This window comes from Glutamicibacter sp. NPDC055354 (assembly GCF_053644955.1).
This window is the reverse complement of sequence record NZ_JBSHMB010000004.1, coordinates 112253-227595: the sequence shown is the minus strand read 5'-3', so window position 1 is coordinate 227595 and position 115343 is coordinate 112253. Positions and strand designations below refer to the sequence as shown.

Annotated in this window: 99 protein-coding genes, 1 tRNA gene, 1 other RNA gene and 2 pseudogenes (1 of these 103 cut by a window edge); 67 read left to right on the top strand and 36 right to left on the bottom strand. The window is 61.7% G+C overall.

Features of this window, described 5'->3' with window-relative positions:
* Positions 1-1805 carry the 3' portion of a calcineurin-like phosphoesterase family protein gene (locus ACWICV_RS16100; protein WP_365943058.1) on the top strand. It extends 43 nt beyond the left edge of the window, so 1805 of the gene's 1848 nt are visible here — the last part of the coding sequence; its start codon lies beyond the left edge, outside the window; it ends in the stop codon at positions 1803-1805.
* A 150-nt stretch (positions 1806-1955) separates the two neighbouring features.
* Positions 1956-2927: a D-2-hydroxyacid dehydrogenase family protein gene (locus ACWICV_RS16095; RefSeq protein ID WP_454091332.1), complete on the top strand. Its 972-nt coding sequence runs from the start codon at positions 1956-1958 to the stop codon at positions 2925-2927.
* Here ACWICV_RS16095 and ACWICV_RS16090 read toward each other — a convergent pair.
* A complete protein-coding gene (locus tag ACWICV_RS16090; RefSeq protein WP_365943057.1) occupies positions 2896-3609 on the bottom strand; it encodes a phosphatase PAP2 family protein in 714 nt (237 codons plus the stop codon). The genes ACWICV_RS16095 and ACWICV_RS16090 overlap by 32 nt on opposite strands.
* 63 nt (positions 3610-3672) lie before the next feature.
* Here ACWICV_RS16090 and ACWICV_RS16085 point away from each other — a divergent pair, with 63 nt between their 5' ends.
* From ACWICV_RS16085 to ACWICV_RS16060, 6 genes are all read left to right on the top strand, one after another.
* Positions 3673-4131 (top strand): 23S rRNA (pseudouridine(1915)-N(3))-methyltransferase RlmH, encoded by a 459-nt coding sequence (locus ACWICV_RS16085; RefSeq protein WP_180993116.1) that lies wholly within the window; start codon positions 3673-3675, stop codon positions 4129-4131.
* Between the two features lie 63 nt (positions 4132-4194).
* Positions 4195-4659 (top strand): hypothetical protein, encoded by a 465-nt coding sequence (locus tag ACWICV_RS16080; RefSeq protein ID WP_454091331.1) that lies wholly within the window; start codon positions 4195-4197, stop codon positions 4657-4659.
* Between the two features lie 4 nt (positions 4660-4663).
* Entirely contained in the window at positions 4664-5125 is a 462-nt protein-coding gene (locus ACWICV_RS16075) for a hypothetical protein (protein WP_365943054.1), read from the top strand.
* On the top strand, positions 5109-5411 hold the full coding sequence (locus tag ACWICV_RS16070; RefSeq protein ID WP_105658582.1) for a transcriptional regulator: 303 nt from the start codon (positions 5109-5111) through the stop codon (positions 5409-5411). The genes ACWICV_RS16075 and ACWICV_RS16070 overlap by 17 nt, the downstream gene beginning before the upstream one ends.
* 39 nt (positions 5412-5450) lie before the next feature.
* On the top strand, positions 5451-10115 hold the full coding sequence (locus ACWICV_RS16065) for an ATP-dependent helicase (RefSeq protein ID WP_454091330.1): 4665 nt from the start codon (positions 5451-5453) through the stop codon (positions 10113-10115).
* Positions 10116-10139: 24 nt separating this feature from the next.
* Entirely contained in the window at positions 10140-10964 is an 825-nt protein-coding gene (locus tag ACWICV_RS16060; protein WP_365943052.1) for a DNA-formamidopyrimidine glycosylase family protein, read from the top strand.
* 22 nt (positions 10965-10986) lie between these two features.
* Here the strand turns inward: ACWICV_RS16060 and ACWICV_RS16055 are convergent, their stop codons facing one another.
* Positions 10987-11823 (bottom strand): PhzF family phenazine biosynthesis protein, encoded by an 837-nt coding sequence (locus tag ACWICV_RS16055; protein WP_332594857.1) that lies wholly within the window; start codon positions 11821-11823, stop codon positions 10987-10989.
* 60 nt (positions 11824-11883) lie between these two features.
* On the opposite strand from ACWICV_RS16055, the gene ACWICV_RS16050 reads away from it, so the two are divergent.
* A complete protein-coding gene (locus ACWICV_RS16050; RefSeq protein WP_105658586.1) occupies positions 11884-12906 on the top strand; it encodes a pseudouridine synthase in 1023 nt (340 codons plus the stop codon).
* A 48-nt stretch (positions 12907-12954) separates the two neighbouring features.
* Complete coding sequence (locus ACWICV_RS16045) at positions 12955-13878, top strand: hypothetical protein (RefSeq protein ID WP_454091329.1); 924 nt, start codon at positions 12955-12957, stop codon at positions 13876-13878.
* A gap of 26 nt (positions 13879-13904) precedes the next feature.
* Here the strand turns inward: ACWICV_RS16045 and ACWICV_RS16040 are convergent, their stop codons facing one another.
* Both ACWICV_RS16040 and ACWICV_RS16035 read right to left on the bottom strand, forming a co-directional pair.
* The gene (locus ACWICV_RS16040) at positions 13905-14681 is read right to left on the bottom strand and encodes an SDR family NAD(P)-dependent oxidoreductase (RefSeq protein ID WP_332594860.1); all 777 of its coding nucleotides are present in this window, start codon (positions 14679-14681) and stop codon (positions 13905-13907) included.
* Between the two features lie 138 nt (positions 14682-14819).
* Positions 14820-16268 (bottom strand): MDR family MFS transporter, encoded by a 1449-nt coding sequence (locus ACWICV_RS16035; protein ID WP_365943050.1) that lies wholly within the window; start codon positions 16266-16268, stop codon positions 14820-14822.
* Positions 16269-16478: 210 nt separating this feature from the next.
* On the opposite strand from ACWICV_RS16035, the gene ACWICV_RS16030 reads away from it, so the two are divergent.
* Positions 16479-17018, top strand: a complete 540-nt coding sequence (locus ACWICV_RS16030; protein WP_105658590.1) for an NUDIX hydrolase family protein — start codon at positions 16479-16481, stop codon at positions 17016-17018.
* Here ACWICV_RS16030 and ACWICV_RS16025 read toward each other — a convergent pair.
* Positions 17015-18112 (bottom strand): FUSC family protein, encoded by a 1098-nt coding sequence (locus tag ACWICV_RS16025; protein WP_365943049.1) that lies wholly within the window; start codon positions 18110-18112, stop codon positions 17015-17017. The genes ACWICV_RS16030 and ACWICV_RS16025 overlap by 4 nt on opposite strands.
* 133 nt (positions 18113-18245) lie before the next feature.
* Here ACWICV_RS16025 and tgt point away from each other — a divergent pair, with 133 nt between their 5' ends.
* Positions 18246-19544 (top strand): tRNA guanosine(34) transglycosylase Tgt, encoded by a 1299-nt coding sequence (gene tgt, locus ACWICV_RS16020; protein WP_105658591.1) that lies wholly within the window; start codon positions 18246-18248, stop codon positions 19542-19544.
* A 78-nt stretch (positions 19545-19622) separates the two neighbouring features.
* Here tgt and ACWICV_RS16015 read toward each other — a convergent pair whose 3' ends face one another.
* From ACWICV_RS16015 to ACWICV_RS16000, 4 genes are all read right to left on the bottom strand, one after another.
* Positions 19623-20078, bottom strand: coding sequence for a GNAT family N-acetyltransferase (locus tag ACWICV_RS16015; RefSeq protein ID WP_332594861.1), 456 nt, complete (start codon positions 20076-20078; stop codon positions 19623-19625).
* 13 nt (positions 20079-20091) lie between these two features.
* Positions 20092-21690: a hypothetical protein gene (locus tag ACWICV_RS16010; protein ID WP_400291205.1), complete on the bottom strand. Its 1599-nt coding sequence runs from the start codon at positions 21688-21690 to the stop codon at positions 20092-20094.
* Positions 21680-22375 carry an ABC transporter ATP-binding protein gene (locus tag ACWICV_RS16005; protein WP_332594863.1) on the bottom strand — a complete coding sequence of 232 codons (696 nt, stop codon included), beginning with the start codon at positions 22373-22375 and terminating at the stop codon, positions 21680-21682. The genes ACWICV_RS16010 and ACWICV_RS16005 overlap by 11 nt, the downstream gene beginning before the upstream one ends.
* 66 nt (positions 22376-22441) lie before the next feature.
* Positions 22442-23152: a queuosine precursor transporter gene (locus ACWICV_RS16000; RefSeq protein ID WP_454091328.1), complete on the bottom strand. Its 711-nt coding sequence runs from the start codon at positions 23150-23152 to the stop codon at positions 22442-22444.
* A gap of 356 nt (positions 23153-23508) precedes the next feature.
* On the opposite strand from ACWICV_RS16000, the gene ACWICV_RS15995 reads away from it, so the two are divergent.
* The 5 genes from ACWICV_RS15995 to ACWICV_RS15975 all read left to right on the top strand — a co-directional run bounded on the left by ACWICV_RS15995 (position 23509) and on the right by ACWICV_RS15975 (position 30299).
* Positions 23509-24216, top strand: coding sequence for a TetR/AcrR family transcriptional regulator (locus ACWICV_RS15995; protein ID WP_365943046.1), 708 nt, complete (start codon positions 23509-23511; stop codon positions 24214-24216).
* 124 nt (positions 24217-24340) lie between these two features.
* Positions 24341-24955, top strand: coding sequence for a hypothetical protein (locus tag ACWICV_RS15990; RefSeq protein ID WP_365943045.1), 615 nt, complete (start codon positions 24341-24343; stop codon positions 24953-24955).
* 36 nt (positions 24956-24991) lie between these two features.
* A complete protein-coding gene (locus ACWICV_RS15985) occupies positions 24992-25813 on the top strand; it encodes a hydroxymethylpyrimidine/phosphomethylpyrimidine kinase (RefSeq protein ID WP_332487402.1) in 822 nt (273 codons plus the stop codon).
* Positions 25814-26175: 362 nt separating this feature from the next.
* Positions 26176-26664, top strand: a complete 489-nt coding sequence (locus tag ACWICV_RS15980) for an FBP domain-containing protein (RefSeq protein ID WP_105658599.1) — start codon at positions 26176-26178, stop codon at positions 26662-26664.
* Positions 26665-27227: 563 nt separating this feature from the next.
* On the top strand, positions 27228-30299 hold the full coding sequence (locus ACWICV_RS15975) for a S8 family peptidase (protein WP_332594864.1): 3072 nt from the start codon (positions 27228-27230) through the stop codon (positions 30297-30299).
* A gap of 90 nt (positions 30300-30389) precedes the next feature.
* On the opposite strand, the gene ACWICV_RS15970 is transcribed toward ACWICV_RS15975, so the two are convergent.
* The 4 genes from ACWICV_RS15970 to ACWICV_RS15955 form a co-directional block, all read right to left on the bottom strand.
* Positions 30390-31655 carry a glycoside hydrolase family 3 N-terminal domain-containing protein gene (locus ACWICV_RS15970; protein WP_365943042.1) on the bottom strand — a complete coding sequence of 422 codons (1266 nt, stop codon included), beginning with the start codon at positions 31653-31655 and terminating at the stop codon, positions 30390-30392.
* Positions 31656-31724: 69 nt separating this feature from the next.
* Positions 31725-33017 (bottom strand): Y-family DNA polymerase, encoded by a 1293-nt coding sequence (locus ACWICV_RS15965; RefSeq protein WP_105658602.1) that lies wholly within the window; start codon positions 33015-33017, stop codon positions 31725-31727.
* The gene (locus ACWICV_RS15960; protein WP_105658603.1) at positions 33007-33423 is read right to left on the bottom strand and encodes a LexA family protein; all 417 of its coding nucleotides are present in this window, start codon (positions 33421-33423) and stop codon (positions 33007-33009) included. The genes ACWICV_RS15965 and ACWICV_RS15960 overlap by 11 nt, the downstream gene beginning before the upstream one ends.
* An 83-nt stretch (positions 33424-33506) precedes the next feature.
* Complete coding sequence (locus ACWICV_RS15955; RefSeq protein ID WP_365943041.1) at positions 33507-34751, bottom strand: MFS transporter; 1245 nt, start codon at positions 34749-34751, stop codon at positions 33507-33509.
* Between the two features lie 76 nt (positions 34752-34827).
* On the opposite strand from ACWICV_RS15955, the gene ACWICV_RS15950 reads away from it, so the two are divergent.
* Positions 34828-35682, top strand: coding sequence for an NAD-dependent epimerase/dehydratase family protein (locus tag ACWICV_RS15950; protein WP_365943040.1), 855 nt, complete (start codon positions 34828-34830; stop codon positions 35680-35682).
* A gap of 103 nt (positions 35683-35785) precedes the next feature.
* Here the strand turns inward: ACWICV_RS15950 and ACWICV_RS15945 are convergent, their stop codons facing one another.
* Positions 35786-37063: an NAD(P)/FAD-dependent oxidoreductase gene (locus ACWICV_RS15945; RefSeq protein ID WP_105662422.1), complete on the bottom strand. Its 1278-nt coding sequence runs from the start codon at positions 37061-37063 to the stop codon at positions 35786-35788.
* A 323-nt stretch (positions 37064-37386) separates the two neighbouring features.
* Here ACWICV_RS15945 and ACWICV_RS15940 point away from each other — a divergent pair, with 323 nt between their 5' ends.
* Positions 37387-38592: a hypothetical protein gene (locus ACWICV_RS15940; protein WP_365943038.1), complete on the top strand. Its 1206-nt coding sequence runs from the start codon at positions 37387-37389 to the stop codon at positions 38590-38592.
* Between the two features lie 627 nt (positions 38593-39219).
* Here ACWICV_RS15940 and ACWICV_RS15935 read toward each other — a convergent pair.
* Complete coding sequence (locus ACWICV_RS15935) at positions 39220-40404, bottom strand: sensor histidine kinase (protein WP_365943037.1); 1185 nt, start codon at positions 40402-40404, stop codon at positions 39220-39222.
* A gap of 313 nt (positions 40405-40717) precedes the next feature.
* Here ACWICV_RS15935 and ACWICV_RS15930 point away from each other — a divergent pair, with 313 nt between their 5' ends.
* The 7 genes from ACWICV_RS15930 (at position 40718) to ACWICV_RS15900 (ending at position 47293) form a co-directional block, all read left to right on the top strand.
* Complete coding sequence (locus tag ACWICV_RS15930) at positions 40718-41392, top strand: response regulator (protein ID WP_454091327.1); 675 nt, start codon at positions 40718-40720, stop codon at positions 41390-41392.
* Positions 41393-41521: 129 nt separating this feature from the next.
* The gene (locus ACWICV_RS15925) at positions 41522-44080 is read left to right on the top strand and encodes an ATP-dependent Clp protease ATP-binding subunit (RefSeq protein WP_454091326.1); all 2559 of its coding nucleotides are present in this window, start codon (positions 41522-41524) and stop codon (positions 44078-44080) included.
* A 150-nt stretch (positions 44081-44230) separates the two neighbouring features.
* Entirely contained in the window at positions 44231-44587 is a 357-nt protein-coding gene (locus ACWICV_RS15920; protein WP_388024525.1) for a VOC family protein, read from the top strand.
* Between the two features lie 4 nt (positions 44588-44591).
* Positions 44592-45179, top strand: a complete 588-nt coding sequence (locus ACWICV_RS15915) for a hypothetical protein (protein WP_454091325.1) — start codon at positions 44592-44594, stop codon at positions 45177-45179.
* A 9-nt stretch (positions 45180-45188) separates the two neighbouring features.
* On the top strand, positions 45189-45605 hold the full coding sequence (locus tag ACWICV_RS15910; RefSeq protein ID WP_454091324.1) for a GNAT family N-acetyltransferase: 417 nt from the start codon (positions 45189-45191) through the stop codon (positions 45603-45605).
* Between the two features lie 252 nt (positions 45606-45857).
* Positions 45858-46577, top strand: a complete 720-nt coding sequence (locus ACWICV_RS15905; protein ID WP_454091323.1) for a hypothetical protein — start codon at positions 45858-45860, stop codon at positions 46575-46577.
* Positions 46578-46630: 53 nt separating this feature from the next.
* Positions 46631-47293, top strand: coding sequence for an alpha/beta hydrolase family protein (locus ACWICV_RS15900; RefSeq protein WP_105658615.1), 663 nt, complete (start codon positions 46631-46633; stop codon positions 47291-47293).
* 10 nt (positions 47294-47303) lie between these two features.
* Here ACWICV_RS15900 and ACWICV_RS15895 read toward each other — a convergent pair whose 3' ends face one another.
* Complete coding sequence (locus tag ACWICV_RS15895) at positions 47304-48794, bottom strand: helix-turn-helix transcriptional regulator (RefSeq protein WP_105658616.1); 1491 nt, start codon at positions 48792-48794, stop codon at positions 47304-47306.
* 210 nt (positions 48795-49004) lie between these two features.
* Here ACWICV_RS15895 and ACWICV_RS15890 point away from each other — a divergent pair, with 210 nt between their 5' ends.
* The 5 genes from ACWICV_RS15890 (at position 49005) to ACWICV_RS15870 (ending at position 54993) form a co-directional block, all read left to right on the top strand.
* A complete protein-coding gene (locus ACWICV_RS15890) occupies positions 49005-49625 on the top strand; it encodes a thymidylate kinase (protein ID WP_454091322.1) in 621 nt (206 codons plus the stop codon).
* 9 nt (positions 49626-49634) lie between these two features.
* The gene (locus tag ACWICV_RS15885) at positions 49635-50237 is read left to right on the top strand and encodes a HutD family protein (protein WP_454091321.1); all 603 of its coding nucleotides are present in this window, start codon (positions 49635-49637) and stop codon (positions 50235-50237) included.
* 527 nt (positions 50238-50764) lie between these two features.
* Positions 50765-52078: an isocitrate lyase gene (gene aceA, locus ACWICV_RS15880; RefSeq protein WP_454091320.1), complete on the top strand. Its 1314-nt coding sequence runs from the start codon at positions 50765-50767 to the stop codon at positions 52076-52078.
* A gap of 81 nt (positions 52079-52159) precedes the next feature.
* Positions 52160-53797, top strand: a complete 1638-nt coding sequence (aceB, locus tag ACWICV_RS15875; protein WP_105659181.1) for a malate synthase A — start codon at positions 52160-52162, stop codon at positions 53795-53797.
* A 131-nt stretch (positions 53798-53928) separates the two neighbouring features.
* Positions 53929-54993 (top strand): alpha/beta hydrolase, encoded by a 1065-nt coding sequence (locus ACWICV_RS15870; RefSeq protein WP_454091319.1) that lies wholly within the window; start codon positions 53929-53931, stop codon positions 54991-54993.
* A gap of 6 nt (positions 54994-54999) precedes the next feature.
* On the opposite strand, the gene ACWICV_RS15865 is transcribed toward ACWICV_RS15870, so the two are convergent.
* Complete coding sequence (locus tag ACWICV_RS15865; RefSeq protein ID WP_332594869.1) at positions 55000-55566, bottom strand: histidine phosphatase family protein; 567 nt, start codon at positions 55564-55566, stop codon at positions 55000-55002.
* A 186-nt stretch (positions 55567-55752) separates the two neighbouring features.
* Here ACWICV_RS15865 and ACWICV_RS15860 point away from each other — a divergent pair, with 186 nt between their 5' ends.
* On the top strand, positions 55753-57159 hold the full coding sequence (locus ACWICV_RS15860; RefSeq protein ID WP_454091318.1) for an amino acid permease: 1407 nt from the start codon (positions 55753-55755) through the stop codon (positions 57157-57159).
* A 65-nt stretch (positions 57160-57224) separates the two neighbouring features.
* Here the strand turns inward: ACWICV_RS15860 and ACWICV_RS15855 are convergent, their stop codons facing one another.
* Entirely contained in the window at positions 57225-57947 is a 723-nt protein-coding gene (locus ACWICV_RS15855; RefSeq protein ID WP_454091317.1) for a YoaK family protein, read from the bottom strand.
* A gap of 122 nt (positions 57948-58069) precedes the next feature.
* On the opposite strand from ACWICV_RS15855, the gene ACWICV_RS15850 reads away from it, so the two are divergent.
* The gene (locus ACWICV_RS15850; RefSeq protein ID WP_332594871.1) at positions 58070-58759 is read left to right on the top strand and encodes a DsbA family oxidoreductase; all 690 of its coding nucleotides are present in this window, start codon (positions 58070-58072) and stop codon (positions 58757-58759) included.
* A gap of 4 nt (positions 58760-58763) precedes the next feature.
* On the opposite strand, the gene ACWICV_RS15845 is transcribed toward ACWICV_RS15850, so the two are convergent.
* Positions 58764-59387, bottom strand: a complete 624-nt coding sequence (locus ACWICV_RS15845; protein ID WP_105662411.1) for a LytR C-terminal domain-containing protein — start codon at positions 59385-59387, stop codon at positions 58764-58766.
* Positions 59388-59465: 78 nt separating this feature from the next.
* Positions 59466-59768: a type II toxin-antitoxin system VapB family antitoxin gene (locus ACWICV_RS15840; RefSeq protein WP_388024543.1), complete on the bottom strand. Its 303-nt coding sequence runs from the start codon at positions 59766-59768 to the stop codon at positions 59466-59468.
* Positions 59769-60041: 273 nt separating this feature from the next.
* On the opposite strand from ACWICV_RS15840, the gene ACWICV_RS15835 reads away from it, so the two are divergent.
* Complete coding sequence (locus ACWICV_RS15835) at positions 60042-61082, top strand: isopenicillin N synthase family dioxygenase (protein ID WP_454091316.1); 1041 nt, start codon at positions 60042-60044, stop codon at positions 61080-61082.
* A gap of 106 nt (positions 61083-61188) precedes the next feature.
* On the opposite strand, the gene ACWICV_RS15830 is transcribed toward ACWICV_RS15835, so the two are convergent.
* Both ACWICV_RS15830 and ACWICV_RS15825 read right to left on the bottom strand, forming a co-directional pair.
* Positions 61189-61554, bottom strand: coding sequence for a VOC family protein (locus ACWICV_RS15830; protein WP_332498610.1), 366 nt, complete (start codon positions 61552-61554; stop codon positions 61189-61191).
* Between the two features lie 133 nt (positions 61555-61687).
* A tRNA-Ser gene (locus ACWICV_RS15825) sits at positions 61688-61772 on the bottom strand.
* 89 nt (positions 61773-61861) lie between these two features.
* Between ACWICV_RS15825 and ACWICV_RS15820 the strand changes: the two genes are divergently transcribed.
* The 9 genes and pseudogenes from ACWICV_RS15820 to ACWICV_RS15780 all read left to right on the top strand — a co-directional run bounded on the left by ACWICV_RS15820 (position 61862) and on the right by ACWICV_RS15780 (position 73927).
* On the top strand, positions 61862-63502 hold the full coding sequence (locus ACWICV_RS15820) for a DUF222 domain-containing protein (RefSeq protein ID WP_454091315.1): 1641 nt from the start codon (positions 61862-61864) through the stop codon (positions 63500-63502).
* Positions 63503-63609: 107 nt separating this feature from the next.
* Positions 63610-63706, top strand: an RNA gene (gene ffs, locus ACWICV_RS15815) — signal recognition particle sRNA small type.
* 28 nt (positions 63707-63734) lie between these two features.
* Entirely contained in the window at positions 63735-64652 is a 918-nt protein-coding gene (gene gluQRS, locus ACWICV_RS15810) for a tRNA glutamyl-Q(34) synthetase GluQRS (RefSeq protein WP_454091314.1), read from the top strand.
* A 12-nt stretch (positions 64653-64664) separates the two neighbouring features.
* Positions 64665-68294, top strand: a complete 3630-nt coding sequence (locus tag ACWICV_RS15805; RefSeq protein WP_454091313.1) for a DNA polymerase III subunit gamma and tau — start codon at positions 64665-64667, stop codon at positions 68292-68294.
* 90 nt (positions 68295-68384) lie between these two features.
* Positions 68385-68975: pseudogene (gene recR / locus ACWICV_RS15800) on the top strand (recombination mediator RecR); the annotation flags it as partial.
* A gap of 409 nt (positions 68976-69384) precedes the next feature.
* Entirely contained in the window at positions 69385-71007 is a 1623-nt protein-coding gene (locus ACWICV_RS15795; RefSeq protein ID WP_454091312.1) for an MFS transporter, read from the top strand.
* A gap of 8 nt (positions 71008-71015) precedes the next feature.
* Entirely contained in the window at positions 71016-71492 is a 477-nt protein-coding gene (locus ACWICV_RS15790; protein WP_400291186.1) for a MarR family winged helix-turn-helix transcriptional regulator, read from the top strand.
* Between the two features lie 415 nt (positions 71493-71907).
* Positions 71908-72459 (top strand): hypothetical protein, encoded by a 552-nt coding sequence (locus ACWICV_RS15785; RefSeq protein WP_402473685.1) that lies wholly within the window; start codon positions 71908-71910, stop codon positions 72457-72459.
* 181 nt (positions 72460-72640) lie between these two features.
* Positions 72641-73927: an aspartate kinase gene (locus ACWICV_RS15780; protein WP_105657993.1), complete on the top strand. Its 1287-nt coding sequence runs from the start codon at positions 72641-72643 to the stop codon at positions 73925-73927.
* Positions 73928-73998: 71 nt separating this feature from the next.
* Here the strand turns inward: ACWICV_RS15780 and ACWICV_RS15775 are convergent, their stop codons facing one another.
* Positions 73999-75606 carry an alkaline phosphatase D family protein gene (locus ACWICV_RS15775; RefSeq protein ID WP_454091311.1) on the bottom strand — a complete coding sequence of 536 codons (1608 nt, stop codon included), beginning with the start codon at positions 75604-75606 and terminating at the stop codon, positions 73999-74001.
* A gap of 139 nt (positions 75607-75745) precedes the next feature.
* On the opposite strand from ACWICV_RS15775, the gene ACWICV_RS15770 reads away from it, so the two are divergent.
* Positions 75746-76501, top strand: a complete 756-nt coding sequence (locus tag ACWICV_RS15770) for a phosphotransferase (RefSeq protein ID WP_402473686.1) — start codon at positions 75746-75748, stop codon at positions 76499-76501.
* A 12-nt stretch (positions 76502-76513) separates the two neighbouring features.
* Here ACWICV_RS15770 and ACWICV_RS15765 read toward each other — a convergent pair whose 3' ends face one another.
* Together ACWICV_RS15765 and ACWICV_RS15760 are read right to left on the bottom strand one after the other, a co-directional pair.
* Entirely contained in the window at positions 76514-77185 is a 672-nt protein-coding gene (locus ACWICV_RS15765) for a response regulator (RefSeq protein ID WP_105657990.1), read from the bottom strand.
* Complete coding sequence (locus tag ACWICV_RS15760; RefSeq protein WP_400291178.1) at positions 77182-78876, bottom strand: sensor histidine kinase; 1695 nt, start codon at positions 78874-78876, stop codon at positions 77182-77184. The genes ACWICV_RS15765 and ACWICV_RS15760 overlap by 4 nt, the downstream gene beginning before the upstream one ends.
* Before the next feature lie 186 nt (positions 78877-79062).
* Between ACWICV_RS15760 and ACWICV_RS15755 the strand changes: the two genes are divergently transcribed.
* The 4 genes from ACWICV_RS15755 to ACWICV_RS15740 all read left to right on the top strand — a co-directional run bounded on the left by ACWICV_RS15755 (position 79063) and on the right by ACWICV_RS15740 (position 83800).
* A complete protein-coding gene (locus tag ACWICV_RS15755; protein WP_454091310.1) occupies positions 79063-80487 on the top strand; it encodes a CitMHS family transporter in 1425 nt (474 codons plus the stop codon).
* Positions 80488-80797: 310 nt separating this feature from the next.
* Positions 80798-81691: a LysR family transcriptional regulator gene (locus ACWICV_RS15750; protein ID WP_332730626.1), complete on the top strand. Its 894-nt coding sequence runs from the start codon at positions 80798-80800 to the stop codon at positions 81689-81691.
* Positions 81692-81858: 167 nt separating this feature from the next.
* Positions 81859-83259 carry an LCP family protein gene (locus ACWICV_RS15745; protein ID WP_454091309.1) on the top strand — a complete coding sequence of 467 codons (1401 nt, stop codon included), beginning with the start codon at positions 81859-81861 and terminating at the stop codon, positions 83257-83259.
* A 160-nt stretch (positions 83260-83419) separates the two neighbouring features.
* Positions 83420-83800, top strand: coding sequence for a twin-arginine translocase TatA/TatE family subunit (locus tag ACWICV_RS15740; protein WP_286134254.1), 381 nt, complete (start codon positions 83420-83422; stop codon positions 83798-83800).
* Positions 83801-84031: 231 nt separating this feature from the next.
* Here the strand turns inward: ACWICV_RS15740 and ACWICV_RS15735 are convergent, their stop codons facing one another.
* From ACWICV_RS15735 to ACWICV_RS15725, 3 genes are all read right to left on the bottom strand, one after another.
* Positions 84032-85162 (bottom strand): ferrochelatase, encoded by a 1131-nt coding sequence (locus ACWICV_RS15735; protein WP_454091308.1) that lies wholly within the window; start codon positions 85160-85162, stop codon positions 84032-84034.
* A 153-nt stretch (positions 85163-85315) separates the two neighbouring features.
* Positions 85316-86665 carry a TIGR01777 family oxidoreductase gene (locus tag ACWICV_RS15730; RefSeq protein WP_105657985.1) on the bottom strand — a complete coding sequence of 450 codons (1350 nt, stop codon included), beginning with the start codon at positions 86663-86665 and terminating at the stop codon, positions 85316-85318.
* A 221-nt stretch (positions 86666-86886) separates the two neighbouring features.
* The gene (locus ACWICV_RS15725; protein WP_454091307.1) at positions 86887-87441 is read right to left on the bottom strand and encodes a DinB family protein; all 555 of its coding nucleotides are present in this window, start codon (positions 87439-87441) and stop codon (positions 86887-86889) included.
* Between the two features lie 77 nt (positions 87442-87518).
* On the opposite strand from ACWICV_RS15725, the gene ACWICV_RS15720 reads away from it, so the two are divergent.
* From ACWICV_RS15720 to ACWICV_RS15710, 3 genes are read left to right on the top strand one after another with little or no spacing between them, the layout of a single operon-like run.
* Positions 87519-88418, top strand: coding sequence for a 3-methyladenine DNA glycosylase (locus tag ACWICV_RS15720; protein WP_454091306.1), 900 nt, complete (start codon positions 87519-87521; stop codon positions 88416-88418).
* Between the two features lie 32 nt (positions 88419-88450).
* Positions 88451-88882 carry a hypothetical protein gene (locus ACWICV_RS15715; RefSeq protein WP_454091305.1) on the top strand — a complete coding sequence of 144 codons (432 nt, stop codon included), beginning with the start codon at positions 88451-88453 and terminating at the stop codon, positions 88880-88882.
* A 48-nt stretch (positions 88883-88930) separates the two neighbouring features.
* Positions 88931-90508: a cation:proton antiporter gene (locus ACWICV_RS15710; RefSeq protein WP_105657981.1), complete on the top strand. Its 1578-nt coding sequence runs from the start codon at positions 88931-88933 to the stop codon at positions 90506-90508.
* Here the strand turns inward: ACWICV_RS15710 and ACWICV_RS15705 are convergent.
* Positions 90505-91635 carry a methyltransferase domain-containing protein gene (locus tag ACWICV_RS15705; RefSeq protein WP_454091304.1) on the bottom strand — a complete coding sequence of 377 codons (1131 nt, stop codon included), beginning with the start codon at positions 91633-91635 and terminating at the stop codon, positions 90505-90507. The two genes, ACWICV_RS15710 and ACWICV_RS15705, sit on opposite strands and share 4 nt — an antisense overlap.
* A gap of 179 nt (positions 91636-91814) precedes the next feature.
* Here ACWICV_RS15705 and ACWICV_RS15700 point away from each other — a divergent pair, with 179 nt between their 5' ends.
* Positions 91815-92807: an ankyrin repeat domain-containing protein gene (locus tag ACWICV_RS15700; RefSeq protein WP_388024565.1), complete on the top strand. Its 993-nt coding sequence runs from the start codon at positions 91815-91817 to the stop codon at positions 92805-92807.
* 3 nt (positions 92808-92810) lie between these two features.
* On the opposite strand, the gene ACWICV_RS15695 is transcribed toward ACWICV_RS15700, so the two are convergent.
* Positions 92811-93221, bottom strand: a complete 411-nt coding sequence (locus ACWICV_RS15695) for a YchJ family protein (protein ID WP_402473694.1) — start codon at positions 93219-93221, stop codon at positions 92811-92813.
* A gap of 220 nt (positions 93222-93441) precedes the next feature.
* Here ACWICV_RS15695 and purS point away from each other — a divergent pair, with 220 nt between their 5' ends.
* The 9 genes from purS to ACWICV_RS15650 all read left to right on the top strand — a co-directional run bounded on the left by purS (position 93442) and on the right by ACWICV_RS15650 (position 103753).
* Positions 93442-93693, top strand: a complete 252-nt coding sequence (gene purS, locus ACWICV_RS15690) for a phosphoribosylformylglycinamidine synthase subunit PurS (protein WP_102598679.1) — start codon at positions 93442-93444, stop codon at positions 93691-93693.
* Positions 93693-94445 carry a phosphoribosylformylglycinamidine synthase subunit PurQ gene (gene purQ / locus ACWICV_RS15685; protein WP_102598680.1) on the top strand — a complete coding sequence of 251 codons (753 nt, stop codon included), beginning with the start codon at positions 93693-93695 and terminating at the stop codon, positions 94443-94445. The genes purS and purQ overlap by 1 nt, the downstream gene beginning before the upstream one ends.
* Entirely contained in the window at positions 94442-96757 is a 2316-nt protein-coding gene (gene purL / locus ACWICV_RS15680) for a phosphoribosylformylglycinamidine synthase subunit PurL (RefSeq protein ID WP_454091303.1), read from the top strand. Before purQ ends, purL begins: the two co-directional genes overlap by 4 nt.
* Positions 96758-96908: 151 nt before the next feature.
* Positions 96909-98288 (top strand): helix-turn-helix domain-containing protein, encoded by a 1380-nt coding sequence (locus ACWICV_RS15675; RefSeq protein WP_400291157.1) that lies wholly within the window; start codon positions 96909-96911, stop codon positions 98286-98288.
* A 197-nt stretch (positions 98289-98485) separates the two neighbouring features.
* Complete coding sequence (gene fepB, locus ACWICV_RS15670; RefSeq protein ID WP_402473697.1) at positions 98486-99508, top strand: Fe2+-enterobactin ABC transporter substrate-binding protein; 1023 nt, start codon at positions 98486-98488, stop codon at positions 99506-99508.
* Positions 99509-99518: 10 nt separating this feature from the next.
* Positions 99519-100538 (top strand): FecCD family ABC transporter permease, encoded by a 1020-nt coding sequence (locus tag ACWICV_RS15665; RefSeq protein ID WP_400291153.1) that lies wholly within the window; start codon positions 99519-99521, stop codon positions 100536-100538.
* The gene (locus tag ACWICV_RS15660; protein WP_402473698.1) at positions 100535-101554 is read left to right on the top strand and encodes a FecCD family ABC transporter permease; all 1020 of its coding nucleotides are present in this window, start codon (positions 100535-100537) and stop codon (positions 101552-101554) included. The genes ACWICV_RS15665 and ACWICV_RS15660 overlap by 4 nt, the downstream gene beginning before the upstream one ends.
* Before the next feature lie 14 nt (positions 101555-101568).
* On the top strand, positions 101569-102417 hold the full coding sequence (locus ACWICV_RS15655) for a siderophore-interacting protein (protein WP_402473699.1): 849 nt from the start codon (positions 101569-101571) through the stop codon (positions 102415-102417).
* On the top strand, positions 102401-103753 hold the full coding sequence (locus ACWICV_RS15650) for an enterochelin esterase domain-containing protein (protein WP_402473700.1): 1353 nt from the start codon (positions 102401-102403) through the stop codon (positions 103751-103753). The genes ACWICV_RS15655 and ACWICV_RS15650 overlap by 17 nt, the downstream gene beginning before the upstream one ends.
* Before the next feature lie 150 nt (positions 103754-103903).
* Here the strand turns inward: ACWICV_RS15650 and ACWICV_RS15645 are convergent, their stop codons facing one another.
* The gene (locus tag ACWICV_RS15645; RefSeq protein ID WP_402473701.1) at positions 103904-104431 is read right to left on the bottom strand and encodes a hypothetical protein; all 528 of its coding nucleotides are present in this window, start codon (positions 104429-104431) and stop codon (positions 103904-103906) included.
* Positions 104432-104640: 209 nt separating this feature from the next.
* Here ACWICV_RS15645 and ACWICV_RS15640 point away from each other — a divergent pair, with 209 nt between their 5' ends.
* Positions 104641-105684 (top strand): LLM class flavin-dependent oxidoreductase, encoded by a 1044-nt coding sequence (locus tag ACWICV_RS15640; RefSeq protein ID WP_454091302.1) that lies wholly within the window; start codon positions 104641-104643, stop codon positions 105682-105684.
* 16 nt (positions 105685-105700) lie between these two features.
* Positions 105701-106381, top strand: a complete 681-nt coding sequence (locus tag ACWICV_RS15635) for an NADPH-dependent F420 reductase (protein ID WP_402473753.1) — start codon at positions 105701-105703, stop codon at positions 106379-106381.
* Here ACWICV_RS15635 and ACWICV_RS15630 read toward each other — a convergent pair.
* The 4 genes and pseudogenes from ACWICV_RS15630 to ACWICV_RS15615 form a co-directional block, all read right to left on the bottom strand.
* Positions 106364-106579 carry a hypothetical protein gene (locus tag ACWICV_RS15630; RefSeq protein ID WP_400291141.1) on the bottom strand — a complete coding sequence of 72 codons (216 nt, stop codon included), beginning with the start codon at positions 106577-106579 and terminating at the stop codon, positions 106364-106366. The two genes, ACWICV_RS15635 and ACWICV_RS15630, sit on opposite strands and share 18 nt — an antisense overlap.
* Positions 106580-106847: 268 nt before the next feature.
* Positions 106848-107744: pseudogene (locus ACWICV_RS15625) on the bottom strand (FAD-dependent oxidoreductase); the annotation flags it as partial.
* A gap of 153 nt (positions 107745-107897) precedes the next feature.
* On the bottom strand, positions 107898-108527 hold the full coding sequence (locus ACWICV_RS15620; protein WP_402473703.1) for an isochorismatase family protein: 630 nt from the start codon (positions 108525-108527) through the stop codon (positions 107898-107900).
* 60 nt (positions 108528-108587) lie between these two features.
* A complete protein-coding gene (locus ACWICV_RS15615) occupies positions 108588-109643 on the bottom strand; it encodes an LLM class flavin-dependent oxidoreductase (RefSeq protein ID WP_402473754.1) in 1056 nt (351 codons plus the stop codon).
* A 103-nt stretch (positions 109644-109746) separates the two neighbouring features.
* On the opposite strand from ACWICV_RS15615, the gene ACWICV_RS15610 reads away from it, so the two are divergent.
* On the top strand, positions 109747-110343 hold the full coding sequence (locus ACWICV_RS15610; RefSeq protein WP_332728319.1) for a CGNR zinc finger domain-containing protein: 597 nt from the start codon (positions 109747-109749) through the stop codon (positions 110341-110343).
* A 135-nt stretch (positions 110344-110478) separates the two neighbouring features.
* On the opposite strand, the gene ACWICV_RS15605 is transcribed toward ACWICV_RS15610, so the two are convergent.
* On the bottom strand, positions 110479-110826 hold the full coding sequence (locus tag ACWICV_RS15605) for a zinc ribbon domain-containing protein YjdM (protein WP_402473704.1): 348 nt from the start codon (positions 110824-110826) through the stop codon (positions 110479-110481).
* A gap of 207 nt (positions 110827-111033) precedes the next feature.
* Here ACWICV_RS15605 and ACWICV_RS15600 point away from each other — a divergent pair, with 207 nt between their 5' ends.
* The 3 genes from ACWICV_RS15600 to fepB (ACWICV_RS15590) all read left to right on the top strand — a co-directional run bounded on the left by ACWICV_RS15600 (position 111034) and on the right by fepB (ACWICV_RS15590) (position 115286).
* Complete coding sequence (locus ACWICV_RS15600) at positions 111034-112227, top strand: siderophore-interacting protein (RefSeq protein WP_402473705.1); 1194 nt, start codon at positions 111034-111036, stop codon at positions 112225-112227.
* Positions 112228-112339: 112 nt separating this feature from the next.
* On the top strand, positions 112340-114106 hold the full coding sequence (locus tag ACWICV_RS15595) for a lipase family protein (RefSeq protein ID WP_402473706.1): 1767 nt from the start codon (positions 112340-112342) through the stop codon (positions 114104-114106).
* A gap of 154 nt (positions 114107-114260) precedes the next feature.
* Positions 114261-115286: a Fe2+-enterobactin ABC transporter substrate-binding protein gene (gene fepB / locus ACWICV_RS15590; protein ID WP_402473707.1), complete on the top strand. Its 1026-nt coding sequence runs from the start codon at positions 114261-114263 to the stop codon at positions 115284-115286.
* Positions 115287-115343 lie beyond the last annotated feature (57 nt).

The following is a 115343-nucleotide window of genomic DNA, read 5'->3' as shown; positions in this document are numbered from 1 at the left end:
CACTGCATCTCACCGCCGGAAGCCTAGTTGCCATTGCAGCTTCCACCGCCTTCATCGGCGCCACCCCGGAACTCGAGGCAGTGCCTGCCGCCAAGTCCGCCGCGGACTGGAGCTCCTCGGCCTACCGCGGGTCAGTCGAGGTGATCCCGGCAGGAACTGGCCGCAGCGGCACCGCGCAAGAGACGCTCGACGGAGTGGTCTTCGAGGATCGCAACAAGAACTCCACGCAGGATGCCAACGAGCCTGGCCTACCGAACGTCACGGTTTCCAACGGCCGCGACATCGTGGCCACCGATGGGCAGGGACGCTACGAACTTCCGGCATACAACAACATGACCGCGTTCGTCACCCAGCCCCGGGGCTTCCAGGTTCCGGTCGACGACGACAACGTCGCCCAATTCTTCTACACCCACCTGCCTGAAGGCTCCCCGGACCTGAAGTACGACGGCATCGCCCCGACCGGGCCGCTGCCTGAGGCAGTCAACTTCCCGCTGGTGGCCAGCAGCGCCACGCAATCGCCCGAGCAGAGCTGCGTCATCGGTGCCGATGTGCAGACCTATACCCAGCAGGAAGTCGAGTACGCCAGGGAAGGCGCTTTCGCCGATCTGGCGGCCCGCACCGACTACACCGGCTGCGGCGCCTTGTTCATCGGCGACCTCGTGGGAGATGACTTGACTTTCTTCCATCAGACCCGCGAACTGTCCTCCATGCTCAACGGTCCGGCCCGGTTCCTGCCGGGCAACCACGACATCGACTACGACTCGCTGGACGGGCAGCACGAGTACGATTCCTTCCGCGCCCAGTTCGGTCCGGAGTACTACTCCTACGACACGGGCAAGACTCACGTCATCGCCCTGAGCACCATCGATTACCCGACTGCGGTTCCGGCCAAGAAGAGCGACTACACCTACGATCTGGGCAAGCGCCAGCTGCAGTGGCTGCGCGCCGACCTGGCCGAGGTACCCAAGAACAAGGCCATCGTCCTGGCCGGGCACAGCCCCCTGCTGGAGTTCTTCTACAGCGACGAGCATTCCACCAAGCAGGTCCGGGAGATCTACGAGCTGCTGGAAGGACGCGAGGTCGCTTCCCTGGGCGGGCACACCCACATGTCAGAGAACCTGCGCGCCGGGGACCTGATGGATGGCTGGCGCGACGAGGTCGGCGAGGCAGGCCTGCCCTTCACGCACCTGACTGTCCCGGCCATTTCCGGGCAGTGGTATGACGGACGGGTTACCGAGAATGGCTACCCGACTTCCATCCAGCGCGACGGGACCCCTCCGGGAGTGCTCACCTTGGACATCAAGAACACCAGTATCACCGAGCGCTTCACCGTGACCGGCGGGGATGCCAGCAAGCAGATGTCCCTGGGCTTGAACACCCCGGCGTACCGGCAGTGGTACGAGGAGAATCTGGAAAAGGAGCGCGGCACGGTTCCGGCCCTGGATGACCCGTTGGCGGTGAGCCGGCAGGGACTGGCCGAGGACACCTGGCTGACCACGAACTTCTGGATGGGCAGCACCGGCTCCGCTGTCGAGGTCTCCATCGACGGCCAGGACCCGGTTGCGGCCGAGCGGACGCAGAAAATGGCCGGCGAACGCCCGCTGTCAGGCGCCGAGTACTCGGATCCGGCGGCCATCGCCGAGCAATTCGTCCATGGCGGCGGATTCGCCGAGAAGACCAGCCACTTGTGGCGCTTGGAACTGCCAGATGATCTCTCCGTGGGGGCGCACACCGCCACGGTGACTGCCACCGACGTGCATGGGCGTTCTTTCACCGAGGAATTGGATTTCACGGTCATCGGGTAGCGTCATCCTTCGTGCGTGCATGAAAAACTCCCCAAAAGTTGTTGTGACTTTTTCAGTCCAACTTTTGGGGAGCAGTTCAATGAGCAGGCACCAGCTTTTTGTTACGCCCGCAGTGGGACAGCATCGGCTGCAGGTGCCTAGGATGAATCCATGCGCATTGCAATCCTGGATGATTACCACAACGTGGCCCGCTCGCTGGCCGATTTCGACGGCCTCGCCGTCGCCTTGGACGCCGAAGTCACTGTCTTCACCGAGCACCTGGGCCACGAGGACAGCACCGTCGTCCAGGCGCTGCAGCCCTTCGACGCCATCGTCGCCATGCGCGAACGCACGCCTTTCCCGGCCGCCCGGCTCAATGCCCTGCCCAACCTGAAGCTGCTGGTCACCACCGGCCGCCGCAACGGATCCATCGACCTGCAGGCTGCCAAGAACCAGGGCATCGTGGTCAGCCACACCGGCTACGTGGCTACCGATGCCGCCGAGCACACCTGGGCGCTGATCCTCAGCGCCGCGCGCCGACTGGACGTGGAGCTGTTTTCCGCGGACCGCCCGCTGGCGGCTGGCTCGGGCTGGCAGACCACTTTCGGACTGGGCCTGTCCGGCAAGACCCTGGGCGTCTACGGTCTGGGAAATCTGGGAGCGAAGGTTGCGATGGTCGGCTTGGCTTTCGGCATGCGGGTCATCGCCTACAGCCAGAATCTCACCAAGGCCCGCGCCACCGAAGTGGGCGTGGAGCTGGTCTCCGAAGCCGAGCTGTTTTCCACCAGCGACATCGTGACCGTGCACCTGAAGCTCTCGGAGCGCAGCACCGGGGTCATCGGACCCAAGCAGCTGGCGTGGATGCGTCCCGATTCCATCCTGGTCAACACCTCGCGCAGCAGGATCGTGCAGACCGACGCGCTCATCGACGCACTGGACAGCCGGCAGCTGCACCTGGCCGCCGTGGATGTCTTCGACGTGGAACCGCTGCCGGCCAAGGACCGGCTGGCCGCTACCCGGGGCGTGATTGCCACCCCGCATATCGGCTATGTGACTATCGAGCAGTTCGAGATGTTCTACCGCGACGCGGTGGAAGACATCCGCGCGTGGGCTAGCGGCGCACCGATCCGGGTGCTGGCCTAGGGACCTGCGGCCGCGGCACGAAGTAGTAGTGCAGGATCGCCACGACGGCGGCCCATGCGGCCCCGATCAGCATCCCCACCAGCACGTCAGAGACCCAGTGGTGCCCGATGTAGATTCGCGAAGCTCCCATCGCCAGGACGAATAGCGCCGCGACGATGGAGATCAGGTACGCGTAGCGGCGCAGCCCGTAGATGATCGCCAGGTAGCTGGCGATGCCGATCAGCGCGGCCGAGTTCAGCGTGTGCCCGCTGGGGAACGAAAAGGTCTGCGGCGGCGCCGGGCCTCCGGGAACGCCTTGGGGACGCGGCACCTGGAGGCTCGTCTTGAGAATAACGGTCAGCAGGACCGAGACCAGTGCAGTGAACGCGATGGCCGCCAACGGCCACGCGCTGCGGGTTTTCCAGCACAGCAATGAGGTGATCACCAGCATGATCATGGTCATTCCAGGTGTGGATCCCCAGAAGTACAAGAAGTCGGAGACCGCAAACAGGAACGGCGACTGGTGCTCCAGTGCCCATTGGTAGGCTGGGGCATCCAGATCCCTGGCCCATCCGCCCGCGTGCAGGGAGACCAGCACCCTGCGGGTGAAGTAGAACATGGCGACAACCAGCCCGAAAATGATCCACAGCACCTGTGCGCCGCGGGAACGTTGGCCTTGCCGGAAATACCATGAGGATCGCATGGCTTCCATCGTATCGGGGCGGGCGCGAAGCGCTGAACTCGATCGATGCGGAACAATGGAAGCATGACGATCAAGGTGCTGGCAGTTGGCAAGAAACACGAATCCTGGGTGGACGAGGGAATTTCCCGCTACGAGAAGCGGCTGAAGAAGCCCTTCAATCTCACCTGGCAGCTGCTGAACCATTCCTCGCGCGAGAACGACGCGGCCCGCACCGAGGAGTCTGCCCGCATCCTGGCGAAAATCGATGACCGCGACTTCGTGGTTCTGCTCGATGAACGCGGCAAGAACGTGGACTCCCCCGCGTTGGCCAATACTTTGCGCACCCCGATTGATGCTTCGCGCAACGTTGTCATCATCATCGGCGGCGCGTACGGCGTGGACGCATCCGTGCATGCGCGGGCCAATTTCACCTGGTCGCTTTCGAAGCTGGTCTTCCCGCACCAGCTGGTGCGCTTGATCCTCACCGAGCAGCTGTACCGCGCGCAGGACATCCTGGCAGGCGGGAAGTACCATCACGTTTAAGCCATTCCCTTGACTTTCCAACTTGGAAAGACAAGACTTTCCATAACGGAAAGTGGGGAAATCATGGCTGAGGGGCAAGAACGAATCGACAAGCTGACCGCCGCGGAGCGCCTGGCCTCCGCGGACCAGGCCTCGAACAAGATGATCGCTGCCGGCACTTCTTCCCGGGCCACCCTCTTCGTGTACGTGGTGCTCGGGAGCACCGCGATGAGTCTTGAACATGTCCTTTCGCCAAAGATGGCTCTGGCGTTATTCGCGGTGGCTGTCGTTGCAGCCCTCGTGCACTACGTGATTATGCGCAGCCGCGCCACGGTGCGCCCTTTGCTCAGCAGCTCGGCAACCTACGGCTGGTACGCGTTCCTGGCGTCAATGATCGTGATGTGCCTGCGCTTTTGGGTCGCCGAGGACCCTTGGAGCATCGGTGCGAAACTAGTCGTCTCCTGCACCGCCTTATGGCATTTGCTTTCCGCCGCGCAAACGGCATGGGACAAGGACCGTGTGCAAGATGCCCAGGAAATGGCGGTCTAGCCAGGTGAACAATTCGCAGATCCCCTCGGAGCGCGAAGCCGCTTCCCAACTCGCCACGGCCGAAGAAGCCGCGAGCGGCACCGTCAGCGCCACCGAAGCCCCCGGGGCATTCATGATTGCCCTGGGCATCGTCACGTCGGCAATCTTTTCGCTCTACGGAGTCATCGACATCGCCCTTTGGTACTGGTCGCCGGTGCTCTTTGTGCCATTGATCGCCTGGTACGCCTACTGGTCGCGCCAGCGGCCCAAGTCCCGTTCTGCATTGCGGCACTCGGGCAAATACATCGCTGTCATGCTGTTCATGATGCTCGCCCTGCAATTGTGCACCTTCTGGATTCCCCAGACTTGGCTGTTCGCGATACCCAAATTCCTCGCATTGGCCGCTGCCTTCACCGGTTCCCTGTGGATCATGCGCCGCGAAACCATCAAATCCCGCATCAAGGATGGAAATGAACAAGCCATCTAGCAATGCGCAATTCGACGAGCTGATCCATGCACCCATCCGGCTGCGCATTTGCGCCAGCCTCGCCCCGGTGCAGTGGGCAGAATTCGCGCACCTTCGCGGCATCCTCGATGTCGCCGACTCCGTCTTGAGCAAGCACCTCAAGCAGCTCGCCGATGCCGGGTATATCGGCATCGAGCGGTTCACCAAGCTGGGGCGCAGCCATATGCGCGTTTCGCTGACCAAATCCGGACGCCGGGCCTATGTCAGCCATGTGGCGGCCCTGCGGGAGATCACGGCGGGCGGATAATGGCCGATCTTGTCGTTCGCAGACCGTAGTATCGATTCCATGAGCGATGTCCTGTCCCGGTTCGGCGCAGCCACCCGCAAGTGGTTCACCGACGTCTTCTCCGCGCCCACCGTTGCCCAGAGTGGCGCCTGGGAATCCATCTCGGACGGGAAGCACACCCTGGTCATCGCGCCTACCGGCTCGGGCAAGACCCTGGCCGCGTTCCTCTGGGCGCTGGACCGGCTGCACCATGCGGAACTTGACGCTCCAGCATTGCCGGGGATGGACTCCGATGCCGATCATCCAACGGGCAATGGCACCAAGGTGCTCTACATTTCTCCGCTGAAGGCCCTCGGGGTCGACGTGGAGCGCAACCTGCGTTCTCCGCTCGCTGGCATCCGCGCCACCGCGCACGAAATGGGCTTGTCCCAGCCGTCGGTGTCGGTGGGAGTGCGCTCGGGAGACACCCCGGCCAATGACCGGCGCAAGCTGCTCAAGGACCCGCCCGAAATCCTGATCACCACGCCCGAGTCGCTGTACCTGATGCTCACCAGCCAGGCACGCAAGACCCTTGCCGAGGTGCACACCGTAATCATCGATGAGGTCCACGCGATTGCCAATACCAAGCGCGGAACCCATTTGGCCCTGTCACTGGAACGGCTCGACGCGCTGCTGCCCGCCCCGGCCCAGCGCATCGGGCTCTCTGCCACCGTCGAGCCGCCCGAAGAAGTGGCCCGCTTCCTGGCCGGATCCGCCCCGGTGAACATCGTGCGCCCGCCGTCCACCAAGAAATGGGAGTTGGCGGTGCGCGTCCCGGTGGAAGACATGACCGACCTGCCTTCCGCGGCCGGAGCGCATGATCTGAGTCCGGGTTCCTCCCCCGCGGCATCGGCGAGCATTTGGCCGCATGTGGAGAACCAGCTGGTGGATCTGGTGCTGGACAACCATTCGACCATCATCTTCGCCAACTCCCGCCGGCTGGCCGAGCGGCTGACCGGACGGCTGAACGAAATCTACGCCGAACGCGAGGGATTCAGCGCCGAGGATGCTTCCACCTCCACCCCTGCCGCGATGATGGCCCAGGCCGGTTCCACCGCTGCCGCGCACCCGGAAGCTCCGTTACTGGCCCGTGCCCACCACGGCTCGGTGTCCAAGGATTCGCGCGCCCAGATCGAGGAAGACCTGAAGCTGGGCAAGCTGCGCGCCGTGGTGGCCACCAGCTCCCTGGAACTCGGCATCGACATGGGACTGGTGGATCTGGTGATCCAGGTCGAATCCCCGAACTCGGTCTCCTCGGGGCTGCAGCGCGTGGGCCGTGCCGGGCACCAGGTCGGCTCGGTCTCCCGGGGCGCTTTCTTCCCCAAGCACCGGGCGGACCTGCTCTCCACCGCCCTGGTGGTCACCCGCATGCGCCAAGGAGCCATCGAGAAGATGGTGATCCCCGCCAACCCGCTGGATGTGCTGGCGCAGCAGACCCTGGCCGCGGTGGCCATGGACGACTTGGACGTAGAGCAATGGTTCGACACCGTGCGCCGCGCCGCCCCCTACCAGCAGCTGCCGCGCAGCGCCTATCTGGCCACCTTGGACATGCTCTCGGGCAAGTACCCTTCGGATGAATTCGCCACGCTCAAGCCGCGGCTGATCTGGGACCGGGATGCCGGTACCCTCACCGCCCGGCCCGGGGCGCAGCGCCTGGCCGTGATTTCCGGCGGCACCATCCCGGACCGCGGGCTGTTCGGCGTTTTCCTGGCCGGATCCGAGGATGACAAGGCGCCCAAGCGCGTGGGCGAGCTGGACGAGGAAATGGTCTACGAATCGCGCGTCGGAGACATTTTCGCCCTCGGGGCGACCAGCTGGCGCATCGAGGACATCACCCACGACCGGGTGCTGGTCACCCCGGCCTTCGGCCAGCCCGGAAAGCTGCCCTTCTGGCACGGCGACGGGCTGGGACGCCCGGTGGAACTCGGGGCGGCGCTGGGCGAATTCACCACGAAGCTGCTGGCCAGCGAACGCACCGAAGCGGCCGAAGTGCTGCACGGCAGCGGGCTGGATCCGTTCGCCGCGAACAATCTGCTCAACTACCTGGACGAGCAGCGCCGGGCCACCGGCCAGGTGCCCAACCACCAGAATTTCGTGATCGAGCGCTTCCACGACGAGCTGGGCGACTGGCGGGTCATCCTGCACTCCCCGTTCGGCTTGGCCGTGCACGCCCCGTGGGCGCTGGCCGTCGGCGCGCGGGTCCGCGAACGCTGGGGGCTGGACGCCTCGGCGATGGCCGCCGACGACGGGATCGTGCTGCGCATCCCCGCCATGGACGATGAGCCGCCCGGGGCGGATCTCTTCGCCTTCGAAGCCGACGAGATCATCGAGGTGGTCACCTCGCAGGTGGCCAATTCCGCGTTGTTCGCCTCCCGCTTCCGCGAATGCGCCGCCCGCGCGCTGCTGCTGCCGCGGATCAACCCGACCAAGCGCACCCCGCTGTGGCAGCAGCGCCAGCGTGCCAGCCAGCTGCTGGATGTGGCACGCAACTACCCGGATTTCCCGATCATCCTGGAAACCGTGCGCGAATGCCTGAATGATGTCTACGATCTGCCGGCACTGTCCAGGATCCTGTCCAGCATCTCCTCGCGGGCCATCCGCCTGGTGGAAGTGACCACCGAGCTGCCTTCGCCCTTCGCCCAATCCCTGCTTTTCGGCTACGTGGCGCAGTTCCTCTACGAATCCGACGCGCCGCTGGCCGAACGCCGCGCCGCCGCCCTGAGCCTGGATCCGGTGCTGCTGGGCGAATTGCTCGGGCGCAACGACGTGCGCGAGGTGCTGGACCCGCAGGTCATCTCGGCCTTGCAGGAGCAGCTGCAGCATCTGGCAGCCAACCGCCGGTTGGCGGGCATGGAAGGCGCTGCGGACCTGCTGCGGCTGCTGGGTCCGCTGGATGCCGGGCAGCTGGCCGCCAGGCTGCGCGATCCGGCCGATGACGAAGCGGCGCTGGATCCTGCCAGCGCCCGGGCCCACGCCGAGGCCTTGGTCTCCACGCGCCGGGCTTTCACCTTGCGCCGCTCCGGCCAGCTGGTGTACGCGGCCATCGAGGATGCCGGCAAGCTGCGCGATGCGCTGGGCACCCCGCTGCCCACCGGCATCCCGGCGGCCTTCCTGGAGCCTGCCACCGCTCCGATCCAGGACCTGGTCTCGCGCTTCGCCCGCACCCACGCCCCGTTCACCCTCGGGGAGCTGGCCGCGCAGCTGGGACTGGGCGTCGCGGTGCTGCGCCCGGTCCTCGACCAGCTGGTGGCCGCCGGCCGCTTGTCGCTGGGGGCCTTCCGCCCGCTGGAGCTCGTCCCCGAAGGCGTGGCCGGCGACGAATACTGCGACGTGTCGGTGCTGCGCGCCATCCGCACCCGATCCCTGGCGGCGCTGCGTGCCGAGGTGGAGCCGGTGGACCAGGACACCTACGGTCGCTTCCTGCCGGCCTGGCAGCAGATCGGTTCTTCGCTGCAGGGAGCCGACGGCGCCTATGAAATCGTTGCCCAGCTCGCGGGCGCCGAGGTCCCCGCCTCCGCTTTGGAGTCCTTCATGCTCCCGGCCCGGCTGAGGGGCTACCAGAATTCCTGGCTGGATGAGCTGTGCAGCTCCGGGGATATCCTGATCTGCGGTGCCGGAGCCGCCGGCGGCAAGGACGGCTGGCTGTCGCTGCACACCGCCGAGCATGCAGCGCTGAGCCTTCCCCAGCCCGATGCCAGCGCGCTGCAAGCCCTGGACCTGCGCGTGCTCCAGGCCTTCGAGTCCACCGGCGCCTACTTCGCCGAGGAGCTGGCCGGACGCATCCACCGCAGCGATGAGCCGGCGGCCAGCAGCCACGAGGTCGCCGAATCCTGCTGGAGGCTGTTCTGGGCCGGGTACATTTCACCGGATACCATGGCGCCGATCCGCGGCTACCTGGCCGGCGGAAGCACCGCGCACAAAATCGCCAAGCCCGCCCCGCGGGCCCGCGCCGCACGATTGAACCGGCTCTCCGGGCTGAACCGGCTGGCCCGGGAACAAGCCGGCGGGCCGGCGCGCGGCTCGCGCGGCGCGGCCCGCTGGTCGCTGCTGCCCGCACCGGTAGCGGACCCCACGATCAGCGCCCACGCCACCGCGGAAATCATGCTGGAACGCTACGGGGTGCTCACCCGCGGCTCGGTGGCCGCCGAGTCGGTGCCCGGCGGCTTCGGCCAGCTCTACCGGGTGCTCTCGAAGCTGGAAGAAGCTGGCCATGCCCGGCGCGGCTACTTCGTCGAGAAGCTCGGCGCCGCCCAGTTCTCCACCTCCACCACCATTGACCGGCTGCGCGGATTCCAGCTGGCCGATGACCCGCGCCGACAGCCGGTGGCCACGGTGCTGGCTTCCACCGACCCGGCGAACCCCTATGGCGCGGCGCTGGCTTGGCCTGCGACCGAAACCGGGCACCGCCCCGGGCGCAAGGCCGGCGCAATCGTCGGGCTGCTCGACGGGGCCCTGAGCCTCTATCTGGAGCGCGGCGGGCGCACGGTGCTGACCTTCGGGCAGCTGCCCGAGCCGTCCTGGCGCATCCTCGCCACGGCGATGGTCGCCGCGCTGCGCACCGCCCAGGTCGACAAGATCGCCATCGCCACGGTCGACGGGCAGCCGGTGCAGGACCATCCGGTCGGCGCCGCCCTGCTGGGCGCCGGTTTCTATGCGACGCCCCAAGGCATCCGCTTCCGCCGCTGACCCGCTATCGAAGGAGCGTTGCCCATGCCCGAAGGCGATACCGTCTACCGCGCCACCGCCCGCCTGCACCAGGCGCTGGCCGGCGAAATCCTGCTGGCCTCCGATTTCCGCGTCCCGGCCCTGGCCACCGTGGACGTCGCCGGGTACACGGTGCGCGAGGTCGTCCCCCGGGGCAAGCACCTGCTGATGCGCCTGCAGCCGCCGGCTACTGCGAACCCGGCCTTCGCCCAGCCTGCGCTGACCTTGCATTCGCATCTGCTCATGGAAGGGCGCTGGGATCTCTATGGGCCAGGCGAACGCTGGAAGCGCCCGGCGCATACCGCCCGGGTGGTGCTGGAAACAGCAAACGCCAAGGCCGTGGGCTTCGAGATCGCCCAGGTGAAACTGCTGCCAACCGAACAGGAGTCCGAGGTGGTCGGCCATCTGGGACCCGACCTGCTCGGGCCGGACTGGGATGCGCAACGGGCGCTGGACAACCTGCGCGCCGATCCGCAGCTGGGCATCGGGCAAGCGCTGCTGGACCAGCGGATCATGGCCGGGGTGGGAAATGTCTACCGCAGCGAGATCCTGTTCCTGCGGCGCGTGCATCCGCTCACCGCGGTGGGCGAGGTGGCCGGCCTGCCGGCATTAATCGAACTGGCTCACCGCTTGCTGGTGGTGAACAAGGACCGGTCGCGGCGGGTGACTACCGGGCAGCCGCGCACCCGCGACCCGCTGTGGGTCTACGGCCGGGCGTCGAAGCCCTGCCTGCGCTGCGGAACCCGCATCGGGCTGCTGCGCATTCCCTCGGCTTCCACCGGTGCTGAACGGGACTGCTACCTGTGCCCTTCCTGCCAGCCAGCGGCCTAGGCGGCGGGGCGCGGCTGCAAGCCTAGAGGTCGACTTCGCCCTGCACGCAGCTGTTCACGTCGCCTCCCACCCAGACCACGCCGTCCTCCACGCGCAGATGCACCCGGCCCTGGTACCCGATCGCGGTGCCTTGGGCGGCGATGTAGCGTTCGGGAGCCAACCCGGAATCGGCCAGCCACCGGGCCAGGCCCGCATTGAGGCTGCCGGTGGCCGGGTCTTCCCACACTGGGTCCCCGCCGACGAAAGCACGCACTTCGAACTGCGTGCCGGCCCCTGGTTCCTGCGGACCTGCAACCCCGATGGCCAGCGTGCCCAGGGCGTTGGGATCCGGGTCCAAGGCCAGTACCTGCTGCGCACTGGAGAGCCTCACCCCGATCCATTCCGGGCCGTTGACCAGCCATGAGGCATCCTGGATCTGCTCCCGGGGAATCGCCAGTACCTCGGCGATGCGCTGCACCAGCAATTCGGCAACCGGTTCGTAGCGGGTCAGCGGCGGTGCAGCGAACCATAGCCGTTGCGGCTCAACGCGCACCTCCACCAGCCCGGCGGCGCATTCCTGGATGACCCGTCCCTTCTTCTTGGGAACCCCGCCGGCCTTCAGCCAGGCAAAGGCCGAGCCCAGCGTCGGGTGGCCGGCGAAGGGGAATTCCTGGGTGGCAGAGAAGATCCGCACCCGGTAGTCGGCGGCCGGATCCTCCGGTTGCATCAGGAACGTGGTCTCGGCCAGGTTGGTCCACTTGGCAAATCCTTGCATCTGCCCGCTGGCCAGGCCTTCTGCATCGTGGACCACAGCCAAGGGGTTGCCCAGATATGCAGTGGGAGAAAAGACGTCGACTTCGCTGTATTTACGCATGGCCATCGAACCAACCTAGCAGACCGCGGCCTGCGCGGTCCTGGCAAAGATGGGAGAATAGCCCCTATGGCTATGGAATCCCCGCTTCCCGTGCGCAACGGCGTCAATGCAACTCGTCTTCGCCTCCCGCGGACCGGTTCGTGGGCAACTGTCGCAGATTATTTGCTTGAGCGCTTCGGCCATGTGGATCCAGAGGGCATCCTGCGCCGCTTCGATGATCAGCAGATCGTTGGCTTGGGCGGCACTCCGCTCACCCGCCAGACGCCCCTGGGCGAGCACGAATTCATTTGGTACTACCGTTCCCTGCCGGTAGAAACTCCCATTCCCTTTGAAGCCAGGATCCTGCACCAAGACGAGCATCTGCTGGTCGTGGACAAGCCGCATTTCCTCCCCACCACACCCGGCGGACGCTTCATCCAGGAATCCGCGCTGGTACGCCTGCGCAACCAGACCGGCATCGATGATTTGGTGCCGATGCACCGGCTGGACCGGGCCACCGCCGGGGTCATTCTTTTCGCGGTGAATCCGGCGACCCGCGGCGATTACCAGATGCTCTTCGAACGCCGCGAGATCGCCAAGCGCTACAAGGCGGTGGTCGCCCTGCAGCCGGGCGAAGGCCTGGAAACTGGACGGGTGCTGCATCCAAATGGGGAGCATTCGCAGGTCAAACCGGAATCCGAGCTGCGTGGCCTGCTGCAGCGGATGCCGCTGCTCTTCGAGAACCGGATGGCCAAGGTCAAGGGCCAGCTGCGTTCCATTGTGGAAGAAGGGGAGCCGAACGCCCAGACCCTGGTCAAGCTCGAGGCGATCGGGACGAGCACCGGTTTCCATGCCGGGCTGGAGGTCGCCTTGATGGATCTGGAACCGCGATCGGGCAAGACCCATCAGCTGCGAGTGCACCTGGCTTCCTTGGGCCTGGGCATCATTAATGACGCGTTCTATCCGCGGCTGTGGGATCTGGCCCCGGATGACTACCGGCGCCCGCTGCAATTGCTGGCGCACACCATTTCCTTCACCGATCCGCTGACCGGCCACGCGCGCAGCTTCAGCTCGCAACAGCGGCTACTGGAAGCGCCGTCGGTCCCATAACCCCTTCTCACGGGGGAAGAATTGCCCTAGGCTGGTGCCTATTATCCCGTGACCCGTAAGGATGAAGGCAAGATGGCCGAACACCAGCGGACCCCGCAACTCGATTCCCTGGTGGAGTCGGCCCAGTCTGCCATTGCTTCGGCGGCAGAACGGTCCTCCTTCGTGTTGCCCTACGCGGCGCCGGATCATCGCCCCAACCCTGCAGTGGAACCTTTCGACACGGTCCGCGGCTACCTCTTGGGCGCTTCGGGCTTATTGCTGCTGCTGACCTCGTTGGCGTTGCCCTCCGGCTTGCATGGACGCGCGCCGTCCAGCCTGCTGGATACCAGCCTGGTGCATTCGGTGTTGTGGCCGGCAACTGCCATCGCGCTGGTCCTGAGCGCCGCGTTTTCGCTGCGCCGCGATCAGCTTTCGGCGCTACGCCAGCGAATCATTTCCGTTTATTCGATCCCGGCCACAGCGATGATGGCCTGCGCCATCACCCTGGCCTCCGGGTTCTTGGCCATCAGCGCTGCCATCCTGGCAACCATCGCTTCGCTGCTGTCCCTGTACGGCGTGCTCCAGCTGAACAGGAATACTGCGCGAAACCGCTTGGAGCGCTGGGCAACGGATGCCCCGGTAAGCTTCTTTGCCGGTTCCAGCTTGGTCTATGCCCTGCAGCTCTGGTTTGCCGCCGCCGGATGGAATGACGGTGGGCAGGGACTTCCTGCTGTGGTGGTGGCGGCCGGAATTTCAGTGGTTGCCGCCGCCTTCGCCCACTCGGAGCGCGGCCGCCACGCCTTTGCCAGCGGCTTCGGAATCTGCATGATCGCCGCTGCCATCCAGGGCTGGCTCAATGGGTCCGCACCGCTGTGGGTCTGCGCGGTCTGGATCTTCATGGCCTTGCTGGTCTTCCTGATGGCCGAGAACCGCCGGTTCCAGATCAGCCATGCCGAGCACCGTGCGCAGCGCGGCAAGCCCATAGAGTTCTAGGGCTGGCCGCACCCCGCCACGGTTGCCTAGCGTGGCGCCATGCGGATGGCTCCATCAAGGCGAATGGTTTCGCCGTTGAGCATCGGGTTGGCCACGATGTGCTCCACCAATGCCGCGTATTCTTCCGGACGTCCAAGACGCGAAGGATGCGGCACCTGGGCTCCGAGCGAGTCCTGGGCAGCCTGCGGCAGGCCGGCCATCATCGGCGTGTGGAAAATGCCCGGTGCGATGGTCATGACGCGGATCTGGTGGTTCGCCAGCTCGCGAGCCAGCGGAAGGGTCATAGCCGCTACTGCTCCCTTGGAGGCCGCATAGGCCGGCTGCCCGATCTGGCCGTCAAAGGCCGCCACCGACGCGGTGTTGATGATGACCCCGCGTTCGGTGGTTCCCTGCTCATCGCTCAGCGCTTCGCTATGCGCCATGGCTTCTGCGGCCAGGCGGATCACGTTGAAGGTGCCGTTGACATTGATGTCCAGCACCTTGGCGAAGCGCTCCAGCGGCAGCACTCCCTCGCGGCCCAGCACCTTGCCTGGTGTTGCCACACCGGCGCAATTGACCAGCACCCGCAGGGTGCCAAGTTCCTTGGCACGTTCGATGCCGGCAGCCACCTGCTGCGCGTCAGTGACATCAGCTGGCACGAAGCGGACATTCGCGCCGATCTCGGCGGCGATTTCATCGCCATCCTCACGCGGCAGGTCGAGTACCACCACATGCCTGGCCCCGGTGGCCAGCTTCTGCGCCGTGGCGCGTCCCAATCCCGATAGGCCGCCGGTGACCAGAGCGACTGAATCCTGCAACTGCATGTTTACCCCTTTGTAGACAGTGGTCTTGTGATCTACATTACTGGCCAGTTGCGTGGAGGCGAAGAATCTTGCCCGCGGGCATGGAAAAACCGCTGGACCCCGCGATGGGATCCAGCGGCTCTTGCACTGTCCTGCAGCCTAGTGGCTCGGAACCGTCGCAGGCTCGGCTTCGACTCCAGCCGATTTCTTCTTGCCGCCAAGCAGGAAGCCGATCACCACGATGCCGACGCTGCAGCCGGCACCGATCAGGAAGCCAGGCTGGAAACCTTCGACCGAAGCGGTCAACGGATCGCTGCCAGCCGCGATCTTCGCGGCGGTGGATGAGGCGACAACGCCAACCAGCAGGGCGGTGCCCATGGCGCCCGCCAACTGCTGCAAGGTCGAGAGCAGGGCCGAACCGTGCGAGTGCAGGCTGTGCGGCAGCGGGTTCAGCGCAGTGGTGAAGGCCGGGGTGAAGATGAAGGCCAGGCCCAAGCTCATCACCAGGTGCATGACAACCAGCAGCCAGATCGGAGTGTCCACATCCAGGACCACCGCGTAGCCCAGCAGCGAAACCAGCAGCACCAGGGCGCCGGGAACGATCAGCGGACGGGCGCCGACCTTGTCGTAGAGCTTTCCGACCAATGGCGCCAGGACACCCATCAGCAGACCGCCCGGGAGCATGATCAAACCGGTGGTCAGGGTTTCAATGCCCAACACGTTGGTGAAGAACATCGGCAGCAGGATGATCACGCCGAACAGCGAAATCATCGAGAACATCATCAGCACCAGCGAAAGGGTGAAAGCCCTGTAGTTCAGCGGACGCAGATCCAGCAGCGCCTTGTCTTCCTTCTGCAGGTTCAGCTGCAGGAAAACGAAAGCGAGCAGGCACAGAATCGCGCCAACAAGGATGCCCAGGTTCAGCGGGGTGACGCCAACCGACAAGCCGCTGAGGCCGTAGACCAGGCCGCCGAAACCCGGGATGGCCAGAATCAGCGAAGGAATGGACAGCGGCGTCGAGGCGCCGTCAACGTCCTTGGACAGTCGAGGGGTGCCGATCAGCAGAGCCGCTACCGCGATCGGGATGATCACGATGAACATGAATCGCCACGACAGGTACTGCAAGATCAGTCCGGATACCGTCGGGCCGATGGCCGGGGCTACGGAGATCACGATGGAGACATTGCCCATCAGCACGCCGCGGCGCTCAGCCGGGACCAGATGCAAGATGGTGGTCATCAGCAGCGGCATCATGATGGCGGTGCCGCTGGCCTGGATCACGCGGGCCACCAGCAGGACGCTCAGGCCCGGCGCGAGGGCAGCCAGCAGGGTGCCCAGAGTGAACAGGCCCATGGCCAAGACGAAGACATTGCGGATGCTCATCCGCTGAAGCAGGAAGCCGGTCATTGGAATGACCACGGCCATAGTCAGCATGAAGATGGTTGACAGCCACTGAATCGCGTCAGCGGTGACATTGAATTCATCCATCAGAACAGGCAGGGCCACGTTCATGATGGTCTCGTTCAGGATGACCACGAAGCTGGAAACAATCAGCACCGCAATCGTGGTGAAGTTCTGTTTGCTCAGTCGTTCTGGAGCGTTCGTCACGGCAGGAATCTGCTTCCACGAGGATTCGGAAAAAGGAAACGCTATCTGACGCTTGCGGCTGCTTCGCCGGGCAAGGAGGTTCAAATAGCTCTATCGATTTTATCGCTTGGGATTGCGGTGCACTAGGGGTGCAGGAAACCTTATAGGTGAGTTCGGCAACACAGATCCAGCTTCACGGAATGTCGAGGGTTTGTGTACGAAGATAGAACCATGAACGTGCGCACTCCTGACCCATACCCTGGATGGCTCTCCGAAGAAGACCTCTACGAGGCACGGCAGCGCCTGCCCATGCTCTACGTCGAGGCCATTCCCGTGCGCCTGGACCCGCTGGGCTACGTCAACGAGGTGGGCCTGCTGCTCACCGGCGATGATGACGGGCGCATGCTGCGCACCTTCGTTTCGGGGCGAGTGATGTACCGCGAGACCATACGCGCCGCGTTGATCCGCCACATCGAAAAGGACCTGGGCACCATGGTGCTTCCGCAGCTTCCTGCTTCACCGGTGCCCTTCACCGTTGCAGAATACTTCCCGGCGCCGAGCGAAACCGGTCTGACCGATGATCGGCAGCATGCCGTATCCATGTGCTACATCGTGCCGGTTCGCGGCGAGACCAGCCCTCGCTCCGATGCGTTGGAGCTGACCTGGCTTTCGCCCAGCGAAGCGCTCAGCTCGGACATCCAGGGCGAGTTCGCTGGCGGTCGAGAAAATATTCTCCGTCAGGCATTAGCCCATGTCGGAGTGAATATCTAGCCCTGCTGCCCGCTATTTGGAATGATTCCCTGCCGGCGCTTGATGATTGATCCAACCCAGCTTCCCAAGAGCACCCCGAGCATGCCCACGGTGCAGCCGATCAGGGTCTCGACCACGCGGTCGTACATCACCGAGCCGCTCAGGCCCGTCACCAGCGAGACGCCCACGAGCGCCATCGGGGTAATGAAGACCTGCGCCAGGAAATAGTTGCGCATGACCAGCAGCTCGGCCATGAATTGGCATATGGCGATGAAGGCGAGCAGGATCCAGACCTGCGGGTTCAGGAAGATCAAGACCGCCATCAGGACCATGCCTGCCAGGGTGCCGAGCATTCGGTGCACGCCGCGCCGGATGCGCAAGGTCGTGGTGTGCCCGACCAGGGGAACCACCGCGGCCACCATCGCCCAGTAGTTGTGCCCGGCTTCCAGGCTGCTGCCCACGGTATTGGCCAAGGCGCCGGCCACGCCGGCTGTCAGGATGTAGAACAGCCCTTCCCACCAGATGGCCTTGCGGACGTTATCCGATAGTGGCGGCAGCGGGGTGCGCTTCCACAAGCTGGTCCACTGCCCGAGTGCACCGGCCGCACCGATGGCTACCGACAACAAGATCGTCAGGGCCGACACGAGCAGGGCTTCGCCGATTGGCGCGGGGACGGGGATCGAGGCAATTGCCGCGAATGCGAAGATGTGGAACAGCGAACCGCCGGGCCGCAGCCGCATGAAACCCACCAGCACCGAGCAGGCACCGGCCACGAGAGTCGTCGCGCCAACTACTTGCCACTGCTTGATTCCAGGGTCCGAATGGTCGATCCACCAGTGCGAAGCGGCCAGCGCCAGAGCGATTACCGCGAAGAACAAGGCCCCGGAACGCACCTGCATCCGCAACCGGTTCCAGTAGCCGTCCACGCGCCCATACACGCCGGTAAAGGCGCCGAACACGGCAAAGACCACAAGGTCCAGCCGGTCAATCGCGAAGAGCGTGATCAGAGGCGCAAAAACACCGATGCCGGTGCGCAGGCCGATCCAATGGTCCTTGCGGGCAGGCCCCAGCGTAATGAGCGCCTTGGCGGATTTCTTCAAATTCTCCAGACCCACATCTTCCTTCCGTCGCGTTGGACACAACACGTACGCTCCATTATTCGCGCTTTGCCTTGTGAAGCGTTAGGTTTTGGCGCACATTGCCCCTGTCGTTTTCCTCACCGCGCGGTTAATACGGCACACTTGGTACGTGTCCGAAAAGAACTTTGACCCCAGTGCCCCGCATGCCCGCCAGGATGAATTCGGCTTTGAAGTCGGAACCCGGCTGACCGCTCCGGACGGTTCCCCGATGTTGGGACGTACCGGCGTTATCCGTACCCCGCACGGCGACGTCAAGACGCCCGCGTTCATTGCGGTAGGCACCAAAGCTACCGTCAAGGCAGTCACCCCGGTGCAGGTTCAGGAGCTTGGCGCGCAGGCTGTGCTGTCAAACGCCTACCACCTGTATCTTCAGCCGGGCGCGGATATCCTCGATGAAGCTGGCGGACTAGGCAAGTTCATGGGCTGGCAGGGGCCGACCTTCACCGACTCCGGCGGATTCCAGGTCATGAGCCTGGGCTCGGGCTTCAAGAAGGTCATCGACATGAAGTCCGTAGACCAGTCTGGTCCGGACGACGCCGTGGCCCCGGGCAAGGAACGCCTGGCCAATGTGGACGAGGACGGCGTCTGGTTCAAGTCCCATCTCGACGGCACCAAGCACCGCTTCTCCCCTGAGATCTCCATGGGCGTGCAGCACCGGATCGGCGCGGACATCATGTTCGCCTTCGACGAGCTGACCACCTTGCAGAATTCCCGCGGCTACCAGGTCGAGTCCCTGGAGCGCACCCGGCGCTGGGCCGAGCGCTGCATTGCCGAGCACTTTGCATTGACCGATTCCCGCGAAGGCAAGGAGTACCAAGCCTTGTTCGGCGTCATCCAGGGCGCCCAGTACGAGGACCTGCGCCGCAAGGCCTGCCAGGACCTGGGGGCCATGGCCTTCGATGGCTTCGGCATCGGCGGCGCCTTGGAGAAGGAAAATCTGGGAACCATCGTCGGCTGGTGCGCCGAAGAGCTTCCAGAGAACAAGCCGCGCCACCTGCTGGGCATTTCCGAGCCGGATGACGTCTTCACCGCGATTGAGAATGGTGCCGATACTTTCGACTGCGTCTCGCCCACTCGCGTTGCGCGCAACTCGGCGTTCTATACCCCCTGGGGCCGTTTCAATCTTTCCGGCGCACGCTACAAGCGGGATTTCACTCCGCTGGTGGAAGGCTGCGAGTGCTATGCCTGCAAGAACTTCACCCGTGCGTACATTCACCACCTGTACAAGGCCAAGGAACTGCTCAGCCACACGTTGATTTCCATCCACAACGAGCAGTTCACTGTTTCGCTGGTTGAATCCGCGCGCCAGGCGATCGAGGACGGAACCTTCTTCGAGCTCAAGGACAAGGTGCTCTCCAGCTACTACGCTGGCGAACCGGATCCGCAGGGCCAGCCGGCCGCCCTGTAGCCAAGGGCCGCAAAGCAGTCGAGGCATCGATTCTCCACGCACTGGGCAGTGCAAGGAGAATCGATGCCTCGGGCTTTTCTAGGCCGAAACGCCCTGCCCTGCGCGGGTCATCGGCAAATGCATGATCCCGTCGTCGTCATAGTCTTCTCCGGAGCGGAGGAAACCGAACTTTCCGTACCAGCCCTCCAGCTGGGTCTGGGCGCTGAGCTGGATCTCCGCCTCCGGAGCGCAAAGCGCCACGGCACGCTGCATGAGTTCCCCGGCCAGGCCCCGGCCTCGGGCTTCTGCGGCCGTTGCAACCCGCCCAATGCGCGGAGTGCCGCTTGCGCTGTCCATGATTCGCACAGTACACAGCACTTTCCCGTTCTCGGTGGCCACCAGATGCACAGTGCCGGCATCCAGATCGCGGCCATCGATGTCCGGGTAGCACGATCGCTGCTCGACGATGAATACCTCGGCACGCAGTTTCAGTATTGAGTAGAGCAATTCTGCGGAAAGCCCATCGGGCTCGTGGATGGAAATCAAATCGTTCATCCTCCAAGACTACCTACGCCCCCGCGCCCAGCTTCCTGCCGGAAACTTGAACCAGGGCACTTGCACCAAAGAGCATTGCCGCGATCCACAGCAACGGGGGAATGGGAGTACCGGGGCTGAGCACCAAGAAGAAAATTGGCGAGAACGTGGCAGCTGCCCGAAGGAAAGTCGCTGTTTCCAGGAAAAGATACGTGGCCACGGCCGAGTCGCTGGTGGCTCCCCCGAGTAATGCATCCCAGTCCCGTTCTTCCCTGCTGGCGTGGGCACTGCTTGCCGCAGCACACCCCAACGCGGCGACCAGGCCTGCGGCGGTCCAAAGCCAAATGCGATCCAGCTGGATCATGCCCAGCATTCCCAGCCCGCCGGTCAAGAACAGCAAGGCGGTGGCTGAAAATAGCATCGCATACAGCGTTGCTGCCCGCATCAGGCGCTGTTCCGAAATCCCTAGCAGCTGGGTGAGCTGCCGTTCGGAAACAAGCGGTGCAATGGTCGCGGAAATGCTCAAGGTAAGAACCAGGCAGAGCACCAGGTAAAAGGCCGCTGCGCTCAGCGGGTTGGCAATTCGCTGAACCGTGGCGGCCAACGCGAAAGCCAGGAGCAGGAACCCGGCCACCGAATGCCAACGGCCTCCCCTCAGCAAACGGAGGCAGAGAATGCGCCACGCCACCGGCAACTTGGCGGTGAGCTTGCCACCGCGTGCGCGCCTGCGGCTAATAGCGGATGTCGCCGGAGCCGAGAGGCCTCGCGAGTCGCCCTGCATCAAAGCCCCCACGGCGAATTGCTGGTGCTCTCCGGCAAAACGCAACGCCTGGCCCGGAATCTGGTCAAAATGGCGAAACGCACCGTACGTACTCGCGCCGCTAAGTACCAGGACAACGAGCAAGGCGAGCACCCAGGCAGCCGGCTTCAAGGTGGCCGCAGCCATAGCGCCAACCAGGCTTTGGGCCCAAGGAATCTGGAACATCATGAGCATCCACAGCACGGCCAAGGCGATGAGCAGCCCGAGGCCCACCCAGTCGCAGATCCGTCGCGCAGCTATTTGCTGGTTCTTCCCCTGGATCGCCGTGGCCGCGTTGGCAAGCCCGACACCGGCCACTGCGAAGCAGGCGAGCCCAAGGACTGCAACGGGTACCGGGAGCGATCCGGCCAGCCCCAGCATCACGATCAGCCACAACGCACCGGCAAAGCTGCTCGCGAAAAGACCGATGAGCACCGCATTTCGCCACGTCGGCTGGCGGATAGCCCGGAGCTTGACCGGCAGCGGCAGCCACCAGTCGGCCTTGGCCGCACTGAGCCCGCAAGGCCCCAGGTAGAGCATGAGCCGAAAGGTTGCCAAGCCGGCCAAGGCCAATAGCACGAAAGAGAGGTCCTGCAAGCGCCAGACGGCGCTAGGCAGCACTTGGTACGCTACGCCCTCGCCCAAGAGCACAAACAGCATGCCAAAGAGTGCGCTGAAGAGGTAAGCCAACGCCACCAGCGCGGCCAGCACCCAGACATAGGCATCGGAAAAGCTGTCGAATTTCTCGGAGAAATTCCGCCGCTTCTTGGCTCGATTGACCAGTTCTCTAGGATTGAAATCAACGGCATGGGTTGCAACCCGGCTAGCGCTCAAGCCACTGCGCCCCGGCCTGCGGATCAAGCAGTTCACCCTCGTCTTCATCCAGAAGCAGCACTTGGTCCACGCAGCTTCGCAGCATCAGCGGATCATGGGTCACCGCTAGCAAAGTTGTTCCCCTGCCGCGTACCCCGGCAAGCCGCTGGTACAGCTTCTGCCTGATACGCAGGTCCAGGCGTTGTTCCGGTTCGTCAAGAATCAGCAGTTCTGCCGGACGGATCAAGGCCGCGGCGAGCAGCAGCTTACGGCGTTGGCCAGAAGACAGCTCGCCGGGAAGGTGATCGGCAGCAGCAGTGATTTCGAAGAAGTCGAGTTCTGCCTGGACTAACTGGGCCCAATCATCCAGTCCGTGTCCACGAGCGACCATTTCCAGATGTTCGCGCACCGTGAGTTCTTCGAAGAAGGCGCCGTCGGTGACCTGCACTGCGACGGTACGGCGAAAATGCTCCGAGCTTTCATTCACGGGAAGACTTTGGAACTCGACGGTGCCTTCCACCGGAATGAGATGTCCCAGGATCGTGCGGATCAGTGTTGATTTTCCGCTGCCATTGGCACCGATAATTCCTAAGCCAGCACCGGGAGCCAGCTGCAGGTTGATCGGCCCGCAGATCACGCGATTGGGATAGCCAATGGTCAAGTCGCGTGCTTCTAGCTGAACTTCAGCGCTTTGACCTGTCTGCATGCCATCGATTCTAGTGTCCGGATACAGCTGTGGGCATCGCCCTCACGGATGATGCCCACAGGATCACTAGCTTGCGATGGCCGCTTGGCTGTAGCCAGGTTCGCGCTTCTTGAACCATTTGATGACCATCGAGGTCACCGGAACAAACAGGACCTCCACGGCGGTCTTGTAGATGAAGCCCACCACCACGTAGTTGATGAATGTCGGCGCATCGGCGATGCCGATAACTGGCGCTGCAATGGCACAGAAGATCAGGGTATCCAGGAACTCCCCAACACCGCTGGAGCCGATCAAGCGGAGAATCAGCCCACGCTCGCCGGTGCGTTCCTTGAGCTTGACCAGCACCCATGAGTTGGCCAGCTGCCCCACCAGGAAGCCGCAAGCGGAGGCGACGACGATCTGCCAGATCGGGCCAAGGGTGCGCTCAAATGCGTCTTGCCCGTCGTAGAACTCGGCTGATGGCAATTGGATCATGACCCAGAAGCAGAACACTGCGAAGAACGCCAAGGCGAAAGTCACCAGGATTGAACGGCGAGCCGCCTTCAATCCGTAGACTTCCGCAATGACGTCGCCCAGAATGTAGGCCAGCGGGAAGAGGAAGAAGCCGCCATCGGTGATCAGCGGACCGAAGCTGACACCTTTGGAGGCGCCGATATTCGAAAGAATCACGACCGCGCCCATCAAGGTGAGCACCGTGGAGAAGTAGGGAGAACCCGAAGAAGCGAAAACCGCGTTCTTGTTTCGAATCAGATTGTTGCTGGCGTTGGAATCGCCCATGAATTTTTTCCTTGTCAAAGTGGTTCGCCAGAACATCGCTAAAGGGCACGGCCCTGCCCACGAATCAAAAGGGTGAAGGTTCCATGCCTGCGCGCTGTCCCGCTGTATTAGCACTTACGCAACAAGTATCCCATGCATAACTGCGGCCACGTTCTCACCTGTTGAAGACCAACCATGTTTCAGAAATCAAAGAATTCCAAAATTCATATCTCACTTGAATGTCTTCGAACTATAAATTCGAGGAAACAAATAGTGCAGTGATCGTCCTCCCGTACATCAGCATGAAAATTTTCCTTTTTTGAACGCGTTCAAATAATTGGTAGAATCGGATCCACCCACTTCCATCCAAAGGCTCCATGACAACGCAACCACGCACCGAAAAAGGCCAGCAGACCCAAGCCAAACTCTTGGCAACTGCCTTGGAGTGCTTTGCCACGGACGGATATAAAGCCTCGAGCATGCGTGCCATTGCTTCGAACGCAGGGGTTTCCCTGTCGCATGCGTACTACTACTTCAAGTCCAAAGAGGAGATCGTTGCCCAGCTCCTGCTGAACCTGCGCAGGGAGCAATATGATCTTTGCGCGGGGATGCTCGCAGAGGGAAATACCCTCGAAGCCAACATCCGCGCAGTACTCGACACGGGCGTCGAAGCGTTGGCTCCCTATCACGATTTCGGGCCTGCGTTCCTGCGTCTGATGCTCGCGCGCGATATGGGCAACGACGAGATTTCCAGCATTGAATTGGAGATATGGGAGAAGGTCGTTTCCGGATCCCGCCCGTTGCCCCCATTGGGCATACGACGCGATCTGCCGAAGTTCTTACTGCTGGTTTCCCGCCAGATCTTCTCGGCGTGGGCTTTCGACCAGTCGCCGCAGCAGCGCCGATCCAGACTTCTGATGAAGAACATGGCACCGGTTGCCGCCAAGTTCGCGGTGCTCTGCCGCTTGCCTGTGGTGCGCTCGCTCTTTGAAGATGTGCTGGCACTGATGGATCCAGGGCCAGCAGGGATTGCCGAGGTGTCCATGGCAGATCCTTCACCGCTGAGACGGCCGAAAGCCTCCTGAAAAGCCGCGGATTGCGCGCGTCGGCAAACACCCTGACACAGAGTTCCGTATCACCGCGTCTTAAGGCGTAAAGTCAAACATGCCGATAGGTGATCCCTAGCGAACCAAAGGAGAACGCAGCACTATGAGCGCAATGGCACGAGCACTGCCAAGCTGGACCCACGACTACGCCACGCTGCGTGATCGCATTGCTTCCTTCCCGAACCAGCACGAGATTCGTTCGGTGAATCAAGACGGCGAAGACGTGGAAATCCTCCGCTACTGGCCTGATGCTTCCTGGTCCGCGCCAAAGGACGCGCAGCGCTTGATCCTCTTGGGCACTCCCAACGACAGCACCGCTGCAGAACTCGCCACTTCGGGTTGGCAGCAAAGCACGACCATGCATCTGCTGGCCGGCAAGCCCGACGACGTCGAGCAGGTGGTCAAGCTCGCCGATACGTCCGGGCTTTTCGAGGCTCCAATGGATAACTATGACGTCGTTGAGGTGACTGACTTCGACCGTCCGGTCGCCCGAGGACGCATGCGCTACGGCGAAAACTACGGCCTGCTTACCGACCCGGACCTTTTCTCCCCCGCTGATCCCGATGCGGCTCGCCGCGCGGTACTGGCTAACTTTGCAGGCGCAGCTTTCGGCCACGGGCTGCCCTGGCTGCTGCTGGTAGCCACCGCAGAACACGCCCAGCAGCTTCCCGAAGGCTGGTCCAAAGCGACCACGCTCAGCTTCTGGCAGCACAGCTAATCCCATTCCCTACCCGCACTACCCGCAATTGAGACTATGACTAATACAAACACTGCCTCTCCAGCCATGACCCTGACCATCGCTGGTTCCGAAGCCACTGGCGGCGCAGGCGCCCAGGCCGATTTGAAGACCTTCCAGGAACTGGGAACCTTCGGCATCGTGGCTTTGACCTGCATCGTCTCCTTCGATCCCAAGGACTCCTGGAACCACCGCTTCGTTCCCGTTGACCAGCAGGTAATTGCCGATCAGCTCGAAGCCATCCAGGCCTGCTACGAGGACAAGCTCAGCACGGTCAAGCTGGGCATGATGGGCTCGCCAGCAACGATCAACACCGTTGCCACCGCGTTGAATTCCCAGCAGTGGGACAACGTACTGCTGGACCCGGTGCTGATTTGCAAGGGCCAGGAACCAGGCCACGCACTGGACACCGACGAAGCCCTCAAGGCTGCCTTGCTGCCCTTGGCTACGTTCGTCACCCCGAACCACTTCGAGGCTGAACAGCTCTCGGGAATCAAGATCACCACCGAAGATGATCTGATCGAAGCCGCCAAGAAGATCCACGAGGTCTCCGGCGCGGCGGTCCTGGCCAAGGGTGGAGTCCGCATCGCTGGCGAAGACGCCGTGGACGTTTTCTACGATGGCACGACCCTCGAGGTCTTGCGCGAGAAGAAGATCGGCGAAGTTGCGGTCTCCGGCGCGGGCTGCTCGCTGGCCGCAGCCGTAACTGCAGAGCTGGCCAAGGGCGCTACCCCGCTGGAGGCAGCCCGCACAGCCAAGGCGTTTGTCACCGAAGGCATCCGCAACCGCGTTTCTGGCAACACCCCGTTTGACGCACTCTGGCAGGGCGGCCGCCGCTAGGCCCTGGCTGCTGGAGTGTTTGCTGGCCACTGCCGTTCACGGCGGTGGCCAGCAAACTGCTTTAACCGTGATCCCAGTCATTGGCCTAAGCCAACCGCACTTGTTATGGTTATTCCGGAAGTGCTCAGAATCAATGCGTGGAGAACCACAGGAAGGAGCGGTCGGCTATGCAAGCCACTTTGACGCTCTGCCCGTTCGTCTGCGTATCGAACGGGGTTGGCAACACATTTTCCGCTTAAGGCTTCTGCCTTAGGCAATGTTCCAGTGCCCCCAATTTTTCGTTCCCTTGCAGACCTCAATACCTTGACGATTCGTGATTCCGCGCGCCCATGAAGCGCGTGCGGACTATTTGAGGATTTCCCATGCAGCCATTGACCGAAAAAACCATCCGTTCTTCCTTCATCAACGCCAGCCGCCAAGAAGCGAAGAAATTGACCCTTCCCGAAAACTTTGCCTCCCTCGAGTGGGATTCGCTGGAGTACCTGGGTTGGCGCGACCCGAAAATGATGCAGCGCGGCTACCTGCTCCACACCGACGAAGCGGGGCAGACCCGCGGCATCCTCTTGCGCCCCACCGACGGTGGCCGCAAGCCGACCAACGCCACGATGTGCGAGATGTGCCGCGATGTGAACATCCCTTGCGCGGTAGGCATGTGGACGACCAAGCGCGCTGGCCAGGCTGGACGTGACGGCAATACCTTGGGGACATTGATCTGCCTGAACTTCGAGTGCTCCCGCAATGTGCGGATCCCGCCTCCGAAGAATCCGATCTACCCGGACCCAATGGTTGTCGTTGCCGAGCGCATCCAGCTGCTCGACGAGCGCGTGCATAGCTTCCTGAACCGCCTCTAGGCAACCGCAGCCTTCAAGCCGATTCCGGCGCCGCCCGCCCAGCAAGTAGTGAACTGATGAGTAACAAAGCGTCCAAATTTTCTCAAAAATGGACGGGCCCATCAGGCCTTGCTGGGCGGGTTTGTCGCAGTGGTTCGCGGATTTTATTGTGAAATTCCCAAGCCAGCACAATATCCAGCCAAAGGTTACTATTCAATAACCCCTTGATATATGAGCTACGTCACCTAAGATTCCAGCTATGGGTATACGCACTAGCGGACGTTTACCCCGGACGATCATCAAGGCTCGCACCGCTTTTATGTCGCCCGCCCATGACGGGAGCAGCACCGCTATCCAGCCCAGCTAGGAGAATCATGGTCACTCGCCGCACGCAGAGAGTGCCGCGCCTGATTTTGGGATCAGCCACTGCGCTTGCACTGGCTGTTACCTTGTCAGGACCGGCAAGCGCAGCAGGAATCCCCCAACCAGGCGACGGCGAAAATGCCGCGTCCCTGCCAATCACCAGTTCATCAGCGCTGTCCAACCTGAAAGTCTCTGGACCTCTTGCCAAATCAACTGGTGAAGTGTCTGTTTTCGTTCAGTTCCAGGGTGATGGCGCCTTCGAGACGGTGAAGAAGTCCGGCAAGAAGAAGGACACTGCCAAGGTCAAGAAGATCGGCAAGGAGGTCAAGGCCAAGGGCAAGCAGCTGGCAGCCGAGGCCAACTCGAAGGTCATCTACACCACGCACAACGCACTGCAGGGTGTCGCACTGACCGGTGATGCCGCTGATCTGCGCAAGCTTGCACAGCGTAGCGACGTTGCCAAGATCAGCTCCATCGTTCCCAAGAAGCCCTCCAACCGCAGCTCGGTCGTTGACACCGGCGCCCTGGAATCGTGGAAGTCCCTGGACAAGACCGGTGACGGCGTCAAGGTGGCTGTACTGGATACCGGCGTGGACTACACCCATGCCAGCTTCGGCGGCCCGGGCACCTTGGAAGGCTACAAGGAAGCCCAGGCCTCCGATGAGCTGCCCGGTGCAGATTCGGGCCTGATCGACACCAACAAGTTCATTGGCGGTTGGGACTTGGTTGGCGATGACTACAACGCCGACTCCGACGATCCCACCTACCAGCCAATTCCGCATCCGGACCCTAACCCGCTTGACTGCCAAGCTGCCGGACACGGCTCCCACGTTGCCGGAACCACCGCAGGCTATGGCGTCAACGCCGATGGCTCGACCTTCACCGGGGACTATTCCTCGCTGGACGCCGACGCGCTGGCGCAGATGAAGGTCGGCCCGGGCTCGGCCCCTGACGCACAGCTCATCGGCATCCGCGTCTTCGGTTGCGGCGGCTCCTCCTCCGTGGTTGGCCAAGCACTGGACTACGTACTTGATCCGAACGGCGACGGCGACTTCTCGGACCGCGCCGACGTGGTCAACATGTCCCTTGGTTCGGATCATTCCCCGGCCAACGACCCTGAAAATGACATTGTCGACGCCCTGAGCGCAGCCGGCATCCTCTCGGTTGTCGCTTCCGGCAATGCCGGCGATGTCACCGACGTGGGCGGTTCGCCGGGCAACTCGCGTTCCTCGCTGACCGTAGCCAACTCCGTTGGCTCGCACGTCACCTTGGACAAGATCCAGGTCGATGGTCCCGACAATGTCGCCGGTTCGGCCTCGGGCCAGTACTCGGCGAACTTCAACTACACCAATGCTGATCCGGCCGCCTTGTCCGGAGAAGCAGTGATGGCTCCGGCCGATAACGCATTCGGTTGCGACGCATTCGAAGAAGGTTCACTGGAAGGCAAGTGGGTTTGGCTGCAGTGGAGCGAGAACGGCGAGTTCCCTTGCGGTTCCGGCGCCCGCTTCAACAACGCTGAAGCCGCCGGTGCCACCGGTGTCCTCTTGGATGCAGAAAGCAACTTGTTCGATGCAGGCATCGCCGGCAACGCGACCATCCCGGGTGCGCAGTTCACCTTGGACGAGTCGAACAAGCTGCGCCCAGCAGCTGAAGCTGGCACGCTGCAGGTTACCCTGTCCCCCGAATTCGTTGGCGGTTCCTCCAGCGAGTCCGGCGTTGCAGACACGCTGAATTCCTCTTCATCGCGTGGCGTCCACGGTTCCAACGGCGTGGTCAAGCCGGATGTGGCTGCCCCAGGTACCCAGATCGGCTCGGTTGGCGTGGGCACCGGTACCGGCACCGCCGTGATGACCGGTACCTCGATGGCCACTCCATTGGTTGCTGGTATCGCCGCGCTGGTTCTGGAAGACAGCGACTACACCCCATATGAAGCCAAGAGCATCATCATGAACACCGCGGCCACCGACATCAAGGCCGCCAATGGCGAAGCCTACGGTCCGAACCGTGTTGGTTCCGGTCGCGTGATGGCCGATGCAGCACTCCAGAGCCCTGCTTTCGCCTACGATTCCGAGGCAGCGGATCTGACCAGCGTGGTCTTCGGCGTTATCGAGCTGGGAGGCAAGAAGCCGTTCAGCGCGCAGCGCGAAATCACCATTGAGAACACCAGCGGCAAGGCGCAGAGCTACGACGCCAACTACGTGGCCGCTACCGAGATCCCAGGCGCAAGCTTCACCTTGGATCGCAGCAGTGTCACCGTGCCGGCCGGCGGCAGCGCCAAGCTGAACGTCACCCTGAGCGTTGACCCGCAGCAGTGGGCCAAGACCATCGATCCAACCATGGCTACCAGCCAGTCCGGTCTGGCTCGTGCCTGGGTTGCCGATGCCAGCGGTCGCGTCGAGCTGACTGCCAGCAATGCTCCGACCCTGCGCATTCCAGTCCAGGCAGCTCCCAAGCTGGCTGCTGACATGGAGGGCAAGCTCAAGAAGCTGAAGAAGGGCGCGGATACCACCACCCTGAGCCTGAAGGGCAAGGACATCACTGCTGGCGAGGGCGCTACTTCGGTCACCTCCCTGCTCGGCGCCTTCGAACTGGGTGCTTCGAGTGAACGCGGCGACGATTCGCTGGACAGCATCCCGGCAGCCCGTTCCGTGGACCTGCAGCACGTTGGCGCATCGAGCACCGCTGCCCGCACCGGTGTGGCTGACGGCCTGCTGAATGTCGGCATCTCCACCTGGGCCAACTGGGCCCACCTGGCTGGCGGCACCGAGCTGGATGTCGAGATCGATACCAATGGCGACGGCGAAGCCGACTTCGTTACCTTCAACGCCGCATTCGACGAAGTTGACCTTGACCTGGCAGCAACCTTCAACCTCGCCACCGGCGAGCAAGTTGACCTGCAGCCAGTGAACGGCATGCTCGGCGATGTCGATACCAACACCTTCGACACCAATGCAGCGGTCTTCCCGATCTCCCTGTCAGCCCTGGGGCTCGATGAGGATTCGTCGGAGATCTCCTACCGTGTGCTGGGCTACTCCTGGTACAACACCGATGAGAACGGCTCGATGATCCCGGTTGACCAGACCGACTGGATCGACTTCAACGTGGCAGCGCCACAGGTTGATTTCGGTGCAGAAGGCACCTTGTTCACCGATCTGTCCGGGACCCAGATCCCGGTGACCGTTGCAGACAGCACCAAGGCATCGAAGGCACTGTTGCTTCACCTGCACAACGGCAATGATGACCGTGCACAGGTTCTGGAAGTAACTGACGGAAAGAAGAAGGGCAAGAAGTAGGCCTTCCACCTCCCAAGAGCAGGCCCGGGGCACTTCCTAGCGAGTAAGGAAGAGCCCCGGGCCTACACCTTTAAGATCCAGCTGTGCAGCTTATTGCATGCGCAGCTTCTCTTCGAGAACCAGTACTGCGGCTTCTCTTACCTGGGCCGCGAATTTCCCATCGGCCTTGGCCTCGGCTGCCAGGGCCTTCGCCATGGTGATGGCCGGAGCCGATTTTACGCATAGCGGAACAGTTCCGCCGGCGGCCACGAACTTCACTGCGCGCTCGCCCACCGGCAGGTAGCCGACCTGCTTGGCTTCACAGAGATCATCGGAAATCACGATTCCCCCATACCCCATTTGCTCACGCAGCAATCCGGTGATGATCTTCGAAGAGAACGGTGCATCATTCTTTCCATCGAGCCGGGAGTAGCGGGCGTTGGAGACCATGACCCAGGACTTGCCCTGCTCGATAGCCTGCTCGAATGGCTGCAGATCGCTGGAGTCCGCATCGATCTTCGTATCGGTCACTTTGGTACTGGTATCGGTGTTCCCAGCGACCCGGCCCAATCCGGGGAAGTGCTTGACTACCGGTTGCACGCCTTCGGAGCGCAGCGCTTCGTTCACCGTCGAAATGGCCTTGGAGACCCCCGAGGCGTCATGCGCGTATTCGCGGCCAAAGTAGCCGATGGGTGCGTTGCCGGTGCCGATACTGGCCGGAACAACGTCCGCCACCGGAGCCAGATTCACGTTGATGCCGGCTTCAGCCAGTTCTTTCCCGGCGGCGCCCACTTCACGCTCCAGCTTCGATACAGGCCACCCTCCCTGCGTCAACGCAGTCGGCAGTTCGGTGAAACCGGGGCCCTGGAGCACCCGGACAAAGCCCCCTTCCTGATCGGTGGCCACCCAGACCGGCAATTGCCCGGGAATGCCGGACTCCAAGCCCTGGGTAATTTCCTGGACCTGGGCGGCGGTCTGCTTCACCGGCAGTTGCGAACGGCCACGCAGGAAGACATTGGAAATTCCCTGCTTCTTCATCGCAGAAATTTCCGCAGCGGTTGCTCCTGTTGCCGGGACACCGGCCATCACGAGGCTCGCTGCCTGTTCGCTGGCGCTCAGCTCGCCGGCTAGCGCTTCTGCTTGCTGGCGCAGCGAGGGTTCCTGGCTGCGGCTAGGCGATGGGCTTTCTTCTGCCCCGGAGTTGCCGGACGGGCTGGGAGTTGCCTGCTGCGCAGGAGTCCTCGTACTGCTCGGGCTGCTGGAGCTGCCCTCGGACGTGCTCGAAGCTGCTTCTTGGGCATTCGGCGCACTGCAGCTAGCGAGCATCACCGTCATCAGGATTCCGACTGACATGAGCTGCTTGGCACGGGTAGTCATGAGATCATCCTTCCACCGTAAACTGCGAAGTTGCCGAAGAGCCGAGAACCTTTTGCCGTTGGCAGAACGCTAGGCACGCACCACCAGCAGTTCATCCCAGTCGGTGGTGTAGCGCTGCGAAATATGCTCTCGTTTCATTGACCATTCAGGGATTTTGGCCATCCCGGCATGCCCCAGGCCAATGGATTTGGCACCGAATCGAAGGGAGATATCCTGGACTACCGAAGAGACGTTCTCTTGTTCCTCGGCAGCCGGATCGGGACTCTGGCCAAAGAGGTCCAGCTGTGGCTCGCCCGGAGAATCGCTGAGCCCGGAGAGGATCACTCCCCCGCGAACATAGTCCATTCCCGGTTTCATCAGATCCCGCATGGCGGCAATTGCCAGCTTGCTGAGCACGATGGGATCCCGCGTCGGACGCGGCAGGCGCACCTGGGCACTGGGGAATGAGGCTTCTCCCCGGGCGAAGCGGCTGGTGCCCGCGGTGACGGTAAGCAATGAAGCGTACAGGCCTTCGCGCGCCAAGCGGCCGGCAGCCTTCTGCGCATAGATGGACATGACTTCTTCCATCGCTTCATAGGTGCGCACCGGCGTGGAGAAGGAACGGGTGAACATGACCTGGCCGCGATCCGCGCGTTCCTCCACCGGACCAATGCAACGTTGCCCGTTGAGTTCGAAGACCGTGCGCTGCAAGACGACAGAAAACTTCTTGCGGATCGCCAATGGGTCAGCTGCTTGCAGGTCCGCGATGGATTCAATGCCCATGGCTGCCAGCTTGGCACCGGTTTTGCGGCCCACACCCCAGACATCGGTGACTGGAACCCGGTTCAGGATACTGCCCAGGACCTCGGGATCCATGAGCTGCTGGACGCAGACTCCGCCCAGTCCCGGATTGTGCTTGGCAATATGGTTGGACAGCTTCGCCAGGGTCTTGGTGGATGAGACACCCACGCAGACTGGCACCCCAATAGTCTTGTCAATGGCGGCACGGATCTGGGCCGCGGTGCTGCGCACCTGTTCCAGGTTGCCTTCCAGGCCGACGAAAGATTCATCGATGGAATACACCTCGTGCCAGGTCCCGAAGCGTCCGAGCAATTCCATGACACGGGCAGAAATATCCCCGTACAGTTCATAGTTGCTCGACCGCACCGCAAGGTTGTGGGAGTCCATATAGCGTTGGACCTTGAAGAAGGGTTCTCCAGTAGGAATGCCCAGATCCTTGGCTTCCTGGGAACGGGCCACCACGCAGCCGTCATTGTTCGACAGCACCACCACGGGACGATTGCGCAGCGAATAGTCGAAGGCCCGCTCGCAGGAGACGTAGAAATTGTTGACGTCCACCAGGGATACGTGGTCAGCGGACATGATGCAGGCACCTGGTAATGACGCCGAAGACACTGACCTCATCGCCTTCGGCCAGTACCACGGGCAGGGGCGATTCATCGCTGAGCAGCCCAACCTCGTGGCCGTCAATCTGCCAGCGGCGCACCAGCATCTGCCCGTTGAGGTTGACGATGACCACAGAGCCGTGGCGCACGGCCAGCGATCGGTCCACGATCACTTCATCGCCGTCGAAGATGCCAGCTGACCGCATGGCGTGGCCCGAGACGCGCATGATGAAGGTGGAGACACGATCACGGACCAGCAACCGGTTCAGGTCCAGTCCACCGTCAAAATAATCGCGTGCTGGCGAGGGGAAACCCATCGCGGATACCGCTTGGACCGGCCCTTGGGTTGCTCCCGGAGGCATCAGCTCCTGTTCTTCAGCCACACCCCACCACTTTCTAGTACAAATATTCGAATACTTGAATTGTAGCGCGTTATCCAGCAACCTTCATGTTTCCGGCGAGCGCGCTACCCCCGGGACTCCGTAGCAGAGGTCCTCCCATGGACCCTGGCCTGCGCTTTCCAGCTGTACAGCGCGGCGGATACAACGATAACCAGCAGCGTCGCGGCACCGGAGATCACGATGATTGCCCTGGCCGGGCCAATCAGCAATCCCGGGGTGCCGATGAGATAGCCCAATGCGACCATGATGTTGATGAGCATCCGCAGCTGCGCCCAAGCAGCACCATGGCGGGATTCCGGCACGTATTCGTAAATGGCTGTTCGCACTCCAGTATTGTGCAGTCCATTGCCCAGCCCGCCAGCAAGGAACACCAAGGCCAGGCCAGCCGCGTTGGACCAGAGCCCTTCCGTGAGGATCGCGGCGCCCACCAGCCCTCCACCGAGCAGAATCGGCAAGGCGCTTCGGGTACCGAAGCGGCGATTGCCTCCCAGCAGGGAACCGAACACTGCGCCCACGGACCAGGCACCGAGCAATACCGCATATCCAGTGTCGTTATCGGTGATCCCGCGCAGGTAGAACACCCCCGAAACGCCTTCTGCTGCGGTAAACAGCACGATCGCCGCCACCGGCAGCAGCAAGATCCGCAATTGTGGATTGCGCGTCAATGCAGCTCCACCGGGCGATACCGGTCCACCCTGATCCGGCTCGTTCGCTGCGTCTGTTCCTGTCCCGTTGGCGGCTTGCGAGCGGGACAGGAAGATGGCCGCCAGGGCCAGTGCCAGGAATCCTGCCGCCGCGTACCAAAGCACCGCGCCGATCCCCGATTTCGCGAAGACGAGCGAAGCTATCGCCGGCGCGATGATTCCCGCCAGGGACGTCGCTACGACAAGGAAGCTGCTGGCACGAGCAATGCTGAAGCCTCCGCGGATGCGCGGAACGATCTTGAAAATGACCGCTCCGTTAACCACCGCGCAAATACTGGCCACAGGCATCAAGGCGAGGCTCGCGAAGATATTGGAGGCAATGGCCATCACCGCGAAAATCGCCACATGCACGCACAGGTTCAGGATCCACACCCTGAAAAGGCCTGCCCCGTCCACCCAACGCCCTATAGCCGGGGCGGCAAGGATCGGCGGAACCAAGCCGGCGAGGAACAACGCGGTTACGCCCCAGGACCCCAACTGATCCGCGGATTCCAGGGTCAAGGCAAAGACCGCCATGCCCTCGCCGAGCATGGAGAGCAATGCAACCACGCAGAACAGGACACAACGCGCCGAAGACTGCACCTGGCCCCCTTCCTCCGCGCGCATGCCACGCTGGCCTAAAGGTTCTAGTCTATGGGTAGGGGGATTCGCCTCCGAGGACATATCGCGCCAAAGGAGTCTCGTGAAAGTATTACTGGTCAGCTGCGGAGATGTCGCCACCGAGGCAGGACTGCGGCTCCAGCAGGAGGGCCATCGCGTCACCGGCTGGCGGCGCAACAGCCAGAAGCTGCCCGCAGGATTTACCGGCCACAGCGTAGACCTGCTCGATGCCGCCCAGTGGCCAAGCATCGATCCGCAGACCGAAATCGTCGTGCTCACTCCCGTGCCAGCCACCCGCGATGCCGATGGCTACACGCGCGGCTATCTGCGGGTCGCCAAAGAACTGGCTTCACGGCTGGCAGCCCAATGCCCCAATCTTCGCCGGCTTATCTACATCTCCTCCACCGCAGTGATGGGCGGCGCCAACGGAGAACTCGTCGACGAATCAGCACCGCTTGCCCCAGCTAGCCCCACCGCGCAGGTCCTTGCGCACACCGAGGCAGCGCTCGCCGGCAGCGGCCTGCCGGTAACAATCCTGCGGGCGTCGGGAATCTACGGCCCGGGCCGCACCCGGCTCATCGATCACGTCACCGCCGGAACCGCACAGATTCCCGCGGGCTCGCATTGGACCAACCGCATCCACCGCGATGACCTGGCCGCGGCCATCGTTCACGTTGCGGCGCTGGGAGAGCAAGCCGCTGGCCTCTACCTGGCCAGTGACAGCACCCCAGCCCAGCTAGGCGAGGTCTACCAATTTTTGGCCAAGGAACTTCATTTGCCTGCGCCGGAAGAGGCAGGACAAGCCCCGGCACGACGTGCTGCCGACCGCCGGCTCGATAATTCCAAGCTGCTAGCCAGCGGGCTTGAACTGCAGTATCCGGGATTTACCGAAGGCTACCGCGCGATCCTTGCCGGGACATCAACCCGCCATGCCTAAAGCGCGTAAAAGACAGCCTTAAAGGAAAACCGGCTTGCAGCGCATCGCCATGATGCACCGCAAGCCGGTTGTTTTATTTCGTTCCGGGTGTAGACCGAAACGCTTAGAACCCCTTGCGCAAGGGGTTGAAGTGCCGGGCGATGCCTGGAACCTGCTGGCCAGCAATCTGGGCAGCCAGGATCTTGCCAGTCAGCGGTCCCAGCGCAACGCCCCACATGCCGTGGCCGCCGCCAACCGACACGCGCGAGGATCCGGTCTGGCCAATGAGTGGCATGCCGTCCGCGGTGCATGGGCGTCCACCCACCCATTCTTCTTTGCGGTTCTCCCAGTTAATCCCCTGGTAGACCGGGGTCGCAGCGGCAACGATGGCCTCAATGCGCTTCGGCTCCAGCTTGTGGTTGGCGTCGCGGAATTCCATGGTGCCGGCGATGCGGAAGCGATCGCCCAGCGGGGTGCAGGCAACGCGCTGGGTCGGGAAGTAGATCGGGTGCGTTGGCATGTGCTCCGGCTCCACGGTGAACGAGTAGCCGCGGCCTGCCTGAACCACAACGTTCACACCGAACTTGCTGGCCATGTCGGTCATCCAAGCACCGGTAGCCAGCACCACGTGATCCGCGGTGATTGAACGGCCTTCGGAACCGATGACGGTGACCGAGCCGCCATTGTCGCGCACATCGGTGACGTTGAAGGCTCCGATGATGTCGCCGCCGCGGGCGATGACGGATTCGGCCAGTGAATCCATGAACTTCGGCGGGTTGATGTAGCGCTGGTTCTTGATGGCTACGCCCGCAGCGACCTTATTGGACAGGGTCGGCTCGATGCCGCGCAACTCGTCGCCGGTGAGCAATTCGTAATCAACTTCGCCGCCGGTCTTCTCGATCATCTCGAATTCATGCAGCAGCGCATCGCGGTCGCTGAGCGAGGTGAATCCGGTCAAGAATGGATTTGCCGGCTTGGTCGGCTCCTGCACGCCCGGCCCTGCCGAAGTCGCCTGCGCGATTTCGTCGAAGGCATCCAAACCGGTTGCGCCGATTTCCGAGTAGACCCGCATGGCTTCTTCCCACTTCTTCGGGGTCGAGTGCCAGGCAAAACCGATCAGGAAGCGGAGCAACTTGGCATCGGCCTTCAGCGGAATGTACAGCGGGGATGCCGGGTCGAGCATCATCTTCAGGCCGTTCTTGAAAATTGCAGGCTCCGCGATGGGCAGGGTCAGAGCCGGGGTCAACCAGCCGGCGTTACCCCAAGAGGAACCGGACGCGACGCCGCCGCGATCCACGACGGTAACCTTAATGCCAGCTTCCTGCAGGTACCAAGCGGTCGACAGGCCAACAAAGCCAGCGCCTACAACAACGACATGATCTGGCACGCCTACTCCAGCCATGATCCACTCTCCTAGCATTTCGACGGCCTCTCCACACGAGCCCGCATGTCTTCACTGTCGCGCGATCCCCAGGGAAAATCAACGCGTCCTGACGATTCGACGGTGAGCGCCACCACACCGGCAGGAGGTTCGTGTTTCTTGCGGTAAATGATTGCCTATTCCGAACTTTCAACAAGTACTTCCTCCCGTACGGGCACTTTCCCCAGAGGCTGCATCACTATCGCCCATCGGGAACTTCGCCTCCAGCGCGTCCTGCGTAGACTGGAGAGAAGCGAATTACCAATCCCGCCGATCAGCCATTTCTAAGGAACTGCACCACACTCATGGCCTCACGTAAACCAGCCAAGAAGAAGCCTGCCCAGGGTCATCCAGCCCGCCGTTCCGGCGCCAGCAGCGTGCCTTTTGAATCCGAAGTGCGCCAAGCTCTTCAGCCATTCAAGTCCTCGCTCTTCCGCCACTTCCACGAAGAGGGCCAGGCAGCCAGCGAGACCCGCGCAGCGCTCGAAGGGCTCACTACCCTGCTGACCGTGCATGCCCAGTTGCGCCAGAGCGTTGACGTCAAAACCCTGGATCCGACGATTCTGGGTGAACAGCTGGGCCACTTGACGTCGCTGGGCAAGGAAGTTTCGGAAGCCAGCGCTGCGATCCTCAAGCATTACCTGACTTTCCTGGGCACGACCGCTAATTTCGGCGGAAGCGTGGATGACTTCAAGCAGACTTTCGAATTCCTCTCCCGCATGGCTGGCGATTCACCCATCGTGGCACCCTATCTCGAAGATGATGAGGCCAACGGCAGCCTCGAAGCGATGCCCTTCGTTTTTGCGGCTCGCGAGTTGATCAACTGGGTTGGCGAAGGCAAGCCGACCACCCCAGCTGGCGTACTCACCGGCGATACGCTGCAGGATGCGGCCAGCGCGCTGGGCCTGTTCGTCAAGGTCGATGAATCCGCCGGCGTTCCAGAGGATGCCCAGTGGGAGCCGGAAGACGGCACTGCCGTTTCTTCGCTAGCCGACATTCCACGCCTATCGGCATACTGGGACGCCCTGATCGGCACGGCCATGCTGCGCTACCAGGAACCGAACGCAACCCCAACCGAGTCGCTCAGCGATGCGCTGCTGGCATCCAGCGGACAAGGCGCCCGCTTGGTCAAGGAGCTGATTGCAGAGGTTCTCTACTCGCACATCCTGATCAACACCTTGGAGCAGCCGGGCAAGGCGCAGATCGCCGAGATGGTGGCCGGCGTGTTGAGCAATGCCGCATCATCGACACCGCCACGTGCCGAGTTCGCGTTGCAAGTTCCGACCGAAGATGACCTTCCCGCCGAGCAGCATCACCTGATTGCCAGCCTTGAGGAGGTTGTCCCCCAGGTCGAGTCCCTGCTGCGCGTCTTTGAACGCGAAGGCCTTGTCGAGATTAATGACGAGATCACGATTCCTGTGGTCTTGCGCTCTTCACTGGAACGAGCGCTGGCCAAGGTTTCTGATCATGTTTTGAAAGACACCCAAGAGGCAGAGGCTTCCGAGGCTTAACCACCAGCAACGGCAAAGGGTGCGAGAACTAATTCGAGTTCTCGCACCCTTTGCCGTTGATTCATCGACTAGCCGATGCGCGTGGCCAGCTCGGCGTCGTGCCACGGCAGGCGATCGAACCATGGGCCCCGCTTGGTTCGCCGGCCTTCACGGCCAAAGAATCTGCGGTTGCTTCTGCGTTGATCGCAGCATCTGCCGTCTTGCTATCAAAGCCGCCCTTAGGCTCCACGGCCAGGCCTTATTGTTGCCAAACAACCGTATCTGCCTGGGTACTCATGCGCTCTCGCTTCCCAGACAGGAAATGCTCTCCATAGGCGCAACACCCCGCCACGCAGGCCCATTCCGACCTGAGGTGTGAGGCAGAACGCAGAAACACGGGCTGGGTTTAAGTTATAAAAGGTACGTTGCATTACTGACAGACAACGGCGTGCGATGGGGGCACAGCGCCGATGAAAGATCAGTCCGTTTACGCAATGCAACGTACCTTTTAATCACCCTCGGATCCTTAGTGATGCCACTCGCAAAACACCACCAAGTACCTTCCCGGTGATCGGTCTTCACCGATACATGTCTAACTTATCGCGTCCTGCGAAAATCCGAAATCATACTTTAGTAGGAGGGTAGGGGTCAGAACGGGATGCTTGCGCGCAGTGCCCAAACACCGTTTTCGGAACTGGTTGCAAACTTTCCACCAAATGCACGCATCCTGTCACCCATGCCAATCAGGCCTGTCCCGCCTTCGGGCAACCCACTCGCCTTCTTGTCGAAATTCCCCATCTGATTAGTAATTTCCAGGATGCCCTCTGCCCCTTGGACCGTGAGTTCGAAGGTGCACTTCCCGCCCAAGGCACCGTGCTTTATCACATTTGTTGTACCTTCTTGCATGACCCGATAAATCGCAGTCTGTGCAGAACGGGGTAATTCGGAAATTTTCTCGTCAGTGGTGGAGCTCACCTCGAAATTTGCCTCTTTTAGCCTCTGAACGAAAAGTTCTGCACCCTGAAGCGCGTAAACAGTAGTAGCGGCCGGCTTATCAATGCCCTGGGACGAGGGATCTGCCATGGTCCCATCAGCCCTCAGGACATTGAGCATCAGGCGTAAATCGTGCAAAGTCTCAGTACTCAGTTTGGCGATGACATCCAGAGCTTCGAGGGCCTTCTGACCATCGTTTGCGAACTTCGCGGCCTTCGACTGCATGGCCACGACCGTGATGTCATGCGCGACAATATCGTGCAGATCCCGGGCAATGTTCTTTCGCTCCCGGTCGACAGCAAGACGAGTCTGCTCTTTGACCGTATGCATTTGCCGAAGAGCGAGCTCGTTCTTCTCGCGCAGCAAGTAAATATTCCTCGTTAAGAAGAACGCCATCGCCGTCAACGGGGCAATCCCGACAAGCAGAACCGCGTCTTGCCCGGACTGGATGCCGAACTGCACCATCCACGCTGCGGACAAGGTTAGGAATAAGGCCCTAACGCTCATGGCACTGGCCGTAGCTGCCAGCGCCGAAAAAATCATGAATGAAACGACAGTCCAGAAGAACAAGGCGCCGTCCGTGAGGAAGAAATAGGCAACTGCCACAAACAACCCGACGGATACGGCAACCCAGCGAAGACCAAGCGCAAGAATTGCGCACAGTCCTACGCCGAGCAACGCGCCTCGAACCGAAATATCCGACGAACCACTAAATCCGTCTTCCAGCAGAGTCACGAACTCACTACTGGAAACCGCGATCAGAACCGCAATACCAGTCCAAACAATGACACCCCGACCAGCGAAGAGCTTGGTCAGGGTGTCCTTTAGTCGTCCAGTCATATGCCGAATAATTCCCGGCTCAGATGATCAAGTCAAATAAACCGCGTTATGGGCAGGCGACGCCGTAGCGTTTGCAGAACCACTCCGAGAAGGCTGAGCCAAAGCCAGCAGGAGTAGCAACGTTGCCACTGCTGGAGGCTGGAGAGCTCGCGGCAGATGCAGGAGCTGCCACGGCGGTCAATGGTGCCAGAACTAATGCTGCTACGGCCAGCATTTTCAAACCCTTCATATCAAACTCCACATCAGATCAACTTATATACTTTCAGGTGAACAGGCCAACATGAGGCCACCCGCATCGAATCAGAGGAATCAGATGGAACAAATAAAGGTCCTTATTGTCGATGATGAACCTCTAATTCGGCATGCGTTGGGCACAATCCTAGCAACAGACCCCGGAATTGTAACGGTTAATTCTGTTGAAAATGGACAGGCCGCCGTCGAGTATTGCAGCGGCAATCAAGTGGACGTTGTGCTCATGGATTTGCAGATGCCGATAATGGACGGGGTTAGCGCTACTAAAGCAATCAAATCTGCCGAAGACAGCCCCTCCGTGCTTGCTATTACCGCCTTTTCTTCTGACGACTACCTGGTTCCGGTACTGACCGCTGGGGCCAGCGGATACTTGGTAAAAGACTCTGAACCAGATGAAATTATTCATGCGATCCATGCCGTTCACCAAGGAACTGCAGCCATTTCCCCGTCGGTTTCTTCTGATCTAGTTTCTGCGGTTCGCGAAGCTTACCGGGATAATTCCCAAGACATTCAAGAACTGGCCTATGACTTGGGAATTACCAATCGGGAATTCGAGATTCTAAAACTGCTCGCACGCGGGCTAAACAATACCGAGATTTCAAGAACTCTGACTATTTCCGAAACTACGGTTAAAACCCATATGGCGAAGATTTTCGTTAAGCTGAATGTTCGCGATCGGGTCCAGGCTCTGGTTGCGGCCGCGCGTATGGGCCTTATCGACATCCCCAAAGACTAGCGCCTGCTTTCCAGCTATTAGTGTGAAGTCAACCTCTTTGACACCTTGCCCGGCTGGTTCGGGAATATCTGCGCGCCATATGCGTTGAACATGAGCATAGACCGCTCAAGTTTCTATTAGGAGGCTCACTTGCCAGCATTTTTCGGCGCACCGTCAGATGGCTCGTTTGAGGAATTCCTCTCTCGATTCCTGTCTTCACGTGCTCAGGCAGCACGTCCCATCGACCTCACGCGCCTCCTTTCCGCCCGCACCCACGAAGCGGTAGCCACCGCGGCAGCGATTTCCCAGGAGCATGGCCACGACGAGATTGATTCCCTGCACCTCCTGATGGCTCTGCTGCGCACCGAACCAGTCGGCGAGCACCTGACCGCCATGGGTATCGACATCGAGGCTTTGAGTGCAGATGCCATCGCGCGCATGCCCAAGTCCCAGGAGAAGGGCGAGAAGCCATCCCACCTATCGTCGGCAGCTCAGCGCAGCCTCTTTGACGCCTATCAGGTTGCTCGTAACTACGGTTCGACCTACATCGACCCTGATCATCTTTTCCTGGCCTTCGTTTTCAACCCGGAATCTCCGGTCAGCCAGCTCCTGGCGCAGCACGGCATCACCGGCCAGTCTTTGCAGCAAGCCGCCATGGAGCAGGCCCAGCGTGGCCAAAACGATGCCCAGAACCAGTCCGATTCCGAGTCCGACGTGTCCATGCTCGAACGCTACGGAACCGATCTGACCCTGCTGGCCTCCGACGGCCAGATTGATCCGGTGATCGGACGCAAGGAGGAACTGGATCAGGTTATTGAAATCCTGGCCCGTCGCACCAAGAACAACCCTGTGCTGATTGGCGAGGCAGGCGTGGGCAAGACCGCCATTGCCGAAGGACTGGCCCGCGCCATCATCGATGACCAGGTACCAGCCCAACTGCGCAATGCGGCCTTGATCTCCATTGATCTTCCGGGCATGCTCGCCGGAACCCGCTACCGCGGAGATTTCGAGCAGCGGCTCACCGGCCTGCTCGACGAGGTAGCCGCAGCCGAGGGGCAGGTGCTGATATTCATCGATGAGATGCATCTGCTGGTCGGTGCAGGCTCTGGCGAGTCCGGCAATATGGACGCCGCAAATATCCTCAAGCCGCGTTTGGCGCGTGGCGAGCTGCACATGATCGGCGCCACTACGCTCGATGAGTTCCGCAAGGTGGAGAAGGACAGCGCGCTGGCTCGGCGCTTCGGCAAGGTTACTGTCGCCGAGCCGTCGGAGGAAACGGCGCTGGCCATTTTGGACGGCCTGCGCGAATCCTACGAGGATCACCACCAGGTGCAGTACACCCCCGAAGCGCTCAAGGCCGCGGTGACGCTCTCTGCCCGCTACTTGAACGACCGCCAGCTTCCTGACAAGGCCATCGACTTGATCGATATCGCCGGTGCCCGGCGGTCCATCGCTGCTGGAGATGCCGAGGATGTGCAGTCCCTGCGTGCCGAATTGGTAGACGCCGAGCGTGAGAAGTCACGCGCTATCGGCGAGGAACGATTCGAAGAAGCTGGCGCATGGCGTGACCACATCGTGGAAATGACCGCGCGCATCAAGGCTGCTGAGGAGGCCGGCGATGCAGGGGTCACCCGGGTAGTGGATGAGAAGCAGATTTCGGAAGTGATCTCCCGATCCACCGGCATCCCCACCTCGCGCATCTCGGGAGATGACAAGGCGCGCTTGGCTTCGCTGGAAGATTCCCTGCATGCTTCGGTCATCGGCCAGCACGATGCCGTTGCCGCTGTGGCACGCGCCGTGCGTCGCAACCGTACCGGAATGTCGCCAGCAGGTCGCCCCATCGGCTCGTTCCTTTTCCTGGGTCCCACCGGCGTCGGAAAGACCGAACTGGCCAAGGCCCTGGCTGCAAACCTCTTCGGTTCGGCCGAATCGCTGGTTCGCGTCGATATGAGCGAATACGGTGAGAAGCACACCGTGGCGCGCCTGATTGGCGCACCTCCGGGGTACATCGGCCATGACGAGCCCGGCCAGCTGACCGAGAAGATCCGCCGCAACCCGTACTCGGTCGTGCTGCTCGATGAAATCGAGAAGGCCCACCCGGACGTGTTCAACGTGCTGCTGCAGGTACTCGATGACGGCCGGTTGACCGACTCAGCCGGGCGCACTGTCGATTTCTCCAACACGCTGATCCTGATGACCAGCAACCTCGGCGGCGAGTACTTGGCCAACAAGGCCGGAAACTTCGGTTTCACCTCCGCCAATGCCACCAGCGAGGCTGGAGAAATCCGGGCCAAGGTCATGGGCAAGGTACGCGAGTTCATGCGCCCAGAGTTCCTGAACCGGCTGGACGAGGTACTGCTGTTCTCCAAGCTCTCGCAGTCCGAGATTGGCCAGATCGTCAAGCTGGTCATCGCCGAGACCGAAGCTCGCTTGGTGGACCAGGAGCTGAAGCTGGAGGTGAGCGACGCTGCCGTGCAGTGGCTGGCAAACGAAGGCTACGACCCCGAGTTCGGCGCTCGCCCGCTGCGCCGGCTGGTACAGCGCAAGGTACAGGATGCCATTGCCGACCTGCTGATCAGTGATTCGCTTGCCGCTGGTGACACCGTTTCGGTGGACTATGCCGCTGGCACGCTGAAGGTGCAGAAGAAAGTCGAGATGCCGACTCCACCTGCTCACAACGAGCACGCGCCAAACTACTTCGATAGCTAGGCCGGCATAGCCCATAAAGGGGCTTGCTTGCTCGGGACTTCCGTCCCGGCCAAGCAAGCCCCTTTTCTTCACTTAGAAAGTGCGCTAGTCAGCTGCAGAAATGCAGTCAACCTCTAGCTAAGCAGGAAGACTCCCGGTACCTTTGACTGCATGGCGAACATTGGAATGATCACCCTTGATGCCCTTGACGAGAAAGCTGCCTCGGCTTGGTGGAGGGCTGTTCTGGGCGGGAAATATCTGGGCCAGTACCCGGGGTTCACCATGATCAGCGTCCCTGGCTTCAGCGCGAGGTTGGGGTTCCAAAAAGTTGATGAGATCACTGCCGGCAAGAACCGGGTTCATCTCGACTTGGAAGCAAGCACGAGCCGCGAGCAGGAAGTCGCCCGTTGCACAGCCGCTGGCGCAACACGCGTTGAGGACCACACCGAAGATCCCACTTTTGGCTGGACCATTATGCGCGATCCTTACGGAATCGTCTTTTGCATTTCCGACCCACACGAGGACTGAGGACATGTCGCTGTTCGCCAGGAAATCATCGGAGGCTTCGACCCACCGGGTGCAGATCCATTTTGCCCAGCCGATGACCGAACGCCTGCGCAAAGATCATGAGGCGGGCCTGCTCGATACATTGTTGCCCAAATACAAGTCTTCCGGAACCATCATCAGCACCAAGACCACATTGGACGCGGCCGAGGAGCCGATCTCCAGCGACATTAACCTTGAAGTGGCCACCCCCGAACCGAAGAAGCTGTTTTCCGAATTGCTCTCTTCGCTCATCGATGGAGGACTGGGGCATGGTTCCTGGCTGATTATTGATGGACAACGCACCGAAGTAGGCGGCAGCGAGTACGTTTTGCTTCGAACCAGGCTTGGGGCCGAATCGGAATCGGATCTGGAGCCAACAGTCAGGGCCCTGCAGCATGCATTGGGTGACGGCGAAATCGGATGGCATGAGGATGTCTACTACCGGCATGATGGCCCGGTGTTCGTTTACAACGGCGACTCCGCCCAAGCCATCATCCACACATTGGAAACAGAACTGGTGAAGCATCCGTTGCTGAGCAACGCGGAGATCCTTTCGGTTTCCCCGCAACAGTAAAAGGACTCGATGGAACTCTCCACCACTAAGGTGCCTTCCGAGGAACAAATACTCTCGCTCTACAACGCGGTGGGCTGGAGCGCCTATACAGACAACCCAGACGTACTATTCGAAGGCCTGAAGAATTCAGCATGCGTAATCTACGCCTACGACGTAGACCACCAGTTAATCGGCCTTGTGCGCGTGGTCTCGGATAATGCCACCATCTGCTACGTCCAGGACATCCTGGTGCGTCCATCTACGCATCGCCCCGGCGTAGGCCGTGCTTTGTTCTCTGCCGTACTAGTGAAATATGAGCATGTGCGTCAGCTGGTCCTGATCACCGATGATGAACCCGGGCAACGTGCCTTCTACGAATCCATGGGGCTCACGGAAGCGTCGGATTTCCGTCCCGGTGCAATCCGGACCTTTGCCAAATTCTCGTAACAGCTCTCCCTTCGCTGCCTGGCCTGTATAGACTGACCATTCATCGATAATGAGGAGTTATTCTTGCGCACCCGTTCGGTCATTGCCCTGTCATCGTTGGCTTTGCTTCTAGCAGGGTGCAATGCAGCTCCCGAACAAGCAGCGCCAGCCGATTCGAGGGCGGCTTCCGTCGCTGGCTCCACTCCGGCGGCACAGCCCGCGGCCGAAACCGGTGAACCCGGTGAAACCGCCCCCGAGCCTGGACCCGCGGAGTTGGACGCCAACGCCAATTCGGGACAGGCCTGGGCAGATTCCAAAATTGAGATGTGGAAAGAAAACTCTGGCATCAAGTCCACCAAAGGCTTCTTGTATCCCTACAACCTAATGACTTCTTGGGAATCTCCAGCACCTGGTGCCATCAATATCTTCTTGGATAACAGCATGAAGTTTGGAACCCAGATGCGGGAAAGCTACGAAACCAACGAGGATGAGCTGCGCATGATGGGCCGAATCATGTTCGAAAGCGTAGGCGAGGCCTCGCCGGAATTGGAATCTGTCACCTTCGCTACTGAAGACGGCAATAACTCAGGAACTTTCACCCGGGCTCGTACTGGTGCCGATCCCGAGGACCGCAAAGCCTGGGCCTCGGAAAAGTACATGCAGTGGCTGTCCGCCATGAACGATACCTACAAATCCCTATGCGGCGCTGAAATCACTGAGCTGGAAATCTACCGCACATGCCTGCCCGCTGACCCCCACGCCTACGTTGAGAAAGTCGAGTCGCCTGCGCTTGGCGAACTCGTCGTCACCCTCGCAGACGGTCCATGGATCGACGGCGAATACGACATGCCCGCATCGATCTTCATCTCGGGAAATATGATGCTCAAGATCAACGAGCGTGCGGCGACCGGCGAAAAAGTTGAAAAGCTGACGGTACTGGCCAGAAATGGCGATGACACCGATACGGCACTCCGCAAGGACTGGGAAATGTAGTTCATTTCCTTTCATGATCAGTTGATGGGCCCTCAGCCCCTAGGGTGGTACCTATGACCCAAGAACTCTCCATTCCATACGAAGACCTGGAACTCAGCGCGCTCTGGGACCGAGCAAAGGCGGCGAAGGCCGTCATCGTGCTCGCACACGGTTCAGGTGCTGGAAAGGATCATGATTTCATGGCCGGCTTTGCGCTAGCCGCTGCGAATCTGGGTGCCAGCGTCCTGCGTTTTAATTTCCCCTACATGGATGCTGGAAAGAAGTTTCCCGACAAAGCGCCAGCGGCGGTCGCAGTGTGGCACCAGGTCCGCCGTTGGGTTGAAGAACACTTGGCTGAAGGCCTGCCAATCTTCACGGCAGGAAAGTCCTTTGGCGGGCGCATCGCTTCCCTGTCAGTTGCCGAGGGCATGCCCTCGGCAGGGTTGATCTTCCTGGGGTACCCGTTGCACGCGCCTAAGAAGGAAGAGAAGCTACGCGATGAGCATCTCTACCCGATTGCGGTGCCGATGCTTTTCCTCGAAGGCACCCGCGATCCCTTTGCCAACCCCGAAAAGATGGAAGAAGTCGCCAGCAAGCTGAACGAGCACAGCGAACTTTCCTGGTTCGAAGGTGGCAACCATTCCTTCAAGGTAGCCCGCTCCGGCCGCACCGTTGCCCAGGATGGCGCGTGGCTGGCGGAAACTGCTCTTGCCTTCATCTCCAAGCACATCGCATAGTCCAACGGTCCTAGTCCACCTGCTTTTCCAGGAATCGGTAGACCTCGGTTTCGTCTACTCCGGGAAAGGCTCCGGTTGGCATGGCCGCCAGCAAGTGGGTATTAGCGCGCGTAGCCGGCCACGCATTGCCGAACCACTGGCTGGATAGGTCAGCAGGTGGACGGCGGCAGCAGTTCTCGTCCGGGCAGGTGGATTGGCAGCGCTCCTTGGTATCCCGCCCGCGGAACCACTTCACATGCTCAAAAGGCACGCCAATGGACAAGGAATACAGTCCCGAGGAATGGCGCTCGGTGCGCGCCGTGCACCAGAAGGTCCCATTGACGGTATCGGTGTACTGCTCGAAGGAACGGAACTTATCCATCTGCTCGAAGACCACGCGACTTGTCCAATACCGGCAAATGGTTTGTCCTTCAATGGCACCGGTGTGATCGGCTGGAAAGTTCACTCGGTCATTCTCATAAGCCTTGTGCAAGATGCCCGATTCGTGGACCTTCTGGAAGTGGCAGGTCATCCCCAGATGCTCGGTGGCAAGGTTGGTGAACCGGTGGGCTGCGGACTCATAGGACACGGCGAAAGCATCGCGCAGATCCTCGATGGCCAACTCACGGTTGTTCTTAGCTCGCCGCAAGTAGTCCACCGTGGACTTTTCCGGCATCATCAACGCCGCGGCAAAGTAGTTGGTCGCGACCCTCTGCGAGAGGAAATCGAAATAATCGGTTGGAGTCCTATGACCCAATACGTGATGCCCTAGCGCCTGCAGCAACACCGAACGAGGATCATGTTCCGAGCGGTTCGCCTGCGTCAGATAGATACGCTTGTTCTTCTGGTCAGTCACCGAACGCGTGGAATGCGGAAGATTGCCCACAAAGCGCAGGCTGAATCCCAGATGCTCGGCGATATCTGCTGCACGATGATGCGAGAGCGGCCCTGAATCGTGGCCAACTGCAGAGAGGACTTTGGCGGCTTCCTGCTCGATATCCTTGTAGTAGTTGTTGCGTTGGCGCATCTCATGGCGCAAAGCGGTATTGGCCCGACGGGCTTCTTCAGGGGTCGCGGCCTGCTCGTTCAGGCGGCGTTCCAATTCATGCTGCAGTCCCACCAGGGATTCCAGGACGTCCATGGGCAGACGCGTGCCAACACGAACGGTAGGCAATCCCAAGGACTCGTACAGTGGACCGCGTTGGGCACGTTCCAATTCGATCTCCAAAGCAGCACGGCGCGATGGCGGTTCGGTGCCCAGCAGATCGTCGACTCCAACCCCCATGGCTCCAGCCAGGGACTTAAGCAGCGATAGCTTCGGTTCGCGCTTGCCGTTTTCAATCAGCGACAACTGGCTCGGCGCGGTGTCAACGAGCGCCGAGACATCATCCAAGGTCAGTTGCTTGCCCTTGCGCAGAAAGCGGATTCTGCGGCCGAGAGCAATGGCGTCGAGTTCTGTATCTTCGCTGCCAGCGCCATTGCCGGCTGAGTTCACTGAGCGATTCCATGTGGTTGCAGTCACATGACAAGGTTATGCCAAGGATCGTGAAAATTTCTAGATCTTCCGGATTCAACCCGTAATTCAATCGCCCAGCAGTGACGCGGAAGCAAATATTCACGGTTCTTTCCCTGCTTCCCCGGCGAGCTACTCTCAACAAATGCACAGCCTTTCTGCGGAATCTTCAGCGAAGCGCAAACGTTGAAACTACAAAGAGATCCCGCAAGGAGCACCATGCACGCAGTCTCCACCCGCCCCCTACCGGCCCCGCGCCATGCCCACGATCCACCCCGGACTTTGGTCATCGTCGGCACCGATGGCGCAGGCAAAAGCACCACTATTGAAGCTTTAGTACAGCAGCTGCGCAACGATCGCATTCAGGCTCATAGGCTCGCAAACGTCGCCGCGCGGAGCTGGCTTACCAAATTCTCTCGCGCCCTGGGAATCACGTTCCCGACTTTCACCCAGGATTTCTTCGAAACTTCCATCCGCAGCTTCAATGTTGCCCGCAATATGCTTTTCGCGGCCCGCTCTCCCGGACTCAGCGTGATGGACCGGCACCTGTATTGCCAATTAGTGCTGCGGCGCTTACGCGGCCATCCTCCGGGACTGCTTCTCCCCTGGCTTGCGGCGAAAAGTATCGAGCACGCGAGAATTGTCCTGCTCGACATCGACCCCATCCTTGCCTTTGAGCGGATCAATTCCCGTGGCAAAGACGACGAAAGCATGGAGTATCTCAGGGACAGTCGAAATGAGTATCTGCGCCTTGCGCAAGTGCACGGTTGGATAACTCTTGATGCCTCGCTGCCCACATCCCAGCTGGTTGAACAACTTCGCTTGGTCAGCGGCAAGTAGACTCGTCCCATGAGCGAAGCACAAGCATCTTTTGCACCGGGTTCCATTCTCGAAGTGGCGCAAAGCACCAAGAAGCAATGGGAGCTAGGGCAGGTCCGGCTCATTGCGAGCGGCATTCTGGCGCAGGACGGAACGTTGCGGTCCAGCGAACTGCGGGAATCAACCTGGCAACTGTCGATTCGCTCTATCGAGAAATCTGCAGCCTTCACTCCGTCGCCTTCGGCTCAAGTCTTCACGTTGATCGCCGGCGATTTCGTGCAGCTGGATGTAGACGGGCAAGAGCATGGATTGGAACCGCTGCGCCCGTTGAAATTCGAAACGAGAAATTCTGTCCAGGCGAGCCAGCCCGCCGAAGAACTGCTCATCGTGCACGTGGCCGCCATTCCAGAGCAGGTACGACCCACCGTTCGCATTGTCGAGCTGTCCAAAAAGCGCGAGCAATACCTCTTTGATGGGCAACTGGGCCTTTTGGTCCAGGGCTCCGCCAAGCTCTTGCTCGGCGACAGCGAACAGTCGCTGAACCTGCGTGACACCGTCGTTGGCTCTGACGCCGGTGAACCACGCATCTCCGGCCGCGGTTTCATGGCTGTGGTTTCTTTCGACCGGCCCTAGCCCGTTCCGGCTCAATCAGCCATGGTCGCAAGATCCATAAATCTTCGCACTCAGAAACTGCACTGCCGGCCAAGAATATCGGCCATAGCGACAAGTCCAGGCCCCCATCTGGCAAAAGCCAGCTACCAGTCCAGACTCTGATACTTCACGTTTCCTGGCCCGATACACAACGCCTGCCGTGGCGAATCAGCACCTGCGGTTTCCATAAAATCCCAGCTCATCAGTGATTCGCCGATTCTCGCAGACCCCGGAATCGGTCTGCTTTGGCTTCGCCCTTATCTAGGCTTGCTGTTAAATTTCACTCTTCTTCGCTAGGGATTGATTCAATATCGGCAAATTTCCATGCCTTGACTCACATTCAGCGCAAGAAGCGGTAAATTTCCATTTTTGTGAAGAAGTGGAAATCTTAATTCGAAAAACCTCTGTTGAAGCCCTCGCACCTGCGGAAAAGTAGTTGTCACGAAGAAGTTCACAAGATCACCTTCCGATCGACATGAACCCGCAGCTTGTGCGAAGGAGCCAAGGCAATGACTACTGAAAACACCAACGAAACCTCGATCGACAACCGCATCGCAGCCATCGAGAGCGACTGGGAAAACAACCCCCGCTGGAACGGCTTAACCCGCGACTACAGCGCTGCCGACGTCGTGAAGCTCCAGGGCCGGGTCCAGGAAGAGCACACCCTGGCCAAACGCGGATCCGAGAAGCTGTGGAAACAGCTCACCGAGGAAACCCCCACCGGCGGCTACACCAACGCGTTGGGCGCACTGACCGGCAACCAGGCAGTGCAGCAAGTCAAGGCCGGCCTTCGAGCCATCTATCTTTCGGGCTGGCAGGTAGCAGCGGATGCCAACCTTTCAGGCCAGACCTACCCGGACCAGTCGCTGTACCCGGCCAATTCGGTTCCCCAGGTCGTGCGCCGCATCAACAACGCATTGCAGCGTGCAGACCAGATCGAGTTCTCCGAAGGCATCCAGACCGTCGAAGACTGGATGGTCCCCATCGTCGCTGATGCAGAAGCCGGCTTCGGCGGCCCGCTGAACGCCTACGAACTGATGAAGTCCATGATCACCGCTGGCGCATCGGGCGTCCACTGGGAAGACCAGCTGGCCAGCGAAAAGAAGTGCGGCCACCTCGGCGGCAAGGTGCTGATCCCGACCCAGCAGCACATCCGCACCCTGAACGCGGCCCGCCTGGCCGCCGACGTGGCTGGCACCCCTTCCGTAGTTATCGCCCGCACCGACGCTGAAGCGGCAACGCTGATCACCTCGGATGTCGATGAACGCGATCAGCAGTTCATCACCGGCGAGCGCACCCCGGAAGGCTTCTACAAGGTCACCAACGGGATCGAGCCATGCATCGCCCGGGCCAAGGCCTACGCACCGTACTCGGACCTGATCTGGATGGAAACCGGCACCCCTGACCTGGAGCTGGCCCGCAAGTTCGCCGAAGCGGTCAAAAAGGACTTCCCGGACCAGATGCTTTCCTACAACTGCTCGCCGTCGTTCAACTGGAAGAAGCACCTGGACGATGCGACCATCGCCAAGTTCCAGCGCGAACTGGGCGCCATGGGCTTCAGCTTCCAGTTCATCACCCTGGCCGGATTCCACGCATTGAACCACTCGATGTTCGACCTGGCCTCCGGCTACGCGAAGGACGGCATGAGCGCCTACGTCGAATTGCAGGAACGCGAATTCGCTTCCGAGGCCGCCGGCTACACCGCCACCAGGCACCAGCGCGAAGTCGGCACCGGCTACTTCGATGCGATCTCCACGGCGCTGAACCCTAACGCCTCAACCCTGGCCTTGGTGGGATCCACCGAAGAAGGCCAATTCCATTAGACCCTGATGGGTCGATGGTGCTAGCCGGCAAAGGCGCCGGCTAGCACCAGCACCATTTCCAAGATTTTTAAGGACGCTGCCATGAACTCCCCCATCACCCTGAACAACATCACCATTACCGCTACCCCCGTTCGCTACCAGGAGCAGATCCTGACCAGCGAGGCCCTGGACTTCCTTTCGGCCCTGCACACCGCATTCGAACCGCGCCGTGCCGAGTTGATGCAGCGCCGCCAGGTCAACCGGGCGCGCATTGCCAATGGCCGCGATCCGAAGTTCCTGGACGAGACCCGCGCTATTCGCGAAGACGATTCATGGCAGGTCGCCCCGATCGCACCGGGGCTGGAAGATCGCCGAGTGGAAATCACCGGCCCGATCGAACGCAAGATGGCTATCAATGCGCTGAACTCCGGGGCCAAGGTCTGGCTGGCCGACATGGAGGACGCTTCCTCGCCAACCTGGCAGAACGTCATCAAGAACCAGGTCAACCTGATCCGGGTGCTGGATCAGGATCTGGACTTCACCGCACCGGATGGCCGCGAGTACAAGCTGAACAGCTACGATCTGCAGCAGCTGCCAACCATCGTGGTTCGTCCCCGCGGCTGGCACCTGCCGGAGAAGCACCTGCTGGTTGCCGGCACCCCGATGTCCGGTGCGCTGGTGGACTTCGGACTGCACTTCTTCCACAACGCCAAGCGCCTGCTGGCAGCCGGACGCGGCCCGTACTACTACCTGCCGAAGCTGGAGAACCATCTGGAAGCACGGTTGTGGAACGACGTGTTCAACATGGCCCAGGATCTGATGGATATCGAGCGCGGCACCATCCGTGCCACCGTGCTGATCGAGACCATCACCGCCGCATTCGAGATGGAAGAGATCCTCTACGAGCTGCGCGAGCATTCCTCGGGGCTCAATGCTGGCCGCTGGGATTACATCTTCTCGATCATCAAGAACTTCCGTTCCCGCGGACCGCGCTTCGTCTTCCCGGATCGCGACACCGTGACCATGACCGCCCCGTTCATGCGGGCCTACACCGAGCAGCTGGTGCGTGCCTGCCACCGCCGCGGGGCTTCGGCCATCGGCGGGATGAGCGCATTCGTTCCCAACCGCAAGGACGCCTCGATCAACGAGCTGGCCTTCGGCAAGGTCCGCGAGGACAAGGCCCGCGAAGCAGCTGATGGCTTCGACGGCTCCTGGGTTGCCCATCCCGACCTGGTTTCGGTTGCCCGGGAGGTGTACGATGAGGTGCTCGGCGAGAACCCCAACCAGTTGCAGCGCACCCGCGAAGATGTCGAGGTTTCCGGCCCGGCCCTGCTGAACATCGAGAGCGTCACCGGCAAGATCACCGAACGCGGCATCCGCGACAACATCGAGATCGGCATCCGCTACATCGAGTCCTGGCTGCGCGGCAACGGTGCTGTGGCACTGCGCAACCTGATGGAAGATGCTGCTACCGCCGAGATCTCCCGTTCGCAGCTGTGGCAGTGGATCCACCAGTCGGCGATCACCGATGAGGGCGAGATCATCACCCGTCGCTGGGTCCAGGAACTGGCCGAGGAGACCATGGAGGGCTTGGAGCGCTTCGAGGGCGATCGCTTCGAGGAAGCCGTGGAAATCTTCGAAGCTTGCGCCCTGCGCGATGACTTCCCGACCTTCCTGACCAAGAACGCCTACCTGCGCTACCTGGATGCGCCAGCCCGCACCCTGGAAATGGCAGGTTAGGCAGTACCTGAGACCCGGCCGATAGAAAACAGTCGTCCCTGAACGTCGGCCACGCAAAGCGGCATTCATCCGTTGGTAACCAGTCCAGCGGGTGGATGCCGTTTTGCGTGTGCGGTGGCTAGGCTGTAGCCATGGCTTTCCAGTTCAAGAACCCGGCCGAGGACCTGTGGCAGCCCGATCTGCTGGGCGAGGATTTCTCGCAACGGCCGTTGCCGATGTCGGACGGTTCGACCGCGACGTTGATCAGGCACCGTCCGCGCAGAACGCTGCGCCTGCCGCCGCCATTGCGCGGGATCGCGGTGCTTTATGTGCATGGCTGGTCGGACTACTTCTTCCAAAAAGAGCTCGCCGAGTTCCTCAGCGAAGCCGGAGCGGATTTCTACGCACTGGACCTGCGCCATTATGGACGGAACTTGCCGGTAGACCAGGCCACCAAAATCGCCGAGCACAGAAGCCCGGGCTTCACCACCGATCTGGATGAGTACTTCGAGGAATTCGACGCGGCCCACCGCATCATTTCCAGCGCGCATCCGGGCACCCGCTTTGTCCTGCTCGCCCACTCCACTGGCGGGCTCAGCGCTTCTCTGTATGCGGCAGCCAACCCGCAGAAAGTTGATGCGCTGGCGCTGAACAGCCCGTGGCTGGAATTCCAGGCCAGCGAGATCGGGCGCACCGCCTTGGCGAGGATCGTCCAGGCGGCCAGCAGCCGCAACCCCCACCGCTTCTTGCCGACGGTGGATCCAGGGTTCTACACCCGCACGGTCTCCAGCCAGTTTTCCGGCGAATGGGATTACGATCTGGGTTGGCGCCCGGTCAACGGCTTCAAGCTCACCGCGGGTTTCATCTCTGCAGTCTTCGATGCGCAAGCCAAGGTGAAGAAGGGGCTGGATCTCCAGATGCCCACCCTGGTGATGCTTTCGGCGGAAGACTATTTGCTGCCTCGCTGGCACGACACCGCCACCCGCGCCGACGTGGCCTTGAATGTGCAGGTCGTCGCCCAGCGCAGCATCGACCTAGGCCGGGAACTGCATTTGGTGCGCCTGCCCGGCGCGCTGCACGACGTGTTCCTCTCCTCGCCAAAGATCCGCTCCAAGGCCTACATGGCGTTGGGCTCATGGCTTGCGGTCGTCAAGAACCGGCAGCGTGATTCGCTGGTGGCCTCCAGCATCCGCCGGATTGTTCCTTCCGGCATCTAGTGCGGCTTAGCCCGCGACCTTGCTGGGCACCTGGTCATTGACCAGTTCCAGCTGCCAATCGCCGGGCTCATTGCCGATAATGGCAACCGAGCCATTGCGGATGGTGTCCAGCTTGTAGCCGGCGAAGTGCGAGAGCGTGTAGCGGATAATGGTGCCGTGGCAGATTACCGCGACGTTCTTGCCCGGGTAGTCTGCTGCAATCTGGTTGATTGCGCGCAGGCCACGGTCAACTACAGATTCCAGTGGTTCAATTCCACCACCGTTCTTGTCCGGCCATAGCGCCAGCGCTTCAGTCTCAACCATGCCCTCGCCCTGGGCGTAGTCGCGCTCGATCAGCAGGTCGTAGCTAGGACCAAGTTCCAGTCCCAGCCCGTCGGCAATGATCTGTGCCGTCTCGCGTGCCCGCGAGAGCGGCGAGGAAACGATAGCGTCCCATTGGCCGCCGTCCAGCACCGAGACAGCCTCGCGGGCTTGGGCTCGCCCGGTATCGTTCAGGGGGATGTCGCTGGAACCCTGCAAGCGGCCTTCGAGGTTCCATTGCGTCTGTCCGTGGCGGACGAATCCTAGTTTCATAAGCCCATTCTCCCACCCGGCAGGTGGCCAACAGCAACCGCTGGTGGCGAAGCTCACGATAGATCTGCAACACTTAAGCGCGCCATGGATGCCTGGAGCGCATAAGATTTTCACGGCTGTGCCCTGCCTTTGGCGCGGGCCCGTCCCCATCGAACGCACCCCTTATAGGATCCGAGCATTACTATCGTGAACGAAATAAAGGCGTCTCTCGCCCGCGGGCTGACTGCCCGCCACATCCGCTTCATGGCCCTCGGCTCAGCTATCGGAACGGGCCTTTTCTACGGCTCCTCTTCTGCTATCCAGGCTGCTGGCCCTGCCGTCCTCTTCGCATACATGATTGGCGGCGCTGCCGTCTTCATCGTCATGCGTGCCATGGGCGAGATGGCTGTCAAGCATCCGGTTTCCGGATCCTTCGCTCACTACGCTTCGCGCTACCTGGGCCGCTTCGCCGGCTTCGTCACCGGATGGACTTTTGCCTTCGAAATGGCCATTGTCGCGATCGCCGATGTGACCGCGTTCGGCATCTACATGGGCTTCTGGTTCCCGCAGGTGGCGCAGTGGATCTGGGTGCTGGCGGTCGTCCTGCTGATCGCTTCGATCAACCTGATGAAGGTCAAGGTCTTCGGTGAAACCGAATTCTGGCTGGCTATCATCAAGGTGACCGCAATTATCGCCATGATCATTGGCGGCGCCGCCCTGATCATCTTCGGCTTCAACGCCCCTGAGACCGAAACCGCAACCGGCATCGCTACCCTGATGAGCGCTGGCACCCTGTTCCCCAACGGCTTCGTGGGCCTGCTGCTCTCGTTCTCCGTCGTGATGTTCGCCTTCGGCGGCATCGAAACCATCGGCATCACCGCTGGTGAAGCAGCTGATCCTGCCAAGTCGGTTCCAGCCGCCATCAATACTGTGCCATGGCGCATCCTGCTCTTCTACGTAGCTTCGCTGGCCGTAGTCATGATGCTCTTTGACTGGCGCCAGATCGACGGCTCAGCTTCGCCATTCGTGCAGATTTTCGACGGTCTGGGCATCCCGGCCGCCGCCCACGTGCTCAACGCCGTGGTGATCACCGCAGCCGTTTCGGCGATCAACGCCGATACTTTTGGGGCTGGCCGCATGCTCTACGCCATGTCCGAGATCGGCCATGCTCCGAAGTCCTTTGGCCGCATCTCGCGTAACGGCGTGCCGTGGATGACCGTGGTCATCATGGCCATTGTGCTGCTGGTAGGTGTGGTGCTCAACGCCCTGCTCCCGGAGTCGCTGTTCACCATCATCGCTTCCATCGCTACCTTCGCCACCGTTTGGGTGTGGATCATGATTCTGACTTCGTACCTGGCCATGCGACGCAAGGAAGCCGCAGCGGGCCGCGGACCGGCCGTTGCCCGCGAATACGCTGTGCCCGGCGGCACCGTTGCCGTATGGATCGCCTTGGCCTTCATGGTCTTCGTTGTCGTGCTCTTGGCCCTGAGCCCGACGACGCGTGTAGCCCTGTACACCGGAATCGCATGGCTCGTGCTTCTGGCCATGCTCTTCAAGCTGCTGGTACGCCCAGCGGCGCCAATCAAGCAGGACAGCGACTCCTTGCTGAGTTAGCCACCGCGCAATAAAATATGCCTGGTTTCGCATAAAGCGAAGCCAGGCATATTTTTTATGTCTTTCTACTTGATCCCGGTGGAGGTTCCGGCCTGAGGCTCCGAGGGCGACTCCAGGCCATGGGGTGTGCGCAGCTCCTGGAACAACGCCAGGCTGGCCCACGCAAGCATGCCGCCTGCGACGATCCACAAGCTGCCGAGCCCCAGCCGCAGGTAGGCCAAGACGCCACCCAGGGAACCCATGGTGATCATCAGCCAAAGCACTGCGTAGCGCATCCATAGCATCCGGTAGCCGCCGCGGTCCGACCCGGTGGCCAACCCGATGATTGCTCCACCGAGTGCCTGCCCGAGCTTGACCAACGTGCCGGTCATATACGTCAGGCCCAGGGAAACCTCTCCCGAACGAGTGTAGGAAACATTGACCACGCCCATCGCGGCGGCCAGCAGCAGAGCCGTCAGCTGCGGCAAGAAATTCCCGGAGATGGCCGCAGCGAGCAGCAGTGCCGCACTGGAATACATGGCCACTGGCCGGCGCAGCCTATCGAGCCGGAAGGTAACCAGCGTTGCGAGGATGACACCTGCGACAAAGCAGCCCACCAAGGACATCGCCATCGCCCATCCGGCAAGGTCCCCTGTCATCAGCGCCACGGAGGAACGCGTGGAGTTTCCCGACATGAAGGAGAGGAAGTAGCCGCCAAAGTGCACGAATCCGACGCCATCGACGAAGCCTGCCATCGCCGTAATCGTTCCGGCGAAGAGGATTCCGCGCCATAGAAGGTTCTTTGCCACTTGCCCTGCTTTCTCTCGCCATCAGCACCATCCGGTTTCCGTAGGAGCCCTGCCATTATCTCCCCCGAAATCAGCAGCCGCGAATAAGGAATGCCCGGTGAGCAAAAGTTGTTACCTCAAGCATGAGCGAAAATACTGCTGTCCAGTCCCCGGAAGACAAGCGCATCCGCGTGGATATCTTCTCCGATATTGCCTGCCCTTGGTGCTTCATCGGCAAGCGCCGCTTTGAGCGGGGTGTCGAGGCGTTCGAATACTCCCAGAACGTGGATGTCTACTGGCACTCGTACCAGCTGGACCCGAGCCTGCCTGAGAACTATGACGGCAGCGAGGCCGAATACCTCTCCCAGATGAAGGGACTGGGCCAGGAACAGGTCGCCCAAATGCTTGACCATGTCACCGCCCAGGCTGCTGCCGAAGGATTGAACTACGACTTCGCCAACTTGAAGGTCGCTAATTCCTTCACTGCACTACGCGTACTGGAATACGCCAAGAAGCATGGTGCCGGAAACGAGATGAAGGAAGCGCTGCTTTCTGCCCACTTCGAGAAGGGCCTGAACACCGGAGACCTAGAAACGCTGCTCGAACTGGCCGGAACGCTGGGGCTGGATACCGGGGAACTGCGTGCGAAGCTCTCGTCCGGATCCTACGTTGAGGAAGTCAACGCAGATATCGTCCAGGCACGCGAGCTGGGCATCAGCGGTGTTCCTTTCTTCATCATTGATGGAAAGTACGGCATTTCCGGCGCCCAGCCAGCCGAGGTCTTCGCAAATGCGCTGGCCCAAGTGCATTCCGGAGATGTGCAGACCCCTTAGCCAGCTATTTGCTGCAGACCAGCTTGCCTTCAGAAGTATCGAGCTTGCGTTCTTTTTCCAGGCCGTCGAACTTCTCCCCCAGCGCCAGGTCCACCCGGCTGCCCCACTTCTTTTCGTCGTAGATGAAAACGATGCCGGGGATCTGGCGCTGCACGGTGAAAGCCTGGGCATAGCCATCAGGCCCGGCAATGACCGCGCCAGTGGTTTCGGAGAGCGACTTCCACCCGGAAGTCAGCGACGAAATCTTGAAGCCGCGCTTTTCCAGTGCCTCGGCAGTGTCACCCGCAAGACCCGAAATATCGGTAGTGTTCAGCACGCGTATTTCGACATCTGAGGGTTTTTGGTACTTGAAATCGATGGCCGGGCACTTGGGGTTTTCGATTTTCGTCTCGCTTGGCTTCGGGCTCGCAACGGCGGCAGGCTCGCCACCCAACTTCAGCGTTCCGTTGAAAACGAGTACGGCGCCGGCCAAAACCGCGATCACCAGCAGGGCCATCACGGAGAAAACAATGTTCTGGCGTTTGCGGGCACGCCGCTTAGCCTGGCCGTCCGAGCTGAAACTTAATTCTTGCTCGTCGACAATATGCGCACCGTGCCATTGCCCCGGGTCATCGCGATCACGCATCATTCCACCTTGCTCTGGTCAGCCTTCGGCAGCTGCTGGCCTGAAGGCGACGTCATCGTCATCCTCGTGGCGCTAGCTTATCTAACTAGCGTCCAGATCCAATATGCGTGCGTGTATTACCGAGCGATGATGAAGCGCCGAGCGCAGCGCGCGGTGCATCCCATCCTCCAGATACAACACGTCCCGATAGCGCACTACATGCGGGAACAAGTCGCCATAGAAGGTGGAATCCTCAGAGAGCAATGTTTCAAGATCCAAGGTGGCTTTGGTGGTGACCAAGTCAGCTAGTTTCACTTGCTGCGGGGGAAGTCCGCTCCAATCACGCGCCGAAGAATAGCCGTGGTCCGGGTATGGACGGCCTTCACCTACCGCTCGAAAAATCACTATTCAAGCATACGGACAAACTCTCCAGACCCACAGACCTGCAGATCAGGCGCTAGTTGGCAGGCCCCAGGAAGGCCACTTCCCGAGACGGCGCCGATTGAGCCGGGTGGCAGCCGGACTCGCCGCGCAGTTGCCGGGCGAATGCTACACGCGAATGCGAATAATCAGACACGCAATGCGAAAAAGCAAGCATTGTTACGCCAAGGGAAACTTGGAGGAACCGGGCGTAACTTTAGCTGGTAACAATCGCGTCATAAGGTGCACTCTGGGTTTATGAACAACGTAGTCACCGAGATCCCACTGCTCGATATTTCTACCGCACGCAATGCTGACGGCTCCTTCAACAAGGATTTCGTTGCCGCGATTCGCGACGCCGCACACCGCGTCGGCTTCTTCCAGATCGTCGGATACAGCGCATATGCCGGGCAGGACCAGGAACTGCTCGACACCATCGCAGAATTCTTCCAGAAGCCCGTTGAGCAGAAAATCAAGCTCGATAACCGCAATAGCGCCCAGTTCCGCGGCTACACCCGGATGGGCACCGAAATCACCCGCGGCCGCGCCGATGCCCGCGAACAGATCGACTACGGACCGGAACGCGAGACGTTGGCGGTCGTTCCCGAGGACAAGCCGTACTTGAACCTGCAGGGCCCGAACCAGTTCCCTGCCGATTTCCCCCAGCTCGAAGAGCGCGCCATGGCGTGGGCCGAGCTGATGAACAAAACCGGCCACGAGCTGCTTTCGGCCATCGCTGTGGGGCTGGGCTTGCCCGAAGGCCACTTCGACGAGCCATTCGCCAACACCCCGTCATGGATGGGCAAGTTGGTGCACTACGTTTCGGGCGACGTCGTACCAGAGTCGCGCAACCAGGGCGTTGGCCTGCACGCCGACTACGGCTTCGTCACCCTGCTGCTGCAGGACCAGGTTGGAGGGCTGCAGGTGCAACCCTACGGCCAGGAAGAGTGGATCGAGGTGCCGCCGACCCCGGGTGCATTGGTAGTGAACCTCGGGGAGATGCTCGAAGTCGCGACCAACGGCTACCTGATGGCCACCATCCACCGCGTCATTGCGCCACCAGCTGGCGTTGACCGCTACTCGGTGCCGTTCTTCTACTCCCCTCGACTGGATGCAGTGATCGACAAGGTCGAACTGCCAGCCGAGCTGGCTGCCGAAGCTCGCGGCGTCTCCGATGATCCGGAAAACCCAATGCTGGCTTCCTACGGCGCCAACGTGCTCAAGGGATGGCTGCGAGCCCACCCGCAGACCGCGGCCATCCACTACCCAGAGCTGGCCAAGGGGCGCAAAAGCGCCTAGGCCGTGAGCTTCTGCAGGGATCAGGAGCTGCACACGCAAAACCTGTTGGCGTCGAGCTGGTGAGAGATCACCGGCCCGGCGCCAATAGGCATTCAAAGCGCCTCGCTTATTCGACGCCGGAAAGCACGCAGAATTCGTTGCCTTCAGGATCAGCCATCACGATCCAGCTCTCGTCCTCCCGCTGGCCCACATCGGCGTAGCTGGCCCCCAAAGAGATCAGGCGATCAGCTTCTTCTTGCTGCTGGGCGTTTTGAGGACGCAGGTCCAGATGGAGGCGATTCTTGATGCTCTTGGTTTCGGGCACTTGCGCGAACGTCAATTTCAGCCCGCCCTGGCCTTGGGATTTGGACCCAATACTGACCAAGCCGGCTTCTTCTTCCAATACGTCATAATTCAGCGCTTCGCACCAGAACCTCGCCACCAGCATCGGGTTCGCGCAGTCGACGGCGATTTCGCTCAATACACTTGCCATAGTCTTACCTTGCCGAAAGATTGCTGAACAGTTGCCACGGATACTACCTGCCAGGTTCTGGCAATGCCGGTAAGCGCAAAAAAATAATGTCCCGGCTCATCGTTTTCACGATGAGCCGGGACATTACATTCGGCGGAGGATAGGGGATTTGAACCCCTGAGGGCGTTAACCCAACACGCGTTCCAGGCGTGCGCCATAGGCCGCTAGGCGAATCCTCCTCAGTTTGCTCCGTGGAGCAGGATCCAGCATATCTAAATTCTCGCTCAATCACGAATCGGACGTTTCCACGTTGCTTCCCAGCTCATTCTTGAGGCGTCAAACCCCTGAAATTCGGTCATTTTGCACCTTTTCACCATCCCGATCTTTTCTCCAAAGGCTGCCGTTTGAACGGATCAATACTGTAAACATGAGTAAAAGAGAGGTATTTCACAGCCAAGACGACCCTCGCCGACTGCCTATCAGCCCGCCCGGGACAAGGAGTATCCCCGGAATCGATGGTCTTTGGGCCGCGAACCTGGACAAAGACAATCTCTTTACCCAGATCGCCGCTACCGCCATAAACCTTTATGACCAGTCGCCGGTCACTGCATCCGCCCAGGGCCTGGAGCGGCTGAAGACCATTGCCCGGCTGCACAGCATGCTGGATGCTGCCGAGGCAGCGGTGTTGGCCGATAGCTACGAATATTCGGTCGCCGAGACGATCAGCCACGGAACCCAAGAGCCGCTGCTGGATGACCCCGGCACAACGGAAGAAACAGCTGAAACTCATTCTGCCTACTTCTACGGTGTCAATCGCTCCGACGAGTCGCTGATCCGTTCTTCCTTTGTTGCCGAGGCATCGGTGGCAATGCGCTCCTCGGAAAAGAAAGTCCAGGACAAGTTGTTCTTCGCCGAAGGACTGCGCCATCTTTGCGCAGACACTTTGGACGCCCTGAGCGTCGGTGAGATCACGACCAGATCCGCGCAGGAGATCGTCAAGCACTCTCAGGATCTGGCACCCGAGGACGTGGCACTAATGCAACGAACCTTGCTGCCGATAGCGCGGCAGGCCGCTGACTCCGCGATAGCCCTACGTGCCAGGAAAATGCGTGAGCGATTGCATCCAAAGCCCATTGAAGAACGCCACAAGAAAGGTGCGGAGGACCGCAAGATCACCTATTGGCACGAGGCCAATGGAATGAGCGTGATTCAGCTGCATCTGCCGGTGGAAAAGGCGTTGGGCATTATCAATACGGTCAATTGGCATGCCGTACGCAATGTTGATCCAGCTGATAATCGGACCGAACAGCAACGACGGCTGGACATTGTTTGCGATGCGTTGCTCGATGGTTGGCCCGCAACCGAAGGGACCCCGCTCAAAGCTCGTGTAGCTGTCACGATTCCTGCGCTGGAAATGCTGGCCAACCCTAAACGCGCACTAGCTGACCTTGAGGGCTACGGGCCGATCCCAGTAGGGACAGCGCTGCTAATCGCAAAAGACGCCCCGTCTTTCATCAAGGTGCTCACCGATCCTTGGTCAGGGGCAGCTATAGACGTGGGCCGCGAAAAGTACCGTCCGTCCAAGGCGCTGCGTGATCTGCTGCGAAATCGGGATATCGTCTGCCGCTTCCCCGGGTGCAATCGGCCCGCCGAAGCATCCGAGATTGACCACATCGATGCATGGGCAAAGGGCGGGCACACCACGCGCAGCAATACGCATTTATTGTGCAAGCGGCATCAGATGTTCAAGCACGTGCTGGGATGGCAAGCCACCTATCTTCCGGACGGTTCAGTGAACTGGCGCTCCCCCAACGGCATGATTTGTGTTGAGCTTCCCGGCAGCGTCACCAGCGTCCAGAACTTCGACTTCGAGAAGGAGCAGACGCCCATGTTGCCTACCGTCCAGCTCAATGACCGCGTTCGACGCGTACTTGGGTGGCTAGAACCGCCTGAAGAAGCGACCGGCTGAGGACGAACAGCATTTTTGGTCAAGATCTCTGAGCCATGATTTGCAAGCTGAGAGCAAGCGCACGCCTGCCGATTTTCATCCAAGCGCCAACCTCGGGTAGTATTTTTGGTGACCCCTCGTGTGGTGTCATCCTGTTGAACTCCCCCAGGACCGGAAGGTAGCAAGGGTAGATGGGCTCTGGCAGGTGCATGAGGGGTCTTTTACTTTCTTACGCAAGCCGAATGGAGTCCACGTGGGCGCTGGCCGTTTCGCCCCTAGCCCTTCGGGGCCACTCCACCTTGGCAATTTGCGCACGGCCATCCTCGCTTGGCTTTTCGCCCGCTCCTCGCAACGCAAATTCCTACTGCGCATTGAAGACTTGGATCGTGTTCGTTCCGGCGCCGAAGCCACCCAAATTGCTGAATTATCGTCCTTGGGCCTTGATTTCAACGGCGAAATCCTCCGACAGTCCGACCGCCTTCCGATTTATCTCCAGGCCGTTGAGCGGCTCAAGGCCCGCGGCTTGGTCTATGAATGCTTCTGCTCGCGCAAGGACATCGCCGAAGCCGGAAGTGCTCCGCATGCTGCGCCCGGCGCCTACCCGGGAACCTGCCGCGATCTGAGCGCCAGCGAACGCTCGGCTAAAGCACAGAACCGTCCAGCCGCCTTGCGACTGCGTTCAGAAGTGAACGAATTTTCTGTTCATGACGAACTATTCGGCGATTACACCGGTGCGGTAGATGATTTCGTCCTGATCCGCAACGATGGAGCTCCCGCCTACAACCTTGCGGTTGTCGTCGACGATGCGTTCTCAGGCATCGACCAGGTCGTGCGCGGAGATGATTTGCTCTCTTCTGCGCCGCGGCAGGCCTATCTGGCAACGCTACTGGGCTACACGGTCCCGGCCTACGCGCACGTACCGCTGGCACTGAACACCAAGGGCCAGCGCTTGGCTAAACGCGACGGTGCAGTAACACTCGAAGAGATCACCGAACAAGGTGTGCATCCAGCCAACGTTGTGGCGATTTTGCTAGAGTCATTGGGCTTGCCCAGCGCAAGTTTGCAGGCAGCCCTGGAAGCTTTCGATCCGGCGAATCTGCCACGTGAACCGTGGACCGTCGAACCATTGAATATTGTCCAACAGCTGATGCCTAAAGCATCAGGCAACTGATAGGGAACCGGTGTGAGTACAGCGCTATATCGCAGATATCGTCCCGATACGTTTGGCGACGTTATCGGCCAGGAGCACGTTACTGCGCCCTTGATGACGGCGCTGGAGAAGAACCGCGTCAACCACGCCTACCTATTCTCCGGTCCGCGCGGTTGCGGCAAGACGACTTCTGCCCGCATTTTGGCCCGTTGCTTGAACTGCGAGCAGGGCCCTACGCCCGTTCCTTGCGGCACCTGCCCAAGCTGCGTGGACCTTGCCAATGGTGGCCCGGGTTCGCTGGATGTCATCGAGATTGACGCAGCCAGCCATGGCGGCGTCGATGATGCCCGCGATCTGCGCGAGCGCGCAACCTTCGCGCCGACTCGCGACCGCTACAAGATCTTCATCATCGATGAGGCCCACATGGTCACGGCGGCAGGCTTCAATGCCTTGCTGAAGATCGTTGAAGAGCCACCGGCGCACATCAAATTCATCTTCGCGACTACCGAGCCGGAAAAGGTCATCGGAACCATCCGCTCGCGTACCCACCACTACCCATTCCGCCTGGTTCCGCCAGAGGCATTGCTGGCGTACCTGCAAGTGCTCTGCGAACGCGAAAGCGTCGCGGTAGCCGAAGGCGTACTGCCACTGGTGATCCGTGCTGGCGGCGGGTCGGTCCGCGACACCCTTTCGGTGCTGGATCAGCTGATCGCTGGTGCCCGCGATGGCAACCTGGATTACGAGACGGCCATTGCACTGCTGGGCTATACCCACTCGACACTGCTCGATGAGGTCACCTTGTCGCTGCACGAATCCGATGGCGCTGGTCTGTTCGGTGCGATTGACCGCATCATCCAGACCGGTCTGGATCCCCGGCGCTTTGTTGAAGATGTGCTGGAGCGCTTCCGCGATCTGATCATCGCCAAGGCCATGCCAGAAGGCCTTGAGAAGATCTTGCGCGGCGTACCAGAAGACCAGCTTGAATCCCTTCGCTTGCAAGCTGGCTTGGTCGGTGCAGGCGAACTATCGCGATGGGCCGATGTCACCAACAAGGCCCTGAGCGAGATGACCGGCGCAACTTCGCCTCGTCTGCACCTGGAATTGCTGGCCGCGCGCTTGATGCTGCCCGGTTCGCAGAATTCCGACAGCGCTTTTGCCGCTCGGCTGGATCGGTTGGAGCGCCATGCGATGACCGGTGGAGCGCTGCCTGCGCTTGATGAGAACGACGCTGCAAGTGCTGGTGCCTCAATGAACGCCACTCCTAACCCGGGCGCCGCGCGTCAGGGTGCTGCCGCAGTACGCGAAGCCCTGGCCGCCGCCAAATCCCGTCGTGACGGTGCACCCGAACCGGCTGAAGCACAGGGCGAACCAGTGGCTGGCGAACAGGCCCCACAGGTTCAGCCAAATCATGCCCAGCCTCAACCGCAGGCTCCCGAGGCTCCAGCGCAAATGCAGCAGCCCGCGCAGCACGCAGAACCAGTTCAAGCTCAGCGCACCGAGCAGCCTCAAGAGACTCCACAGCCAGTACCTGCCCCGCAGGAAACACATCCCCAGCAGTCCGCGCCATCACAGCCACAGCCACAGCCACAGCCACAGCCACAGCCACATGATGATGATCCAAATGCTCCGCTGGATCCAGGCGCGGCAGCGTCGCTGAACACTGGCGAAGCCGCTGACTGGGGCGCAACTTGGGGTCCAAAGGGCGAAAATTACTCGGTGACCACCGAGGTGCAGCCTGGTCCGAGTATTCCGGCAGCTCGTCCGGAAGGTGTGGCACCATTCAGCTTGGTCCCTGATCCTTCCAGCGGTGAAGACCTGTCATTCGGCACCGGGGTCTCCATTGATGACGTGAAGCAAAATCCTGCCATGGCCGAATTCGCACGTCGTGCGGCTGCCAACCGAACACCACAAGCACCGCAGTCGGCACAGCCGCAACAGGCACCAGAAGCTAGCCAGGCTGGCGTGGATGCCCAGCGCCATGCTGCCCACCAGGCGCAAGAACAAGCCCAACGCGAACAAGCTGAACGCGAAGCACAACAGCGCGCCGCACAAGAACAAACCCAACGCGAACAAGCTGAACGCGAAGCACAACAGCGCGCCGCACAAGAACAAGCCCAACGCGAACAAGCTGAACGCGAAGCACAACAGCGCGCCGCACAAGAACAAGCCCAACGCGCTCAAACACCGCAACAGCAACAGCAACAGCAACAGCAACAGCAACAACAGGGTGCTCAGCAACCTCAACATGGTGCCCCTAGCGGGATGCCGCAGAGCCAGCCAGCACCACAGGACACCGGCTCACCGGTGGCGATGTTCCAGCAAGCGTGGCCAACGATCTTGCAGCAGTTGCAGGGCAGCTCGCGCGTCCTGCATTCCATGGTTGCCACCTATGGCTCTGTGGCAGGCTTCGATGGCCGCACCCTCACCTTGGCGTTCAGCAATACTGGCCCAATCGTGAATCTGCGCAACCGGCCGGATCTGATGAACACGCTGACCGGGGTTCTGTCCCAGGTCACCGGTGCACCGATCGAAGTGGTCCTCACCGAAGGCGGCTCCAACCCCAACGGTGGTGGTTCCCCAAAAGGTGAGCGCCGGCCAATCCCGGCGCCAACCCCAGCACCAACTAAGTTCACCAAGGCTGTAAGTTCTGCTGGGGCGGCCGCGCGCGCTGCGGCACGGGCCCAAGCTGCCGCTCCGGCACCGCAGCAGCGTCCGGTATCCGCTGTGCCAAGCTCGGCACCAGTCGCGCCTGCACCCCGCGCCCATGACGGGTACGACAGCTCCTACGATGACGTCCCGCCTCCAGCGGATGAACCCTACTTCGACGAGCCACCGTTCCCAGATGACCCGTACTACGTGCCAGCTGGTTCTGTTCCGGAAGCGCAGCAGGTGCAGCCGCAGCAACAGGCTCCGGTCCCGGCCGTGGCTCCGCAGCCGACCCCGGCAGCGCCAGCGCCGGCGGCTAGTGCACCACGGAGTTTCGGTGGGCCTCCGGTGGCTCCCAAGCCCCGGATGACTGCTGGCATGACGGCGCGCCAGGCTGAGGGCGGTGTTCCGAACATTGCACGTCCGGTTTCTTCGACCCCGTTGCACCCGGAAAGCACCACCGATTCCTTCGGGAATCTAGCGGTTGGCGAATCCGAGCAGCAGGCTCCACAAGCTATGGCGCCATCAGCTCCATCGGTTCCGGAAGCCCCGGCGCCGCGGACTGCCCAAACGCAGCCGCAGGTCCGCCCCCAGCATCAGGAACAGCCTCGCCAGGAGCCGGCCGCACCGCTGCAAACCCCGGCAGCTCCGCAGCCGGCCCCTGAATCCGCTCCGGGATGGGGCGCTCCACAGGCTGAACCGGCACCGGATCCTGCGGACTCGGCACCGGCGGTCTCAGGCCGCATGAGCCGATACCAGCAGCTGATGGACCAGGCGAAGAACGCACCCAGTGCGCCGGCGCCTGCCCAGGCGGCGCGCGGCTGGGGCGGTCCTGCTTCGGCTCCCGCGCCTGCTCCGGTGCAAGAGCCCGAGGAATTTGTCCCGAGCGACGATGATATCGAGGTCGAGGATTCGGCACTGATCGGTGTTCCAGCCGTGGAACGCCTGCTCGGCGGCATGGTCATCGAGCAGCGCGACGTCAACGGGAATGTAGTGGAAATCAAACGAAGCTTGTAGCCGGCACCACGGCGAACTGTCGGAGTGAGACACTAGGGTGTACCACGGAACAATTTCACGGTATTGAAGCAAGCTAGAAAGTAGGCGCACGTGTACGAAGGTGCTGTACAGGAACTGATCGACGAGCTCGGTCGCTTGCCTGGCATCGGCCCGAAGTCGGCTCAGCGCATTGCTTTCCACATTCTAGACGCCGATGCCGAGGACATGACCCGGCTCGCCGCCTCGATCCAGCTGGTCAAGGAAAAGGTGAAGTTCTGCGAGATCTGCTTCAACATCTCGGAGCAGGAAACCTGCGCCATTTGCCGCGATGAACGCCGTGATGGCACCAAGATCTGCATCGTGGAGGAGTCCAAGGACGTCCTGGCCATTGAGCGCACCCGGGCGTTCTCCGGCAAGTACCACGTGCTCGGCGGTTCCATTAATCCGCTGGCAGGCATTGGCCCGGAACAGCTGCACATCCGCGAGCTGGTAACCCGCTTGGCCGATGACTCGATCACCGAACTGATCCTGGCCACCGACCCGAATCTCGAGGGCGAAGCCACCGCCGTGTACCTGGTGCGCGCGCTAGCCCCTTTGGGCATCCACATCACCCGGCTGGCTTCCGGCCTGCCGGTGGGCGGCGATCTGGAATACGCCGATGAAGTGACCCTGGCCCGCGCTTTCGAGGGACGTCGCGCTGCCGGCCGCACCGCGCCGGGTCCGGCCCGCGCCAAGTCCGAGAAGCAGGGATCCGAGGAGCAGGCGCCGCAAGATCAGTCCGGAGAACCTGCAGAAAAGCCGAAAGCCCAGCTATCCGAACCTCGCCTGCTGCACGTTGGCGGTGCGCCGGTTGCTTCCAGCAACGCTGGCGAAGGGCCTTCGCATCCGGTAGTTCCCGAGATGGATAACCGTCGCAGCCAGTAGTCCTGGTTGCCTTGGAACGCTCTGCACTCTTCCGGTTCGCCGGCTTGAGCGCAGGGCGTTTTTCTATGCCAGCACGGTGATGTGGGGTGAAACACGCTTAGTTGATAATAGTCAACTATCGCCGTATAGTTGATATCAATCAACCATTCAGGCCCTCTATGCCTGACCCTAAATTTTTGGAGCTTCCATGACCGCAACCGCACCGGTCGCCAAGCCCAAGATGACTCACCGCGAAATCCTCACTGCCCTCACGGGCATTTTGATGGGCATGTTCGTATCCATCTTGGCCAGCACCGTCGTTTCCAGCTCGCTGCCAGTGATCGTCTCCGATCTCAACGGCAGCCAGACCGCCTACACCTGGGTGGTCACCGCCACCTTGTTGGCGACCACCATCTCCACTCCGATCTGGGGCAAGCTCGCCGACCTGGGCAACCGCAAACTGCTGCTGCAGATCTCGCTCGGCATCTTCGTGCTGGCCTCGGCCGCCGCAGGTTTCTCGCAGGACACCAGCTTCCTGATCACCATGCGCGTCGTCCAGGGCCTGGCCGGTGGCGGCGTTGGCGCCTTGGCGCAGATCGTCATGGCCGATTTCCTCTCCCCCCGCGAACGCGGCAAATACATGGGCCTGTTCGGCGCTGTCATGGCCGTTGGCACCGTGGGCGGCCCGCTGATCGGCGGCTTCGTTACTGACACCATCAACTGGCGCTGGAACTTCTTCATCGCCCTGCCTTTCGCCATCGCTGCGGTCATCCTGATCCAGCGCACCTTGCACCTTCCGGCCATGGCCAAGCGCAAGGTCAAGATCGACTACTGGGGCATCGTCCTGCTTTCCTCCGGCGTCTCGCTGCTGCTGATCTGGATGTCGCTGGGCGGCTCGCAGTTCGAGTGGGCCTCGACGACCAGCTACCTGATGATTGCCGGTGCGGTAATCCTGCTGGCGCTGTTCATTCTGGTCGAAGCCAAGTCCTCCGAGCCGCTGCTGAGCCTGGGCCTGTTCAAGAACCGCACCTTCACCTTCGCGGTCATCGCATCGCTGGCCGTTGGCGTTTCGATGTTCGGCACCTCGGTGTTCCTCAGCCAGTACATGATCATGGCCCGTGGCGCATCAGCCACCATGGCCGGCCTGATGACCTTCCCGCTGATGGGCGGCCTGCTGGTCATCTCCACCATCGGCGGTGCGATAATCTCGCGCACCGGCAAGTGGAAGGCACTGGTAGTCACCGGTTCGGTGCTGATCGTCGTTGGGCTGTTCCTGCTGGGAACCATCCACTACGACACCAACTACGCGTTGGTCGCCGCCTACATGTTCATCCTCGGCGCCGGCATGGGCCTTGTCATGCAGAACATGGTGCTGGTGGTGCAGAACTCGGTCCACGTCAAGGAACTAGGTGTAGCCTCCTCGGCCGTGAACTTCTTCCGCACCTTGGGCGGCACTGCAGGTACCGCAGGCCTGGGCGCCATACTGGCGACCACTGTGCCGAACATGATCGCCGACCGGCAATCCGATTTGGCCGCAGCCCTGGCTTCCCTGGGCGACCAAGCCAAGGAGCTGACCGCAGCATTGGGATCGGGCACCCTGCCTTCAGTTGCAGCGATGCCTGAACCGGTCCGCGTGATCTTCGAGTCCATCTACGGCGACGCAGTGCCTTCGCTGTTCACCATTGCCGCTCCGCTGTCGCTGCTCATCGTCGTGGCTGTCTGCCTGATCCCCAACCAGTCGCTGAAGACCCAGACTGCAAGTGAACGCATGCAGGAGCTGGCTGCTGAGGACCAGGACGCAGCCAAGGCAGAAACGCCAGCTGGCAACTAGGAGATCCGGTGCAGGTTTCAAGCAAAGCCGAAGACGTTCCCGCCACTCAACGCCCCGATCTCTATGCGTCAGCCGAACAGGAATTATTTTCACTGATCGCGCTGACGACGCGTGCCAAGCGGGAACTGGCCACTCGGCTCGACAGCCGACTCACCCCGGGATACCTGCCCGTGCTCGGGATGATTCTGCGCAGCCAACGCATCACCCAGTCTGAAATCTGCGAACACTTGCTGGTCGATAAAGCTGCGCTATCGCGCATGATCACCAAGCTGGAACAGCTGGCGCTGGTCAAGCGTGAAGTCGACCCGGAAGACCGGAGGGTGTTCCACATCCTGCCTACCGAGCTTGCGGTTGAAAGGTGGCATGAATGCTTCCAAGGGTGGCGTACAGAGCTCCGCTCGCGCATGACCAATTGGGACAATGAGGATCTGTCGGCACTCATCGACCTCCTGAGCCGATTGAATTTGGAAATCAAGTCCCTCTAAAGCAGTCCAATCCCTGGCCGGTCTTCTCGGAATTACCGAGAATACCGGCCAGGGGCTTTTAAAGCCCACTACATGCACCGGCAGTTCACGGCTTCGCACAGCGCCCTCGCTCACGGCCCATTCCCCGGCGCCAGACAGCGGCGCCGCGGCCACCTTGTTGTTGGAGCTTGCCAGGTTTCGGCACATGAGCACTTCACTGGGCAGGTCAGGGAAAATCGAAATCCGCACTGGTTCAAGAGTGGAAGGAATGGGCAGGCATCATGGATGCCGCGGGCCTGCGCGACATGACGCAGAACGAATGGATTCAGAGGCTGCTTCCGCTGATGCAGGACCCGCAGAAAAGCGGCAGGCTCCTGCGGGCCCGGCGCATCGCTTCGGAGTACCGACAGCTCCAAGTCCGCCCTAGACTGTCCTCATGGCAACAAAAAGCAGCAACCTCCCGGCCATCGCCAAGGCCACCGGCATTGAATGGGATCAGTGGTGCGCCAAACTGCGCGCTGGCGGAGCCGATCAACTTACGCACAAGCAGATAGCCGAACTGGCTTTCACCCACATGCCCCCAACCGTCGATACTCCGGGCTGGTGGGCTCAATCCGTGGCTGTAGCCTATGAGCAGCACATTGGCCGACGCCTGCCCGGCCAATCCCAAGACGGCACCTTCCAAGGTTCGGTGAGCAGCACCATCGATGCTGATTTGGATACCGCGCTGGAACGCTGGATCGCCTGCGTCCAGGGGCGCCAGGAGTTCAACGGCCACCAGCTTTCCGAACCTGCACGCACCAGCGGCTCAGAGCGATGGCGCTATTGGCGAGCTGATTTCAGCGACGGCACCAAGACACAGGTAGACATTGGCCTCAAAGGTGGAAAATCCTCGGTTGCCATAAACATTACTAAGGCTGGAACACCTGAACAGGTGTCTGGATGGAAGAGCTTTTGGCGACAAATTTTGGCTGAATTCAAGGGGTAGCCAGTGTTTTTCAACAACCTGCATTGAGGTTCCTAGGCAATATGACCAATGGTTACCTTCACAACTAGGACATGTCGCCCCGTAGCTGTCACAATATTTATCTGGTAGATGTCTCGCGCCACAGTTCCATCAAAAAGCACCGGCGGCGAGGCACAGCTTTCAACAGGTGGAGTGAGTGCCCATGGGCCTAATTGTTCAAAAGTTTGGCGGTTCTTCCGTTTCAGATGCCGAAGGCATCAAGCGTGTAGCGCGCCGAATTATTGATACTAAGTCCAAGGGCCATGACGTCGTTGTCGTTGTTTCCGCAATGGGCGACACCACCGATGACTTGCTAGACCTGGCAGGCCAGCTTACCGATGATGCACCAGCCCGCGAGATGGACATGTTGCTCTCCGCTGGCGAACGCATCTCGATGTCGCTGCTGGCGATGGCGATCAACCAGCTCGGCGAGCAGGCCGCTTCATTCACCGGCTCGCAGGCAGGATTGATCACCGACTCGACCCACGGCAAAGCCCGCATCATGGAGGTCTCCCCACAGCGCGTACGCCGTGCTATCGACCGCGGATTCATCGCCATCGTCGCTGGGTTCCAGGGCATGAGCAAGGAATCCAAGAACATCACCACCATGGGCCGTGGCGGCTCGGATACCACCGCCGTCGCGCTGGCCGCAGCTCTGGGCGCCGATGTCTGCGAAATCTACACCGACGTGGACGGCATCTACACCGCCGACCCGCGCGTGGTCGCCTCGGCCAAGAAGATCGAGAAGATCACCAGTGAAGAAATGCTGGAAATGGCCGCCAGCGGCTCGAAGATCTTGCACCTGCGTTGCGTGGAATACGCCCGCCGTTTCGGCGTGCCGCTGCACGTGCGCTCTTCATTCAGCACCAACGAGGGCACCTGGGTGCTCCCGGATCCCGAAGACAAAATCAAAATTCAAGAGGGAGAACCCTTGGAACAGCCAATCATCTCAGGTGTCGCCCACGACCACTCCGAAGCCAAGGTCACCATCATTGGCGTACCGGATATCCCCGGTAAAGCAGCACAGATTTTCGGCGTTATCGCCGCTGCGCAGGCCAATATCGACATGATTGTGCAGAACATCTCGACGCGCGGTTCGGGTGCCACCGATATCTCCTTCACCCTGCCGATGACCGAGACCAAGCATGTGCTTGAAGCACTGAACACCGCGAAGCCGGAGATCGGTTTCGAGGAAATCGAGCACAATGACGAGGTTGGCAAGCTCTCGTTGATCGGTGCCGGAATGCGCTCGAATCCAGGAGTCTCCTTCACCTTCTTCGAGGCCTTGCACCGCGCGGGCGTGAACGTGGACATGATCTCCACTTCAGAGATCCGCATCTCCGTGGTCACCGACGCCGACAAGCTCAACGATGCAGTACGCGCTATCCACACCGCGTTCGATCTGGATACCGATGTGGAAGCCACCGTCTACGGCGGCACCGGCCGCTAAGCGCCGCCAAGCTGATAGGGAGAACGCCTGCGAAACAATTACTGTTTCGCAGGCGTTCTCCCTATTAACTGCTATTTATTCGGTTCCAGTGTCTTGGTATAGACGATTTCGCCCAAGCCATTGCGCAGCGTGACGGTGAACAGGTCCTGCTCATCGAGGTCGACGTGGCCGAAGAACTGGCCCTTGCCATCGCGCGGCGACTGGTTGGTGGTGCCAGCCAGCGAGAAGTCCACGCGTGGACCGAAAGTGCCATCCATTTGGTTCGGCCCGAAAGAACCGGCATTGACTGGACCGGCCACGAATTCCCAGAACTCATTGAACTCGCTGAAGGCTGCACGCTCTGGAGAGTAGTGGTGCGCCGCGCAATAGTGCACATCCGCGGTCAGGAAGACGACATTCTTGATGCCGCGGTCCTTGATGGCCTTGAGCAGGCGGGCAAGTTCCAGCTCGCGGCCTAGTGGTGCGCCGTGGTCTGCGTTGGAAATTGATTCCTGCGCCTTGCCGTCCGGAACAATGATGCCCAGCGGCAGGTCGTTGAGAATGACTTTCCAAGTTGCCTTGGACTTGGCCAAGGAATCGACTAGCCAATTCAGCTGCTCTTCGCCGAGAATTGAAGTGGACTTCTGTTCCATTCCGGTGGTGTTCTCGGACTTGTAGCTGCGCATGTCCAATGCGAACAGGTCCATTGCTGGACCACGCGAGATTTTGCGGTAGATGCGTGCCGCCTCGAATCCGGTGCCTGCGCGCATGGCGCGCGGGTCGGCGATCGGCTGGTATTCCTGCCAGGCCTGGCGGCCACGGGCGGCAAGGGTGTTGATATCGCGCACCGTGTAGCGCTCATCTTCGAGGACCTCACCCGGCCACCAGTTGTTATGGGTCTCGTGATCATCCCACTGGGCAATCACCGGAACCTCTGAATACATGGCACGCACATTGTGGTCCATCAGGTTGTAGCGGTGCCGCCCACGGTACTCGGCCAGGGTCTCGGCCACCTTGGAGACTTCCTCGGTGACCAAGTTGCGCCAGATCTGGCCGTCCGGTTCCACAACTTCTGCGGCAATCGGACCGTCGGCGTAGATGGTGTCGCCGCTGTGCACGAAGAAGTCCGGCTTGGTTGCATGCATGGCCGCGTAGGCGCGCATGCCACCGATTTCTTCGTTGATGCCCCAGCCCTGGCCAGCGGTGTCGCCGGACCACACAAAACTCTGGGCACGGGAGGCGTCGTGGTTGCGGCGACCGGTCAACGCCGGTGCGGTGCTGAACCAGCCGTTCTGAGTCTCGCCAAGGGTGCCGTTATCGTCCTCGAAACCGATGCTGACTGCGAAACGGGTACCGGCAGGCAGATGCTCGGCATTGATCTTTGCAGTGTAGTCAGTGGCCTCGCGGGCGTAGGCACCGCGCAAAGTCTTGGCGAAGGATCCACGGCCGCGGATGATTTCCCCTGCTTCGTCCACCGCACGCAGCTGCGCGCGCAAGCGGCCTTCCCCGGAGCTGCGAGCCCAGAGTACGGCATTGCTGGCAGAGACATCCCCCATGGAAAATCCGCTGGTCAATCCCAGGCGGGAACGCACGAGTCGGGGACTGCTGGAAGCCAGCGCTGCTCCAGTGGGCCCAACCAAGGTCAATGCACCTGCGCCAATGGCGCCGGTGAGCAATTTGCGTCGCGAAATATTATTCATGGGATTCAGTGTTCACGACTTGATCAGCCATTTCCTTGAGCCCAGATGAACACCAAGAGAAATCATTCGTGTCCAGTCCACGCCACGAATCCAGAGATCCTGAACTCCAAAGCACGCCCATTACTGGCAGACTGGAAAAATGAGTTCACCTCAAGTCATTTCTGGCCCGCCGTCCGCTGGCCACCCAATTCCTCCGGCTGCGCGCACTGCAGCCGGCCAGGCGGAAATCGAGGGTATCTGGCAGAACGCATTAGGCGGGATAACATACCGGATTGGACAGGGCGAGCAGATGCGCTTCGCCAAGTGGTCGCCGGGATGCCCTCCCGCAGAGGACGGCGATCTCCTGGCTGAAGCCCTGCGCATGCGGTGGGCGGGAGAATTCATCAGAGTCCCCGAAGTGCTCAGCTGCGGACAGCATGCTGACGGCCAGCTGCTCGTCACGGCAGCATTGCCCGGGCACAGTGCAGTCAGCGAGCTTGGCAAAAGCGATCCGGCGCGATCCGCGTATGCAGTGGGCGCCGGTCTGCGCCACCTGCACGATCGGCTGCCGGTCGACCAGTGCCCCTTCAGCTGGGATCTGGAATCCCGCATCCAGCACCTGCCTGCCCAGGAGCAAGCTGCTTTGCTGGCTGAAATCCCGGAGCTTGATCTTGTGGTCTGCCATGGCGATGCTTGCCTGCCCAACACGATCATCACCGATAGCCATGATTTCAGCGCGCATGTGGATATGGGGAAATTGGGTGTCGGAGACCGCTGGGCGGATCTCGCCGTTGCCGCATGGAGCACCGAGTGGAATTACGGGCCTGGTTTCGAACAGCATGTCTACGCCGGGTACGGAATCGAACCCGATGAGCGGAAGGTGTCGTTCTACCGAAAGGTCTGGGACGCAACCTAGGAGGCCGAGCCGCTAGCGTGCCACGTAACGGTGCTCGGGACGGCCACGAGTTCCGTATCCAAGCTGCAGCTCCAGGGATTCATTGGCCACCAGCGCCGCCAAATACCGTTGCGCTGTCGCACGGGCAACCCCAATTGCCTCCGCGACCTCGGCGACGCTCATGGGTTCGGTAGCATCCTTGACGCAGGAAAGAACTGCCTGCTCGGTGGGGGCGGCACCCACCGATGCGTTGGTTTCTTCGCCCCCTTGAAGCGCCCGGTACAACCGGTCCACGCCCTGCTGGTTGAACTCCGCGGTCCCGGTCAATTGGCGACGATAGCGAGCCCAGCCTTTGAGCTTGGCGGCCAGGGTCTTGGCCTCAAAGGGCTTGATGATGAACGCCAGTGCGCCCGAGCGCAGCGCTTTGTCAATATTCTTCGGTTCAATCGCCGCGGAAATCATGATCGCATCAACATCGAGTTCTCTCAACAGCTCGATTCCACTGACATGCGGCAGGTAGAGATCCAGCAATACCAAATCAGGTTTCAGGCTCTGCACCATTTTGGGCACAACACGCGGATCCTGCACAGGCTCCAGGGCCTGGAACCCGGGGATGGCGTTGACCATCTCAGCGTGCAGCTCTCCTACCCGGAAATCGTCATCGACAATTAGCACCCGGTAGTTGCCGCTGGAATTCTCGCTCAATGTTGCGCTCCTTCAATCTCGTCGTTTTCCGTATTGGCTGGCTCCACCAGTACCGCCGGCAATCTTGCTGCGATAACTGCCCCGGAACCATCCGTCCCGCGGTCCGCTATCCAGACGTCCCCGCTGCGGGCTTGGGCGAGCCGTCTGATCAGCGGCAATCCGACGCCATGGCCATGATCGCCACCCAGATGTGACCCGGTGCTGACGTCCCGGGCGAAGATATCCTCGTCGGTGGTAATGCCGGGTCCAGAATCGGCCACGGCGATGTGCAAGGTGTTCCCTTCGGAGAGCAAGTCGATTTCCACCCAGGGTTCTGCATCTGTGCAAAGAGCTGCCGTGAAGGCGTTATCCAGCAGATTCCCCAGGACTGCGGTGGCGTCTTGGGCATCGTGGGCCGAGGCGATGTGTCCGAAAAGCATGGATTGGGCAGACACTCTCAGTTCTATGCCTTGTTCGTGGGCGCGCACCGCCTTCGCCGAAATAAACGCCGAGAGGTAAGCGTCCTGGATGGCCTCCAGCCCGGGAACCCGAGCGATCTTCGGCCCGGATTCCATCACCTCACGCAGGTAGTCTTCTGCCTGTTCGATCTTGCCCAAGTTGATCAGCCCGAGGACTGCGTGCATTCGGTTGGCGAATTCATGGCGCTGGGCGCGCAGCGCATCGGCCATGTCCTGGACTGCATCGAGTTTGGTTCCCAACGCTTCAAGGGTGGTGACATCATGGAGCAGCACGACCAGTCCGAGGTCCACTCCGTCACGGTCGACCTTGGTCACGCGGGCTATGAGCGAGTTGCCATTGGCCGCAAAGCGCACCGGTGCCGGGTCGCATTCCTTGATCGCCCTGACCAGCCGGTGATCCAAACCAGCGGATTCAAAGTGGCGGCCGACCACGTCCTCCAATTCGGTGCGGTGCGGCAGTCCCAGCAATTGCCTGGCGGCCCTGTTGCGCACGGTAATCCGGCTATCGGCGCCAATGCCCATGACACCTTCGGTAACACCGTAGAGCACGGCCTGCTGGTCCCTGACAAGCTGGGCAATTTCGGCCGGTTCCAGCCCAAGGGTCTGGCGCTTCAAACGGCGTACGGTGACTCGTCCGGCAAGCACTGCCAAGGCTGCGCAAATCGCCGCAAACAATACAATCCAGGCGAAGGACCCAAGCAGTGCCCCGGTCAAGGAGTCAGTGGTCACGCCCACGGAAACCTCTCCGATGACCGCACCCGCGGTACTGTAGACCGGGACCTTGGCGCGCACCGATTCACCAAGGGTTCCGTGTTCCCGGGAGACCGCTTCAATGCCTTCCAGCGCCACCGGGTCAGTAGAAACCATTTGGCCCAGTTCCTCGGGGTTCGGATGGCTCAAGCGCAGTCCGCGGTCCTCGGTAATCACCACGAAATACGCTTGCTCTTGCCCAATGACAGCGTTTGCCAGTTGCTGCAGTTTTCCATCGGCGAGCGCCTTGGCATCCAGCTCGTCCAGCTTTGCATAGTGCGAGACCTGCTCAACTACTTCCGGCAAGACGGCCACCGAACGAGCTATGGTCAGCGAGGTATCCTCGGCTTTCGAATAGACGCGGTCATAGCTGGCGAAAAGCGTTCCGGCGGTAACGAGAACAATCAGAACACCTACGACCAGGAATTGAAGTCGCATGATGCGTGATGCGAAATGCCGGGTGCCGGCGCCAGAACGGAACATGCCACCCAGCATAAACCCATCTTTCCACTCTCGTGATTTTAATGAGCAAAAAGTTGGCAAAGAACTTAAGCCTTCAACAATAAGCACAAGACGCGCAAAGTGAGCACCGACACGTACCTTGAATGGGTGCCCCTCCTAGCTTGTGGGGACTAAGGATTCACTCACACTGAAATGGAGGTCGGGTCAATGCTCGTTGCACTCGGATTCCTCATGGTCGCCACCTTCATGGTGCTGATCATGACAAAACGCATGACGCCGCTGCTGGCATTGATTCTGGTTCCAACCATCTTCGGCTTGTTCACCGGTGCTGGATTCGGCCTTGGCGACATGGTCATGGACGCGGTCAAGGACATGTCCAGTACCGCAGCCCTGCTGATGTTCGCCATCATGTACTTCGGCATCATGATCGACGTCGGCTTGTTCGACCGATTGGTCTCCGGCATCCAGAAGCTAGTGGGCAACGACCCCGCCAAGGTCGTCATGGGCACTTCGCTGCTCACCGGCGTAATTTCCCTCGATGGCGATGGCTCGACCACCTTCATTGTGGTTACCGCGGCTCTGCTGCCGATCTACCAGCGCCTGGGCATGAGCCCAGTGGTCCTGACCTGCGTTGCAGGCCTGACCAATGGCACGCTGAACATCGTTCCCTGGGGCGGCCCAACGGCCCGCGCGGCAGCGGCACTTGGCGTTGACGCCTCGGAAATCTTCGTGCCGATGCTCCCTGCGCTGGGAATTTCCCTCATTGTCATTGCCCTGTTCGCATGGCAGATGGGCGTATCCGAACGCCGCCGCTTGCAGCGCGAGCGTCCGGAAATCTGGGGCACCGAACTCGGTGGCGGCAACGTTTCCACCCCAACCGGAGGAAAGAGCCCTGCTGGCACTTCCCCTGCCGGAGGCAACCTGGCCGTACTGGAATCCGTGGCTCGCAAGGGCGATGGCACCGAAGCTTCCACCTTGGACGGCACCGTCCTGGATCCGGATCGCGAGACCCTGCGCCCCAAGACCTTCTACTTCAACCTGTCACTGACCGTCGCCATCATGGTGCTGCTGGTAGTCGATGTCACTCCGTTGCCCTACCTGTTCATGGTGGGTACCGCGATCGCCTTGATCGTCAACTTCCCCAAGGTCTCCGACCAGGTGAAGATGATCGCCGCGCACTCCAGCGAAATCATTGCCGTGGTCTCCATGGTGCTCGCCGCGGCAGTGCTCACCGGCGTGCTCTCCGGCACCGGCATGGTTGATGCCATGAGCCAGTGGCTGGTGGATGTCATTCCTACCTCCATGGGTCCATACATGGCAGTACTGACCGGGCTGATTTCGATTCCAGCTACCTTCCTGATGAGCAATGACGCCTTCTACTTCGGCGTCTTGCCAGTTCTCGCCGAAGCCGGCGCGCATTTCGGTGTACCAGCGGTGGATATGGCTCGCGCCTCCATCACCGGACAGCCAGTGCACATGCAGTCTCCGCTCGTTCCAGCCATCTTGTTGCTGGTGTCGCTCTCTCGTGTGGACTTGGGCGATCACCACAAGAAGGTGCTGTGGCGTGCGTTGGTGGTCTCCTTGGTCATGCTCGCTTCGGGCATGCTCCTTGGTGTCATCCACATGGGCTAACGCCCCAGGACCAAAGGTCCGTCGTCAGCCAGGCTCCGTGCCACCCGGACATTTCCAAGCGGGTGGCACGGAGTCCGGTGTTTAACCCGGGCTGACCCTGTTGGCAGCCCGCCGGAGGCTGCCGCATGCAGCTATTCGAGCATTGACCATCTGCACAGGGCGCCGGTTCAGCAAGCACAGTTTCCCGTGAAAAACTGGAGGCAGGGCAAGACGTGCACAGCGTGTGCTTCCCCTGGACCGGATGGACACGCCACTGGGCCACACCGCGAATTCGACCGTCTTCTCCCGACGCAAAGGAAGGCTCCAGCGCATGGAAAGAGAACCTCTGGACAACAGCATCTCCCTAGCCCAGCTCGAAGCGGTTGTCATGATTGTGGACTATGGTTCCTTCACCGCCGCCGCGGATATCCTTGGCATCTCCCAGCCCTCCTTGTCCCGGCGCATTAGCGCGTTGGAGCGCACTCTTGGCATGCCCGTGTTCCGGGCCGCTGGAAGGGACATGGTGCTGACCGAGGTTGGCCGGAGCATCATTCCTGCCGGCCGCCGGGCACTGCGTGAAGTCGCCGCGATCGGAACCATCGCCTCCTCCACGCGTGCATTGGCCACCGGATCCCTGCGCATCGCGGGGTTGCCCTCCCTGGTTGGAGGAATCATGCCCGAGTACATCGGCCCCTTCCATCGCCAGCACCCCGGTGTCCGGATAGAGATCCTGAGCGTGGAGGACGACGAGCAGCTTGCCGATGCGCTTCGCCTGAATCGTGCCGATGTGGCTTTTGGCGTGAACGAGCGCATCCCCGCGGACCTCATCGGCAAATCCCTGCGCGATCAGCAATTCTCGGCCGTCGTATCCGAGGATACCGAGGTGGACCCGGACACTGGGCTAAGCCCTGAATTGCTCAATTCCCTGACTCTGGCCACCCTCCCCCAGGGCACCTCGATTCGCAAGATCACCGACGAAGTTTACCGGAGCTTGAAGGCCACCGCTCCGCGGCTCATCACCACAACGCAACGCGACGCATTGGTCCATCTGGGCATCGCCGCCGGCGGCATCACCTTGGTTCCACGGATCATGGCCAGCACCGCCGTGATCTTCGGCGGCAAGCAGGTCCCGCTGAGCTTGCCAGCCAGCAGGCCCCTGGGCGTCATCTACCGCCGCGAAGAATACCGTAATCCGGCGCTGGGCGAATTCCTCGAATACCTCTGAGACAGAGATCTCCAGGCGGTTTCCGCTCTCCCGAACCTGCGCGCGAAATCGGCCTTTCATGCGCCGCATGCATGGCTCTAATCAACCATGCTATTGGTTCCAGCGGCGTTCCACGTGGTCAGCTTGATGGGTAATCCGGCCATGGTCCTACCAAGGAGAGCAAGATCGTGAATTCCCAGCGAACACCTTCCTCTGCCAGGCGTAGTTCAAAACGGCCGCGGCGCCGGGTAGCTGCCATCATTGCAGCGGCGCTGGTGCTGACAGTAGTGGTGCCGACCAGCATTGCCTTCCTGCGCCTGCAGGGGAATATTTCCGTCTCGGCGCTCAGGGCGTCTGAAGCGGATGTCCCGGACTCCAGCGAAGGCCTGAATCTGCTGGTGCTCGGTTCCGATAGCCGGGATTTCAGCTCCACCGGCTTCGGCACGGATAACGGCTCCCGACGCAGCGATTCCATGCTGCTTGTCCACTTGTCGCCAGGCAACGAGCGCATCGAGGCGGTCCAGATCCCACGCGATACCGTATTGCAGCGCCCGGCCTGCGCGGATACCGGGTCCGGCGCTTATGCCGGAGGATACGGCATGATCAATTCTGCGCTGAATTACGGTCCCGCATGCTCTGTCGCCGCGGTGGAAGCGCTCACCGGGGTTCACCTGAACCACTTCATTGAGGTGGATTTCGAGGGATTCATTTCAATCATCGACGCACTCGACGGGGTCAGCGTGTGCCTGGCCCAGCCAATGACCGATCCAAAAGCAAACCTGGATCTTCCAGCCGGGCTGCAGGAGCTGGACGGAACCGATGCGCTTGCCCTGGCCAGGACCCGCCATGCCGTTGGCGATGGAAGCGACCTCGCTCGGCTCGGAAACCAGCAGAAGGTCATGTCCGCAATAGTCCAGCGTGCCACCAGCAAGGAAGTTCTCGCACGCCCGGACCGGCTCTACTCTTTCCTTGACGCGATTACCTCCTCGATGACCGTGGACCCGGAACTGAGTTCGCTACCGGAACTTGCAGGATTGGCTGCGCGGGTCAAGGACGTTCCCACGGACAAGATCACCTTCATGACCATGCCGACCCAGCCTGCACCATCAAACGCCAACCGGGTGGTCCCGGCTCCGGACGCGACCCTCATCTTTGAACGCATCAAGCAAGACATCCAGGTGAATCCGGATTCCGAGTCCGAATCCGGCTCCGAATCGGATGCAGGAGAAACTGCCACGGCGAAAGCCTCCGCCCGGCAGCTGCCTGTCAGCATAGCCAACGCAGCGCGAGTGAGCGGACTGGCCGGCAAATTCGCCAACGAAGCCACGGAGCAAGGCTTCACCGTCACTTCAATCACTACCGCGGCGTCCTTGCAGGCGCAAACACGGCTGCTGATTCCGGATACTGATGCAGCCAGGAAAACAGCCGACGCATTCGCCAAAGCAGTCGATCTCGACATCGAGGCAACAGTCGCCGATGTCGAAAGCATCGAATTGATCCTGGGCCAGGATTACCAAAACCTGGGGCGGCCAGAAAAGCAGCCTGTCAAGGTGAACAGCCGCAAAGCAGACCAGAAACTCTGCGGCTGAGCCGGCCCCAAGGGCAGGCCGCGCCACCGGAAAATCCTGCCATGCCGCGATGGCTGCCAGGCGAATCTCCGTTTGCCCGCGGCTGTTGGCCTTCGTATTCCGGCTGGGCTGCACCTGCCAATTCCGTTTGACCGCGTCCCTCGCAGCGAGGTGATTCACAGTGAGCATTGCAGGCATCAATGGCAATGAATTCATCGTGCTGGCCATTTTGGCGGCCGTGCTGCTCGGACCTGAAAAATTGCCCGACTACGCAAGGAAACTAGCCACGCTGATTCGCGAGTTGCGCCGACTCGCCTCTGGTGCCCAGGAACAACTCCGCGAGGAGCTTGGCGAGGATTTCGCGGACATGGATCTGAAGAAGTTCGATCCGCGGCAATATGATCCTCGAAGGATCATCAGCGAAGCGCTGCGAGATCAACTCGAAGAGCCGCCTGCCCAAGGATTCCCGGATTCTGCCCGCTCAAGGGGACCCGAGACCAGGAGTTCATCATCACCGCCAGAACCCTCCGGTCCGGCCCCTTTTGACGACGAAAGCACTTAGGACGCCCCTGCTCCTTGCCGCAAGTGTCCGCTGACCGCGCGAGCAGTGAATACGGATCCGGTGGACAGAATTCATTCATCGCAGTCCCCAAAGCTCCACCCGGTTCCTTCATCCGGATCGCACGGATTCCGGCATCTATCCGCAACCGGTCCAGCTTCGCTGATTCGTCGGCCAACCGTGATGGCCGGCCGAAAAAGGATTCCCGGGATCGGCCACCAGCCTGCTGCCGGCCTAGCCTGTAGGCACGCCGGCGCTCCAATTCGGAACGGTATTTTTCCTAGTAGTGCCTTCACAGCAATTCAGGGAGCAGGCGCCACTGCCCGGGCCCAGCGCTTTGCTTCCGGCGATGGTCGATGACTCCGGCTGCTCGCCACGCACTTGCGCTGCCCGTTCCAGGACCAGATCGACCAAGCCGCTGACAAACGACGGTGAGGTGCCAACACTGCCGGCACGGAGAAACGCCATCCCCAACTCGCGCGCGGTATCTGCCGCTTCGGTATCCAGATCGAATTTGACCTCCATGTGGTCCGAAACGAATCCGAGGGGTACAACCAGAACGCCCTCAATTCCAGTTTCCGCAAGCTCGCGCATGCGGTCATTGATGTCCGGTTCCAACCAGGGAGTGTGCATGGATCCAGAACGGGAGCAGTACACCAGTTCGGCATCCAGCTGCTCCTCACCAGCTAGTTCCCCGCCAATCCAGGCCATGAGCTCCTCATGCTGCCGCTGGTAGCCGGCGGTGAACTTCTGCGATGATTCTTGCATCGCAGTAGGGATCGAATGGGTGACATATAGGATCTTGTGCCGGTTGCGGTCCAGGCCGCCGACGAGCTGCTTGAATTCCTTCAATCCCTTCCGCACGCAGTCCAACTGCGCATGAGCGAATCCCGGATGATTGTAGTACTGCCGGACTTTATCGATCACCACCTCGAGGCCCTCTTCTTGCAGTGCCGCCACAGTTCCGGCGAAATCCTCGCGGTATTGCCGGCACGAGGAATATGAGGAGTAGGCCGACGTATCGATGGCCAGGAACCTTCTCGAGCCGTGCCTGCGCGCATGGTTTCCGACCACTTCGGTGAGGTACGGTTCCCAATTCCGGTTCCCCCAAAGCAGCGGCGTATCGATGCCGCGGGCTGCGAATTCCTCTTGGACGGCTTGCTGCAAAGCCTGGTTCTGCTCATTGATCGGAGATTTTCCGCCGAACATGTAGTAGTGCTCGCCCACCTCTTCAAGGCGCTCGTCCGGAATCCCTCGTCCCCGGGTAACGTTTTGCAGGAAAGGCAGGACATCTTCGGGCTTTTCCGGCCCGCCAAAGGACATCAGCACAACTGCATCAAACGGCGCTACCTGCATGTTTCCCATCGGGATCGTCCACGCTTTCTTCTCGGGCAACTGCCGCCATGGGCAAAATTCCCCGGAGCCGGCAGTCGCAAGCAATTATCTAGATTAGCTCTTATCTAGCCAAGCTAACAATAATTGCTTTGCCTCCGAATCGCCAGCGGGCGTCGCCGACCCCTAACGACTGCCCAGGCTATGAGCCAGTTCCAGCTCAATGCGCTCATTGCGGAACTGATGACCGGCATCGAGCAATTTGCGCGGGACAATTTTCTGATCGGCCATGGCCAGAAGGTGGGACCCTTCGGCTCCCAGCAGCAATTTGGGAGCCGCGGCAGGAACCGGAATGATGGCAGGCCGCCGCACTGCGCGCGCCAAGGCCCTGGTGAATTCGGCGTTGCTCACCGGCTGCGGTGCCACCGCATTGACCGGACCTGCCAATTGCGAATCCCAGAGCGCGCGATGGTAGATGTCCAGCAGGTCATCAAGCCCGATCCACGAAAGCATCTGCTTTCCCCCTGCCAGGGGACCGCCCAGGCCTGCGGAGAATACAGGACGCAAAACGGCGAGCATCCCGCCTTTGGGGCTCAGCACGATACCGGTCCTGATCTGCACCCGGCGCATGCCGCTGTCCCCCGCATTCGCCGCACGTTCCCAGCGGTCCACCACGTCAGCCAGGAAATCCGGAGTCCCGGCCCGCGGGGAATCGGTCTCGTCCAATGGGTGCGGTCCGGCTGAAGCACCGTAGAATCCGATGGCCGAAGCGCTGATGAAGGTCCGGACACCTGAACGTGACGCCAGCAGGGCAAGGGATCGGGTCGGTTCGATGCGGCTGGAGAGAATTGCCTGCCGATGTGCTTGGCTGAACCGGCCGAAGATGCTGGCTCCGGCCAAATGGATGACCGCGTCGCAGCCATCGAGCAGGCCCGGGTCAGGATCCAGCGGATTCCAGCGCCGTTCGCTTGCCGATTCCGGCTCGTGCCGCACGAGCTTGACGACCCGGTGCCCGCCGGTGGACAAGAAGGCGCACAAAGCCTGTCCGACTAATCCGCTTGAACCGGTCAGCGCTATCACCAGCGGCTTCAACCCGGCCTGCGCCGCCCGCTGGTGTGCGGCAAAATCGTCTGCCAGCTGGCGGTGGCGGTATGCAAGCATCGATTCGATCTGCCGTCCTGGCATATTCGACTGGATGCAGTCACCCACGGTCGTGCACTGTGCGCCCGCGGGCTCGAAGTAATGCTCATGCCGCCACTGCACCACCCGGGCAGGAAGGCCGCGAACCCCTTCGGGTTCAAGCTGGTCGACGAAACTGCGGTTCTCCGCGAACCCCTCAGGCTGGTGCTTGGCATTCCACAGCACTCCGCCGGGAAGGCCCAGCACGGCCGTCCCGTCCTTCAGCGAACCGGCTTCTTCAATGACCTTCAGCGGAAGCCACGGTGGCAAGAGCCGCTGCATGGCCCCGGGTCGCGAGAACCAGTCGAAGACAACGGATGCAGATGCCGGAAGTTGGCTGGAGCGCTCAGTGTTCATGGCCCCATCCTAGAGGCTTCAGGCAGGCCGGTTCCCGAGGATGGGAAATTGCTGGATTCCGTCGCAATGTCTGGTCCGGCGCCGCAATGAATCCCTCGGTTTCCTGCAGCACGCTATCCCGGCAGACTTGGAGCAGGAACAAGAACTTCTGGACAGAGCTTGATTGCGGACAACTAACGGACCGGCTGTTGCCCGAAGCGGCTGCCAATGCAACCAGAAAGCTAGGCATACCATGCAGGAAGATAGTCGAAGGGAGGATCCTCGCCCACCCGCCCGTCGATGGCTTCACACAAGAGATCCGCATGCCCTGCATGCCGCCCATACTCTTCAATCAGGTCGCAGATGATTCTGCGTATCGACGCATGCTTGCCTTCGAAGGCCAACCCCGAGCCCGTGTCCAGCTTCCTTTCCTCGATAACGGACTGCTGGATTCCCCGGCTTTTGGCCACGGCCCGGTCGTAGCGTTGATAAAGATTCTCCGGATCCTCTTCCAGATCAACCACGAAGTGCTCGCGCCCGTTGGCAGTGAACCCAAGGAGGACTTCAGGTCGTTGCCCGGCAATGAAGTAGGTGAATTTCTCATCTTCGACAAGGGCAAGATGCTGGAGCAATCCGCCCAGGCTGAGCTGGCTGCTGGGCAACTTGGTTGCCAGCTGTTCGATGTCCAGCCCCTCGGCCTTGTATCTGAAGGTGGCGCGCAGCCTGTCAAGCATCCCGAGCAGATGCTGCTCGTCGGAGCCGCTCATTGGCGGTTCCCAGGGAGGCAGGATTTCCATGGCGTACCCCTTTGCGAGAAGTGTGAGTTGGCGTACCAAACTGGTTTCATCGGCCCATGAATTGAATAATTAGAAGTATGCCTCTGACCGCCGCCATTTTGGAACCCTCGCAGTGGATGCCGCATGCCGCTGAGCATGAAGCGCGGGCGCGGGCCTTTGGCGAACCTTTCGTGGAACGGCGGATGAAGGGCAAGAAGCATCCCATCGAGGACTTCCTGTTCACCTATTACACGCAAAAGCCGGGCCAGCTCTACCGCTGGCATCCAGGGATGAACGTGGTTCTAGCCGGAGACGCGGCCCAAGAACGCGGCGAGTGGAAGTTCTACCGCAGAGTCCAAACCGGCCACGGTACGGGATACCACTTCGATGCGGAGGCATTCGGCAAGGCGCGTGCCCGGGCCATCGAGTTTGCCCGCATCATTCTGGCCGGCACCGCGCAGCGGCCAGGAAACTTCTCCTGCTTCGGCCTGCATGAATGGGCGATGGCCTACAAATCCGAGGTCAACGGCATCCGCCATGAATATCTCCCGCTGCGCTTGGGTGCGCAGGGAACCGACGAAGTGGTGGAAACACACAAGATCCGTTGCACCCACTTCGATGCATTCCGCTTCTACACTCCCCAGGCGATCGAGCTCAACGAGCTGCAGCCGACCAGGGAAACCCAGCGCGACCTGGAACAGCCCGGTTGCCTGCACGCCAATATGGATCTGTACAAGTGGGCCTATAAGCTCTCCCCTGCGGTGCCAAGCGACTTGGTCATGGACTGCTTCGAGCTCGCCTGGGACATTCGCACCATGGATATGCAGGCGTCCCCCTATGATCTGGGCGATTGGGGCCATGAACCCATCCGCATTGAAACTCCCGAGGGCAAGGCCGCGTACGTGAGATTGCAAAAGGAATTTGCCCAGCGTGCCGACTCGCTGCGCAATCAATTACTGGAAGTCGCCAACAACCTGCCAATCTTCCCGGAAGACTAGAACTTATTCGCGGCCGCAGGCAAGATTGATCCATGGTTACTGCACGGGGCCTTCGCCTGATTCCGGCCGGTATCGCGCTCGGCTGCGTGAGCCTCTCGCTGGCTTCCTGCGCCACCAGCATCGGACAGGGGCCGCAGACCCAATTGGAAATCACCATTCGCGATGACGGCAGCGAAATTTCACAGCAGTACTCCCTGGAATGCACCGGCGAACAAGCCGCTGAATCCAGCACATTGCCGTACGCATCCAAAGCTTGCTTGCAGCTCGAGCTTGAACCCGGTGCCATTGCCGGAGAAGTTGATCCCCAGGAAATCTGCACCGAAATATACGGTGGACCGCAACGGGCCGAAATAAGCGGAACCCTGCACGGCGAGACGGTGAATACGAGCTTTTCCCGGCATAACGGCTGCGCCATCGATCGTTGGGATGCCGCCTCATTTCTACTTGGTTCCGTGAAAACATGAGTCGATAACCCCTGAATAACTGCGCGGAGAAACTAGAATAGTAAGACTATGGAGTTTTTCCTGCTGGTTATCGCGCTGCTATTCGCCACGATCTTGATTGTCGGCATCGGGGAACGCATTAAATTGCCCTACCCGATCTTGATGCTGATTTTCGCGACGCTGGCAGGTTTCTTGCCGTTCATGCCCGAAATGCATATTGAGCCCGAGCTGATCCTGCCGATCTTCTTGCCGCCCTTGCTTTTCGCTACGGCCCAGCGCAGCAGTTGGTCGGTGTTCCGCTTCCGCTGGAAGGCCCTGATCCGGCTGGCCGTGGTGCTCATCGTGGTGACAGCAGGCACCGTGGCCGCTACCGCGCTGGCCTTCTCCCCCATCGCTTCCATTCCGCTGGCATTGGCGTTGGGCGCAGTAGTGGCCCCGCCTGACCCGGTCGCGGTGGATGCGATTGCCACCAAGGTGAAAATGCCGCGGCGCCTGACGTCCCTGCTGGAAACCGAGGGCCTGTTCAACGACGCAATGGCCATCGTGATCTTCCAGCTGGCCGTCCAGGCAACCCTGAATGGCTCGGAAGTCGGACTCGAAATCATTCCGCAGTTCCTGCTCGGTGCCGCAGGGGCGGTAGTCCTGGGTCTGGCCATGGGCTGGGCCATCGGCGCCTTGAACCGTTTCGTTCCCAACCTCGCAGCGCGTTGCGCGGCCACCTTGGTGGCACCTTATGCGGTCTACATGATTGCGGAGGAGCTGCATATTTCAGGGGTCATCGCAGTGGTGGTGACGGCCCTTGAAATGGTGCGGCGGGACCGCCCACAGGACTCTGCCGAACGCCTAACCCGGCAATCCTTCTGGGAAGTGCTCGAGCTGCTGGCCACCGGCCTGGCTTTCGGCTTGATGGGCATCGAGATGAACCAGGTGATCCAGGAGGAAGGCAGCAACCTGATCGGCTTCATCCCGGGCATCGCCGCGATCTGCTTCGTGGTCATCGCAGTGCGTGCGCTGTGGATGCTGGCGACCTACTACCTGCCCAACCGCAGCAAGCCCAAGATTCCTGCGCGCAAGGATGCGCTGGTGCTCACTTGGTGCGGCATGCGCGGGCTGGCGACTTTGGCCTTGGCCCTGGCACTGCCCAAGGTCGCAGCCGATGGCTCGGCCATCGAGGGACGCAACTTCGTGGTGGTCGCCGCTTGCTCCGTCTTGCTGTGCACTTTGGTGCTCCCGGGCCTGACCTTGCCAGCGCTGATGCGCGTGCTGAAGCTGCGCAACAACGAGCAAGACGCCAAGCGTGCCCGCCGGGCCCTGGCCCGCCGCGCCGAGGCTGTCGCACTGGCGGCGCTGCGCAAGAACGTGCAGCTCGAAGAGCTGCCGGAGAATTACCAGCAGGCGGTGCGCCGGCGCATGAACTCGCTGCATACCATCCTGGCCAAGGACCCGGATCCGCACGATGCGATCTCGGACGAAAAGTACACGCAGATTCGCGCGGTGATCGCCAAGGCCGATTCGATCCAGGCCATCGCCCTGGAAGCCGCCCGCGACGAGCTGCTCAAGGCCCGCCGCGAACCGAATATCGACCCGCACATCGTTGACGAGATTGTCGGCCGCCTTGACCGGCGCACCGCAACCCTGGATCGCTAGGCGGCCTTGCGCTCCAGCTTCACGATGACTTCGTAGTGGCTGGTCTGCGGGAACATGTCCATGACGCGGGCCTGCTGCGGAGCGTAGTTCTCCAAACGCTCCAGGTCCCTGGCCAGTGACTTCGCGTTGCAGCTGGAGTAAATGAGGTGCTGGATATCGGACTCGTTCAGCCACTTCGATAGCTCTGCGGAGATGCCGCGGCGCGGAGGATTCACGATTACCGCCTCTGGCGCCCAGCCGGCACCCAGCGCGAATTCGGTTGCGTCTTGGACCCTGAAATGGATGTCATCCAGCTCCATGGTCTTGGCGCTGGTCTTTGCCGATTCAACGGCTTCCCCGCTGGTCTCGATGCCGTACACGGTACGGTCCTCGGTAGCGCAATGCAGTGCGAAACCGCCCACCCCGCTGTACAGATCCCAAACACTTTCGGGGTTGGCATCGTTGATCCATTGGCGGGCCTGCCGGTACAAGGCGGCAGCGATCTCGCTGTTGGTCTGGAAGAAGCCCTGGGGGCGCAGGTGCATCGGTACGCCGTTCAGCCCGAATTCCAAGGTGGTTCGGCGGGTAAGAATGATTTCTTCTTCGCCTTCCAGCACTGCCTTGTGCTCAGGCAAGAAGTTCACCGACACCACGCTGTGGCGTGGAAGCTGCTCAAGGAACTGCGGCAGCGAATCACGCAGTGCCACAAAATGCTTCTTGGTGCGCAATACCCAACGGACCATCACCGAGCCGGTATCCGACAGGGTGAGAATCACATGCTTGAGTTCGCCCTTGCGCTTGGGAACGTCGTAGGGAATGAGCTTCAGATCATGAATGAACTGCTCGATGACCGGGAATACGGCACGTAGCGGTGCTGCGATGACTCCGCAGTTGCGCAGATCGACACCGTGGCCGTCGGCATCCAGGATGCCGATGGTCGGTTGGCCGGTGGTTCCGGAAATGACCATTTTGGCTTTGTTGCGGAAGCCCTGTTCGCTGCTGGCTTGGGGCGGAAGGAATTCCAGGCCCGGGAAGCCGGCCAGCAGCTGCTGGCAATCCGCTACCTTTGATTGCAGTTGCTGGGCGTAAGGCACCGTCATCAAGGTGCATGAGCGGCAACGGGAGGCAGAAAAGTAAAGGCATTCCATGGTGCTTATGATTTTAGCGAAGATCGGCCGGCACCGAGCACAGAGAAATCTTGGCGCTGATTGACCGCAAATTTTCAGCTTTGGCCGCTAAGCTCTCAATTGATCAAAAGTTACTGAGCAGAATCCCTGCATGATGCGAAAGCCATACGGGGAAGGGTTGTTTAACCGCGAAAGGACAGATGGCACTTCATACCGGGCTATCCACGCATCGCCGTGGCATTGCATTGCTTGCACTCCCCCTTGCTGCCGTGATCGGCGCCTGCACGAGTTGCGCCGCTTCTTCACCCCAGGCTCATGAAGTTTCTTCCACCCCGGTTCCCGCCCCGTCTTCCAGCAGTGCCACCGAAAAATCCCTGCCCGCTCCGAGCAAGGCCGCAGCAAGCTCCAGCGTCCCGCTTCCGGCTCCAACCGGGAACAATGCCACTGCTCCCACCACGACTCCGAGCAATTCAGCCAAGCAGCCCGCCGGCACTCCGGCCAAGCCCGAGAGCTCCAAGACATCGCTGTCGCCCCTGGCCTCGGGTGCCAACACTGGTGCCTCCATCAAGGCGCTTCCCAGTTCAGCGGCCGAAATGTCCAAGGCCACCACGCAGCTGTTCGCTGCAGTGAATCGAGGCAAGCTGAAGGACGTCAAGGCGGCGCTCAAGGATGGAGCTGACCTCGACGCGCAGGACGAGGCCGGTCGCACCGCGCTGATGCGTGCAGTCATCAACAAGAACCCTGCCATCGCCAAGACCCTCTTCGAAGCAGGCTCGGATCCCGACAAGAAGGACGACTTCTACGAGTCGCCGTTCCTGCGCGCGAGCGCCAATGGCCAGGTTGAAACGCTGAAGCTTCTCATTGACGGCGGGGCCGACCTCACGGCGGTGAATCGCATGGGCGGGACCGCTTTGACCGTCGCCAGCGAGAATGGCCGGGTTCAGGCCGTACGCCAGTTGCTCCGCACCGATATCCCGGTAGACCAGGTTAATGACCTGGGCTGGACGGCCCTGCACGAAACCATTGTCCTGGGCCAGGGCACCGCCAATGCCATCACCATCGCGCGTTTGCTGATTATCAACGGGGCGGACCCGCATTTGGAGGACCACTCCGGTTCTGATGCATTCAAGCTAGCGCGTGAACGCCAGCAGAGCCAGATGCTGACCATGCTGCAGGCTGCAGCCAAGCGCTGAATCCTAGAGGGCGTCGAGGTAGAACCAGGCGCCGTCCTGCTTCACGAAGGTGCTGACCTCATGCTGCTGTGCTTCATGCCGGCCGTCGCGATAGTACGCAGCGAATTCCACCACCCCGCGGGAGGCCGCCGCGCCGCCAGCACGGGTTGAAATGATCTCCAAGCCGGTCCAGCGCATCTGCGAATCCACGTCCAGTTCCTTGGGCCTCGTGCTCTCATGCCAGGTCGCCAGCAAATACTGCGACAGCCCCAGCACGAAGGCGCTGTAGCGTGAGCGCATCAGCTGCTCCGCGGTCTGCGGCAGCAAGGAGCCGTCTTCCCTTCCGTCATGCAAGGGTTTGCAGCAGTTCTCGTAGGACAGCTTCGCAGCGTCCAGGACTCGGCAGGCGCAGACGGTTTGACTAGCATTTTTCACAGTTTCAGCATACGCGTCGAGCGCGCTTCGACAACCCGTGAGCCTAAGATCACATGACTTAAACCGCAGGATATCGGTGCTATCGCGCACAGGGACGTTTTCCCCGTCACATTCACGGGTAGACTATGAAGGCAAGCTCGCGGAGCGCCAAATCCCCCTGGTGTGAGACGGCATCTCCGTGTGGCATTTAACTTAACCTCGCCAACAGGAGATATGCCGGATGCCCCGCATCGTTGTAGATGTCATGCTCAAGCCAGAAATCCTTGACCCTCAGGGCAAGGCCATCGCGGGAGCTCTTCCCCGCCTAGGCTTCACCTCCTTCGAAGCTGTCCGCCAGGGCAAGCGCTTTGAACTGTCCGTGGACGGCGAGGTGACCGAAGAAATCCTCGCCCAGGCTCGCGAGGCTGCAGAAACCCTGCTTTCCAACCCGGTGATCGAAGATGTCGTCAACGTCGAGGTATTCGAAGACTAATGAGCGCCGAACTTCCCCTGATTGGCGACTATTCAACGCCAAGCACTGAACTTTCCGGAGCGCGCATCGGCGTGGTGACCTTCCCGGGCACCCTCGATGACCGCGACGCCGCTCGCGCCGTGCGCGCAGCCGGTGCCGAAGCGGTGTCCCTGTGGCACGCCGACACCGACCTGCAGGATGTCGACGCCGTGGTGATCCCCGGCGGCTTCTCCTACGGCGACTACCTGCGCGCCGGCGCGATCTCCCGCTTCGCACCGATGATGGCGAAGATCGCAGATGCCGCGAACTCCGATGCCAAGCTGCCCGTGCTGGGCATCTGCAACGGTTTCCAGATCCTCACCGAGTCGCACCTGCTGCCCGGCTCGATGATCAAGAACGACCACTTGAAGTTCATCTGCCGCGATCAGCTGCTGCGCGTGGAGAACAACCAGACCGCATGGACCAACGGCTTCGAAGCCGGCCAGGAAATCACCATCGTGCTGAAGAACCAGGATGGCCAGTACGTGGCCGACGAGAAGGTCCTGGACGAGCTCGAAGCTGAAAACCGCATCGCGTTCTCCTACGTGGGCTGGAACCCGAACGGCTCGCGCCGCTCGATCGCCGGCGTGAGCAACAAGGCCGGCAACGTTGTCGGCCTGATGCCGCACCCGGAGCACGCCATTGAGGCCGGCTTCGGTCCGGACCACCGCGGCACCGACGGGCTGGCATTCTTCACCAGCGTTCTGACCCACCTTGTTGGAGGCAAAAAGTGAGCCAGGAAGCCACTAAGGAATTCAATATCGACACCGTCGATAACGCAGCGGGCACCCCGGATGTAGAACTGCCATGGGCAGAGCTGGGCCTGAAGGACAACGAGTTCGCCGAGATCGTGAAGATCCTGGGCCGTCGTCCGACCGCCGCTGAATTGGCCATGTACTCGGTCATGTGGTCCGAGCACTGCTCGTACAAGTCCACCAAGAACCACCTGCGCCAGTTCGGCCAGAAGGTCACCCCGGAAATGAAGAAGGACCTGATGGTCGGCATGGGCGAAAACGCCGGTGTCACCGACCTGGGCGACGGCTGGGCCGTGACCTTCAAGATCGAGTCCCACAACTCGCCTTCCTACGTCGAGCCGTACCAGGGTGCCGCTACCGGCATCGGCGGCATCGTGCGCGACATCATCTCCATGGGCGCCCGCCCGATCGCCGTGATGGATCCGCTGCGTTTCGGCGCGATCGACCACGAGGACTCGCAGCGCGTCGTGCACGGCGTGGTCTCGGGCATCGGCGGCTACGGCAACTCGCTGGGCCTGCCGAACATCGGCGGCGAAACCGTCTTCGACCCGATCTACCAGGGCAACCCGCTGGTCAACGCACTGGCCGTGGGCGCACTGCGCCACGAGGATCTGCGCCTGGCCAACGCCTCGGGCGTGGGCAACAAGGTCGTGCTCTTCGGTGCGCGCACCGGTGGCGATGGCATCGGCGGCGCGTCGGTGCTGGCCTCGGAGTCCTTCGACGACACCAAGCCCTCCAAGCGCCCGGCGGTCCAGGTGGGCGACCCGTTCGCTGAGAAGGTGCTCATCGAGTGCTGCCTGGAGCTGTTCAAGGCCTCGCTGGTCGAGGGCATCCAGGACCTGGGCGCTGCAGGCATCTCCTGCGCCACCAGCGAACTGGCCTCCAACGGCGAAGGCGGCATGCAGGTCGAGCTGACCAACGTGCTGCTGCGCGACTCCACCCTGACCCCGGGCGAAATCCTGATGTCGGAGTCCCAGGAACGCATGATGGCCGTAGTCACCCCGCAGAACATCGAAGCGTTCGAGGCCGTCATGGCCAAGTGGAACGTGGAGTACTCCTGGCTGGGCGAGGTCACCGACACCGATCGGCTGATCATCACCTGGAATGGCGAAGTCATCGTGGACGTGGACCCGAAGACCGTCGCCCACGACGGCCCGGTCTACGACCGCCCGTATGCCCGCCCGCAGTGGCAGGATGCGCTGCAGGCTGACACCTTCAAGTCCTCGGAAGCCGGCGCCAACCTGCCAGCTACCGGCGAAGAGCTGAAGGCCGCCACCCTGGAGCTGATCGCCAGCCCGAACATGTGCGACAAGTCCTGGATCACCAACCAGTACGACCGCTACGTCGGCGGCAACACCGCGCTGGCCGCCCCGGATGATGCCGGCGTGGTCCGCATCGACGAGTCCACCGGACTCGGCGTGGCCATCGCCACCGATGCCAACGGCCGCTACACCTACCTGGACCCGTATGCCGGTGCCCAGCTGGCGCTGGCCGAGTCCTACCGCAACGTCGCCACCTCCGGTGCGATCCCTGCGGCGGTTTCAGACTGCCTGAACTACGGTTCCCCGGAGGACCCCGACGTCATGTGGCAGCTGGCCGAGGGCATCCGCGGCCTGTCCGATGCGTGCATGGAGCTCGGCGTCCCGGTCACCGGCGGCAATGTCTCGCTGTACAACCAGACCGGCGACAAGGCCATCCACCCAACCCCTGTGGTTGCGACCCTGGGCAAGTTCGACGACGTCGCTCGCCGCACCCCTTCGGGCTGGCGCGAAGAGGCCGACGGCCAGGCCATCTACCTGATCGGCACCACCGCCGATGAACTGGACGGCTCGGAGTTCGCCAACCTGCGCGGCCACCTCGGCGGCCTGCCGCCAAAGGTCGACCTGGCTGCCGAGAAGGCACTGGGCGCAATCCTGATCAACGCCAGCCGCGACGGCATGATCGACGCCGCGCACGACCTGTCCGAGGGCGGCCTGCTTGCAGCGCTGTCCGAGATGGTCCTGCGCTACGGCGTTGGCGCTCGCGTGGCCCTGGACGAGATCAAGCAGCGTGACGGCATCGATTCCTTCACCGCGCTGTTCTCGGAGTCCCAGGCACGCGCCTTGGTTGCCGTTCCACGCAGCGAAGAGGTCCGCTTCAACGACATGACCAGTGCCCGCGGTGTAACCGTGGCCCGCATGGGCATTGTCGATGCGCAGTCCGGCGTCCTGGAAGTCCAGGGCGAGTTCACCGTTTCGGTGGATGAGCTGCGTGAAGCTTCCGAAGGCACCATGAAGAAGTACTTCGGCTAGGCTCCAGCCAACCTGTCAACGGCGGCTCTCCTCATCGAGGAGGGCCGCCGTTGTCCATCTGCACCCAGGCTGTCCCCGCGCGCGCCGCACCTCGGAAACGATAATCTGGGAACACCACAGTTCCCGTTCCCGGCTTCCAAAGGATCTGACCATGGCTGAACCCGACGGGCTGCCCGCCGCGGCCCTGCAGCCAGTGGTGGTGAACTGGAAATGCAATCTGACCTACAGCATCGTGGTCTGGGTCAGCAACGGGACGGCGCGCGTGCATTTCGAGGAAACGGTGCAGCTGCTGCAGGCCGGCCAAGCGCTGTGGATCCCGCGGTTCATTGCGCACAAGGTGGAGCATGATGCCCACTCCCTGGCCTTGTCGATCATGGTCAGGACAACGTCCAACCACAGGCTGGGCGACGGGTGGCGGCTGATCAACGTGCCGCCGGCCCAATCGCAGTGGATGTTCCACCTGATGCTACTGACCCTCTCGCCCGTGCACCAGGGCCAGGCCAGTGCGCAGCGGGTGCTCGATACGCTGGCGCATTTCGCCGTCGCCTCCCCCTCCTCCACCCGGCCCGTTCCGCTGGCCATGCCACGGCACAGCGCAGCCCGGAAGGTAGTCGCCCACCTGCTGGCCCATCCGCACGGCACGCTGCACTTGGCCGATTATGCGCGGAAGTTCGCGGTGTCCGAACGGACCTTGCGCCGCGCATTCCTCGCCGAAACCGGACTGAATTTCCGGCAATGGCGCCAGCAGGCACGGCTCGGCGCGTTGGACCGCGTGCTTCCGCACAGCGCCAGCCAGCCTCCGGCCTTGACCACCCGCTGGATGAACCTTGCCAACCAGGATCTGGTGCTCTGGGCGGTGCGCGGACGAGCCAGCATTTGCCAGCTGGCCCATGGGGAAGGCACCGGACGCGAACGCACCCAGCAGCTGCAGGGCGGGCAATTCATGCTGGTCCCTGCCGGGCAGTCCCTGCGCCTGCAGATCGAGCAGGGCTCGCTGCTGATCCCGCTGTCCCTGCCAGCCGGTTCTCTGCCGTCCGGGCAGCAGCACCGGATGCCCTGCCAGCTGCCGGTCGAGTTCTTCCAGGCCATGCTGCACCGCGCGGTTTCGCACATCACGCTGCTGCGTCCGGTCCACTTCGACCCACTCGACACCGTGAAGCTGCTGCAGCTGGTGCCGAATTATCCGGGATTGCCCTGGCCGCACTCTGCCGAAATGCGTTCGCTGGCCGGCACCCTGGCCGCCGATACCCGGGGCAAGCTGCCGGCGTCCGCTGCCGCCGCGCAGCATGGCCTGAGCCTGCGCCAGCTGCAGCGGCGCTGGAGCGCCGAGACCGGTATGAGCCTGCGCGCCTGGCGCCAGGCCTCCCGCTTCCAGCATGCCGAAGCCTTGCTGAATGCAGGATTCCCGGTGCCGATGGTCGCCCTCCAGCTCGGATTCAGCGACGCCGGGAACTTCTCCCGCGCCTATGCGAAGACGCGCGGACGCCGTCCCAAGCCGGCAGACTACACCCTCCCAACGGACATTTTTTGATCACTTAACGACATCTTAGCCTTCTCGATCCATCACCGGAAACCGCTGGTAATCCCGGAATTGCCGGTGGAAAACGCTCCGTCGGCTCCATCGGGGCAAGGTGAGCCTAAATTAACTCCGGCTAAGGTGGGAGACCGTCACCCTTGAACTCCACCGCGCCGTGTTTCGGCGCGGATACCCACCGAGGAGCAACCCCCGTGCGTTCATCCGCTCGCAAATTCGCATCCCTGGCCGCCGCGGCGGCCCTCACCCTTTCGCTTGGCGCCTGCGCCGCGGACGGAACGGCCGCAGCAGACGGGTCCCCGGCCGCCGATTCCGCGGACACCGGCAGCTGGCCGCGCACGCTAACGGATGACGCCGGAAACGAGGTGCAGATCCCGGCCAAGCCAGAGCGCATCATCTCCACCACGGTGTCCACCACCGGCACCCTGCTGGCCCTGGATGCCCCGGTCGTCGGCTCCTCCACCGCCGCCATCAGCCCGCAGAGCGACGAGAACGGATGGTTCACCCAGTGGGCCGACGTGGCAGTCGAGCGCGAGGTGGCACCGGTCTACCAGCTGGGCAACTTCAATCTGGAGGCCGTCGTGGCCCAGGATCCGGATCTGATCGTGGTCTCCACCTCCGGTGCCGACTCCGAAATGGACAACCTCGAGCAGCTGCAGTCGCTGGCCCCGACCTACGTGGTCAACTACGGCGACAAGGACTGGAAGTCGCTGGCCGAGGAGCTGGCCGAAGCCACCGGCACCGAAGCCAACGCCGAAGCGATCATCAGCGAATTCGACCAGCGCGCCGCCGCGATCAAGGACAAGCTGGCCATCCCGGCCGGCAGCACCGCGTCGATCGTCTCCTACAACAAGGGCACCGATTCCCCCGTGGGCAAGCAGAGCGGACCGCACTCGGCCCTGATCAGCGCGATGGGCTTCGAGATCATCGAGCCTCCGGCGCAGTTCGACACCTCCGCCCAGAAGCGCGAGGACTTCGCCTTCACCAGCTACGAAGGCCTGTCCGAATCCGCCACCGGCGATTCTGTCTTCCTGATCTCCGCCAACGACAAGACCGCGAAGTCCTTCGCCGCGGATCCGACGCTGTCCAACCTGCCCTCGGTGACCAGCGGCAACATCTTCCCGCTGGCCAACTCCTTCCGCCTGGACTACTACTCCTCCAACGACATCCTGGACTACTTCGAGAACGAGTTCCCGGGATTGAACGCAGGCAAGTAGGCCACCGGCAGTGCTTCAAGAACGCAGTGCCCGCCGCCGGCCCAGGGTTTCGCCCTGGCTGGCGGCTTCGGCCGTCCTGATGCTGCTGGGGCTGCTCTCCTGCGCACTGGGCACCAAGAACATCTCGCTGGCCGAGTCCTGGGCCGCCCTGGCCAGCTTCGATCCGGGGAACAACGACCACCTGCTGGTGCGCGAGCTGCGCGTGCCGCGCACGCTGCTGGCCGTGGTGGTCGGCGCCGGGCTGGGGTTGGCCGGCGCGCTGATGCAGTCCATGACCCGCAACCCGCTGGCCGAGCCCGGGCTGCTGGGCGTGAACGCCGGCGCCGCCTTCGCGGTGGCCATCGCGATCACCGTCGGGGTCGTGCAGCCGGCCGGCTACATGTCCTTTGCCTTCGCCGGGGCGGCCGCGGCCAGCCTCATCGTCTACTTCATGGGCAGCCGCAGGCAGTCGGGCAATGACGTGGTGCGCCTGGTGCTCGCCGGCGCCGGGCTGTCGGTGATGCTGATGGCCGCCACGCAGATCCTGGTCATCGGCGGCGGCACCGAAACCCATGAGCGCTTCGCTTCCTGGACCACCGGCTCGCTGCAGGGCCGCGGCTACGACGTGCTGCCGATCGCCGCGCTGGTGGTGCTCGCCGGCGCGGTGATCGCACTGGGCCTGTCCCGTTCGCTGGACGCACTGGCCCTGGGAGAAGACAGCGCCCGCGCGCTGGGCGTGAATCCCACCCGGGCCTGGCTGCTGTCCTCGCTCGCGGTGATGCTGCTGGCCGGGGCCGCCACCGCGGCCGCCGGGCCGATCAGCTTTGTCGGCCTGGCCGCCCCGCATGCGGCGCGGATGCTCGTTGGCGCACAGCACCTGCGCAGCCTGCCGCTGTCCATGCTGCTGGGCGCCGGTGTGCTGCTCATCGCCGACATCGCCGGGCGCATGGTGGCCGCCCCGGCGGAAATCGGTGCCGGGGCGATGAGCGCCCTGATCGGCGCACCGGTGTTCATCTACCTGGCCCGTCGACGACTGAAGGCGGGCAAATGAGCACCCGAACCCCTGCAACACAGCGATTCACCCGCACCCGCACCCGCCTGGTGCTCGGCATCCTGGCGCTGCTGCTGACGCTCGGCGCGCTGCTGGCGATGGGCACCGGAACCATCATGCTGGGCCCGGGCCAGGTGCTCGGCGCGCTGCTGGGTTCCGGCGAGCCGAAGGACGTGCTGGTGGTGCAGAAGATCCGCGCCCCGCGCGTGCTCACCGCCATTGGCGTGGGCGCGGCCCTGGGCGCGGCCGGCGCCTGCTTCCAGTCGATCTCCCGCAACCCGCTGGGCAGCCCCGACATCATCGGCTTCACCACGGGCGCCGCCACTGGCGCCGTGGCGCAGATCGTGCTGTTCAACGCCGGCGCCTGGGCCACCGGCCTGGCCGCCATGGCCTGCGGGCTGCTCACGGCCGCGGCGGTGTACGCGCTGTCCTTCTCCAAGCGCACCACCGGCGGGCAGCGCCTGGTGATCATCGGCATCGGCGTGGGCGCCATGCTCGGCGCGGTGAACACCATCCTGCTCTCCAAGGGGGACGCGGACCTGGCCGCCCAGGCGAACCTGTGGCTTTCGGGATCGCTGGGCGGGCGCAGCTGGGCCGACGCGGGCCTGGTGGGCCTGTGCCTGCTGGCGCTGCTGCCGCTGCTGATGGCGCACGGCCGGCACCTGACCCTGTTGGAAATGGGCGATGACACCGCCCAGGCGCTGGGCGTCAGCGCCGAACTGGTCCGCCGGATCACGATCTTCGCCGCCGTCTGCCTGACCGCCGCGGCCACCGCCGCCGCCGGCCCGATCGCTTTCGTGGCTTTGGCCTCCGGGCAGATCATCCGCCAGCTGATCGGCAACCGCACGGTGCCGATCTGGCAGGCGGCGCTCACCGGGGCGCTGCTGCTGCTGGCCTGCGACGTGGCCACCCAGCATCTGCCGCTGCGCGCGCAGGTGCCCATCGGCCTGGCCACCTCGCTGGCCGGCGGCCTCTACTTGCTCTACCTGCTCACCCGACCGACTACCCGAACCTGACCCGAGGAGCACCCATGCCAGCCAATGAAATGATCGTCGAGGAGATCATCGACTACACCCCGCGGATGCGCCGGGTGGTGTTCTGCGGAGCCGGGGTGGCCGAGTACCTGGCCGCCCCGCCGTGCGTGCCGAACATCAAGATCTATTTCCCTGCCCCGGGCAAGGCGCTGGACCAGCCCGGCGAGGACGAGCGCGGACGCTGGGTCTTCACCGGCGACCAGCGCTCGCGGGTGCGCACCTACACGGTGCGCTTCATGGACCAGCCGGCCTCGCAGCTGGCCATCGACTTCGTCCGCCACGGGGACGAGGGGCTGGCCAGCGCCTGGGTGGAACGCATCGCCCCGGGCGATGTGCTCGGCGCCCTGGGCGGCGGCGGGCTGGTGCTCAAGCCCGGCGGCCACGCCCTGCTCTTCGGCGATGAGACCGCGCTGCCTGCCATCAGCGACACCCTGGAGCAGATGCCCGCCGGCCAGCTCGGCCAGGTGTTCATCGAGGTGGCGGACGAGGACGACATCCACCCGCTGGCCAAGCCCGAGGGCGTGCAGGTGCACTGGCTGACGCGCGGCGGGGCGCCGGCGGGAAGCGCCGGGCTGCTCATCGAGGCGATGGACCGGCTGCAGCCGCCGGCCGGTCACGCAGACTTTTCCGGCGTGCACCTGTGGGTCGGGGCCGAGTCGCAGGTGGTGCGCTTCGCCCGCAAGTGGGCGGCCCGCGTAGGGATCGAGCGCGCCAACCGGCTGATCATCGGCTACTGGCACCAATCGATGGACGAGGTGGCCTACGGCAAGGACTCGGACCATGACCGGGTCAAGGACGAGATGGACTACGAGCGCCCGGGACATGAGCATGCCCATGCACACTGAGCGCACCCCGTACGCCGCGGCAGCACCGCGGGTCGAAGCCCGCGGCAACGGGGCGGCCACCCCGCGGGCGCGCGGATTCCTCGCTTCCCGGGTCAGTCCCGAAGGCATCGCCGCCCTGCCGGCGGCCCTGGCCGCGGGCAGCCTGGACTACCCGCTGGTCGACCGCTGCGCCACGACAGGCGTTGGCGGCCAGGACATGGTGCATGCGACGTTCCTGTTCCTCGACGAGCAGCCCGCGGATCCGGCGCGGGCGGTGATCCTGTCGGCCAATGCGCTAGTGGACCATGAGGACCTGGCGGCCAGCGAATTCGAGCAGTCCGGCGAGCGCCTGTGGAGCATTACCCTGCTGGTGCCTGCCGACTGGGTCGCCTCCTACCGGATCACCGTGCACCGCGGTGACGGCCCGGCCCCCTGGCATCAGGCAGCGGACCGCCGCGCGATCCGGCTGGTGGCTGATGGCGGAGGCCCCGATCCGCTGAACCCGCGGGGTTCGGCCACCATGAACGGCGCCGCGGTGTCGGTGTTCCGTGGCCCCCAGGCCACGGCCAACCCGCATCTGGCCCCGGCGGTTCCCGCCGCGGGGCGCAGTGGGCCATCGCTGGGCGGCTGGGGTGCGGCCGAGGCCGGCACGCAGGGGTTGCACCCGCGGCTGAGCCACCACCTTGTGCAGGATGAGAACTGCGCACGCGAACGCAGCGTGTGGATGTACCAGCCGCCAGGCAGCGAATCCGGCGCCCAGCAGGAGCCGACCCCGCTGGTGGTCGTGCATGACGGGGCCACCTGGGTGAAGCACCTGTCCTTCGCCGAGAGCCTGGACAATGCGATCAACGCCAAAGTGCTGGCGCCGGTGCACGTGATGTTCGTGGATTCCACGTCGATTCCGCTGCGCTCCGACGAGTTGCCGCACGCAACGGGCACCACCCGCTCGCTGGCTGGGCAGTTCCTGCCCTGGGCGCGCAGCGGCTTCAACGTGCGGGCCGATCCTGCCGGCACGCTGCTCACCGGTTCGTCTTTCGGCGGTCTCGCCGCGATGCTGGGGGTTCTGCTTTACCCGGAACTGTTCGGCAAGGCAGTGGCGCAATCCCCCTCGCTGTGGCACACCGATGTGTCCGCGCAGCTGCAGTCATTGGCTGCGCACGTTGAGCTGGAAATCCAGGCGGGGTGCTATGAAACGCGCATTGCCGAATCCTGTGCGCAGACCCTCGGCGCCTTGCAGGGCAGCGATGCTGCACAGCGCATCCAGTACCAGCTGTTCTCCGGCGGCCACGACTGGGCCTGGTGGGCACCGGAACTGCTTTCCGCGCTGGTGCGCGCCTATCCCGCGGCAGGCCACTGAGTGCAGTTGGCGGCGGTCCTCCTCTTTGGGCAGGGCCGCCGTTCTTGTTTGGGCAGATTATTTGGCGCTGAGCACTTCTTCGAGCTCTTTTCCGTTAACAAGGATCCGGGCCTCGCCGGTACCGGCCGCGGTCATCGCGGTGTATTGGAGCTATTCGACAATGCGCGGATCATCGCAGGCGCCGCCGGATTTCACGGTTCCGCTCAATTCGACGGTCACCGCATCGCCTTCCACCGCCGATGAAACGTAGTCGAGGTCGGAGCCGGCCAAGGCGTTGCGCAGCACTGATTCTCCGAGCATTTCCTCGTCATCAGCCAGGAGTGCGGTGATCGAGGCCTCGACTTGGTTGGTGAATTCCTCTGGTCCCGTTTCGGTCGCGACCAGCGAGTCGCCGCAGCCGATCTCCGACCCCGACTTCCCCTCATCGCCCACGGCAACATAGAACAGCGTCAGGGCGGCTGTGGTGGGCTCCGCGGAACTCACCGCCGGATCCGCGCTCTGCGCCTCAGTAGAGGCGCCGGTGCTGGCTGGCGGCTCCGCGGTAGCAGTATCAGCGCTGGTTGGCTGCGGCGGGCTTTCGGGCGTTTCACTGCCGGGGCCTTGGCTGCAGCCGGCCGCAAGCATGAGCACCGCAACAGCGAGCGCCAATGGCACCGGGGAGGTTCGTTGAGTTCGCATGGTAATTCCTCCTCGCCAAACTCGAACGAATGGCGTTCCCACCGTAGCCGTGCGCGGCGAGTCCAATCCAGCACGAATCCGTTGCAGTTTGGCTCCTTTGCAGCTCTCAATAGATCAGCTGGAGAGGGCCAAACTAAAGTAGTTGACACGTCAATGAATTAAGGTGATAATTGATGCATCAACCAAGTATTTGAAACGGGGAACACGCAATGAACGCCTTCGAGAACATCGAATTCGGCCTCGACACCTTTGGCGACGTACCCAGCGACAAGTCAGGCAAGCTGGTAACCCATGCGAAGGGCATCCGCGCCACGGTCCAAGAAGCCATCGCGGCCGATCAGGCCGGCGTCGATGTGATCGCTGTCGGCGAACACCACCGCCCGGAATACGCCATCTCCAGCCCCGAGACCGTTCTGGCGGGCATTGCCACGGCGACCGAGCGGATCCGCCTCGGATCCGGCGTGACCGTGCTGTCCTCCGACGATCCGGTCCGCGTCTTCCAGCGCTTCGCCACTGTTGATGCCTTGTCCAACGGACGTGCCGAGGTCATGCTGGGCCGCGGCTCCTTTACCGAGTCCTTCCCGTTGTTCGGCCATGACATGGCTGACTACGAACTGCTTTTCGACGAGAAGATCGACCTGTTCCACAAGCTGCTCGACGAAAAGCCGGTGACCTGGCAGGGAACCAAGCGTGCACCGCTGGAGGATATGGAAGTATTCCCGAAGACCGAGTCCGGCCGCCTGAACACCTGGGTGGGCGTGGGCGGTTCCCCGCAGTCGGTCATCCGCACCGCGCACTACGGATTGCGCATGATGCTCGCTGTCATCGGCGGGTCCCCCGAGCGCTTCGCACCCTACATCGACCTGTACCGCCGGGCCAACGACCAGTTCGGCCACCCAACCCTGCCCGTGGGCCTGCACTCCCCCGGCTTCGTGGCAGAAACCGACGAGCTGGCCCGCGAGCACATGTTCGACGCCTACAAGGAACAGCGTGACCGCATCGGCGCGTCCCGTGGCTGGAGCCCAATGGGCCGCGGAGAATTCGAGCACGAGATCAGCGAAGGCTCGCTGTACGTCGGCTCGCCGGAAACCGTGGCCCGCAAGATCGCCAAGACCCTCAAGTCCCTGGATATCGGCCGTTTCGATTTGATCTACTCCGGCGGCGCGGTAGAAGCTGGCGCCCGCTTGCGTGCCGTGGAACTCTACGGCGAAAAGGTCATCCCGCTGGTACGCGAAATGCTTTCCGAGAGCTAGACCCGGATTCGAAGACCTGCCTGAAGGAGAGAAAATGACACAGCAGACCATCGGCATCCTCGGCGCTGGAAAGATCGGCACGGTTCTTGCCCGCCGCGCCTTGCAGGCCGGCTACAAGGTGCTCATCGCCGGCTCCGGCGACCCCGGCGCCATTGCCCTGACCATCGAGATCCTGACTCCGGGCGCGCTGGCCGTGGATCCGGCAACCGCCGCGCGGGAAGCCGACATTGCCATACTGGCCCTGCCACTGGGCAAGTACCGGAATATTCCGGCTGCCGAGCTCGCAGGCAAGCTGGTCATCGACGCCATGAACTACTGGTGGGAAACGGATGGCATCCGCGAGGACCTGAACGGCCCTCAGGTCTCCACCAGCAATTTGATCCAGGAGTTCCTGCCAGGTTCGCGGGTCGTCAAGGCCTTCAACCACATGGGCTACCACGACCTCGAGGACGAGTCCCGTCCGGCCGGCGCCGAGCGCCGCAAGGCCATCGCGCTGGCCGGCGATCTGGACTCCGACGTTGACCAGGCAGCCCGGATCGTTGACGATTTCGGCTTCGATCCGCTGCCGATAGGATCCCTGGCTGAAGGCTTGCGCCTGCAGCCTGGCCAGCCTGCCTTCGGCGCGAACAAGCCGCGGGCCGAGCTCGCAGCGCTCATCGACGCCGCCCAGGTCCAGGCCTCAGCCGAGCTGCGCTAGCACCTCGTTCAGCGCTTCGGTGGACGAGGGATGGGTGAAGATCTGGTCGCGCAGTTCAGCGGCACTCATTCGCTGCCGCATGGCCAGCGCCACCAGATTCACCACTTCCTGGGAGTCCACGTGCATCAGCGCCGCTCCGAGGATCTTCTCGCTGCGCGCATCGACGACGAACTTGATGATGCCCCGCGGGTCGCCCACGATCTTGGCGCGGCATGGCGGCGATCTCGGAAACTTTCTTCACCGCGATCCTGACCTGCAGTCCCTGTTGTCCAGCCTGCTCCTCGCTCAAGCCGACGCGAGCCAGCGGCGGGGTGGTGAAGATGGTGTACGGAACAGCAACCCGGTCCTTGGTGCTGCGTGTTCCGTCTCCCAGCAGCCCGCTGGCCACGACCCGGTGATCGTCGAGCGAGACATAGGTGAACTGGGGACCGCCGTTGGCGTCGCCCAGGGCATAGATGCCCTGGACATTGGTGGACAGGAACTCGTCCACCACGACTTCCCCGCGGGTGCCCGTCCGGACCCCGGCGGCTTCCAGCCCCAGGCCGGCAGTATTCGGCACCCGCCCCAGGGCAATCAGCACCGCATCCGCCTGCAGCTGGTGCGTCCGGCCCTGGCGTTCGTAGCTGACGGTGGCGCCATGCTCGTCCTGGCTGATCGAACGCACCGAAGCAGAACTGGTGATCACGGCGCCGGCGTCTTCCAGGCAGGACTGGACTTCCCGGGCCACATCCGGGTCTTCCTTGGACAGTGCACGGCTTCCGCGATCCAGCACCGTGACTTTCGATCCGAACTGGGCAAACATGGAGGCGAACTCGATGCCGACATATCCCCCGCCCACCACAGCCAGGGTCTTGGGCAGCTGGGCATGCTGGATCGTTGTGGAATCATGCACCCGCCCGCCGATCTGCGCCCCTTGAATGTCCGGGACCGCGGGAAGCGCGCCGGTGTTGATGATGATCTTCGCCGCGCTCAGCTCCAGCTCATCGGAACCGGCAGTGACCCTGATGCTTCGAGGTCCGGTGAATGCGGCCTTGCCGTTGACCAGCAGCACCGACTCCAGGTCGTCGAGCATGGAGAAATTCTTGGCGCGCATCATGGCAGTGAGCTTGTCCCGGCGCTGGACGGCGGCTTGGAAGACCTGCTGGTCGTATCCGGCGCCATCGCGGGATTCGGCATCGTGGATCAAGGCCTTGGTCGGCACGCAACCGATATTGATGCAGGTGCCGCCATGCATCTGGGTGGACTGCTCGATTAACGCCACCCGCTGCCCGGCCCGGGCCAGGGTGCCTGCCAGGGTCTTGCCGCCTTTGCCCCACCCGATGATGATCGCGTCGAGTTGTCCGTCCGCGCTTGCTGAACCCACGATGAACCCCTAGCTGTTGCCGCCTTGTCCTAGCCCGAGTCTTGTTCGCGCAGGCCGCTTGCGTCAACCTTTGCCCGGACAGCCCGGAGATGAAAAATGGCGGACCACACCTTTTACAAGATGCGATCCGCCAGTTACAGGACGCTCACCTGGCTATTGGCCGGCACGGCCACGAGCAGCTGATTCGATGAGGTTATCGCCGGGCAGTGCAGCACCCGATGCCACTGCCTCGATCCAGGTAGCGGTCGGGGCCACCGCAGCCCAGCTGGAATTCAGCACGGCCATCAGGGTTTCATGCACCTGCTGGGCGGGGATGGAACCGGCAGCGTTGACAATGTCGATCGCGCCGGTAGCATCGGAGAGCACTTCCACGGCGAACCCCAGCGGTTCGGCAGCCGCGGCAGAACCGATCACGCAGTTATTGGTCATGTAGCCCACCAGGGTCAACGTGGTGATTTCACGCTCGCGAAGCCACTCTTCCAGGCCTGTACCCGCGAAGATGCTGGCATAGTTCTTGGAGAATTGGTGCTCTGCAGCTTCCATCCGATCCTGGATCTGCGGCTGCAGGGCATAGGTAGCGGATTCCGGGGCGAAGACGGGGAATCCCTCGGGCGCTTGGTGCTGCACGACAACCACCGGGATCCCGGCCTTTGCCGCTTCGTCCATGGCATTGGCGATGGTGGCTACCGACTGCTCGCGATCCGGGTACTGGATCTGCAGCAGGCCATCAAAGTATTCCTGCTGTGCGTCGATGACGATTAGTGCTCTGCGTGGTGCGGACATAGTGAGTTCCTCTTTCCGATGTGTCGAGATGGCGCCATACGGCACCGGGTGTTTCAGGTTTTATTTAGCCGGCCGGTAGTGCTGGGCCATGAGCTGCACGGTTTGCACCGCTGCGCCAGGGGTGTGGCTGCCAAGGACCATCATCAACTCATCCGCTCCGGTCCACTGCTGCAGCGCTTCCAGGCGCTGGGCCACTTCGGAAGGCGTGCCGGCCAGGGTGCGGTTGGTGTACATGTCAATGATCGCTCGCTCATTGAGCGTGGCCGGATATCCTGCGACCTCCTGGGCGGATAGCAGTGCAAAGGGTTCACGCTTGAACATCCGCAGCATGGCCATCGCCATGGTCGAGGCCTCGGCACGGGCGTATTCTGGATCCTCGGCCGCGATGACGCTTTGGCTGATGAGCACGTACGGACGGTCGAGCACTGCCGAAGGCACGAAATTCTCGCGGTAGATGCGCAGCGCGGTGTCGATATCGGCATCGCCGAACTGCAAGGCGAAGGCGTAGGGCCGGCCCAGCCGCGCGGCCAGCTGCGCCGAATACGGCGAGGAGCCCAGGATCCACAACGGGGTCTGCGTTTCCGGTGCGGGCAGGCGGTTCTGCTCGTTCTGCCACGGGCCGGGCACGGCATGGACTTCGCTGTAGGGGTGCCCTGCGGGGAAATCATCATTCAGGAATCCCACCAGCTCGGCCAGTTGCTCGTCGAAGGTTTCGTTGGCTCCGGTTCCGCGGCGCAACACGGCCGCGGTGGCCCCATCGGTTCCTGGCGCGCGCCCGACTCCCAGGTCGATGCGCCCGGGAGCCAGCGCTTCGAGCATGCCGATCTGCTCCGCGACCACCAGCGGCGCATGGTTGGGCAGCATCACTCCGCCCGCGCCCAACCTGATCCGCTGGGTGTCGGCGGTGAGCCGGGCCATCATCAGCAGCGGCGATGCGACGGACAGCGCGGGCATGGCATGGTGCTCGGACATCCAGAAACGGTGATATTCGGATTGATCCGCAGCCTTGGCGATATCGATGGTGTCCTGCAGGCCATCTTGGGCGGTTTGCCCTACACCGGGTCCGCCTCCGGTGTGAACCGACAGGGCGAAGGGAGCGGAGCCGAATCGTGGCACTGGCTGCAAGGCCAACCTCTTTTCTCATGTTATTTCTATTTTTTACCGTGATACACACACTAGCAGGTGATCACGGTAAAGCAATACTGATACCATGAGGAACATGTCCCAGATGCCCCTTCCCCCGAGCCCCGGAACCGCGCAGCACTGCAGCATTGATCTGGCCAACAGCGAAATCCAGCTGCCTGGCGGCAAGAGCTTCGACGCGCTGGCTAGCCCGGAGGACACCACGCAATGGCTCATCGTGCGGGGTCTCGTGCCCCAGGAAGCAGCGTTGCAAAGCTATTGCCAGAATCGGCTGGTCACCCTTCGCAGCCAGATCAGGAAAGCTTTCCATGCCAGCGCCACGGGCACGCCCGTGGCCCGGGAAGTGCTGCAGGGCATCAACGCCGCACTGCTGGCAGCACCGAGCACCCCATTGCTGCACCATGAGCCGGGCAAGGGATTCTTCCGCGCATTGGAACACCCCGCCACGCAATTGACCGAGCACGCCATGTCGCGACTTGCCGAGGACGCCGCAGCACTTCTGAGCAGCGAGGAAGCGGGCCTGCTGGCCCAATGCGAAGCCGAGCCATGCACCCGCTACCTGCTCAAGACCCATGGCCGCCGGCATTGGTGCTCCACGCGTTGCGGTGATCGCGTGCGGGCGGCCCGTTCGTACGCCAAGAAGAAGAGCCAGCAGGATTCTTCTGCCGCCTAGCCCATGGCCTGAGGATTCCCGCCGGCGGCGCAGCCGAGCACCTTGCATGCCGTGGCACGTGCCAAGCAGCATGGAACACTAAAGGCTCCCACCATCCGTAGATGCTGGGAGCCTGAGGAACTGCGGGCGGAACGCCTAGATCTTCTTGACGACGGAAGACTTCAGTTCCATCTGGCCGAAGCCGTCCACCTTGGCGGCGATATCATGGTCGCCAGAGCCTTGGACCAAGCGGATATTGCGCACCTTGGTTCCGGCCTTCAGCGCACTCTGCGCGCCCTTGACCTTCATGGTTTTGGTGATGCTGACGGTATCTCCGTCCTGCAGCGCATTGCCGACAGCATCCTTGATCTCTGCTTCGACAGCTTCGGCTACTTCGGCCTCAGCGTTCCATTCATGTGCGCACTCTGGGCAGACCAGCAGGGCATCCATTTCGTAGGTGTACTCGCTGGAGCATTCAGGGCACGGTGGCAAGGTATCAGACATGAAGCTGATTTTAGTGACCGGATATGCCCCATGTCGAATGAATCGGATATCGAATAATCCCCGGAATTCCGCGCTGGAAATGGCACGAACCCCAGGCCTTGAACACTTCCTGCCCTCCAGCTTGAAATTACTTGTTTTCCACGCCGGATATACCCCATACTCAGGCATACAGGCTGGTGCCCACACCGGCCGGGTTAGGGGCACACCATGTCTAAGCACCACAAGTACAAGAGCTACGGTCCGCAGTACACGGTGACGCCAAGGGAAGGGCTCACCCTGGAAATCCTCGCTCAGGCCGAAAAGGCCGGGGCAAAGGCAGGATACGCGATGGCCAAAGAGCAGCTGTACCGGAACATCGGCAACAGCTCTGTGCTCAACGAGCAGGAAACCGACGAATTGCTGGCCGCTGCCGAACGTGCCGGCGCCGCGGCGGCACTCACCGCGGCACGCAAAGTCCTGGATAAGACACTGCGCACCTCGTTCAAGCACTACCACCACTCGACGGCGCAGGGGCCCGCGCAGCAGCTTGCCCCGCAGCCATTTGCTCCTGCGCAGACGCGCAGCTACTCGGAAACCTACGAGGAGCCCTTGGCCCAGCACACCCCCGCCTTGGGATATCTGGATCCGCCAAGGGAAAAGGTGGATCAGCACATTCTGACCATCACCCGGGTAGAACAGCTGAACGACCAGATGGTGCGCATCATCGCTGGCGCCCCCGATCTGGATGGCTACCGTTCCAACGGGGCGATTGATGAATACGTGAAAGTCTTTGCCGCTGACCCCGCCCTCGGATTAGAGCCTCCCTATGATCTGCGCGCCTTGCGGCAGCGCCTGCCCCGCGATCAGGTTCCGCGTTCCAAGTCGTACACGATACGTTGGATCAACGCGGTTGTGCCGGAAATTGCGATCGACTTCGTAGTTCATGGGGAGTCTGGGACTGTTGGCCATTGGGCCGGGACAGCGCAGCCCGGGGACCCACTGGTTATTTCCCCCTCACGGAGCAAGTCATCATTGTCGCTGAATACCGACTACTACGTGCTGGCCGCGGATGAAGCAGGCATCCCGGCGATCTGCAAAGCCCTCGAAGCATTGCCCTCGGATGCGCGCGGTCTAGCGTTGCTCGAAGTTGCCGATCAGAACGCAATGTTTGACGTGAAACATCCTCCAGGCGTTGATTTACGCTGGCTGCCGCGTGACGGCGTTCCGGCGGGCCGCAGCTCACTGCTGGCCGATGAGCTCCGTTCCTTGCCGCTGCCCCATCTGCGGCTTGGGCTAATCGCTCATGCCGAGCGTTCCACGGTTAAAGAGATCAGCCAAGTTGCGCGGCACTGGCACCTCGACAAGCGTTCCTCCCACATTTCCTCTTACTGGACCCTGCGCGAGGGGAGATTACGCCGCTAAAAGCTGGATCAGAGTGATCCGCAGCATCACAACGGCACGCACAGGGACAAGCTCTTTAACTCCGGATAACCTTGGAAGCATCGCATCCGCACTGGTTATCCGAGGAGTGTCCATGGCTCAGCACGATAGCACCAGCAACTTCGCGCGCCTTCTCGGCGGTGTTTTGCTGATTGCCCTCGGACTCGTCCTGATGCTCAACTCGGCGAGCGCGGTCCGGCTGATTATTTGGCTGCTGGGCGCTGGCCTGTTGATTGCGGGCCTGGTGCGCCTTGCCGAGGCTCAACAGGACTCCGTTCGCCGCTGGCCAGTGATGCTTTCTGGCGGCCTGCTGGTGCTCAGCGGGGTCGCCCTCCCGCTCTGGCATCGGGCCAGCTTGCCGGTCCTGGCTTTGGCGACTTCACTGGTTCTTCTCCTGGGCGGAGTGCTCAGACTTGCAGCGGTGCTCCGCGGGCAGCGGCAGCATTCCTTCCGCGGCGCTCTCACAGCACTTGCCGGTGTCTTTGGCGCGGCTCTGGTGATGTTTTGGCCCAGGCTTTCCTTGTGGGTGCTCGGCGTCGCTTTCGGCGGCTGGTTATTCCTTTTGGGAGTCCACTGCTTGTGGTCTTTTCTCCGGCCTCGCCTTCCGGCAATTCCTGGCTGGCTCCGCGCTGCGCGTAGCGCGAGCCTGACAGGATTGAGCGCCATTGGCCTCATCGCCGTGCTCGGGCTCGGAACGATCACCGCTTTTCTGCATAGCCAAAGCGATACGGCCGCCGCGGATGATTTCTACTTGCCGCCAGCTAGCGTTCCTGCTGCCCATGGCCAGTTGCTGCGCGCGGAACCGCTGGCCAAGAGCACTCTGCCGAACACTCTCGCCTGGCGAATTCTGTATACGACGCAAGGTCACGATGGCTCTCCTGCAATAGCTTCGGGCGTGGTGACCGTGGCCGAGTCCGCCACGGGAACCCTACCTGTCATCTCATGGGCCAATGGGACCAAGGGCGTCATGTCCCAGTGCGCGCTGTCCATGGGACCGAATCCTTATGATGATGGTCCAGCTGCTGCCCGTGAAACCATGTTGGCTGGCGGATGGGCAGTAGTCGCTACCGATTACGTCGGCTTGGGCACCGCCGGCCCTCATCCCTATTTGATTCCGGCTGCCGAGGCGTACGCGGTGCTTGACGCGACTCTTGCTGCAGGTCAGCTGCAAGACCTGCATTCACGAGGAGTCCGGCTAGGACAGTCCAGCGTAGTGTGGGGCCATTCCCAGGGCGGGCATGCGGCTCTGGCTACGGCTGAAGCCGCCGGGGACTACGCTCCGAACCTGGAGATTCTCGGCATCGCCGCCATGGCCCCGGCAACCAACCTTCCGGAATTGGCCGAGTCGGTTGCTGATACCGCGGCGGGAAAAATCATTTCCAGCTACATTGCCGCCAGCTGGAACCAGCTGTATCCGGATCTGGGCATCGACGAGCGGTTGACGACCCGTTCTCGCATGGCGGTAAACCAGCTATCCCAGAATTGCTTTTCCGGTACGGGCGCGCTGACCGGGTTGGCCCAGGCCAGCCAGCTCTTCGAACCGATTCTCAGTTCCGAGGCTCTCGACGGCCAGCTGCACTCGGTGCTGAAACGCAATTCGTCCATCGTTCCGGCGGGCTACCCGGCGTTCATTGCCCAGGGCGCTGCTGATTCATTGGTCTTGCCCTCGATGCAGCGCGAGTTCTTCAGAAGTTCTTGCACCCCGGATGCCCAGATTGGTTACCTCGAGTACTCCGGACTGGACCACATGCCGCTCGTCGGGGCAGACTCGGCACTCAATGAAGATCTTGTCGCCTTCACCCACTCGCTGCTTGAGGGGAAGCCAGCTTTCCCTGAAGGCTCCACCCTGTGCAGGAAATAACCGTTTGCGATGCCACTCTGATTCCTTTTGTTCTTGTACCAGCGCACGGGCCCGTGTCTGGGGAACATAAAATAGGTTCGGAAAGACTTCCAGTAATTCATTGCCGCTCAATGCCGCCTAGCCATTTTCTGGCCGTCGGCCCAGGAGAATCCTAGTGCGTCCCAGCTTGTCCCGAATCGCAGTTGCCTTGTGCCTTGGCATCTTGGCCTTTTCCCTTGGCTCTTGCGCGGCGTTACCTGACGAGCAAGGGAGAGATGCGGGCACCGCGGCATTTGAAGCCGGGCATTGGCCACGCACCTTGACTGATTCAATGCATGACCCCATACGGATCCCGGCAAAACCTGAACGTATCGTCTCGACCTCGGTAGGACTCACGGGTTCACTGCTGGCCCTGGACGCGCCGGTCATTGCCAGCGCAACGGCGCCGGCGGGGCCTGATACCGATGGCGACGGTTTCTTCAAGCATTGGGCTGATGTTGCCTCGGACCGCAAAGTTGATCCGCTCTACGAGATCGGGAAGTTCGATCTGGAAGAAATCGAGGACCAGAAACCCGACCTCATCATCGTGGCGGCAACAGGAGCAGACTCCGAAGTCGACAACGTAGGTGCGCTGAGGAAGATTGCACCAACCATTGTCGTGGACTACGCAGATAAGGACTGGAACGAACTTTCAAAGTTGCTCGGGGAAGCCACTGGTACCGCAGAACGAGCAGAGCAGAACACTGCAGCCATTAACGAACGGGTTTCAGCACTGAGAAGCATGCTGGCAATCCCATCCGGAACCACGGCTTCAATCATTTCCTACGCAGCCCATGGCATATCCCCGATCGCTAAAACCACCGGGCCGCATGCGCAGCTGTTCAGAGGACTCGGCTTCACGGTGGTATCCACGCCAAAGAAGTTCGACACTTCCACACAGCCAAGGGAAGATTTCAGTTTCGTCAGCTACAGGGATCTGCCAGCAACGCTCACTGGAGATGCCACCTTCCTCTTGGCCGCAAACAAGAAAGCGACCACGGCATTTACCTCGGATGAATCACTAGCCCAGCTGCCATCGGTGCAGAGCGGCAGCGTCTTCCCGCTCACCACTGCCCACCTTCTGGACTACTACGCAACCCAGAAGATCTTGGACTATTTCGAACACGAATTTCCAGGTCTGGGCTCTTCTGAGCTCGAGTAGCAGCATTCCTTGAAGTCGGTACATCCGACCTCACGCCACAACACGGATCATGGACGG

Bases quoted from the DNA above. Each gene is read 5' to 3' on its own strand.
- ACWICV_RS15835 (WP_454091316.1), top strand. From the start codon at position 60,042: ATGAACAACGTAGTCACCGAGATCCCACTGCTCGATATTTCTACCGCA.
- ACWICV_RS15715 (WP_454091305.1), top strand. From the start codon at position 88,451: ATGGTTACTGCACGGGGCCTTCGCCTGATTCCGGCCGGTATCGCGCTC.
- aceA (WP_454091320.1), top strand. From the start codon at position 50,765: ATGACTACTGAAAACACCAACGAAACCTCGATCGACAACCGCATCGCA.
- ACWICV_RS16085 (WP_180993116.1), top strand. From the start codon at position 3,673: ATGACGATCAAGGTGCTGGCAGTTGGCAAGAAACACGAATCCTGGGTG.
- ACWICV_RS15725 (WP_454091307.1), bottom strand. From the start codon at position 87,441: ATGGAAATCCTGCCTCCCTGGGAACCGCCAATGAGCGGCTCCGACGAG.
- ACWICV_RS15995 (WP_365943046.1), top strand. From the start codon at position 23,509: ATGACAACGCAACCACGCACCGAAAAAGGCCAGCAGACCCAAGCCAAA.
- ACWICV_RS15850 (WP_332594871.1), top strand. From the start codon at position 58,070: ATGAGCGAAAATACTGCTGTCCAGTCCCCGGAAGACAAGCGCATCCGC.
- ACWICV_RS16005 (WP_332594863.1), bottom strand. From the start codon at position 22,375: ATGCAGACAGGTCAAAGCGCTGAAGTTCAGCTAGAAGCACGCGACTTG.
- ACWICV_RS15640 (WP_454091302.1), top strand. From the start codon at position 104,641: ATGAACGCCTTCGAGAACATCGAATTCGGCCTCGACACCTTTGGCGAC.
- ACWICV_RS15955 (WP_365943041.1), bottom strand. From the start codon at position 34,751: ATGCGCGCGGAGGAAGGGGGCCAGGTGCAGTCTTCGGCGCGTTGTGTC.
- ACWICV_RS15775 (WP_454091311.1), bottom strand. From the start codon at position 75,606: ATGAATAATATTTCGCGACGCAAATTGCTCACCGGCGCCATTGGCGCA.
- ACWICV_RS15945 (WP_105662422.1), bottom strand. From the start codon at position 37,063: ATGGCTGGAGTAGGCGTGCCAGATCATGTCGTTGTTGTAGGCGCTGGC.
- ACWICV_RS15935 (WP_365943037.1), bottom strand. From the start codon at position 40,404: ATGACTGGACGACTAAAGGACACCCTGACCAAGCTCTTCGCTGGTCGG.
- aceB (WP_105659181.1), top strand. From the start codon at position 52,160: ATGAACTCCCCCATCACCCTGAACAACATCACCATTACCGCTACCCCC.
- ACWICV_RS16040 (WP_332594860.1), bottom strand. From the start codon at position 14,681: ATGCAGTTGCAGGATTCAGTCGCTCTGGTCACCGGCGGCCTATCGGGA.
- ACWICV_RS15845 (WP_105662411.1), bottom strand. From the start codon at position 59,387: ATGATGCGTGATCGCGATGACCCGGGGCAATGGCACGGTGCGCATATT.
- ACWICV_RS15660 (WP_402473698.1), top strand. From the start codon at position 100,535: ATGAGCACCCGAACCCCTGCAACACAGCGATTCACCCGCACCCGCACC.
- ACWICV_RS15610 (WP_332728319.1), top strand. From the start codon at position 109,747: ATGTCCCAGATGCCCCTTCCCCCGAGCCCCGGAACCGCGCAGCACTGC.
- ACWICV_RS15705 (WP_454091304.1), bottom strand. From the start codon at position 91,635: ATGGAATGCCTTTACTTTTCTGCCTCCCGTTGCCGCTCATGCACCTTG.
- ACWICV_RS16055 (WP_332594857.1), bottom strand. From the start codon at position 11,823: ATGGCCATGCGTAAATACAGCGAAGTCGACGTCTTTTCTCCCACTGCA.
- ACWICV_RS15760 (WP_400291178.1), bottom strand. From the start codon at position 78,876: ATGTTCCGTTCTGGCGCCGGCACCCGGCATTTCGCATCACGCATCATG.
- ACWICV_RS15885 (WP_454091321.1), top strand. From the start codon at position 49,635: ATGAGCGAAGCACAAGCATCTTTTGCACCGGGTTCCATTCTCGAAGTG.
- ACWICV_RS15920 (WP_388024525.1), top strand. From the start codon at position 44,231: ATGGCGAACATTGGAATGATCACCCTTGATGCCCTTGACGAGAAAGCT.
- ACWICV_RS15990 (WP_365943045.1), top strand. From the start codon at position 24,341: ATGAGCGCAATGGCACGAGCACTGCCAAGCTGGACCCACGACTACGCC.
- ACWICV_RS16050 (WP_105658586.1), top strand. From the start codon at position 11,884: ATGGCTATGGAATCCCCGCTTCCCGTGCGCAACGGCGTCAATGCAACT.
- ACWICV_RS16080 (WP_454091331.1), top strand. From the start codon at position 4,195: ATGGCTGAGGGGCAAGAACGAATCGACAAGCTGACCGCCGCGGAGCGC.
- ACWICV_RS15965 (WP_105658602.1), bottom strand. From the start codon at position 33,017: ATGTCCGCTGACCACGTATCCCTGGTGGACGTCAACAATTTCTACGTC.
- ACWICV_RS15780 (WP_105657993.1), top strand. From the start codon at position 72,641: ATGGGCCTAATTGTTCAAAAGTTTGGCGGTTCTTCCGTTTCAGATGCC.
- ACWICV_RS15890 (WP_454091322.1), top strand. From the start codon at position 49,005: ATGCACGCAGTCTCCACCCGCCCCCTACCGGCCCCGCGCCATGCCCAC.
- ACWICV_RS16095 (WP_454091332.1), top strand. From the start codon at position 1,956: ATGCGCATTGCAATCCTGGATGATTACCACAACGTGGCCCGCTCGCTG.
- ACWICV_RS15710 (WP_105657981.1), top strand. From the start codon at position 88,931: ATGGAGTTTTTCCTGCTGGTTATCGCGCTGCTATTCGCCACGATCTTG.
- purS (WP_102598679.1), top strand. From the start codon at position 93,442: ATGCCCCGCATCGTTGTAGATGTCATGCTCAAGCCAGAAATCCTTGAC.
- ACWICV_RS15865 (WP_332594869.1), bottom strand. From the start codon at position 55,566: ATGAAACTAGGATTCGTCCGCCACGGACAGACGCAATGGAACCTCGAA.
- ACWICV_RS15970 (WP_365943042.1), bottom strand. From the start codon at position 31,655: ATGACTACCCGTGCCAAGCAGCTCATGTCAGTCGGAATCCTGATGACG.
- ACWICV_RS15605 (WP_402473704.1), bottom strand. From the start codon at position 110,826: ATGTCTGATACCTTGCCACCGTGCCCTGAATGCTCCAGCGAGTACACC.
- ACWICV_RS15720 (WP_454091306.1), top strand. From the start codon at position 87,519: ATGCCTCTGACCGCCGCCATTTTGGAACCCTCGCAGTGGATGCCGCAT.
- ACWICV_RS15770 (WP_402473686.1), top strand. From the start codon at position 75,746: ATGAGTTCACCTCAAGTCATTTCTGGCCCGCCGTCCGCTGGCCACCCA.
- ACWICV_RS15985 (WP_332487402.1), top strand. From the start codon at position 24,992: ATGACTAATACAAACACTGCCTCTCCAGCCATGACCCTGACCATCGCT.
- ACWICV_RS15735 (WP_454091308.1), bottom strand. From the start codon at position 85,162: ATGGGAAACATGCAGGTAGCGCCGTTTGATGCAGTTGTGCTGATGTCC.
- ACWICV_RS16015 (WP_332594861.1), bottom strand. From the start codon at position 20,078: ATGAACGATTTGATTTCCATCCACGAGCCCGATGGGCTTTCCGCAGAA.
- ACWICV_RS16090 (WP_365943057.1), bottom strand. From the start codon at position 3,609: ATGCGATCCTCATGGTATTTCCGGCAAGGCCAACGTTCCCGCGGCGCA.
- ACWICV_RS15785 (WP_402473685.1), top strand. From the start codon at position 71,908: ATGGCAACAAAAAGCAGCAACCTCCCGGCCATCGCCAAGGCCACCGGC.
- ACWICV_RS15900 (WP_105658615.1), top strand. From the start codon at position 46,631: ATGACCCAAGAACTCTCCATTCCATACGAAGACCTGGAACTCAGCGCG.
- ACWICV_RS15930 (WP_454091327.1), top strand. From the start codon at position 40,718: ATGGAACAAATAAAGGTCCTTATTGTCGATGATGAACCTCTAATTCGG.
- ACWICV_RS15980 (WP_105658599.1), top strand. From the start codon at position 26,176: ATGCAGCCATTGACCGAAAAAACCATCCGTTCTTCCTTCATCAACGCC.
- ACWICV_RS15915 (WP_454091325.1), top strand. From the start codon at position 44,592: ATGTCGCTGTTCGCCAGGAAATCATCGGAGGCTTCGACCCACCGGGTG.
- ACWICV_RS16000 (WP_454091328.1), bottom strand. From the start codon at position 23,152: ATGGGCGATTCCAACGCCAGCAACAATCTGATTCGAAACAAGAACGCG.
- purQ (WP_102598680.1), top strand. From the start codon at position 93,693: ATGAGCGCCGAACTTCCCCTGATTGGCGACTATTCAACGCCAAGCACT.
- ACWICV_RS15870 (WP_454091319.1), top strand. From the start codon at position 53,929: ATGGCTTTCCAGTTCAAGAACCCGGCCGAGGACCTGTGGCAGCCCGAT.
- ACWICV_RS15700 (WP_388024565.1), top strand. From the start codon at position 91,815: ATGGCACTTCATACCGGGCTATCCACGCATCGCCGTGGCATTGCATTG.
- ACWICV_RS15940 (WP_365943038.1), top strand. From the start codon at position 37,387: ATGGCCTCACGTAAACCAGCCAAGAAGAAGCCTGCCCAGGGTCATCCA.
- ACWICV_RS15595 (WP_402473706.1), top strand. From the start codon at position 112,340: ATGGCTCAGCACGATAGCACCAGCAACTTCGCGCGCCTTCTCGGCGGT.
- ACWICV_RS15600 (WP_402473705.1), top strand. From the start codon at position 111,034: ATGTCTAAGCACCACAAGTACAAGAGCTACGGTCCGCAGTACACGGTG.
- ACWICV_RS16030 (WP_105658590.1), top strand. From the start codon at position 16,479: ATGAACGTGCGCACTCCTGACCCATACCCTGGATGGCTCTCCGAAGAA.
- ACWICV_RS16070 (WP_105658582.1), top strand. From the start codon at position 5,109: ATGAACAAGCCATCTAGCAATGCGCAATTCGACGAGCTGATCCATGCA.
- ACWICV_RS15755 (WP_454091310.1), top strand. From the start codon at position 79,063: ATGCTCGTTGCACTCGGATTCCTCATGGTCGCCACCTTCATGGTGCTG.
- ACWICV_RS15650 (WP_402473700.1), top strand. From the start codon at position 102,401: ATGCCCATGCACACTGAGCGCACCCCGTACGCCGCGGCAGCACCGCGG.
- ACWICV_RS15750 (WP_332730626.1), top strand. From the start codon at position 80,798: ATGGAAAGAGAACCTCTGGACAACAGCATCTCCCTAGCCCAGCTCGAA.
- ACWICV_RS15795 (WP_454091312.1), top strand. From the start codon at position 69,385: ATGACCGCAACCGCACCGGTCGCCAAGCCCAAGATGACTCACCGCGAA.
- ACWICV_RS15830 (WP_332498610.1), bottom strand. From the start codon at position 61,554: ATGGCAAGTGTATTGAGCGAAATCGCCGTCGACTGCGCGAACCCGATG.
- ACWICV_RS16065 (WP_454091330.1), top strand. From the start codon at position 5,451: ATGAGCGATGTCCTGTCCCGGTTCGGCGCAGCCACCCGCAAGTGGTTC.
- ACWICV_RS15910 (WP_454091324.1), top strand. From the start codon at position 45,189: ATGGAACTCTCCACCACTAAGGTGCCTTCCGAGGAACAAATACTCTCG.
- ACWICV_RS15645 (WP_402473701.1), bottom strand. From the start codon at position 104,431: ATGCGAACTCAACGAACCTCCCCGGTGCCATTGGCGCTCGCTGTTGCG.
- ACWICV_RS15730 (WP_105657985.1), bottom strand. From the start codon at position 86,665: ATGAACACTGAGCGCTCCAGCCAACTTCCGGCATCTGCATCCGTTGTC.
- ACWICV_RS15655 (WP_402473699.1), top strand. From the start codon at position 101,569: ATGCCAGCCAATGAAATGATCGTCGAGGAGATCATCGACTACACCCCG.
- ACWICV_RS15620 (WP_402473703.1), bottom strand. From the start codon at position 108,527: ATGTCCGCACCACGCAGAGCACTAATCGTCATCGACGCACAGCAGGAA.
- ACWICV_RS16060 (WP_365943052.1), top strand. From the start codon at position 10,140: ATGCCCGAAGGCGATACCGTCTACCGCGCCACCGCCCGCCTGCACCAG.
- ACWICV_RS15675 (WP_400291157.1), top strand. From the start codon at position 96,909: ATGGCTGAACCCGACGGGCTGCCCGCCGCGGCCCTGCAGCCAGTGGTG.